This window comes from Streptomyces sp. NPDC004065, from assembly GCF_044903565.1.
Classification (GTDB): domain Bacteria; phylum Actinomycetota; class Actinomycetes; order Streptomycetales; family Streptomycetaceae; genus Streptomyces.
Genome location: NZ_JBJDQT010000033.1, coordinates 1 through 91,922 on the forward strand (window position 1 = coordinate 1; position 91,922 = coordinate 91,922).

Below are 91,922 nucleotides of genomic sequence, written 5' to 3' on the forward strand. Positions count from 1 at the left end.
CGCTCCCTCAACCCCGCAAGATCATCACGTCCAACGGCCACGGTCCTCGCAACTCCCACAGATCGCGGGTGTTGCGAGGACCGTTAGAACCCAAGGTGCGCTCGCGAGGGCCCTTCTATGTGCGCCTGCCCGGTGAAAGGTGAGAAGACGATCACGAGCAGGACATCGGTGTGCCTACGGCATCACGGCTTGAGCAGCAGGCTGTCGCCGCGCTCCTTGGCGGCGGCGTAGCGCTTGGCCACGTCCTGCCAGTTGACGACGGCCCACATGGCCTCGATGAAGTCGACCTTCTGGTTCTTGTACTGGAGGTAGAAGGCGTGCTCCCAGGCGTCGAAGACCAGGATCGGGGTGGAGCCCTGGCCGACGTTGCCCTGGTGGTCGTAGACCTGCTCGACGATCAGGCGGCCGCTCAGCGGCTCGTAGGCGAGGACACCCCAGCCGGAACCCTGCGTGGTGGCAGCGGCCTTGGTCAGCTGGGCCTTGAAGCCGGCGAAGGAGCCGAAGGACTCGCTGATCGCGTCGGCCAGGTCACCCACACCGTCCTGGGCGAGGGGCTCGCCGCCGCCGTCCTTGGGGCCGGTCATGTTCTGCCAGTAGATGCTGTGCAGGATGTGGCCGGAGAGGTGGAAGGCCAGGTTCTTCTCCAGGCCGTTGATGGAGCCCCACGACTCCTTGTCCCGCGCCTCGGCCAGCTGCTCCAGGGTGTCGTTCGCACCCTTCACGTACGCCGCGTGGTGCTTGTCGTGGTGCAGCTCGATGATCTCCGGGCTGATGACCGGGGCGAGCGCCGAGTAGTCGTACGGAAGTTCCGGGAGCGTGTAAAGCGCCATGTCCAACGTCCTCCGACGTTATTGCGAGTCGTATGCAGGTGCACGCTAGCAGTAAGAACGGTACCTTGCGATCAGGCGTTGGACCTAGGACTCCCCTCCCCCATGTCGCGCCGCCGGCCGGGTGACGGCTGTCCGCGATCCGGACTTCTCGACGGTGGCAAGGAAGGCAGACACGTGACCATGACCCCGCCGTCGGCACAGCACGGCGCGGCGGCACCGGACCACTCGGTACTGCTGCGACGCCACGGCCTGCGCTGCACGGCAAGCAGGCTGTGCACTTTGAGGCTGCTGTCCGCGTCGGGGCAGCATCTGTCCACCGCCGAAGTCTGCGCCGAACTACAGGAGATGGGTCTGCCGTTCGATCAGGCGACCGTCTACCGGACTCTGGAGACCTTCACGGAGGCGGGTCTGGCGCACGCCGTGCACGGCCCGGGGCCCAAGCGCTACGGCGTCAGTTCCGAACCGCACCATCACGCCGTGTGTGAGGAATGTGGTCGCGTACAGGACGTTGCGATCGCCCACATGAGGGAAGCCGTGAAACAGATCACCGAACTGACCGGACTGCACACCGGTGAAGGGGGCTCGCTGCTGCTCTACGGCCGATGTTCCCGGTGCAGCGGGTAAGTGGGCTCCTGCCACGGGTGCGGGGCGCCGCCGTCGGAACGGACGCTGTCAAGGCATGACGACGTCCCGCACCCAGCCGATGGCGGGGTACCGCTTCAGCACCCCAGCCGGCCGACCTTCATCGAATCTAGCCCTTATTGCGAGTCATTCGCAATAAGCGGAGGACTCACCCGTCGCCCTCCAGGTTGCCCTCCGTCTCCAGGTACACCTGCCGCAATTCGTCCAGGACCGCCGGATCGGGTTTCGCCCACATCCCCCGCGACTCCGCCTCCAGCAGTCGCTCCGCGATGCCGTGCAGGGCCCAGGGGTTCGCCTGCTGGAGGAACTCCCGGTTGGCCGGGTCCAGGACGTAGGTCTCGGTGAGTTTGTCGTACATCCAGTCGGCTACGACGCCGGTTGTGGCGTCGTAGCCGAACAAGTAGTCGACCGTGGCGGCGAGTTCGAAGGCGCCCTTGTAGCCGTGGCGGCGCATGGCCTCGATCCACTTCGGGTTGACCACGCGGGCGCGGAAGACGCGGGAAGTCTCCTCCACCAGCGTGCGGGTGCGGACCGTCTCGGGGCGGGTGGAGTCCCCGATGTACGCCTCCGGTGCGGTGCCGCGCAGGGCGCGGACGGTGGCCACCATGCCGCCGTGGTACTGGAAGTAGTCGTCGGAGTCGGCGATGTCGTGTTCGCGGGTGTCGGTGTTCTTGGCCGCGACCGCGATCCGCTTGTACGCCGTCTCCATCTCCTCGCGGGCCGGGCGGCCGTCGAGTTCACGGCCGTAGGCGTAGCCGCCCCAGACGGTGTAGACCTCGGCGAGGTCGGCGTCGGTGCGCCAGTCGCGCGAGTCGATGAGCTGGAGCAGGCCGGCGCCGTAGGTTCCGGGGCGGGATCCGAAGATGCGTGTGGTGGCGCGGCGTTCGTCGCCGTGGGCTGCCAGGTCGGCCTGTACGTGGGTGCGGATGTGGTTGGTCTCGGCCGGTTCGTCCAGGGAGGCGGCCAGGCGCACGGCGTCGTCCAGGAGGCCGATGGTGTGCGGGAAGGCGTCGCGGAAGAAGCCCGAGGTGCGCAGGGTGACGTCGATGCGAGGGCGGCCCAGTTCCTCGTACGCGATGGGCTCGAGGCCGGTCACACGGCGCGAGGCGTCGTCCCAGACGGGGCGGATGCCGAGCAGGGCGAGGGCTTCGGCGACGTCGTCACCGGCGGTGCGCATGGCGCTGGTGCCCCACAGGGACAGGCCGACGGAGGTGGGCCAGTCACCGTTGTCGGTGCGGTAGCGCTGCAGGAGTGAGTCGGCGAGGGCCTGGCCGGTTTCCCAGGCGAGGCGGGAGGGGACGGCCTTGGGGTCGACGGAGTAGAAGTTGCGCCCTGTCGGCAGGACGTTGACCAGGCCGCGCAGCGGGGATCCGGACGGACCCGCTGGGACGAATCCGCCGGCCAGTGCGTGGACGGTGTGGTCGATTTCGGCGGTGGTCGCCACCATGCGCGGGACGACTTCGCGGGCCGCGAAATCCAGGTCGGCGCGGACCTGTTCGCCGTGTTCGGTGGGTACGGCGGCCGGGTCCCAGCCTGCATCCTCCAGGGAGTCGGTGCCATACTTCTCGGTCGCCGTGCTGCCCAGCCAGGTCGACGCCGAGCCGGTGGCGCGCGAGCGGGGTGAGGTCGTGGTCGTCGGCACCGGTCCTGCCGGGCCGTTGTGGCTGACGCCGGAGTCGCGTGGCGCGCTGGCCGCCGCCGACGACCTGGTCGGCTATACGACCTACCTGGACCGCGTCCCCGTACGGCCGGGCCAGCGCCGCCACGGATCGGACAACCGCGTCGAGGCCGAGCGCGCCGAGTTCGCGCTCCAGCTCGCCCAGCGGGGACGGAAGGTGGCCGTGGTGTCCGGGGGTGACCCCGGGATCTTCGCGATGGCCACCGCCGTGCTGGAAGCCGCCTCGCAGGAGGAGCACAAGAACGTGCCGGTGCGGGTGCTGCCGGGGGTGACCGCCGCCAACGCGGCAGCGGCCCGGGCCGGCGCTCCCCTCGGCCATGACTACGCGACCATCTCCCTGTCCGACCGGCTCAAGCCCTGGGACGTCATCGCCGAGCGGCTGCGCGCGGCGGCCTCGGCGGATCTGGTGCTGGCCCTGTACAACCCGGGCTCGCGCAGCCGTACCTGGCAGGTGGGCAAGGCGCGGGAGCTGCTGCTGGAGCACCGGGCGCCGGACACGCCGGTCGTGGTCGCGCGGGACGTCGGTGGCTCCGGCGAGCGGGTCCGGATCGTCCGGCTGGCCGACCTGGATCCGGCCGAGGTCGACATGCGCACCATCCTGCTGGTCGGCTCCTCACAGACACAGGTCGTACGGCGCGGGGACGGCGAGGAGATCGTCTGGACGCCGCGTCGGTATCCGGAGGCGTGAGCGTGTGCGGCGCCTCTGTGGCAGAGGCGCCGCATCCGGCACTACTCGGCGCCCTGCTCCGCGGGCTGGGCCAGGCCCGCCGTCCACTTCTCCTCGATGCGGCCGACCTTCCACACCAGCAGGGCGACCGCCCAGGTGGCGAAGAACAGGCCGACGATGACGTAGCCGATGATGTTGAGGTCGAGCCCGGAGACCCAGTCCCAGAAGGCGCCGTGCAGGTCTGCCTTCTCGGCGATCAGGCCGAGCAGCTCGACGGTGCCGATGATCAGTGCGACGGCGACGGACAGGCCGGTGATGGTGAGGTTGTAGTAGACCTTGCGGACCGGCTTGGAGAACGCCCAGCCGTAGGCGAAGTTCATGAACGAGCCGTCGATGGTGTCCAGCAGCGACATGCCGGCCGCGAACAGGATCGGCAGGCAGAGGATGGCGTACCAGGGCAGGCCGGAGGCCGCGCCGGAGCCGGCGAGGACGAGGAGCGCGATCTCGGTCGCGGTGTCGAAGCCGAGACCGAACAGGACACCCAGGGGGTACATCTGCCACGGCTTGGTGATCGACTTCATCAGTCGGCCCAGGATGCGGTTCATGAAGCCGCGGTTGTTGAGCTGCTCCTCCAGGGCGGCCTCGTCGAAGTGGCCGGAGCGCATGTCCCGGAAGACCTTCCAGATACCGGCCATGATCACGATGTTGATGATCGCGATGATGTAGAGGAACGTCCCGGAGACGGTGGTACCGATCCAGCCGGTGATGTCGTGCAGCGAGGAGTTGTCGTTCTCGACCGGCCCGGCCAGCGCCTTCACGCCCAGGGAGAGCAGGAAGGCGAGGGCGAAGACGATGGTGGAGTGGCCGAGGGAGAACCAGAAGCCGACGGACAGCGGGCGCTGCCCCTCGTTCATCAGCTTGCGGGTGGTGTTGTCGATCGCGGCGATGTGGTCGGCGTCGAAGGCGTGCCGCATGCCGAGCGTGTAGGCGGTGATGCCGATGCCTATGCCGAAGGTCTTGGTGCCGAGGCTGTAGTGCTCGGGGGCGACGATCACCACGAGCGTGAACCAGCCGATGACGTGCAGAGCCAGGATGAAGGCGGCCATCCCACCGGCGCTGGCCCATTCCTTGCGGGTCATCGAGGTGCGGATGCGGTGCCACGAGATGCCGCGGCCGGTGCCTGGAGGGGCAGGGCGGGGAGAAGCGGAATCAGGAGCGGTGGTCATGGAGACGCGAGCCTTACTGCTTGGCGAGCGACTGTTTTCAGCCGCGCCTTCCAAGTTCCTGCCAATAGGTTGCAACAACAAGAGGAGCGCAGTAAAGGCAGGGCCAGGATTCAGTCACTCGCTGGAAAAGTCCCCAGCTCAACGCGCTCCCGGATCCAGCGGATCGCCTGCCCGGGATCAGGCACGACCGGAACGCCGTCCGGGACGGGCGGCCGACGCACCACGACCACCGGCAGCCCCGCCTCCTGGGCAGCCACCAGCTTCGGCGCGGTGGCCGCTCCTCCGCTGTCCTTCGTCACGACCACGTCGATGTGGTGGCGGCGCAACAGCTCGCGCTCCCCGTCGAGGGAGAAGGGGCCGCGGTCGAGCAGCACCTCCATTCGGGTCGGGTGCGGGGGCTCGGGGGCGTCCACGGACCGCACGAGGAACCACAGCTCGTCCAGGTCCGCGAAGGCGGCCAGGCCCATGCGTCCGGTGGTCAGGAACACGCGCCGCCCGAGCGCGGGCAGCAGCCGCGCGGCGTCCTCCAGCGAGCCGGCCTCATGCCACCGGTCGCCCTCGACGGGGACCCAGCCGGGGCGGCGCAGGGCGAGCAGGGGAACATGGGCGGTGGTGGCGGCCGTGGCCGCGTTGAAGCTGATCGTTCCGGCGAAGGGGTGGGTGGCGTCGATGAGCGCGTCCACGTGGTGCGCTCCCAGCCACTGTGCGAGTCCCTCGGCGCCGCCGAACCCGCCGATGCGCACCTCGCCCGGTGGCAGCCGTGGCGCGGCCACCCGGCCGGCCAGGGAGGAGGTCACCTTCACATCCGGCTCTTCGGCGGCAAGGATCTCGGCGAGGCGGCGGGCCTCGGTCGTTCCCCCGAGGATCAGCACGTGCACGGCGATTCCGTCCCGTTCATCGAGTAGTTCCACCAAGTAGTGAGGTATGAGCAGCAGCGAGGTGAAGGGCGGCCGCAGCGCCCAACTGAAGCACACCGGCCTGCGCCCCGGCTGGACCACCGGCGCCTGCGCGACCGGCGCGGCCACCGCCGCGTACACGGCACTGCTGACCGGCGACTTTCCCGATCCGGTGACGATCACCCTGCCCAAGGGGCAGACCCCGGCGTTCGCACTCGCCGCCGAGGAGCTGACCGGCTCCTTTGCGATGGCGGGCATAGTGAAGGACGCGGGCGACGACCCCGACGTCACCCACGGCGCGCTGGTACGAGCCACCGTGCGGCGCCTGCCCGCGGGCTCGGGCGTGGTCTTCAAAGCCGGAATCCGGCGTCGGCACCATCACCCGCCCAGGGCTGCCCCTCCCGGTCGGCGAACCGGCCGTCAATCCCGTCCCCCGGCAGATGATGCGCGACCACGTCGCGTCCGTCGCCCGGGCCCACGGCGACGGAGGCGACGTCGAGATCACGATCTCCGTCGACCACGGCGAGGAGATCGCCCGCTCCACCTGGAACCCGCGCCTCGGCATCCTCGGCGGGCTGTCCATCCTCGGCACGACCGGCATCGTGGTCCCGTACTCGTGCTCGGCATGGATCGACTCCATCCGGCGCGGGGTCGACGTGGCCCGGGCGGCCGGACGCACACACGTGGCGGGCTGCACCGGCTCGACCTCGGAGAAGACCGTCACCGCGGTCTACGGCCTCCCCGAGGACGCGCTGCTCGACATGGGCGACTTCGCGGGCGCGGTCCTGAAGTACGTACGCCGGCACCCCGTCGACCGCCTCACGATCTGCGGCGGCTTCGCCAAACTGTCGAAACTCGCGGCCGGCCACCTCGACCTGCACTCCGCACGCTCCCAGGTCGACAAAGGCTTCCTCGCGGAACTCGCCCGCCGGGGCGGCGCGGACGAGACCCTCACCGCAGAGGTCGCGAACGCCAACACCGGCCTGGCCGCGCTCCAGTTGTGCGCGGCCGCGGGAGTACCGCTCGGTGACCTCGTCGCCGTGGCCGCCCGCGACGAGGCCCTGGCCGTCCTGCGCGGGGCGCCCGTCACGGTCGACGTGATCTGCATCGACCGGGCGGGGGCGATCGTGGGGCGCAGCGCGGTCCGCTGACGGCCGAGCGGGAACGGGCGTCACCGCGTGACCGTCAGGGAGCGACTCAGCACGCGTGCCGCTCCCGTTCCGGCGAGTACAGGTGGCTGTCGCGGAACTGCTCGGCGCCCAGCGTGCGGCCCACCATGATGACCGCGGTGCGCAGCACACCGGCGGCCTTCACCTGCGCGGCGATGTCGTCGAGAGTGCCGCGCAGGATCAGCTCGTCGGGTCGGCTGGCCAGGGCGACCACGGCGGCGGGACAGTCGGCGCCGTAGTGCGGCAGCAGCTCCTCGACCACACGGTCCACGTACTTGGCGGCCAGGTGCAACGCGATCAGCGCGCCGCTGCGGCCGAGAGTGGCCAGGTCCTCGCCCTCGGGCATGGCGGTGGCACGGTGGGCGACCCGGGTGAGGATGACGGTCTGGCCGACGGTCGGCACAGTCAGCTCCCGCTTGAGCGCGGCGGCGGCCGCCGCGAAGGCGGGCACACCCGGCACCACCTCGTACGGCACACCGGCCGCGTCGAGCCGCCGCATCTGCTCGGCGACCGCGCTGAACACCGACGGGTCACCCGAGTGCAGCCGGGCGACGTCATGGCCTTCCTCGTGGGCACGGATCAATTCGGCGGTGATCTGATCGAGGTTGAGCTGCGCGGTGTCCACCAGGCGTGCGTCCGGCGGGCATTCGGCGAGCAGCTCGCGCGGGACCAGGCTGCCCGCATACAGGCAGACCTGGCAGGCGGCGAGCGTGCGGGCGCCCCGCACCGTGATCAGGTCGGCGGCACCGGGGCCGGCGCCGATGAAGTACACGGTCATCCGTCTGCTCCTGTAGAGGGGGTGAGGGTCTTCTGTACGGCCCACTGCGTCACCGGCATCGCCTGCCGCCACCCGGTGAACCCGCCCACGGGCACGGCGTGCGCCACCGCGAGCTTGACCAGGTCGCCGCCGCGCTGCCGGTAGGCGTCGGCGAGCAGCGCCTCGGACTCCAGCGTCACGGTGTTGGCGACCAGTCGGCCACCGGCCGACAGCGCGTCCCAGCAGGCGTCGAGCAGGCCCGGCGCGGTGAGCCCGCCACCGATGAACACGGCATCCGGCGAAGGGAGTTCGGCCAGGGCGGCAGGCGCGGCGCCGGTCACGATGTGCAGCCCGGGAGCGCCCAGTCGCTCGGCGTTCCGCGCGATCCGCTCCGCGCGCACCGGATCCCGCTCCACCGTGATCGCCCGACACGACGGGTGGGTACGCATCCACTCGATCGCGATCGATCCGGATCCGCCACCGATGTCCCACAGCAGCTCGCCGGGCGCGGGCGCGAGCACGCCGAGTGTGGCGGCGCGGATGTGACGCTTGGTGAGCTGCCCGTCGTGTTCGTACGCCTCGTCCGGCAGCCCCGGCACGGCGCCGAGCCGCAAGGCACCGGGTGCTCGTCTGCATTCGACGGCGACGATGTTGAGAGGCTCCCCAGGCGGATGCGGCCAGTCGTCCGCCGTGACCTCGACCGTCGTACGTTCCCTCGCTCCGCCGAGTTGTTCCAGCAGCCGCATCCGGCTCGGCCCGAAACCACGGCCGCGCAGCAGGGCGGCGACATCACCGGCGGTGGTGGCGTCGGCACTGAGCACGAGGAGCCGGCGCCCCTGGTGGAGGGCGGCGGCGAGGCGGGCGATCGGCCGCCCAACGAGGGTGAAGACCTCAGTGTCCTCCAGCGGCCAGCCCAGGCGGGCGCAGGCGTACGAGACCGACGACGGGTGCGGCAGGACGCGCACCGAACCGGGCCCCAGCTCCTCCGAGAGGGTCCGCCCGATGCCGTAGAACATGGGGTCGCCGCTGGCCAGGACGGCGACACGGCGTCCAGCGTGGGCGGCGAAGAGGCCGGGAACCGCGGGCCGCAGCGGCGAGGGCCAGGCTACGCGCTCGCCCGCGCAGGCGACGGGCAGCAGCGCGAGGTGGCGGGCGCCTCCGATGAGCACCTCGGCATCCAGGAGGACGGCGCGCGACGCCTCGGGCAGTCCGTCCCAGCCGTCGGCCCCGATCCCGACGACGGCTACGGCGGCCCTCTCGCGTTCGGGGCGATCGGGCTGGTCGGGATGCAGGGGGATCACTTCCGCTACCTCGGTTCAAGGGGCCGGTGGCGCACTCTGCTGGCCTCCGACCAGCGTCTCCGCCTCCAGGTGCGCACCCCGGGAGTCTTATTGCACACTACTCGCAACAACTTATTCATCGCAGAGAGGGGCGGGCATGGGCTCTCCCGTCGTGCTGGGCATCGAGTCGTCCTGTGACGAGACCGGCGCAGGAATCGTCCAGGAGGGTCGGCTGCTCGGCCACGCGGTGGCGTCGAGCATGGACGAACACGCCCGCTACGGCGGCGTTGTGCCGGAGATCGCGGCCCGCGCGCACGTGCACGCCGTCCGCCCGGTGGTCGAACGCGCCCTGGACGAGGCCGGACTACGGCTGACCGAGATCGGGGCGGTGGCGGTGACCACCGGTCCGGGCCTGTCCGGGGCGCTCCAGGTCGGCCTGGCCGGGGCGAAAGGGCTGGCGTACGCGCTGGGCGTTCCGCTCTACGGCGTCCACCACCTCGCCGGCCACGTCGCCGACACGCTCGAACACGGCCCGCTGCCCAACCCCTGCATGGTGCTGATCGTGTCCGGAGGGCATACGTCTCTGCTCCTCGTCCGGGACCTCGCCCGCGATCCGATCGTCCATCTCGGTGACACCCTCGACGACGCCGCGGGCGAGTGCTTCGACAAGGTCGCGCGGGTCTTCGGACTGCCGTATCCCGGCGGGCCGGCCATCGATCGGGCAGCACGCACGGGCGATCCGCACACCGTCCCCTTTCCCCGCCCGCTGCCCGGGTCCTACGACTTCTCCTTCTCAGGGCTGAAGACGGCGGCTGCCCGCTGGGCCGAGAGTCACGCCGGCGCCGAACTGCCGGTCGCCGACGGGGCGGCATCCCTCCAGGAGGCGATCGCCGACGTACTGACCCGCAAGGCGGTCACGGCCTGCGTGGAGCGCGACGTGCGCACGCTGGTCGTGGTCGGCGGAGTCGCCGCCAACTCCCGGGTGCGCGCACTGGCCGAGGAGCGCTGTCGGGCCGCCGGCCTCGCCCTGCGTGTGCCGCCGCTGCGGCTGTGCACGGACAACGGTGCGATGATCGCCGCCGTCGGTGACCTCCTTGTCCGGGCCGGCGCCGAACCGGCACCCCTGGACGTGTCCATCGACCCGTCGGCGCCCCTGGAGTACGCAGCCCTGCATCCCAGGGCCATGGCGGGAGTGGCCGCCTGATGGCTGCGGACATCCGCGTCTTCCGCGGCGAGGACGTGCTGGCGCACTCCGAGGGACTGCGAGCCGTCTACCTCGACGCCTTCGGGACGCCGCCCTGGAACGAGGACGAGGAGCAGGCCAACGCCTTCCTCCGTCGGCTGGCGGACGACGTCAAGCGCCCCGGTTTCACCGCGGCCGTCGCCTTCATGGCGGCAGAGGTCGCCGGTTTCAGTTCCGCTTGGACCACCATGGCTCCCTTCCCCAACGACCGCTGTCACCCCCAGGCCGCGGCAGCCCTCGGCCCCGAGCGCACCGCGCAGTGGCTGTGCGGCGCCCGCGAAGTGGACGAACTCGCCGTCCGCACCGCAGCCCGCGGCACCGGCGTCGCCGCCGAATTGCTGGAGGCGGTCACCGCCGACGCCCCCGAGGGCCGCTCCTGGCTACTCACCTCGGTGAGGTCCGGCCTGGCCACATCCTTCTACCGCCGCCAGGGCTGGACCCAGGCCACCCACCCCTCCCCGGAAGGCCACGGCATCGCCGTCTTCCTCGGCCCCCGGCACCCGGCGCGCACGCTGGCCGCCCCGCCTCTGGATCACTTGAATCTCCGCGTGCACCCGCAGGGACGCGGGCCCGCACACCCCCCACTCGAAGCAAGAGCAAGAGGAGGAACCGCCCCATGACCGTCACGGCACACATCGACACCACTCGCCCTGTGGCGACTCTCATCAACGTCTTCACCGTCTCCCCCGACCGCCAGGCCGAGCTGATCGACCTGCTGGCCGGCGCCACCGAGGAGACGATGAAGCACCAGCCCGGCTTCATCTGCGCCAACTTCCACGCCTCCCAGGACGGCGAACGCGTCATCAACTACGCCCAGTGGGAGAGCGAGGAGCACTACCGCGCCATGCTCGCCAACCCCGAGGCACGCGTCCACATGGACAAGGCGGCCACCATCGCCAGCGATGTACAACCCCGCATCTATCACGTGGCCTCGACCCATCAGAGGGGTTCAGCTGGCTGAGGTGCGGCCCAGCCGGCTCATGCGCGATGTCCACGGCGCCCAGCGCGGCGCTGGCATCCTCACCGAACCGCCCCGAGCCGTCGGCCTGCCTGCCGGGCGCGAAGAGGCCGAATGCATCGTGGACGAACTCCTCGCCGCCACCCGAGGAAAGGTTTCTCACGTGTATCGTCCTGCCCCGACCGCGCCTGGAACGCCCCACTCGATCGCGCGCCTCGCCCCGCTCCTCAGCCTGGCCCGGTTGATGACGTACTACGGCGTTTCCGACTGGTCGGCACGGATGTTGCCCCAGGCTTCCAGAGCTTCGTGGAGGTCGGTGTAGCAGGGGATGACGGCGTCGATCCCGACGATCTGCAGGGTGCGCAGCACGGAGGTCGGTACGCCGGCCAGACGCAGCCAGCCGTCTGCCTGAGTGAGCTCGCGGTGGGCGACGAGGAGGACGTTGATGCCGCTGGAGTCCATGAAGGTGACGTGTCGCATGTCGACGACCACGCGAGGCCGGTCGCCGAGCTCTCCGAGGTCCAGAGCGTGGATGAGGGGGGCGGCAGTGGTGTGGTCGATCTCGCCGGTCACCGTCACCACTGTGGTGCCGTCGGTGGCGGTGGAGGCCACTGTCAGCAGTTCCGGCCCGTGCGCGTTCTCGGTCTCCATCACGGCTTCCCCAGCATCCTCGATACAGGTACGACCTGTCATTTTGCCTGGAACACTGCCCGGCACCGTACGAGGTGCGCCTATAGCCCTGGTCATCCGTGAGGGCGACGCGGCCGTGATGGGCGTCTTCGGCGAGCTGGACCTGTTCACAGGCCCGGAATTGATCGGCTCTGGGTCCGGCAGCCCCACCAGCCCACCACGCCGTCGGCCTTCGGCTGACCCACAGCCACTGACACCAGGCGCCTCGCTTGGCGTTCCCGCACCAGCTGCGGCGAAGGCACGGCTGCGGGCTGTCACGCCCGGCGGTAGCGCATGTCCCCCGTCTGTGCGGTTGCCGTCGTGGATCCGGGCCCATCGGGCCGGCTCGACACAAGGGCAGGCGAACAAGCCACACCCCGGAGCCGAGCATGTTGGAGAGAGGCATTCATCTGCAGGCCGGTGCGTTGTCTTCGGAGCCGGCCCCGCGGACCGGGACGAGGAGGGTGAACGTGGCCGGCGCCCTTCTGGTGAGGGAGAGTCGGCCGCCGATGGAGTGGGCCAGTTCGGAAGCGAGGGCGAGGCCGATGCCGGTCCCGTGGCCGCCGCCGGTGTGTCCGCGGTCGAACAGCTGCGCCGGCTCGCCTTCCGCGGCTCCCTCGTCGCTCACGTCGAAGGCGAGGGCGTCGTTCAGGTCCCGCACCACCAGTCGCACGGTTCCGCGTCCGTGCACCCGTGCATTGTCCAGCAGGACGCCGAGCACCTCCGAAACGGGGCCGCTGGGGACCAGGACGTCCGCGGGTGCGTCATGTGTGCCGCACTCCAGGCGTCTGCCGTCGGCGGCGAACAGGCCGTGCCAGTGCTCCTGCGTCTCCTGAAGGAGGTGTGCCACCGCGATGTCCCTGGCGGCCGGGCGGGGCCGGTCCGGGGAGCGGGACAGGCGCAGCACTTCCTCCACGGTGTGGTGGAGGCGATGGGCGGTGGCCAGGGCCTCGGTCAGCACGGGGCGCAGACGGGCGTCGTCGTCCTGGGCGAGACCCGATTCCAGGGCGAGTTGCAGGCCGGTGAGCGGAGTGCGCAACTGGTGCGATGCGTTGGCGGCGAAATCCCGTTCCCGGCGGAGGAGTTCGGACAGGCTGTGCAGCATGGTGTTGTGCGTGCGGGCCACCTGATCGATCTCGGCGATGTTGCTGGGGGCCGCCCGCGCATTCAGGTCCCCTTCGGCGACGGCCCGACAGTGGCGGGAGAGGTCCTCCAACGGGGCGGCCAGCGCCCGAGCCTGCCGACGGGCGACCAGCACCGCGATGGTCAGCGCGACTACGGTCACGCCGAGTAGCACGGCCCACGCGGCCAGGACCCGGTCGCGTACGGCGTCAACAGGGGAGGATGCGCGGACCACGCCGATCACCTGCTCGGCGTGGGAGACCGGTACGGCGGCGACCAGGTCGCCGCCCGACCGCCCCCGGACCACCTCTCCGCCAAAGGCGCGGTGGACCGGCGCGTCCGCCGTCCGGGGGCCGCTGCCCGCACGTTTGGCCTGCTGCGGGTCGTACAGGCCCAGATGCCCCCCTGCGGGCGCCCTGGGCAGTTCCACGGGATCACCGGTCGCGTAGTCCGGGCTCACCCGTACGGCCGCGGCGAGGGCCGCGCGTTCCAGGGTGTCCCGCTGCCCGGCGTACAGGGAGGACCTGATGGCCAGGGCCAGGGGGACGGCGAGCAGGACCACGCCGACCAACGCGGCGGTGAGGGCGACTCGCACCACGCGCTGTCTCATGCCCTCATCATGCGGCGGCTCGGCCGGACGCGCGGGGCGAGGCGCACGCTTTTGCCGTCGTCTAACCCTCGGCGAGCAGGGCGTTAACCGGCCGCTTCCTAGCGTGGGTGCCATGACGGTCCAATCCGGGGGATTCCTTGGAGGGCAGTGGTGATGGCAGTACACGCACGGATGTCCGCGGCAGTCGGTCTGGTGCTCGTCGCGGCGGTGACCGCGGGCTGTTCCGGTTCCGGCTCGCACTCCGGTTCCGGTTCGACGACATCATCACCGCCGGCTTCCTCGGCGCGCGTCGGAAACGGGCAGAACAACCCGGCACCCGCTCCCACCGAGTCCAATCCGCCCGGCGACATCCCCGACAACCAGGTGTACGTCGCCTACCGGCCGACAGGCGGGTCCTTCACCGGTTTCACGGTGAAGGTGCCCGAGGGCTGGGCCCGTACCGAGCAGGGCGGCAGCACGGTGTTCACCGACAAGCTGAACACCGTGAGGATCACGGCCGTCTCGGCGTCCGCCGCGCCCACGGTCGACTCGGTCACCAAGACGGTTGTCCCCAAGCTGCGCTCCCAGGTGCCGAAGTTCGCCGCACCGAAGGTGTCGGAGGTGTCCCGGCACGCCGGCCGTGTCGTCAGGCTGACCTATCAGGGTGACTCGGCGAAGGACCCGGTCACCGGCAAGGTGGTGCGCGACGGCTTCGAGCGGTACGCCTTCTACAAGTCGGGCCACGAAGTGGATCTGACCCTGTCCGGCCCGGTCAACGCCGACAACGTCGACCCGTGGCGCATCATCAGCGACTCCTTCGCCTGGCGGTGAGCACCATGGCGTCCGAGCCGGTGCTGGCTGCCCGTGAGCTGTACCGCTTCTATCGCGCCGGCGAGGAGGAGACGCTCGCGCTGCGCGGGGTGTCGCTGCGGGTCGGACGGGGCGAGACGGTGGCGGTCGTGGGACCGTCGGGATCCGGCAAGTCGACCCTGCTGGCGTGCCTGGCCGGGCTCGACGAGCCCTCGGGCGGCGAGGTCCGCGTGGACGGCGTACGGATCAGCCACCGGCCCGAGACCGAGCGGGCCCGGCTGCGCGCCCGGCACATCGGCGTGCTGCTGCAGACCCGCAATCTCCTGCCGCATTTGAGCGTGCGGGACAACGTCCGCCTGCCTCAGCGCGCCGCCAGCCGTAAGCACGTCACCTCGGCCAGGGAGCTGCTGGCCCAGGTGGGCCTCGGCGAACGGGCACATGCGCTGCCCCGGCAGCTGTCCGGTGGCGAGCTGGCCCGGGCCGGGCTGGCCGTGGCGCTGGCCAACGCGCCCGCTGTCCTGCTGGCCGACGAGCCGACCGGCGAACTCGACGGAGAGACCGAGCGGGCGGTCCTCGCGATGCTGCGGGAGCGGGCCGCGCAGGGGTGCGCGGTGCTGATCGTGACGCACAGCGCGGAAGTCGTCCGGAGCGCGGACCGGGTGATCACGCTGGAGGACGGCAGGGCCACCGACGCCTCGGCCCGGACTGCCCGTTCCGCGTCGCAGGAGGTGCCCGATGTCACGGGATGAAGTGCTCGTGACCTGTGCTGACGCGGCGCTCACCTTCGGCCGGGGCACACAGGCGGTCGTGGCCGTACACGGCGCCGACCTCGAGATCGGGTCCGGCGATCGGCTCGCCGTCGTCGGCCCCTCCGGGTCGGGCAAGAGTTCGCTGCTGCACCTGTTGGCCGGGCTCGAACAGGCCACCAGCGGCACCGTGCGGCGGGCCGCCTACCTGGGGCCCTACGACATCGGCCTTGTCTTCCAGGGCGACAGCCTGATCCCGGCCCTGAACGTGGTCGAGAACACCGCTCTCCCGCTGGTCCTCGCCGACCGCCCGGAAAACGAGGCCCAGCAGGCCGCCCTCGCGGCGCTCACGCTGGTCGACGCGGCCGACCTCGCGGACCGGCTGCCCGAGGAGATCTCCGGTGGTCAGGCCCAGCGGGTGGCCGTCGCCCGGGTGCTGGCCCAGTCCCCGCGCCTGATCCTCGCCGACGAGCCCACCGGCCGCCTCGACCACTCCACCGGCGGCCGTGTCCTCGACGCCCTCCTCACCGCCGCCGACCACACCGGCGCGGCCCTCGTCGTCACCACCCACGATCCCGCCGTCGCCGCCCGCCTCACCACCCGGCGCGCCATGCGCGACGGCCGACTGCTCGCACCCGAGGAGGTGCCATGATCGGCTCGTGGACGGTCGGCCTGGCCCGCCACCGCACCGGACGTCTGCTGGCGGCGCTGGCCGGGATCGCCCTCGCGGTCGCCCTGGTCGCCGCGCTGGGCTCATTCCTCACGGCGTCGAAGGCAACCATGACCCAGCGTGCCGTGCGCTCGGTCGCCGTCGACTGGCAGGTCCAGGTACAGCCCGGTGCTGATCCCGGCGCGGTAATGTCCCTGGTCCGCAAGGCGCCGGAAACCCGCGCCGCCCTGCCCGTCGGCTTCGCCCACACCACCGGCTTCACCGCGCGCGTCCAGGGCAGCACCCAGACCACCGGTCCCGGTATGGCCCTCGGCCTGCCCGACGGCTACCGCGCCCTCTTCCCCGACGCGATCCGCACTCTGTCCGGCTCCCCGGGCGGCGTCCTGCTGGCCCAGCAGACCGCCTCCAACCTGCACGCTGCTCCCGGCGACACCATCGGTATCGACCTTCCCGGCATCGGGCCGAGGCAGGTGAAGGTGGACGGCGTCGTCGACCTGCCCCAGGCCGACTCCCTCTTCCAGACCGTCGGCGCACCCAGCCAGTCCCAGCCCACCGCACCCCCGGACAACGTCGTCCTGCTGCCCGCCGCCAGGTTCGCCGCACTGACCCGGGGTGCCTCTGCGGTCACCACCCAGATCCATGTCGCCCGCGACGACGCCCGCCTGCCCTCCGACCCAGCCGCCGCCTTCACCGCGGTCACTCGCGCGGCCCACAACCTGGAGGCCCGCTCCGCGGGCGCCGCACTGGTCGGCAACAACGTCGGCGCCGCCCTCGACTCCGCCCGCCAGGACGCCCTGTACGCCCAGATCCTCTTCCTCTTCCTCGGCGTCCCCGGCGCGGTCCTGGCCGCCGCACTGACCGCCGCGGTCGCCTCCGCCGGCGGCGAACGGCGCCGCCAGGAGCAGGGCCTGCTACGGCTGCGCGGCCTGCGTCCCCGCCAGATCACCGCCCTCGCCGGGTTGGAAGCGGCGCTGATCGGTCTCGCCGGCGGCCTGGCCGGACTGGCCGCCGCCGCACTGACCGGCCGCTTCGCCTTCGGTGCCGCCTCCTTCGGAGCGGGCGCGGGCACCTGGGCCGCCTGGTACGGCACTGCCTTCGTCCTCGGCGCCGCCGTCGCCGCGGGAGCCGTCCTCGTCCCGACCCTGCGTGACCTGCACACGGTGACCGTCGCGGAAACCCGCAAGGAGTCCGGCGCCCGCAGCACCCGGAACCCGTGGTGGATGCGGTACGGCCTGGACTTCGCCCTCCTGATCGGCTCCTGGCTGGTCTTCCGCGCCTCCTCCGGCAACCAGTACGCGCTGGTCCTCGCCCCGGAAGGCGTGCCCAGCATCTCCGTGTCGTACTGGGCCTTCCTCGGCCCCGCCCTGCTGTGGATCGGCGCCGCCCTGCTGCTGTGGCGCCTGACCCTCCTCGCCCTCAGCCACGGCCGACCCGCCCTGGCCCGGCTGGCCCGCCCGCTGACCGCGACCCTCGCCGGCACCACCGCCGCCACCCTCTCCCGGCGCCGCCGCCCACTCGCCCGCTCGGTCGTGCTGCTCGCCCTCGCTGTGTCCTTCGCACTCTCCACCGCCGTCTTCAACGCCACATACCGCCAGCAGGCCGAGGTCGACGCCCGCCTGACCAACGGCGCCGACGTCACCGTCACCGAACCACCCGGTGCCCGTGTCCCACCCGACGCCGGATCCGCCCTGAAGATCTCCGGCGTACGGCACGTCGAACCCCTCCAGCACCGCTTCGCCTACGTCGGCTCCGATCTCCAGGACCTCTACGGCGTCCGCCCGGACACCATCGCCCGCGCCACCTCCCTCCAGGACGCCTACTTCGCCGGCGGCACGGCCCGGCAACTCATGCGGCGCCTCGCCGAACGGCCCGACAACCTGCTGGTCAGCGTCGAGACCGTCAACGACTTCCAGCTCTCCCCCGGCGACACCGTCAACCTGCGCATCCAGGACGCCCGCACCAAGGCCCTGCGCACGGTCCCCTTCCACTACGCGGGCATCGCCAAGGAGTTCCCCACAGCACCGAAGGACAGCTTCTTCGTCGCCAACGCCTCCTACATCGCCAAGGCGACCGGCAGCGACGCGGTCGGCGCCTTCCTCCTCGACACCGGCGGCACCCACCAGAAGCAGATCGCCACGCGCCTGCGCTCGCAGCTCGGCACCAGCGCCACCGTCAGCGACCTCACCCAGACCCGCGGCACCGTCGGCACCAGCCTGACCTCCGTCGACCTAGCCGGACTCACCCGCATCGAGCTTGCCTTCGCGGTCCTGCTGGCCGCCGGAGCCGGGGGACTGGTCCTCGCCCTCGGGCTCGCCGAACGCCGCCGCACCTTCGCCATCGCCACCGTCCTCGGCGCACGCACACGCCAGCTGCGCGGCATGGTCCTCACCGAGGCCCTCCTGCTGGCCGCAGGCGGCCTGGCCGGGGGTGCCGTCATCGGATGGGCGCTGTCGGAGATGCTGGTCAAGGTACTCACCGGCGTGTTCGACCCGCCGCCCGCCGCCCTGGCGGTGCCCGGCGTCTACCTGACCCTGACCGGACTGGCCGCCTTGATCGCCGTACTGGCCGCAGCCCTGAACGGCGTCCGCAGTGCCCGGCGCCCCGCAGTGGAGGAACTCCGCGACCTGTGAGGGAGCGACCTGTCTACTCTGTTGCCATGGGCACGCCTGCCGCACCGGACCGCAGCCGCCTGCACATCCTGGTCGTCGAGGACGACGACACCATCGGACGCCACCTGGAAACCGGCCTCCGCGTCAACGGCTACGCCCCCGCCTGGAGCCGCACCGGCGCCTCGGCCCTGACGGAGACGGACCGCAGCGCCTACGACGCCGTTCTCCTGGACCTCGGCCTGCCCGACCTCGACGGACTGGACCTCGCCCGCACCCTGCGCGCCCGCTTCCCCGACCTGCTGATCGTGATCCTCACCGCCCGTACCGACGACATCGACGTCATCGCCGGCCTGGACGCAGGCGCCGACGACTACCTGGTCAAACCCTTCAGCCTCACCGTCCTGCTGGCCCGCCTCCGCGCCCACCTGCGGCGACAGACCAGCACATCGCAGCCGCAGCCACCACTACGGCTCGGCGACCTGATCATCGACACCACGGCACGCCGCTGCACCCTGCACGACACGGAGATCTCCTTGCGGCCGAAGGAATTCGACCTCCTCGCCCTGCTCGCCCAGAATCCCGGCACCGCCGTCTCGCGAGAAACGCTGATGGCACAGGTGTGGGACGAGAACTGGTTCGGCCCCACCAAGACCCTGGACGTCACCATGGCCGGCCTGCGCCGACGTCTCACCCAGGCCGCCGAGGAGTCCGCCCGCCCTTGCCGGTTGCCTCACATCACCACGCTCCGAGGGCATGGCTACCGCCTCGAGCGCTACGGCTGGAGCGATGGGGCCGGTACGAAGAGTTGACCGGCCCTCGCCTGTGCGCGCAGGAGGGTCTGCACTCGTTCGGCCGACGCCATCCGGTCAGCGACCGCCCCACGAGAGGCTGCGGACATGCACTGGCCGCCTGCACTGTCCGCGGCTCGCCGGCGTGTGCCAGGGCGGCGCGGTTCTCTGCGCCGCCCTGGCACACCGAGCCCGTCGGCCGGTGGGCCGGCCGGGCGCTGTGCGGTCTGTCAGCCCATGTCCGTCAGGAGGGCGTTCAGTTCCTTCTCCTGCTGCGCAGGCGACATCGGCGGGTTCGAGTGGTCGATGCCGAACGTCTTGAGCATCTTGTCCATCTGGGCGTCGATGGAGGTCCAGCCGGTCTGGTCCAGCGGCTGCAGCGATGCCTGGTCGGCGTCCCACAGGTCACGCAGCTTCTGGGCGGCCGCGTGGGCCCCGGTCTCGTTCCCCGAGCGTGCGTCCTTGAGCGAGGTGGAGGCGAGGTTCTTCAGCGCGGCGACCTTGGCGGGCGGGAACTTCTTCACCGCCTGGCCGGGAGCCATCTGCACGGCGGAGGTGTTGTCCTCCTCCGACGCCGGGCCGACGTGCGGCTGGCCGTGGGCCCAGACCAGCAGGCCCGCGGTGGCGACGGCGAGCAGTCCGAAGCCGACCAGCGCGGTGTGCTCCTTGCGCGGGTTGCTGGTGGCCGGTGCCGCGTGGGTCGCCTCGTGGGTCTCGGTCACGTCCGAGCGCGTCACCGTCAGGTAGACCACCGTCGCCAGGATCAGGCCGAGGAAGATCAGGCTGGTGGTGAAGGTGCCCAGGTCGAGACCGGTCGGCTCGCCCGGCTGAGCGACCTTCGGGGAGGCGAGCCAGTCGCCGATGTTCGCGCCCAGCGGGCGGGTCAGGATGTAGGCGAGCCAGAAGGACAGCACCGGGTTCGCGCCGAACTTCCACAGCGCCGTGATCGCCGCGATGAGGCCGAGCGGCAGCAACACGGAGACGCCCGGGCTCCAGCCGGTCAGCTCCAGAGTCCAGTCGCCGGTCGCGGTGCCGAGCGCGAAGGTGACGAGAACGGCGAGCCAGTAGAACGACTCACGCGGCAGCGTCGTGACCGAGTGGATCGACAGCGTGCGCTCCCGCGCCCACCAGACGCCGAAGACCGCCGCGAGCAGCACCGAGAAGACCGCGGAACTGATCCACAGCGGTACGTTCAGCTGGTCGGTCAGGATGTCGGTGTACAGGGTGCCCGTGACGCTGACAACGACGACGGTCAGCCAGTAGGGGAACGGAACGTACCGCTTCAGCCGCAGCTGGACGGCCAGGACCACCACGAACACCGCGGTGAAGATCCAGGCCGTGTTCACCAGGCCGACGCCCAGCTTCATGTTGATCCAGTCGGCGAAGCTCTCACCGACGGTCGTGCACAGGATCTTGATCACCCAGAACCAGATGGTGACCTCGGGAACCTTGTTGAGCATGAGACGCCCGCTGCGCGCGCGTGCTTCCGTTGTCGTTGTCATGCGGGGAGGTTGACGCGGGGAATCTGCACATAACCTGACTACGCGGCCGCACGGGCCGCCGGGAGTGTCATCTCGACGTGACCGCGGCCGTCCGCGATCGCGCGGACCTCCACACCGGCCGAGGCGGCGATGCGCCGGACCACCGGCAGCCCCAGCCCGTACCCGTCGCCGCCGGTCACCCCCGCTTCGAAGACCCGGTCGACGTCCGCGGGATCGAATCCGGGGCCGTCGTCCAGGACATCGACCACGATGGCCTCGCCCTGGGTGCGCGCGGTGATCCACACCCGGGACTTGGCATGCCGCAGGCCGTTGTCCAGCAGGGGTGCCAGCAGCGACACGGCGACGTCGGCCGCCACGGCGACCTCGACCTCCGAGGGAATGGCGACCTCGACCGCGCGGCCGGCGATCGCCTGCCGCGCGGCGGAGCGCAGATCGCATCGGGTCCCGGCGTCTGTCCGTGCGCGCGCGGCGCGCAGGATCGTCCTGATCGCCGCATCGAGGCGGTCGGCCTCGCTCAGCACCGCCTCCGGCGGCACTGGCTCGCCGGACAGCTGTGCCAGCTGCGCCTCGGCCCGCAGGACCGTGAGCGGTGTCCGCAGCTCGTGGGCGATCTCATCGGTGAGCCGGCGCTCGTCCGCCAGCGCGTTGTCGACGCGCTCCAGGAGATGGTCCAGGGTCCGCCCCAGTTCCCCGAACTCGTCGCGAGGGACTCCAAGGTCGAAGCGGCGCCCGGGTTCGTGATGGCCCCATTCGTCGGCGAGGGCGGCCATCTCGTGCACGACCCGCAGCGCGCGGCGCACCACGAGGTGTGCGACACCGCCGGCGAGGAGGACCGTGAGGCCGCCCAGTATCAGGGACAAGGTCAGGCTGCGCTGTTCGGATGTCTCGTAGGGCGTGAGGTCCACCCGGACGATCACCATGACGTGGTGGCCGTCGATCGGGACCTCCCGCGCGTACAGGAGGTAATCGCCGACCGACGCGGTCTGCGATCGCCCCGAGTCCGCCAGCTCCCCGACGCGATCGACCAGGCTCGGCGGCACGTTCCCGTCGAGCAGGCGGCCGTCGGCATACACCCAGGCGACCTCATCCAGCGCCTCGCTGCCGTTCTCCGTCAGTACGACACGGCCGCCCTTAGCGGTGACGTTCGCCGCGACCGCCTCGGCGCGAGTACGTGCCAGATCGTGCGCGTCGGCGTCCGTCACCCGGCTCAGCAGCACGTGCGAGACCACGACCAGGACCGCGACCACGGCGGTGGCGATCAGCACAGTGAGCGCGACGACCCGCTTACGGAATCCCGTCACTGCCATCGGTAGCCCACGCCGCGGACGGTCGCCAGACGCTCGGCCACACCCAGCGGACCGAGCTTGGCCCGCAGCCGGCGCACATAGGAGTCGAGGGTGTTGTCGCTGACCTGCGCCCCGTGCGGCCAGCCGGCAGCGATGAGGGCGTGGCGGCGTACCGCGTCGCCCTGCGAGGCGATCAGGCGGCCCAGCAGCCGGAACTCGGTCGGGGTCAGGCTCATGCTCACCGAATCGTAGGTCACCACGTGCTTCGCCGGATCGAGGACGACCTCACGCGGTGCGGGCGCAACGGTGGCCCGACGCAGCAGCGCCCGGACGCGGACCAGCAGTTCCGGGATGTCGAAGGGTTTGGTCATGTAGTCGTCGGCACCGGCCTCGAAGCCGCCCACCTTGTGATGCAGGCCGTCCAAGGCGGTGAGCATCAACACCGGCGCGTCCACGCCGCGGGCCCGCAGGGCCAGGCAGACGTCGCGGCCGTCGGCGTCCGGGAGCCCGAGATCCAGGACAACCAGGTGGGGCGCCGGTGCGAGCTGCCGCAGCAGGCTGTCGGCCGTGGCGGCGACCGAGACGGTGTGGCCGTCGTGCTCCAGGGCGCGCTTGAGGACCCCGCGGACCGCCGCGTCGTCTTCGCACACCATGATGAAAGCCACGCGCTGACCCTAGATACTCCCGTCCCAGTTCTCCATCTTCCCTGGTCAGCCGCCTGACGTTCGGGAGCAGGCCGCTGGTGCCGCACGGCCTGCCCCTGCCGTGATCACTCTTCACCCATACGGTCGCAGCCATCGACGCCTGTTGCACCCTGGGAACAGGCTGCGACAGCCTGCGCGCACCAGTGTCCTGCGGGTCCTGCGTCGGGCCGGGGCCCGCGATGTTCTAGGCAATGGAACGCAACACCGTGGAAGGCCCGCCCCGTACGACTCGGTTGGCGGCTGTCTTCTGGAGCAGGCTGTAGGCGAGGACCGGGATCAGTAGGTGTGGTTTGTCCGGGAGCACGGCGGTGATCAGTACGGCGCTGGCGCTGCTGTTGTTCATGCCGCAGGCGAGGGTGAGCGAGGAAGCGGCGGGCGGGTCCAGTCGCAGCAGCCGCGCCGCGCAGCGGCCGAGCACGAAAGACAGCTGGCAGACCAGTGCCGCCACGACCAGCGCGGCGCCTAGGAGCAGCGGGCGTGGCCGAGCGACGAAGGAGCCGAGGGCGCCGCTGGCGTTGACGTACGTCAGGACCAGCGAGCCGGCCAGGGCGACAGGCACGACTGCGCCCAGCGCCCGGCCGAGCAACGACGCGGGCAGTGCGAGCCGGACCAGGATGCCCGCCGCGCAGGGCAGCACCACGCCGACGAAGGTGAAGCCACCGCCCGCAGTGTGGACACTCGCGGCGAGCGAGCTGGCGTAGCCGCCACTAAGTAGCGGAGACAACAGCTCGATCACCAGCGGTGTGGTGAGTGGGCTGATGAGGGTGGAGGCGAGGACCAGGCCGACCATGGTCGGCTGGTCGCCGTCGCCCTTGCCGGTCCACACCGTGGCGCCGGCCGCCACGGGCATCGCCACGATCAGGATCATCGCGGTGACTAGGCCGCTGCCGCCGTCGGAGTCGGGCGAGGCGTGCAGCAGGACGGCGACGAGCGGGATGACCAGCAACGGGATCGCCAGGTGCAGCGCGAGCCCGGCGAGCAGTGCACTTGGGCACCGCAGGACTCGGACCAGCTCACGGACGGGGACCTGGAGTCCGGATGAGAACAGCACCAGCCACAGCAGGCATGGTGCGGTGGACACCGGCAGTCGGATCAGCGGTCCGAGCGGCAGTGCGTGGGAGTGGCGCAGCCACAGGCCGGGGCCCGGCACGAGCAGGGCTGCGGCGTAGGACAGGACGACGGCCCGGCCCAGACGGCGCCGCAGCCAGGCGCTCGCGCGGTCAGTGGGCGCCGGGGTGGCGGTGGGAGCGTGCATGGCGGTCTTCTTCCGTCGCGGGGGCAGGGGCGGGACGAAAGACCGCTATGCGGAGACCACATGCGTGCCTGTGCATGGAGCCATGGTGCGCGCACGGAACGGGCGGGGCTGCTGATCCACGGCGGCAGTCAGGATGTGTTCAGGCACCCGGTGCCACGGTCCGGCAGCATGGCATACGAGACATCTGATGATCTGGTGCTTGAGGAGGTCGGCCAGGCAGCCCTTTCCCGTCACCGGCTGCGCTGGAACAAGGTGCCCGAGGTCACCTTCTGCTTCTGGGTGATCAAGGTGCTGTGCACCACGGTCGGCGAGACCGCCGCCGACCTCCTGAATAAAAAGGCCGGCCTCGGGCTGACCGGGGTCTCGCTGCTGATGAGCGCGCTGCTCACCGTCGTCCTGGTGGTGCAGTTCCGCACGAAGGGCTACCGCCCGGGCCTGTACTGGTCCGCCGTCGCCCTGATCAGCGTCGTCGGAACCCTGGTCAGCGACAATCTCACCGACAGCATGGGCGTGTCGCTGGAGACCACCAGCACGGTTTTCGCGATCGCCCTGGTGATCGTCTTCGCCCTCTGGTACCGCACCGAGCGCACCCTGTTGATCCACCACATCGACACCACCCGCCGTGAGGCGTTCTACTGGCTCGCCGTCCTGGTCACCTTCGCGCTCGGCACCTCCTTCGGCGACCTGGTCGCCGAGGGGATAAACCTCAGCTACTGGGTGTCGGCCGTGCTCTTCGCCGCAGCCATCGCCGCGATCGCCCTCGCCTGGTTCTCCCTCGACCTGAACGCCGTCTGGAGCTTCTGGATCGCCTACATCCTCACCCGGCCCCTCGGTGCCTCGGTGGGCGACTACCTCTCCCAGCCCACCGGCGACGGCGGCTTGGGCCTGGGAACCGTCGTCACCAGCGTGCTGTTCCTGGCGGTCGTCCTCGGCCTGGTCGTGTACCTCTCGGTCACCCGCAATGACATCGCCGCACCCGAGCAGGCAGGGGTACCCGTAGCCTGAGCCACCACAATCCAGACCGCACCATGCAACGCTGCCGGTGCCCCGGCCCGATCCGGACGAATCTGAGGAGCCGGACACCCACGCTGACGAGGGCGAAGAGCCCCTGACACGGCGGCCCCCGGCGCCGGGCAGGAACCGGGGGTCGCCAGCACGAGTGCCGGTTCAGGGAACAGGTGCATGTATCCACCGGACCAACGCTCCGGCGGCAGGGAAGTCACGCGCAATGCAGGTCGAGCGCCCCGGATCACTACCCGGACTGCGAGGCGGTTCGATGGCGAACGTGCCGTGGCTGCCGGTCAGGCGCATGATGCGCGCGAGGATGGGATCGACTCCTTGCCGGGTACTGCTCGACAATCATGGGACCGATCTTGGTGAGGCTGCACTGCGTTCAGCCATCGAGGGCGCCAGATGGCGATGAGCGCGTGTAAGTTCCGTGATCATTGTGTTTCTTGGGATGTCGGGTGCTTTGACTAGGTTCGGTCAAGGTGTGCTGAAATCCTGGGCGGGCTGCGGTTGAGGGGGCACACTCGGTTGCGGGAGGGGGATCGCGTGCGGTGGCCCGTTGGCCGCCGGGGCGTTCCGAGGTGCCTTGCTGCCCTGGGGAGGGCGGTGGGCTGATCGGTGGGGGGATGTGTGACGCAGTCGCTTCCGGGGCAACGCCCTGCTCGCGAGCGGGCGGTCGGCGGGCGCGGAGGGCTCCCGGTGGTGGTGGTCGGCGCTGGCCCGTACGGCTTGTCGGTGGCCGCTCATCTGCGGGCCGCCGGGGTTCCAGTGCGGATCTTCGGGGAGGTGATGGGCAGTTGGCGGCATGCCATGGCCACGGGGATGTTCCTGAAGTCGACCCCGGATGCCACCGACCTGTCTGCACCCGAGCCGGGTGGACGGCTGGCGGACTTCCGCAGGGTGCACGGTGAGTCGGAGTTGACGGAACTGACGCCGATCCCGTGTGACGTGTTCGTGCGTTACGGGCAGTGGTTCCAGAAGCGGTACGTCGGTGACGTGGAACCGGCCAGGGTTGCCTGCGTCGACCGCGGCCCAAGCTCTTCCGGGTTCGTCGTACGACTCGACGACGGCCGGCAGCTGACGGCGGCGGCCGTCGTGGTGGCGACCGGATTGAACGGACTGGCGTACATACCGAAGGAGTTGCTGCGCCTCGGGCCGGACGGAGCGGGAGCCGGGGCCCTGGTGTCGCACACCAGCCACCACAGCGACCTGTCGCGGTATGCCGGACAGCGGATCGCGGTCGTCGGGGGAGGCCAGTCCGCGCTGGAGAGCGCCGCGCTGTTGCATGAGGCCGGAGCCCACGTGCAGGTGCTCGTGCGCGAGCGGCGAGTTCTGTGGGGGTCGGTTCCGCAGCCGAGCCGGCCTTGGCCGCAGCGGCTCGCGCAGCCCGCTTCGCCCCTGGGGACGGGCTGGACACTCGCCGCGGTCTGTCGGGCACCAGGCGGGGTGCGGCGGCTGCCCGCTTCCGCCCGGCTGCTGTTGTTCCGCCGGGCGTTGGGGCCCTCCGGCGGTTGGTGGCTGCGCGACCGGGTCGAGGATGTCGTGCCGGTGCGCACCTCGTGCCGTGTCACCCGCGCCGAGGCATCCGGCTCCACTGCCCGGCTGGAGTTCACCTGGCCGGGCGGTTCGGAGGGGCTGGCTGTTGACCACGTGCTGGCCGCCACCGGTTACCGCCTCGACATCGACGCGCTTGCGTTTCTCGCCCCTACGCTACGGCGGCGCGTCGTCTGCGTGCCCGGCTCCAACGCCCCTCAGCTGACCAGGACGTTTGAAACATCCGTGCCTGGTCTGTACGTCGCTGGTTCGCTGGCCGCCCCGACGTTCGGCCCCATGATGCGCTTCGTTGCCGGAACGGAGTACGCCGCCGCTCGCGTTGCCCGTGATGCCGCCCGATGGGTCGTCGTTCCATGAGCGTGGAGTGGTCTCCACGGAAATGGGGGGAGCGGAACATTGGGAGTATTGCGGGCGTGACGGCAAGTACCAGTGACATCGAGAAGGCGGCCGAGGTGCTTCGCGCCGGCGGCCTGGTAGCCCTCCCGACCGAGACCGTCTACGGTCTGGGCGCCAACGCCGAGGACCCCTCAGCTGTTGCGCGCATCTTCCAGGTCAAAGGGCGTCCGCCCTCCCACCCGCTGATCGTCCACATCGGCGGCGCGGAGCAGCTGGACGACTGGGTCCGGGGCGTGCCCCAGGCGGCGCGGCTGCTGGCCGAACACTTCTGGCCGGGGCCACTGACGCTGGTGTTGCGGCGCGGTCGTCGGGTGCCCCTCGAAGCGACGGGTGGTTTGGAGACGGTGGCCGTGCGGGTGCCCGACCACCCTGTTGCCCTCGCGCTGCTGTCGGCCTTCGGCGGCGGTGTCACGGCCCCGTCCGCCAACCGCTTCGGCCAGGTCAGCCCCACCACCGCCGACCACGTCCGTGCGGAGCTCGGCGAGGCGGTCGACTTTGTGCTGGACGGCGGCCCCTGCGAGGTCGGCGTCGAGTCGACCATCGTCGACGTCACGGGCGAGATTCCGAGCATCCTTCGGCCTGGCGGAGTGACACGCGAGGATCTCGAAGCGGTGCTCGGGCACCCGCTCGCGGTCCCCTCGACGAGCCGTGTCCGGGTGCCGGGCCAGCATCCGTCGCACTACGCGCCGCGTGCACGGGTCGTCCTCGTCGAGCCCGAGAAGGTCGTCGCCGAAGCGGAGCTCGCCCAGGAGCAGGGGCACCAGGTGGGCGTTCTTCTTCCGCTCGCCTTCACCCATGCCCCGGTGAAGGCGCACGCCGTGGTGACGGTCCCCACCGCGATGGCCGCCTACGCGCGCGGGCTGTACGGGTTCCTGCGCGAGCTCGACCAGCAGGGTTGCGAGCTCATCGTCGCGTCCCTGCCGGCGGAGGAGGGGCTGGGACTGGCGATCGCCAACCGGCTCCGCCGCGCCGCGGGGCCCCGGCCCTCCTCGGTCCCCGGCCTACAGCAGCACTGATCACCGGGGTGGCCGGCAGTTGGTTTCACCCTGTGGGGGCGGCAGCCCTGCTCAGGCCGTGGGAGGCGACCAGTTGTGCACTGCCGTCGGCCAGGCGGTAGGACAGACCCACCACGGCAAGTCGGCCGGCGGCCACTCGCTCGGCCAGCACGCGGGAGCGTTCCAGCAGCAGATCGACGGTGAGCCTTATGTGCTCGGCCAGGATCTCCTCGGGCTGCTCGCCTCCGGCGGCACGGGCCGCCAGCACACTCGGGGTCACCCGCTCGACGACGTCACGGACGAAACCGGCGGGCACCCGGCCGCCGTCGGCGGCAGCGCAGGCAGCTGCGATGGCCCCGCACGAGTCATGACCCAGCACCACGACCAGCGGGCAGTCCAGCACACTCACGCCGTACTCGATACTTCCCAACGCCTCCGCGCCAACGACATGCCCGGCGTTGCGCACCACGAACAGATCGCCGAGCCCCTGGTCGAAGATGATCTCGGCGGCCAGCCGGGAATCGGAGCAGCCGAACAGCACCGCGAAGGGATTCTGAGCCGGGGCGGTCTCGGCGCGGCGAGCGGAGTCCTGGTTGGGGTGCTCGGGCGAGCCGGTGACGAACCGGTGGTGCCTGCCAGCAGCATCTCGAAGGCATCATCGGGAGTCGGCGTCAGGGTCTCAGTCATGGCGGAAGGCTACGGCCGGCCCCGCCAAATCGGACGGCCGGGTCCACGGGTGGCGGCCTGCGCTCCCTCCTCCGCGGCCACCACTCTCGGACACCAGGCGGTGTCGATCTCGGTGGGCCTCGTCGGTGCGCTGCGCAGCTGCTCCGCCCAGAAGGGCCCGCCGAGCCGGGGACACCACGCGGCGATAGGGTCCCGGCCAGGGCGACCGCTGGATGGCGGTACGCAGCCGCCCCCCCTTCCCATGGGGAGCTCGGCGGGCGCGGCAGCCGGGCTTTTCGTAGATTGAAGGGGGAGGAACTCGCAGGGACATACGTGTGACGGCACCGGAGATCGACTACACGGCGGTGTTCGCCGTCCTTCCGAGCCCGTGTCTGATGCTGGGCACGGACCTGGTGATCGCCGCTGCCAACCCGGCCTTCTGCGAGGGGACCGGGCGGAGTCGGGCCGAGCTGGTCGGGCAGTACCTCTTCGACGTCTTCCCGGACAACCCCGCCGACCCGGAGGCCGACGGGATGGAGACGCTGAAAGCCTCGCTGCACCGGGTGCTGTCCTCCGGTCAGACCGATCACATGGCGCTGCAGAGGTACGACATCCCGGTCGCCGGCAATCCGGAGGTGTTCAAGGAGCGGTGGTGGACCGCGATCAACGTGCCTGTCCTCGGCCCGGACGGCAGGGTCGCCTGGATCCTCCACCGGTCCGAGGACATGACCGACGTCGTCCGCGCTCGCCGCACGGAGGATCTGCCATCGGTCAGCCCCGGCCGGGAAGCAGCCATGGAAGCCGAGCTGTACGCCCGGGCCCGGCAGCTGCAACAGCTCAACGAGGAACTGCAACAGGCGCACGCCCGTGAACGGCGCATCGCCGTCGCCCTGCAGGAAACCATGCTCCACACCCCGGACCTGGGCCGGCACCCGGACATCGCCGTGCGCTACCTGCCCGCGGTCGGAGCACTGAATGTGTGTGGTGACTGGTACGACGCGGTCGACCTGCCCCACGACCGCTTCGCCGTCGCGGTCGGCGACGTGGTCGGCCACGGGCTGATGGCCGCCACCGTCATGGGCAGGCTCCGCAGCGCGCTGAGCGCCGCCACCCGCACCGTCCACGGCCCCGCCCAGGCCCTGGAGGTCCTGGGGCTGTACGCCCGCTCGGTCGAGGGAGCCCTGGCCGCCACCGCCGTCCAGGTACTGGTCGACTGCCACAGCCATCTGCTCATCTACAGCAGCGCCGGCCACCCCCCGCCCGTCCTGTTGCACCCCAACGGCACCTGCGACCTGCTCGACCAGGCCACCGACCCACCACTGGGCGCCCGCCCCGAACACGTCCCCCGCCCCCAGGCCAACAAGACCTACACCCCCGGCGACACCCTCATCCTCTACACCGACGGCCTGATCGAACGCCGCGGTGAGGACATCGACGCCGGCCTGACCCACCTGACCGCCATGCTCGCCACCTGCACGGGCTTCGGCCCGGAACACCTCGCCGACGCCCTCCTCGCCGGCCTGGACCTCACCAGCGGCGCAGGCGACGACATCGCCATGGTCGTCGTCCGCCTGGCCGCAACGACCCGACCGCCCTGACCGGGACGGTGCTGGAGATCGTGACGGCCGTCTGCCGGGGCTTCGCCGTTCATCCCGAACCGGTGGGCAAGCAGATCACGGCCGCCCTCATGCCGGCCGACGCCCCGGGCGGGGACGCGGCCGGTCGGCAGATGACGTGATCAAGTAGCAGGCAGGCGGGCGCCAGGATCGAGAGCTCGCCACCCACAGCCCCGAGTTCCGCACCTGGTGGGCGGGGCACACAGTGACTGTCCACCAGCCGGAGCAAGAATGATCCGCCACCCCGCGGTCGGGGAACTCACCGTCGCCTACGAGACCCTCACCCTGGGCTCGGCCCCCGACATGCGCATCGTCACCTGCCTCGCCGCCCCGGGCCCGTGGCGGACCTGTTCAACCAGCAGGTTCCCCGGCACCGCCCGGCGGACGAAGCCAAGCTGGTACATCGTCGCCAACAACGACCGCACCGTGCACCCCGACCTGGAGCGGTCCGCTGCCGAGCGAATGGGCGCCAACATCCGTCCCGTGGACAGCAGCCAGTCCCATGCTCTCGCATCCTGACTTCGTCCTCGATGTGATCCGTCCCGCAGGCGGTCGACGGCCACCGGGTTGGTCAGATCAGCGCACCGGCGAGATCGCCGTGGGGGGGACAGCGCGGCCACCGCCTCGTCATTCACGCCCCTACCCGCGCGTGGCCGGGGCGCGCCATGTGCTACGCGGATCGTCACGGACGAGTAGGCGGGTGCGATCGCAAATCAGGCACTCCCAGATCGTCGCAGGAACCCAGACTGCGTGAGGCGCCGACTGCGTCGTCCGCGCGAGCGCAGCCGATCTCACGGCGCAGCCGCACCGGAGCGATCCGGTGCGGCTGCGCCGCCTCAGGGCTCCGAGTAGAGTCCCGGCAGGAAGGACCCCGGCGGGGCCTCGCCGTATCACTCGTCTATCACGCAGCAATCACCGACTGGGCGGCGCCTCACGGACCAGAATGCTCTGACCTGGAGTTTCATGCCCGCGCTGGACTGGCGTAGACGCCCCTGGACGGTCTCTACAACCTGTGCCATGTGGTACCCAGTGAGGGACCCAGGATCAGGACCGGAGCGTCTTCTGGCCCGTCAAAGCGGTATTGCAGGGTGTTCGGGGACGCCCCTATAACGCGGGGGCGCGGGAAACCGGTCTGACCAGGTTGAAGACCTCGCGGGCGGCGTATCGCTTGAGGCATCGGATGATCTCGCGCCGGGTTTTGCCTTCCTGGGTGCGGCGTTCGTAGTACGCCTGGGTGCGCGGGTCGTGGCGCAGGCGGGTGAAGACGATGCGGTGCAGGGCCGCGTTCGCCTGCCGGTCGCCGCCGTGGTTGAGGCGGCGCGTGCTCCTACGACCAGAGGAATACTCGATGGGGCTGACTCCGCAAAGGGCAGCAAAGGACGCCTCGGTGTTCAGCCGCTCGGGGTTGTCTCCCATGGTGATCAGCAGGGTGACGGCGCTGTCCGGACCGATGCCCACCGGTACGAGTAGCTGTGGGGCGTGGTGTTCGACGAGCCGGGTCAGACGTTGGTTCAGCTCATTGATCTGCCCGGTGAGCTGTTCGATCCGCTCCGCGAGCATTCTCAGAGTCATATGGGTGGCCTGGACCACCGCGGTTTCGTCCTCCCCGCCGTCGCCTGGCCCGAGGCGTGCGCAGGCGTGGAACAACTCGCGGTTGCCCAGGCTGGACAGTCGTTCCCGCAGTGCGGGATCGGCGATGACCAGGACGGCTTTGAGCTGGTTGATCGCCTGGGTACGGGCCTTGACCGCGGAGCCCTTGGCGAGCTTGAAGATCCGGGCGCTGTGCACCGGACCGTCGCCGGATTTCGCCTGGGCCCGGGCGCAACCGCTGAGCACGGCTCGCGCGGCGGCCTGAGCGTCGAGCGGGTCCGACTTCCCCAGCAGTCGGCGGGCCGAGCGGTCGAGCCGGTTCACTTCGAACACCTGGATCTGCTGGGCCAGCAGGTAGCGGGACAGGCCCGCGCCGAAGGTGCCGGTGCCCTCCACGCCGGCCCGGCGCACCGTACCGCGCTTGCGGGCCCAAACGAGCAACTGTCGGTAGCCAGCCGCCGTCGCGGGAAAGGACCCCGTTCCTAGGATCTTCCCGAGCGGAGAGATCACAGCGGCAACATGCACCTCGCCGTGCGTGTCCACGCCCAGAACGACCTCTCGCCGAACGGGAGGATCCGTGTTCGAGGAGGTGCTGCGCTGTCTGGTCGTCATGTTGGTTCGCCTCCCACGTGGTGACGTGCTGGCTGGGGTGAATGGCACCGGCCTGCTCGGGCGGTCTGAACCGTGATGGCGCCTGAAACTCGGCAAGGCCCCTATAGGGACACGCCCTGTGGCTCGGTGGCAGGCAGCATCCCGCAACAGGAGTCGACAGGTCCGTGACTGGACACTTCGGTCATACTGCCCCTATAACGGGGGGACGCTGGGTACCGTCCTGACCAGGTGGAAGACCTCCCGGGCCGCATAGCGCTTGAGGCTTCGGACTATCTCGCGCCGGGTCTTGCCCTCCTTGCTGCGGCGTTCGTAGTAGTCCTGGGTACGCGGGGCGACGCGCAGGCGGGTCTGCACGATCCGGTGCAGGGCCGCGTTCGCTTGCCGGTCGCCGCCCCGGTTGAGGCGACGGTACTGCCGACTGCCCGAGGAACGCTCGACCGGGCTGACACCGCACAGCGCAGCGAACGACGCTTCACTGCCCAGGCGTTCCGGGTTGCCCCCCACCGTGATCAGCAAAGTGACGGCCGTGTCCGGACCGATGCCCACCACCTCGAGCAGCTGCGGAGCGTGGCGCTCCACCAGCCGGGTCAGGCGGCCTTCCAGGTCCTGGATCTCTTCGCTGAGCTGTCCGATGCGCCGGGCCAGGAGGCCCAGGGTGACGTGGGTGGCGTGGAGCACAGCCCGCTCGCCGGTCTCATGGTTCAGGCTGTCGTCGACGAGCTCTGCGCAGGTGCGGAAGAGTTCTGCGTTGCCCAGCCCGGCCAGTTCCTCCCTCAGCTGCGGATCGGCACGGATGGGGACGGCCTTGAGCTGGTTGATCGCCTGGGTGCGGGCCTTGACCGCCGAGTCCTTGGCCGGCTTGTACATCCGGGCGATCTCCACCGGCCCGTCGCCCGTCTTGGCCTGGGCGCGCGCCCGCCCGCTCAGCACGGCCCGGGCCGCGTTCTCGGCATCGAGCGGGTCCGAGTTGCCGCGCCTACGGCGGTCGGCCCGGTCGAACCGGTTCACATCGAAAACGTCAACACCCTGGGCCGGCAGGTAGCGGGACAGGGCCGCCCCGAAGGAACCCGTACCTTCCACTCCGGCCCGCCGCACCGTACCCGACGCCCTGGCCCACCCCAGCAGGTTGCGGTAGCCGGCCGCGCTGGCCGGGAACTCCTGGGTGCCGATCACTTCCCCCACCAGGGAGAGCACGGCGGCCACATGGGCATCCCGGTGCGTGTCCACTCCCAGGACCACCTCCCCCGCCGGTCGACGCCGACGAGGACGCGAAGCGGAAGACGTGCCGGTCATACTCGTTCCCTTTCAGGCCCAACGGCTTGTCCCGTAGTCGGCAGCGGGCCGTGCGGACGGTCAGAATCGTGATGACGCCTTTCCGGCAAGCCCCTATCGAGACACGTCCATCAGCCCGAGACCAACAGTGCGCAGTCCCATGGCCGGCGGTCGACACAGTGTGATCAGGACACCTCGGTCAGAGATCTCAGGAGTCAGACTCCGCCGTAGGACAGGCACCCACCTACGGTTCTCGGCCCAACCGGCCTCCAGCCACGTCAGCCCGCTCGTTCGAGCGAATTGACTGGAACCGCCCGTCGCCGACGAACAGAACTGGCACCATTCCGCCGTCGTACGACACTTCGAGTCGAAGGCGGACCATTGGAACGGCGGGTCAATGAGCGGCAGCTGTCGGTGTTTCAACCCGGTCGCTCCAGCCTTCGCCAGCACCCTGCTCGACGCGACCGGCCTCCTCCTCGGCCGACTCCCGCTCAGTCGCGACCGGGTGTGGCTGGTCGTGCGAGACGCGGGCCTGACGGATCGGCAGGTGGGCGACTCGTGGTGGAACGCTCCCTGTCAGCCGACCTGCAGCACCTTGATCGCGTCGCTCACCCGAACCGTCCCGGCTGCAAGGACGTCCAGGTAGACACCGAGCACGATGCCGGGATCCGCCGGAAGTTCGTGGACGGTCGAATTACGCGTCAACTGGCCCGAAGACCGACCGCCAGCGTCAGTTCAAGGACCCGGTGCGGCGATGCGAGATCCGGAAACAGCTCCCGCAGCTGCGACATCCGGTACCGGACTGTCTGGGGATGGACGAACAACGCCGCCGCCACCTCGTCCCGCCTGCCCTGGTGCAGCAGCCACGCCCGCAACGTCTCCTCCAGCCGCCGTGCGGTCGCGACAGGCAAGGTGCGCAACGGTGCGAGGGCTCGGGCACGCAGGTCTGTGAACGCGTCCACGTCGGCGCTCAGCACCAGCTCGGGCAGGTGGTCCTCGGTGTCGCGGATATCAGAGGAGAGGGAGCGCGCGCGTGTGGCTCGTGCGTACGAGGACGACGCACGAGTCCATGGCCGGGCCGGGCCGACCACGGCGGTGCGGTCGGTCAGCTGCCGCACGAGATGTGATCGGTCGGAATCGGGGACGAGCAGCACACCGGTGGCGTCCGGCAGATCGTCGAGGACGAGGGTGCTCGGGTCGAGCGCGCGGTAGGCAGGCCGGGCCTGGGCGGCGGGCAGCAGGACCGCCGTCAGCGTAACCGGAGGCTGCCATCCGGCCCGTTGAGCAGAGGCCAGCAGCACGTCCGGGCTCGCGCCGGCGAGGAGGTCGCGGGCCAGGTGTTCCAGGTGGCGCTCGTGGGCTCTGCCCCGGGCGGCCAGTTCGTCGGCGTGGCCCGCGGCGCTCGCGGCGGAGAGCTCGTCAATGTAGGCGAAGGTCAGCTCGGCGAACTTGGCGACCTCGGCGGCGGGCAGACCTGCGGACACGGCGCCCGCTGCCAGGCATCGCCAGGCCACGCGGGCGCCGACGCGGTAGGCGCTGAGCAGGGCGTCCATCGAACGGCCGTCGCGCACCTCGCCGCGGCCCAGCTCGTAGGCCGCGTCACCGCCGTCGCTGCCCCTGGCGTTCCCGCTCGCGAGGTCCAGGTAGTGCCCGAGGGCGGTGCGAACGGCTCGGCGGATGGTGCCGCCCATGTGGCCCGAAAGGGCGTTGGCGTAGGAAGGGACCTCGTCGATGATCGCCTGGACGACCTCGTCGGCGGTGGTCTTCAGCGCGGCCCGAAGTGCGGTGACCGTCGTCTCATCCAGGGCCAGTTCGCTGGCCCTCTGGGTTACACGACTCACGTTTTTATTCCCTGCGAACAATTCCACCCACCAGATTCACGTCCTACGGTCAGGACTTTACGCCCTGAGACGCAGCAAGCTGGAGTCATGACGAGTGCAGCCCTTCGCAGCAGGGCGTGGAAACTGCTGGAGATGGTCACGACGCCGCTGCTGCCGTCGGACTACCTCGACCTGGTCAGCCCACTGCGTGCGGGCGCCGACCTGCGGGGGCGCATTGAGGCCGTGCACCCCGAGACGGATGACGCCGCGACTGTCGTGATCAGGCCGGGACGGGGCTGGCGCGGCCACACAGCCGGTCAGTACGTGCGGATCGGGGTCGACGTCGACGGCGTACGCCTGTGGCGTGCCTACTCCATCACCTCGCCGACGAACCGCCAGGACGGCCGCGTCACGATCACCGTGAAGGCGATCCCGGACGGCAAGGTCAGCAACCACCTGGTCCGCAGGGTGAAACCGGGCACATTGATCCAGCTCGACCAGGCGACCGGTGACTTCGTGCTGCCGCCGGCCAAGCCCGCCAAGGTGCTCTACCTGACGGCCGGCAGCGGCATCACGCCCGTGATGGGCATGCTGCGCGACATCGAGTTCGACGACGTCGTCATGGTCCACTGCGCGCCACGGGCGCAGGACGTGATCTTCCGAAACGAACTGCACGATCTGGTCGCGGACGAGAAGCTGCGGCTCATCGAGGTGCACACCGACACGGACGGCATGCTCGACATCGCCCGTCTCAACGAACTCGTGCCCGACTGGGCCGAGCGCGAGACCTGGGCTTGCGGGCCGGCGGGCCTGCTTGACGCCGCCGAAGAGCACTGGAGCGGGCACGGCGTCCAAGTGCGCCTGCACACCGAACGCTTCCGCCCCAGAATCGTCGTCGCCGGCGACGGCGGCGAGGTCACGTTCAGCGCCACCGGCAAGACCGTCGACGCGGACGGCGCCACGCCGTTGCTGGACGTCGGCGAGGAGGCCGGCGTGCTCATGCCGTCCGGGTGCCGTATGGGCATCTGCTTCGGCTGCGTCACGCCGCTCAAGGCGGGCGCCGTCCGAGACCTGCGCACCGGCGAGATCACCGAGGCCGAGCCGGGCGTCCTCATCCAGACCTGTGTGTCCGCCGCGGCGGGCCCTTGCCACATCGACCGGTAGGAGCACCTTGACCGCCATCGACCCCACCGCCCACCTGACGGCGGAGCAGATCGAGGAGCTCGGCCACGAGCTGGACGCGATCCGCGACGAAGTGATCGCCGGACGCGGCGAGAAGGACGCCGCCTACATCCGTAGGGTCATCTCGGCGCAGCGCAAGCTCGAGCTGGTCAGCAGGGGCGTGCTGCTGTTCTCGATCTTCCCGCCGGCGTGGCTGCTCGGCACCGCCGGTCTGTCCGTGGCGAAGATCATGGACAACATGGAGATCGGCCACAACATCCTGCACGGCCAGTGGGACTGGATGCGGGACCCGAAGATCCACTCCACCACCTGGGAATGGGATCACGTCTCGCCGGCCGACCAGTGGAAGCACTCTCACAACGAGCTGCACCACACGTACACCAACGTGATCGGCAAGGACAACGACCTCGGCTACGGCATCATGCGCGTCGACGAGGACCAGGAGTGGCACCCGTTCCACCTCGGCCAGCCGCTGTGGAACTTCATCAACGCCTGCTTCTTCGAGTACGGCATCGCAGCGTACGACCTGGAGCTCGGCAAGAACCTGCACAAGCGGCGCCGCAAGAACCCGGAGTTCCGCGCGCGGGCCAAGGCCGTGGGCCGCAAGATCCGCAAGCAGGTGCTGAAGGACTACGTGATCCACCCGCTGCTGTCGGGCCCGTCGTTCCTCACCACGCTCGCCGCCACGTTCACCGCGAACCTGGTCCGCAACATCTGGTCCCACTCGGTGATCATGTGCGGACACTTCCCCGAGGGCGTGCAGGTCTTCGAGCGCCGGTCGATCAAGGGCGAGACGCGCGGGCAGTGGTACCTGCGCCAGATGATGGGCTCGGCGAACATCAGCGGCAGCAGGGCCATGCACTTCATGACCGGCAACCTGTCGCACCAGATCGAGCACCACCTGTTCCCGGACCTGCCGAGCAACCGGTACGCCGAGGTCGCGGTGAAAGTGCGCGCACTGTTCGAGAAGTACGAGCTGGAGTACGTCACCGGACCACTGCCCAAACAGGTGTTCTCCGCATGGCGCAAGGTCTTCCGGCTCTCGCTGCCGAACAAGAAGCCCAAGGTCAAGACGCCGGACCGTGAGCAGGAGCTCGTCGCCGCCTGATGGGTGCAAGCGCCTGGCTCACGAACCCGAGGTCAGGCGCCCTTGTCCGCAGGCTCCAGAATCGCCACGCACTCCGCGTGATGCGTCATCGAAAACACGTCAGGAGGCACGGAGAGAGGAAAAAGTAAAAGTCAGAGCGCTCTTGCGGTGTTCGGGGCGGCCAGCGAGGTGCTGGAGCGTCACAACGCGGCAGGCTTCTCCGGGGGGCAAACCCGACAGGCCACCTGCACGAATGGCTGGTCTCAAACGCTTACGTTCACGCGTGACACCCGGACGCAGGCCCTGCCTCGGACCGGCCCGACATGACGAGCAGCCACTATTCGGAGTCAGGGTGCATCTGCACCCACCGGCCGTTGATGAACTTCATCTCCACACCGTAGAACGGCTGGGGCGGGGGGACCGGCCGCTTGCCGCGGTGTGGCGCTGTCGGCTGCTTGGGGCGGTCGGCGGGCTGCACCTTCGCGGCCCCCGGCTTCATTTTCGCGTCGCGCTTCCGCAACGCTTCGATCTTTTTGAGGAGTTCGGCGCGGCTGATGTCTTTCGGCGCCCGGGTGAGACCGGGCGGAGCCGCCGAACGGGTCGGCGAGCGGTCCGTGGCCGACTGGCAGGCGCGGTGCACCGGCTGTCCGTCCGCGGCGAAGACGAGCTTCCTCCTGGCCACCGGCAGGCGGCATACCGCACAGCGCTTGAGCGCGGGCTTGGGCTTGAACGTGTCGGACACGATCCCCCCGGATGGTGATGCCTTGGTGGGACAGCAGGATAGGCGCGCTGATGACAGCTCGGGGGAGTTCGAGCGAAATGTGAACGCTCCTTTCTTCGCGGAACGGTACGTTCGCGCCGGAAATGCGAGACGTTGCCGACAGTTGTCAGCCGGCTCAGCAGGAAGGGCCGAGGACCACCGGTCGCGGGACTGCGACGAGGGCGAACTCAGCGGGTCGGCGAACCGTCGTCTGTGCGGCCGCGCATACCTTCAGCAGGGGGTGAGGAAGGCAATGTTGCAGCTCGGCGACGCCGAAACCCTGGAAGGGCTTGGGCGGTCCCATCGAGGGGGATGATGGCCGCGCGGACGTCGTCACCGTCTCCGATCCGGCGGCAACGAACCGCCAGGGCGAGGCGCCGCGGCGCCTCGGTCGCGCGTTTTCAGGCTAGCCACATCCGTCTCCCAGCCTTCGGCCCGCGCCGCAGGCCACTTCGTTCGGATGCGACACGGCTGTCGGCGTCGGCCGGCCGATCAGAGCGTCCACTCGGTGCACGACGGATGCCCCCCGAACCCGGTCGAGCGGCCTCCCCGGTCCATGCAGAGGCCCTCAACGAACGCTGCCGTGTGTATGAGGTGATCTCACCGGGGTGCCGCTGTCGGACGGCGCCGCTGCCGTCATCTCGGGTCACTCCCGGGGGAAGGCGTCGCCGGTCGGCCAGCGTTCCGGCAGACCGAGAGCAGTGTGGACGGAGCGAATCGCGGGCTGGCACTCGACCTGGATCCCAGCCAGTTGCGTCGTTGCCCAGGTAGGAAAGATGGGGGCAGGAAGCGAGGCAGGATCCGGGCTTTGCCAGAGAACGGGAGTGTTTTTCGTCCAGGTCCAGGGTGCTGGGTTGTTCACGACGAGCACGCCGCTGACACGGCTGTGGGCATGGTCGTAGGTGGCAGTCCAGTAGCCATCGGGCTTGCGGCTCAAGGTCGATCCGCTGTCGTAGGCGTACTCGACCGTACTCCCGTACAGCGCTCTCTCGATGTCCTCACCTTCGGGGAAGCCGGCTGCATGGCCCAGCGCCACGATGAATGGAAGCTCCAGGTCACCATACTTCCCGCTCCGCGCCTGCTGGCACTCGCCGAGAGCGGCCTCGACGGACAGGACACATGGGAGTCGGAAGGAGGGTCCGGACTCAGGTGAGAGGCCCGATCCGGGCGGGCCCGGGTGGCGAGGCCGGCCCCGGGGCGTCTACGACTCCTCGATGAAGCGGGCCGCCCTGTGCAACGCCGGCTGGACGACCAGCCTGGTCTGGTGGGAGACCCCGCGCCGACCTTGCAGGCCACCACGGTGGCCGGGGCGCGGTGCGGGTGGTCTTGCCCGACTGTGCGCGCCCCCCCAACGGCCGCGCTTGCCCCCCTTGAATGGGTGTGATGGGCTCGACCCCGAATGGGGGGCGAACCGTGAACGACCTCACCGTGACCACCCGAAAGCACTCCAACCGCACCGTGATCACCGTAGCCGGGGAGATGGATCTCGCGACCTGCCCCGCACTCGCGCAGGCCACCCTCGACATACCGCCGCACGGCAAGAAGCGGTTGCGTCCAGGGAAGTGGTGTAGCGGAGTGCGTCGTGAAGGGGATAGCGGCATCGTGGAGGACGTGAGGCCCGGCGAAAAGCACGAGTGGCGGCTGTCGGCGGCGGAACCGGGACTGTGGCAGCGGGTCGTCGAGCAGCTGGGCACGGCGGTGACCGTGATCGACCCGGCGGGGCGGATCATCGCGGTCAACCCGGCCGCCGAACGGCTGCTGGGGCACGCGGCAGCGGTCATGGACGGGCAGGACCTGCACGACCTGTGCCATCGGGACCCGGGAGGCGCCCGGATCCCACGCAAGCAATGCCCACTGCTGCAGGCACTGGCCGAGGGGCGTCCGGCGCGCGGGGACGACGACAGGTGCCTGCGGGGTGACGGACGGCTGATCCCGATCTCCTGGTCGGCCACGCCTCTGACGCAGGACGGTGTCTCCCTGGGCATGGTCGTGCTCACCGTCGAGACCGCGGCGGACCACCGCGCCCACCGCGAACGCGCGGAACGTGCCGACCACGCGGAACGTACCGAGCAGGCGGAACGAGCCGCTCGCACGACCGCACTGGAGAGCAACGCCGAGCGATTGACGCTCGTCACAGAGATCACCGAGGTACTCGGTCAGACCCTGGAGGTGGACGAGGCCCTCGCCCGGTTGAGCCGGCTCCTGGTTCCCCGTTTCGCCGACTTCGCGGCGGTGGACCTGCGGGTCGGCTCCCGTCAGGTGCACCGGGTAGCGGTGACCGGACCGGAGGGCCGCGACGCCGGACAGGAGGACTGGCGCGGACACCTTCCGCCGCCGCCCGGAGAAGGGGCCCACTCGGCCTTGGTCCAGGTGCTGAACGGAGGCGGTCCCGTCCTGCGGGACCGTTCCGGCATGGAGGCGCCGCCCGACTCCCCGTTGGCCGCCGTCCACCACGCCTTCCTCGAAGCGACCGGCGCGACATCGGTCATCACGGTGCCGTTGAGCGCCGGCCAGCAGGTCACCGGCGCCCTGACACTGGTGCGCAGCGACCCGGCACGGCCCTTCGACACCGGCGACCTGGACGCGGCGAGCGACATCGGCCGCCGGGTCGGCCCGGTGATCGACAACGCCCGCCGGTTCGGTCGGCAGCGCGAGGTCGCCGAGGCCATGCAACGCAACCTCCTGCCCCCGCTGCCCCTGCACGGCCTCATCCAGCTGGCCGCCCGGTACCAGCCCGCGCCGGCCGGCTCGCAGGTCGGTGGCGACTGGTACGACGCGTTCACGCTGAGGGACGGCACGCTCGCCCTGGTCATCGGCGACGTCGTGGGCCACGATCTGACCGCCGCGGCCGGCATGGCGCAGTTGCACGGCATCCTGCGCTCCCTGGCCTGGGACCACACCGGGCCGACCGGTGCCGTCGTCGACCGACTCGACGATGCCATGCACGCCATCACGGCCGTGTCGATGGCCACCCTCGTCCTCGCCCGGGTGGACGGCCCGGACACCGGCCCCTACACACTGCACTGGACCAGTGCCGGGCACCCGCCGCCCCTGCTGCTGACCCCCGGCGGGAACGCGCAGTACCTCGAAGCCGGGCAGGGGCTGATCCTCGGAACCCACCTGGGCGGCATCCACCGGCCGAGCGCCGCCCACGCCCTGCCACCGGGGTCCACGCTCCTGCTCTACACCGACGGCCTGATCGAGCTTCCCGGCAGCGACCTGGACACCGGGCTCGGCCGACTGCGCAGCCATGCCCTCGCCCTCGCGTACGAACCGCTGGACACCCTCTGCGACCGGTTGTCCGCCCGGGTGCCCCCCGGCAGCACCGACGACATCGCCCTCCTCGCCCTGCGCCTGCCCATGCCCTGAACCGGGTGGAAGCGTGATCGACGCCGTGACCGTCAGGGTGTCGCCTCCGGCACTTCGCCACCCCCAGGACCTCGACGTTTCAACGGCCCGGCTGTCCCAGCGTGACGCGTACCTGGACTTCCGCCGCACGGGCATTCCGCCCGCTTGGGCGAGTTCGCCGCCGTCTTCGACTTCCCCGCGAAGAAGGACGGGCGCCCACGCGTCTGCGCTTCCATGTCGCCCGGACCTGGCGGGCACCCTGGGGATCCCGGAGACGGGTGGGATGTACCGGGTTGCGATCGAGGACGTCAGCGCCTGGACCGGGGGCGACTTCAGCTGTTCCGACCGCTGAGCGACGGCGACGGGAACCCGCTGCACGCAGTGTGGGCCCGACCGTCGTACCGGTCGGGCCCACACTGCCGGTCAGATGTCGGGTCGAGTCTGTTTGCCCGGTCAGACCGTGACGGGGGTGCCGAGCATCGCGGAGGCGTGCTGCGTCCAGCCGGGGATGCCTTGAGGCGCGGCCTTGGGGAGGGCGCGGCAGGTGAAGCCGAGCCGAGTCATGGCCCGGGGACTTCGGCGGCGCTGAAGTCACGGCGGTCCTGGCGGGTGATGACTTGGCCGACTTGCTTGAGGGGGTAGTGGCGGCGGCCGATGATCACCGATTCTCCGGTGACCGGTTCGGGTTTGGTGTCCTTCATCGATTCCAGCACTCCGCCCTTGGTGAGCTCGAAGGGGAAGCGGGCGATGACGCAGCGCATGTGGCCTCACAGGGAGAGGGAAGAACGTCCGACCAGGGGCGAGGCGTTTCAGCGGGTGGCGAGGACGCCCGGGGCGCTGCCTTGCTCGTCTACGACTCGCAGAGCACCGAGCCGACGGGAGCGCATCGCGTGCTCGGCTTCGTCATCGCGGTCACGGGTGAGGTGGACGATCCGTGGTCACCGAGGATGTCGCGCAGACGGACGCGGTCCGTGTGAGCGCCGCTGTCGCGGACGGCGGTGAGGTCGGTTCGGGTCACCAGGCCGATGCGCTGGTCGTCCTGGTCGCAGATGACCAGCCGGCCCGTGCGTGCGGCGGCCATGACGGCCAGCGCCACCTCGACGCTCATGTCGTCACAGACCCGCGGTCCGGCTGCGTCCATGCCCTCCACCGCCGTCCTGTACTCGGGGTTGGCGCCCGCCGGGCGGGGCTGCATCTGAATCAGCGTCAAAAGGTGCCTCCTGCAGAGATGGGTCGGCTTTCCGATCACGAGGGTTCTAGGCCACCGTGTCGAGGACGGGCTGGCGTACGCGGGCGCGCCGGGTCGCCGAGGAAGGGCTGCGTCGGCCTCGGGAGGTGGCGCCGCGCTTGGGGCGTTCGACCACCGGTGCGGTGATGACGACCGGGATGCCGGACGGGGCCTGGGCGCCGGTGATCCGGCTCAGGGCCTCGTCGCCCGCGCGGATCTGGGTGGTCTGGGGCCTGATTCCGGCGTCTGACATGAGGCGGACCATGCCGCGGCGCTGGTTCGGTGTGACGAGGGTGACGACGCTGCCGGACTCGCCGGCGCGGGCGGTACGGCCGCCGCGGTGGAGGTAGTCCTTGTGGTCGGTCGGCGGATCGACGTTGACGACCAGGTCGAGGTTGTCGACGTGGATGCCACGCGCCGCGACATTGGTCGCCACCAGCACGGTGACGTGCCCGGTCTTGAACTGCGCCAGCGTGCGGGTGCGTTGCGGCTGCGACTTGCCGCCGTGCAGCGCGGCGGCGCGTACCCCGCTGTTGAGCAGCTCCTGGGTCAGCCGGTCGACGGCGTGCTTGGTGTCCAGGAACATGATCACGCGGCCGTCGCGGGCGGCGATCTCGATCGTGGTGGCGTGCTTGTCGGCGCCGTGGACGTGCAGGACGTGGTGCTCCATCGTGGTGACCGCACCGGCCGACGGGTCGACCGAGTGCACGACGGGGTCGGTCAGATAGCGGCGCACCAGCAGGTCGACGTTGCGGTCCAGGGTGGCGGAGAAGAGCATGCGCTGCCCCTCCGGGCGCACCTGGTCGAGCAGCGCGGTGACCTGGGGCATGAAGCCCATGTCGGCCATCTGGTCGGCCTCGTCCAGCACGGTGATGCCGACGTGGTTCAGCCGGCAGTCGCCGCGGTCGATGAGGTCCTTGAGGCGCCCCGGTGTCGCGACGACGACCTCGGCTCCGCCGCGCAGCGCGCCGGCCTGCCGGCCGATCGACATGCCGCCCACCACCGTGGCCAGCCGCAGCCTGACGGAACGGGCGTACGGGGTGAGCGCGTCGGTCACCTGCTGTGCCAGCTCACGCGTGGGTACGAGGATCAGCCCCAGCGGCCGGCGGGGCTCGGCACGCTGTCCGGCGGTGCGGGCGAGCAGGGCGAGGCCGAAGGCGAGGGTCTTGCCGGAACCGGTGCGGCCGCGGCCCAGGACGTCACGGCCCGCCAGGGAGTTCGGCAGCGTCGCTCCCTGGATCGGGAACGGTGCGGTCACACCCTGCCTGCCGAGTTCGGCCAGCAGTTGCTCGGGCATGTCGAGATCGGCGAAGCCCTCAACGGCGGGCAGCGCGGGGGTGATCGTCCTGGGCAGCGCGAACTCACCCTGCACTGCGGCGGGCCGACGGCCGTAACCGCCGGAGCGGACGGGCCCGCCGGTACGGCGCGGTGCCTGCGAGCCGTAGCCGCTGCCGCGCCTTCCGGCATCGGCACGGCCGTCACGGGTGCGGGCGGGGCGGTCGTTCGTGTACGGGCGGTTCATGCGGAACCTTCCTCGATGTGGCACATATCAAGGAATTCCCGCGATGAATGGCACGGAGAATTACAAGTATGGACCGGTGGCCAAAGAAAGCAGACCTGGCCGGCGAAGACATCCGTGGGCACAGGTGCTGAAATAAGTGACGCGATGGGGACCTTGCGATCCGGGCGCCGGCTGCGGTGCAGCGCTTCAGGATGCGTCTGCGCCCTGAGGGAGGGACCGCTTGTGGTGGTGCTGCGGATTTCTCCGGGGCGTCCCGCGGGTGAAAGCCGCTGCGGGATACGCATGCAGCTGGGGCCCGCACCCCGAAGGATGCGGGCCCCAGCTACGGATTGCGCGTGAGCGTCAGGCCGGAACGATGTTCTCGGCCGTCAGGCCCTTCTGGCCCTGCGCGATGTCGAAGGTCACCTTCTGACCCTCGAGCAGCTCACGGAAGCCCTGCGCGGCAATGTTCGAGTAGTGGGCGAACACGTCGGCGCCGCCGCCGTCCTGCTCGATGAAGCCGAAGCCCTTTTCCGCGTTGAACCACTTCACGGTACCAGTAGCCATGTCATATCTCCTGTGGGGCAGTGCATCCGCGTCCGCACCACGCGCACGCCGTGTCGCCGCGATGATCACCCCGCCCGGAAATGACCGGAAATACAAAAGCACTCCCGACCGGCAGAAGCCTGGTGGGGGCACTTGAAGTTTCGGGAACCACAACTGCAACTGAGACAGACAGTAGCACGCCGGAGCGGGCCGTGTGCGGTGGATAATTCCAGTCTGCTCTTCGCGGCAAAAACTCCCACTGCACGGACCCCCAAAATCTGATCCCTCGGGAACAGATTTTGATTCACTCGGAGAGTTGCCAACCGGCACGCTGCGCGACGATGGAGTAAATCCGCTGCCGCCCAGGAAATGCAGCTGCGAGACGGGGGGCGATGACCACGCAGCGGCTGCCGTTCCCGGTCCCGGACGAGCGAGCCCACCTCCTCAGTGCGGGTGAGGCGTCTGGTCATGAGGGTGATGGCGGCCCAGGTGATCAGGCTCTACCCTCTCACGGGACCGTCGCCGGACGTGGCCCGGGGCCGGGCGCGGCCAGTGAGCACGGCCCGCGCGGCGGCCTGAGCGACGGCAAGGGCCCGGCGTCCCGGAGCCGGGATGCCGGGCCCCCTTGCCGGGCGCGATCAGGCGGGGCGGATGTTCTCGGCCTGCGGGCCCTTCTGGCCCTGCGTGACGTCGAACTCGACCTTCTGGCCCTCCTGCAGCTCGCGGTAGCCCTGGCTGGCGATGTTGGAGTAGTGGGCGAAGACGTCGGGGCCGCCGCCCTCCTGCTCGATGAAGCCGAAGCCCTTCTCGCTGTTGAACCACTTCACTGTGCCCTTGGACATGACTGTCTCCTTTGAGGGAAACCGGGCACGCACGCTGCGCGACCGGGAGGTGATCGCCCTGGTCCGGAGAGGCGCTGAACAGCAAGAACGCCCGTGAGGCGATCACGGGCGAACGGAACTTCGGAACCACGACTGCTGATCACAACGCTATAACGGCAGGACGGAAGCCGCCAGCGAAAACGCGCCGGCATCCGGCCCGGAACGAAGGGCTGGATCGCCCGTGAGGCGAGCCCCGACTACTGCGAGTGGACCAGTGCCGAGGCACGCCGCGGGTGCCCCGCTCCGTCGGGAAAAGGGGATCGCACAGGCAGTGGATCACCTGTCCCGCTCTCCGGGTACCGTCAGGGTATGAGCCATCCGCACCCCGAACTGAAAGCCGCCCCACCCCTTGTCGAAGGAGGGCTGCGGGTCATCGCCCTGGGCGGCCTGGGTGAGATCGGCCGCAACATGACCGTCTTCGAGCACGCGGGCAAGCTGCTGATCGTCGACTGCGGCGTGCTGTTCCCCGAGGAGACCCAGCCCGGCGTGGACGTGATCCTGCCGGACTTCACCTCGATCCGTGACCGGCTGGACGACGTCGTGGGCCTGGTCCTCACCCATGGCCACGAGGACCACATCGGCGGCGTACCGTACCTGCTGCGCGAGCGGTCCGACATCCCGGTCGTCGGCTCCAAGCTGACGCTGGCGTTCCTGGATGCCAAGCTCAAGGAACACGGCATCCGGCCGCGCACGGTGCGGGTGCGGGAGGGCGACCGGCGTAAGCTCGGGCCTTTCGACTGCGAGTTCGTGGCGGTCAACCACTCCATCCCCGACAGCCTGGCGGTCGCGATCCGCACCCGGGCCGGGATGGTGCTGCACACCGGCGACTTCAAGATGGACCAGTTCCCTCTCGACGACCGCATCACCGATCTGCGTGCCTTCGCCCGCCTCGGCGAGGAGGGCGTGGACCTGTTCCTCACCGACTCCACCAACGCCGAAGTACCCGGCTTCACCACCTCCGAGCGGGAGCTGAACCCGGCGATCGAGCAGGTGATGCGCACCGCGCCGCGCCGGGTCATCGTCTCCAGCTTCGCCAGCCACGTGCACCGCATCCAGCAGGTCCTGGACGCCGCGCACCAGCACGGCCGCAAGGTCGCCTTCGTCGGCCGGTCGATGGTACGCAACATGGGCATCGCCCGTGACCTGGGCTATCTGAAGGTCCCCTCCGGTCTGGTCGTGAGCACGAAGGAGCTGGAGAAGCTCCCGGACCACAAGATCACTCTGGTGTGCACCGGGTCCCAGGGCGAACCGATGGCCGCGCTGTCACGGATGGCCAACCGGGACCACGTGATCCGGATCGGCAAGGGTGACACCGTGCTGCTCGCCAGCTCCCTCATCCCCGGCAACGAGAACGCCATCTACCGGGTGATCAACGGACTCACCCGGTGGGGCGCCCACGTGGTCCACAAGGGCAACGCCAAGGTGCACGTCTCCGGGCACGCCAGCGCCGGCGAACTCGTCTACTGCTACAACATCGTCAAGCCCCGCAACGTCATGCCCGTGCACGGCGAGTGGCGCCACCTGCAAGCCAACGGCGACCTCGCCATCCGTACCGGTGTCGACCCCGACCGGGTCGTCATCGCCGAGGACGGCGTCGTCGTCGACCTGGTCGACGGGCGGGCGTCCATCACCGGCAAGGTCCCCGCCGGCAACGTCTACGTGGACGGCATGGAAGTCGGCGGCGCCACCGAGGCGTCCCTCAAGGACCGCCTCACCCTCGCCGCCGAAGGCGTGGTCACGGTGGTGGCGATCGTCGACGCGGACACCGGCGCCCTCGCCGAGGCCCCCGACTTCCTGGCTCGGGGCTTCGTCCACGACGACACCACCTTCGAGCCGGTCATCCCCGTCATCGAGAAGACCCTGGCCACCGCGGCCGAGGAAGGCGTCGGGGACGCGCGCCAACTCGAACAGCTCCTCGCCCGCGCCGTGGCGAACTGGGCGTTCCGCACCCACCGCCGCAAGCCGCTCATCATCCCCGTCATCATCGACGCCTGAGCCGCGGCCCGGCGGCACGGTCCACGGTTCCGGCGGCGGGCCCGCGAGCATCGAGGCCGGGCACGCCCGGACCGGACGGTGGCGAAGCCGCCGGTCTCGACGAGGCGGATCACCTCGCCGTGGGCGGCCGGCAGGTCCGCGAGGGAGTCGGTGTTACGGGCGACGGCCCTGTCGCCGCGCTGCAGGGCCGCCTGTTCCCCCCAGGCGAGTCCCCGGCTACGCCCCGCCCGCGACGCGCGCACGGGCATGCGCACGTCGCGGGCCACCGCACGGGACGCGCGGGAGGACAGCGCGAGTGCCGGTGAAGCGGTCAGGTCGCGGGACTCATCGACTCAGCCGCCGCTCTTGCGCCGGAACGACCGCTGGCTCGCGGCCGGGCCGTGCGCCGAACGCATCTTCGATGCATCGGGCTTGGCGGCGACATCAGCGGCATCCGCCTGCGCACCGCGCTTGCGCGCCAGGGCTTCGCGGAACTTGCGCTTGAGGTCGTAGTTGCCGTCGCTGTCCGGCTCCAGAGGGGACGTCTCGGGGGCAGCCGGCTCCGAACCTTCCGTAGATACGGGCTCTGCGGTCATGGTGACCTCCTGGGTTCGGGGGGGTGGGCAAGCACAGCTTGTCATGCCGGGCGCTGTGCGAGGCGCCGGCAACATCTTCGAGGGGCAGAGGAGACCACACACACGCGGAGCGCGGCGTCCAGCGGCTCCTGCGGCTCCTGCAAGCCGGCCACCACGCGGGGAAGCCGGTGCCTCGCCAACCGGCACACCGCGTCATCCCGAAGGAATGCGGAACTCGAATTCGGGACGGTCCCACGGCACGGCGGGCGGGTTCGCGAACGCGGTCCCGGTCCGCACCGCGCCAACACGGTGGTAGAAGTCCTCGGCGGGAAGATGCGACACGACCTTGACGCGGTCGAGCCCGGCGGCACGGGCCTCGGATTGCATGTGCGCGACGAGCAGTCGTCCAATACCCCGTCCTTGCGCTTCGTCGGCGACGAACAGCAGGTCGAGCTCCGGTGGAGCAAGGACGAGCGAGTAGAACCCGAGGACCCGGTCTCCATGCTTGTCGGCGCCGACGGCCACAAAGGCGCGGTGGGCCTCGATGTAATCCGGACCGACGCGGTAGCCCGCGACTGCGGCTGCGTACTTACCCGCGTAGGCGCCTGAGCCACGCACGAGCCGCGTGAGCCGTTTCGCATCCCGCGCGACGGCCCTCCGTATCATGACCGGCCGGCTGATCGGGGAAGTGCGTGAACTCATCGGGAGAGCATCTCGCACCGCAGCGTGCCGCCGTGCGGCGGGGTCGGCTGCTCGGGCAGGACTCCTGCACCGCTCGCCATTCCCGTGATCCCGGGGAAGACGCCCGTACGCGGTGGCCCGGCGGCCCACACCCCCTGCCACCGTGAGCGGGCCGATGAGCGCGCCGGACCTACGGGCTGCTGCAGAAGACCGGCGCGAACCGGATCGTCACCCGGCTGCGACCGGCTCCCACCGCGGCAGCCGCCTGACGGTCCTCAGCCGCCGCCCTCGGAGCCGGGCTCCTCTCGGTCCAGCCCGGTAGCCTGCCCCGCATCACCACCCTGCGCGGACACGGCTACCGCCTGGAACTCCGACGGGCGCCGCGGCGCGGCAGCAGCGAGCCGCCCGCCGGTCTTCCCGGCCGCCGCTCATCGGGTTCAGTCCGCGTTGGGCCGGGCGAGGCGGCGGTCGTAGGCGAAGATCACGGGCGACCGCGCGGATTCCGGCGAGGAGTTCCTAAGGGCGCGCGTCTTGGAGGAGGAAGCCGCCGGCGCCGGCGCGGATGGCTGCGTGGACGGACTCGTCGATGGCGCTCGGCGCTCGGCGCCCTCACCGCGCTGGGCGCCGTCGACGCAACCGGCGACCCGCTCCGCCTGCCGGAGCCGGTCCGCGCCCGAGGTGATCGCGCGGTGGGCCGGTCGAGCGGCCGGCGGTGGGGCCGCCGGGGCCGAACCGGTCAGGGAGCCTCCTCGCCCTGGGCGACCTCGACCTCGTGGTGGAAGTCGGCGACGCCTGCCGCTCCCGCGGCGACGGACAGGACCGTGCAGGCCACGAGGAGGAACGCGGTGCGGCGGGTGGTCCGCGGGCGGGTCCGGGTGGGTGCGAGGAGCGCCGCGACGCGTTGTGGCACCGGTCCGGTCGTCGCCGCGGGTGCGAAGTCCGGGCGGGTGGAGGGGGAGGCGTTGCCGGCGAGGGCTGCGCGGGCGATGGCCGTGGCGATCAGGCGTCGGTCTCCGGTGACCTCGGCGGCGGCCTCGTCGGCGGCCCGCTCGGCGGCGAACCGGATGGTGGCGCGGGTGGTGCGCAGGGCGGGGTGGCAGTGGGCGGCGAGTTCGGCGGCGGCGAGGAAGTAGTGGTGGCCGCCCCGGTTGTGGGCGCGCTCATGGGCGAAGAGGGCCTCCCGCTCGGCAGGCCCCAGACTGCGCAGCATGGCGGTGGTGACGACGATGCGGTGGGGCCGGCCGGGCAGGGCGTACGCGTCCGGATCGGGCGATTCGATCACGCACAGGTCGCCTGCGGCGGGGCGGCGGCCGGCCTGCGTGCGGGCGGTCCGCAAGGCGCGGGTCTGCCGGAAGGCCGAGCGTGCGAGGGTCCAGACGCTGAGGGTGAGCACCCCGGTGGCCGCCGTGGCGGCGGGGAGGACGACGTAGTCCGAGGGGGTCCGCAGGGGGTGGACGAGTTCGCCGAGGGCGGCGAAGGCGGGGAGTTTGAGCAGTCCGGTCAGGACGAGGGCGCCGAGGGCGGCAACGCAGGCTCCCGCCAGCGCCAGGGTCGAGGCGGTGAGGACCCACAGCGCGGTGGCGGGGGCCAGGCGGTCGAGGGTGCGGCGTCCCAGCGCCGGCGCGAGGAAGGGCAGGACCAGCGGCAGGAGCAGCAGAGCGGTCATCGCCCGTCACCTTCCAGGAGCCGGCGCAGGTGCTGCTCGTCGCCGGGACTGAGCTGGGCCACGAAGCGGGCCAGGACCGTCTCCCGGTCGGCGTCCCGGTCGAGTTCGCTGTGCATGCGCCGGGCGGTCAGGCCGGGCGCGTCCTGGACGGGGAAGTAGGCGTAGCCGCGGCCCTGCCGCTCCCGGTCGACGACACCCTTCTCGTGCAGCCGGGTCAGTATCGTCGCCACCGTCGTCCGGGCCAGGCCGGAGCCGAGCTCGGCCTGCACCCGCCCTGCCGTGAGCGGGATCCCGGCGGCCCACAGCGCGGCCATGACGGCGGCCTCGAGCTCGCCTGCCGGGCGCCTCTCGTCCCTGGTGTGGGTCATGGGAACGTTCCTCACTCCGCCATCGTCTACAGTTGAGTAGACCGTCTACACAATTGTAGTCAGTCGTCGGATGCCGCCGCGCCACCGTTCCGCCGCACCCGACAGTGGCGGAAGAACGGTGAAGGGGCCCCGACGATGACCACAGCCGTGCACCTATCGTCGCAGCTCGCCGTCAATCCGCTCGACGCGCGGTCGCTGCTGTCCGCGTTCGGCGTGCTGGGCGTGGGCGTGATCCTGTTCGCCGAGACCGGGCTGCTGATCGGGTTCTTCCTCCCGGGCGACTCCCTGCTGTTCACGGCCGGTCTGCTGTGCACCGGCACCGCCGAGAGCGGCCTGAAGCTGTCGCTCGCCCCGCTCCTGGTCACCGCGGCGGCGGGAGCCCTGGCCGGCTCACAGAGCGGATACCTCCTGGGGCGTCGAGCGGGCGGCCGCCTGCTCGCCCGAAGCCGCTCGGCCCGCCTGCACGAGGGGGCGAGACGCGCGGAGGAACTGCTGGAACGCTACGGGTACGCGAAGGCGATCGTCCTGGCCCGCTTCGTTCCGGTGGTGCGCACGGTCCTGAACCCGATGGCGGGCGCCCTGCGGGTGCCGGTCCGGACGTTCACCCTCTGGCAGGTGACCGGCGGGCTGGTGTGGAGCCTCGGCCTCACCCTGGCGGGCTACGCGCTGGGGTCCTCCGTGCCGAACGTGGACCGCTGTCTGCTGCCGATGGTCGCGGTGATCGTGGGCGTGTCGCTGATTCCGGTCGCCTCCGAGGTGTACCGCTCGCGCCGGGACGCGAAGGCGAAGGAGGCACGCGGATGATCATCGCACTTGACGGCTCGTCGGTCGACGGCTCGGCCTACACCGCCGTGGTGGACCTCGCCCGGCACGCGCCGGCCTGGCTGGACGACACGGTGTCGGCCTGGTCGGCGTACGGGCTCGTCCTGTTCGCGGTGGGCATGGCCGTCGGCTGGTGGCAGGCCCGGCGGGTGGGCGCCACCGCGTCCGTGACGGCGCTCGCCGTGCCGTTCGTCGTGGTCGTGGCCTTCGGTGTGGACGCGGTGCTGAAACTGCTGGTGCGCGAGGACCGGCCCTGCCGGAGCCTGCGGGTGACCACGCTGGAGGCGTGTCCGGCGCCCGGCGACTGGTCCTTCCCCAGCAACCACGCGGCCATCGCCGCCGCGGCGGCCGTCGCCCTGCTGTTCGTCTCCCGCCGGCTCGGCGCCCTCGCCGCGGTGGCCGCCTGCGCGATGGCCGTCTCGCGTGTCTGGGTGGGCGCGCACTACCCCCATGACGTGCTGGCAGGGGTCGTGGTGGGCGCCGTGACCGCCCTGCTTGTCATGTCGGCACTGCGCAGGCGTGCGGAGGCGGCGGCCCTGCGGCTCGCGGCCACCCGCCTGCGTCCGCTGCTGGTGGTGTCGTGAAGCGCGGCGAGGTCGCCGAACTGGCCGGCAGCTGCGGGCTCGGCGCGTGGACGGCGTTCGGCGTGCTGACCATGGTCGTGGTGGGCCACGAAGGCATACCGCTGTTCACGGACGTCGGCCTGCTGTCGTGGTCCGCGGGCCGCCGGCCCGACATGGCGGTGGCGTTCGCCCGCGGGCTGACCGACACCGGGACCGGTGTCGTCCCGTACGCGCTGGCGGTGCTGGCCGCGCTCATCGCGGGGCGCACCCCACGCCAGCGCGCGCTCGCCGTGGCGCTCTGTCTGGGCTGCCTGGGCGCGGGCCAGGCGCTGCGGTACGCGGTGATGGCACTCGTCGTCCGGCCGCGGCCACCCCTGACGGACTGGGCGACGCATGCCTCGGGATGGTCGTTCCCGTCCGGTCACACCACTACCGCGGCCCTCACCGCGGGACTGCTGATCATCGCCGTCCGCATACGCGGCCCGCGGGGCAGGACTGTGCTCGCTGTGGTCATCGGCGGCTGGGGCGCGCTGGTCGGACTGACCCGCGTCTACCTCGGAGTGCACTGGTTCACCGACGTCGTCGGCGGCTGGCTGTTCGCCCTCGGGTGGCTCGGCGTGTGCCTGTGGGCTGCGGCCCGCCTGCTTCCCGAGCGACTGATGCCCTGCGAGGCGGATCCGGACACCGGCTCGGCACGCGGGACGGCGGAACCGACGGGCGGCACAGCCGGCGCCGGCCCAGGTCGGCGCCCGTGGGAGACCCACGCGCCACCCGGCCCTCCCCCGGACGGCCAATAACGCAACTCGGCCAGTCTATTAACCCGGTTCAGTTATGCTGTGGCCCGGAATTCGCCGTCCGGTCCCGCCCGGCGGCGTGCGGGCCGTCGCTTCGGGAAGGTCGATCGATGACGTCACACGTCCAGGACACGCACGGCGCCCAGGAGGCCGTCGGACTCGAGGACGAGCTGGCCCTGGAGCGTGTGTACGCCGCGATGTGCCGCGAGGCGATGACCCGCCGGGTGGAGGACGCCCAGTACCAGGTCGTCGCGGGCGAGGACGTGTCGGGCGACGGCGCGAGTGCCGAGGCGCTGGGCCGCTGTCTGCGCACCCGCGCACGGCGGATGGCGGAGGAGCCCGACAGCCCGCTGTTCTTCGGCCGGCTCGACTTCGAGGACACGCCGGACGCCGGGGACCACCGGCGGCAGCGGTACTACATCGGGCGCAGGCGGGTCTCGGAGCACCCGGCCGCACCGCCCCTGGTGATCGACTGGCGTGCGCCGGTCTCCCGCACCTACTACCAGGCGAGCGCCCTGGAGCCGCGCGGAGTCGCGGTGCGGCGGCGCTTCGGCTGGGCGCCCTGGAGCCATGGCGCTCCGGAGGACCTCACCGGCCTGGAGGACGAGCACCTCGACCACGCGCGCGGTGAGCGCGACGGTGACGCGGCGAGCGCGATCGTCGCGGCCGAGATCGAGCGGCCCAGGCTCGGCCCGATGCGTGACATCGTCGCCACCATCCAGCCGGAACAGGACGACCTGGTCCGCGGCGAGCTGAACGAGTCGGTGTGTGTGCAGGGCGCGCCGGGCAGCGGCAAGACCGCCGTGGGTCTGCACCGGGCGGCGTATCTCCTCTACACGTTCCCGGAGCGGCTGCGGCGCAGCGGTCTGCTGATCATCGGCCCGAACCGCACCTTCCTGCGCTACATCTCCGAGGTGCTGCCGTCGCTGGGCGAGATCGACATCGCCCAGCTCACGGTGGCGGACTTGGTGGCCCGGCACCCGGTCAAGCGGGTGGACGGGGAGGACGTGAGCGTGCTGAAGCACAGCGACCGTATGGCGACCGTCCTGGACCGGGCCCTGTACGCCCGGGTGAGGCACCCGGAGGAGTCGATCGCCGTCACCGACGGCTCGTACCGCTGGCGGGTCGAGTCGTACGACCTCGCCCGGGTCATCGACGAGGTGCGGGGCATGGGGGTGCCGTACGGGGTCGGGCGCGAGCAGGTGCGGGCGCGGGTGGTGACGCTGATCCAGCGGCAGGCCGAGCGGCGAGCCGGGCCGAAGAGTGTCACCTGGGCGCGGAAGACCGGCCGTTCGAAGCCGGTCGCCGCACTGCTGGAGGCCGCGTGGCCGGTGGCGCGGCCGGAGGAGGTCGTGGCCGCGCTGCTGAGCGACCCGGCCGTGATGGAGGAGGCGGCGGACGGCGTGTTCGACGCGGCCGAGCAGCGGGCGCTGCTGTGGGCCGAGCCGCCGAGGTCGGCGAAGAGCGCCTCCTGGTCGGTCGAGGACATGCTGCTGCTCGACGAGGTGGCGGGGCTCATCGAGCGCCCCGCGGGCTTCGGCCACGTGGTCGTGGACGAGGCCCAGGACCTGTCGCCGATGCAGTGCCGTGCGATCGCCCGGCGCAGCGCGTTCGGGTCCGTCACGGTGCTGGGCGATCTGGCGCAGGCGACGGCGCCCTGGTCGGCGCGGTCCTGGCAGGAGCAGTTGACGTATCTGGGCAAGGCGCAGGCCACGGTCGTCCCGCTGACCACCGGCTTCCGCGTCCCGGCCGCGGTGATGGAGCTGGCCAACCGGCTGGTGGGAGCCCTCGGTGTGGATGTGCCGCCGGCCCGTTCGCTGCGCCACGACGGCGAGTTGACGGTCAGCGAGGTCGACGACGTGGCGGCCGCCACGGTGTCCTCGGTCCGCGCGGCACTCGACCGTGAGGGGTCGGTCGCCGTGATCGCCGCGGACGACGCGGTGGCCGCGGCCTCGGCGGCCCTGCGCGAGGCGGGCATCGAGACGGCGACCGCCGAGGAGGTCGGCACGGCCGCCCGGGTGACCGTGCTGCCCGCGACGGTCGTCAAGGGCCTGGAGTACGACCATGTCGTCGTCGTGGAGCCGGCCGCGATCGTCGAGTCCGAGCCGCGCGGACTGCACCGGCTGTACGTCGTCGTGACGCGTGCGGTGTCCCGGCTGGACGTCCTGCACGCCCGGCCGCTGCCGGAGCCGCTCGCCGCCTGACGGCGCCGATGTGACCGGGACGTGCGGCTCGGGCCTCCCCCGGGCCGCGTTTTCCTTACGGGCGGTTCGGTGAAGGTGGTGGCGAGCACGGCCAGGGCCGAGGGGCAGTGGCTTAACCAAGTCAATTTACACTCCTCGGTCACCTGATTGCCCCGGTAAGTGACGCGCTAGGATGGCGTGGTGAATGCGCCGATGGGCTTGCGGGAGCGCAAGAAGCAGCGAACGCGAGAGACGATCTCCGACACGGCGATCACGCTCTTCCTGGAGCACGGGTTCGATGAGGTCTCGGTCGTCGACATCGCGGCGGCCGCCGAGGTCTCCAAACCCACGCTGTTCAAGTACTTCCCCACCAAGGAAGACCTGGTCGTCCACCGCTTCGCCGACCACCGGACGGTGGCCGGCCGCGTCGTGGCCGAGCGGCCGCCGGGGGTGTCCGCGATCGACGCGCTGCACCGGCACTTCCTGGACGGGCTGGCGGCCCGGGACCCCATCACGGGGCTCAACGACGACGAGGACGTCCTGGCCTTTCACCGCCTCGTGTACTCCACGCCGAGCCTGGTGGCGCGCGTCAGCGAGTACCTGGCCCGGGCCGAGGAGGCGCTGGCCGAGGCCCTGGCCGACGCGCTCGGCCCGGACCGCGGGATCACCGCGGCCCTGCTGGCCGGCCAGGTGATCGCCACCGAGCGCATCCTGGCGTCGGTGAACTGGCGGCGCATCGTCGCCGGCCGGTCCGCGGACGAGGTCCACCCCGAGGCGGTCGCCGACGCCGACCACGCCTACGCCCTGCTGCGCCACGGCCTGGCGGGCGTCGCGCCGCGGAAGTGACCTGAGAAGCACGAGGGCGGCGCCTTCGCCGTGCTCCCGTCCACAACTCCCACCTGACACCACGCGGCCGGGGGTCCTCAGCCGGCCCGTTCGCGGGCTTCGGTCAGCTGGCGCTGACGTCTGCGGTGGCGTTGTCCGTACGCGGCGTCGCGCACCTCCTCGGCGTTCTCGAGTCCTGTCCCGAAAGCACCGCCGATCAAGGAGATGGACGCGACGAACCAGCTCAGCGTGAGGTAGTCCGAGGCGCCGACGGTGTGGTGCACGATCCTGCCGAAGACGGACGGGGGCACGACCAGGAACGAGACCGCCACCAGGGTCACGAACAGCGCGGCGTAGAGGAAGAACACCCCCAGCCCGATGGTGAGGAGCGTGACCAGGTTGTACGGGTACAACGGCGCGTGGGTGTCGGGCAAATCCCCGGCGCGTTCCCACAGCCCGTGGTCGATGATGACCCACGCGGTGAGGGCGAGGGTGGACAGCACGGCCGTGAGGGTCAGCTGCGGGAAGCCCAGAGCGGTGGAGACCTGCCAGGTCGTGGCGTTGACGAACCCGATGGCCGCGGTGGCGAAGACCCCGGCCAGGGCGCGGGACAGGCTCGTGAACAGCCGCCACGGACGGTTGGCGCGCACCATGCCCAGGACCAGACGGACGTGGCCGCGCAGCCCCGGCACCACGTAGCGTTCGCGGCTGGACTCCTCCTCGGGCGCCGGACGGCCGACGACCGGGGAATCCAGCAGTTTTTCGTCCTGCTCGGTCAGTTGCCTGACGGCGCCGACCACCGCCTGCCGCACCCGGCGCCGCAGACGCCGGGAGCCGAGGGCGGGCAGTGAGATCAGCGCGGTCCTGTGCTCCGGGTCGACCTCGGCGCTCACCGGGCTGCGCTCCGCCCGGCGCGGCAGATCGGTGAGCAGGACGCCGATGTCCCAGTCGGTGTCCTCGAGATGGGTGCGGACGATTTCCGCCACGCTGGACACGTCGACCTGCTCGTGCGCCACCAAGGGCGCCGTCACCGTGTCCACCTGCCAGCGGATGCCCCTGCCGATGCGGCGACGCAGATGCTCCGGCAGACGGGGGGCGAGGTCCCGGGCGAGTTCGGAGGGCAGGCCCGGGTCGGCGACCAGGGCGAGCCGCAGGGTCCTGCCGGTCGTGTCCGCGTCGGGCTGTCTCATGCACCCTCGTCCTGCCGGGTAGTCCTGGCAACGTCGTGCGTCATCCCTTCCCACCAGGCTGCCATCACCGGGAGGGCCGCGCCCGTCCACCCGTTGGGCAGCACGCCGCGCCCGCGGGCGGGGGCACCCTTAGCATGCGAATGTGCGACCCATTCTCCCGAAGGTCGAGGGCGGCCGGCTGCAGGGCCTCCTGCAGCTCATCGAGGACGGCATCCACCTTGTCGTCGCGACGCTGCTCGTAGTGCTCGCGGGGATCCTGACCGTCGGGGTCGTCCAGGACGTCATCAGGTCGCTCCAGGGGCCGTACCGCGAGGAGACGGTCGTTCTCTCCGCCGTGGACACCGGCCTCGTGCTGTTCATCGTGGCCGAGCTGCTCCACACCGTCCGTCTCACCATCAGGAACCAGACCCTCGACGCCGAGCCCTTCCTCGTCGTCGGCCTGATCGCCGGCATCCGCCGGGTGCTCATCGTGACGGCCGAGGCGGAGAAGTCCTTCCGGTGGAACGTCGAGGGGATCGAACTGCTCACCCTGGCGGCGCTCATCCTCGTGATGGCGACAGCGGTGTACGTGTGGCGGCGCTGTACGCGGCCGGGAGACTACTTCCCGCTCCAGGAGGCGCGGCGCTCCCCGCCGCCGGCTTCGTCACCCAGCCCGGTGCGCGGGTCCTGATCCTCGTCCTGCGCCGCCTCGGCAGCCCGGATGCGCTGCTCCTCGCGAGCGGATCCGACGTCCCGTTCCAGGGATGTGCGGCTCACGGCCGTCGCGAGGTCCTCCAGCGCCTGCTTCTGCAGTTCCGCCTCGCGCCGCACGACCGGGCTCGGGTCCCCGGCGGCGCCCTCCCACGCGCGGAGCGCCTCCTCCACACGCCCCCACTCCGGGTTCCGGTGCTCGCGCACGTCGTCCGCCGCCTGCGCGGTGTCCGCCTCCAGGGCGTCGGCGAACCGCTGCGCCTCGGGGACGGCACGGCTGTCCGCCCGCGGGACGTGGCTTTCCATGAGCATCGCCGCGCGGCCGAACCCCTTGAGCGCCTCCTGGGCCTCCTGCGCCTCGCGCGACGTGAGCCCCCGGGGGCGGACCGGTTCCTGCCTCGCCCGGTCGTACGCCTCCTGCCAGGCGGCACGTGCCTTCCTGCTCGCCAGCAGTGCCCTGCGCATGTCGGCGTGGTGCTCCCGGGTGGGTTCCGCGTAGTTCCGGAGCACCGCGGCCGCGTAGCGGCCGTTGGCCGCGAGCCAGTCCGCGAGCCGGCCCGGCAGCCGGGGTGTCTCCCATGCGGGGAACGCCACGTACGCCAGCATGGCCAGGGCCCCGCCGAGCAGGGTGAGCACCGCCCGCTCGGTGACCGTCTGCTCCCATGTCTGGCCCCCCATGCCGAGCAGGAAGACGACGTACGCGGCGGTGAAGCACTGGGAGTAGGCGTAGCCGGTGCGGATCAGCGTGTACGACAGGCCCGCCGAGACCACCGCCAGCGCGCCGAAGACGTGGGCGTCCGGGCCCAGGGCCCGCACCATCCCGGTGGCGAGCGCGACCCCCGCCAGGGTCCCGGTGAGACGGGCCACCGCGCGCGCGTACGTCCGGTGGAAGTCCGGCCGCATCACCATCACCGAGGCGATGGGAGCCCAGTAGCCGTGGCCCAGCGGGAGCCGGGCGGCGATCAGATAGCCGAGCGTGGCCACCGCCGCCAGGCGGACGGCGTGCCGGAACACGGGCGAGTCCCGGCGGAACTCACGGCGGACCGCCCGGAGCACGACCGGGACCAGACGGAACAAGGTCGGGCGTACCAGGAACGGGGCGCCCGCGGGGCCGGCCGGCGTGGGCGTCCTCCCGTGCGCGCCGCCGCTCCCGGCGATCTCCAGCGCCTCGCCGAGCAGTTCCACGAGTCTTACGGCCGCCTGCCGCGCGGGGCCCTCCAGTACCTCGTGCTCCTCGTCGACGCGCAGGGCCTCCATGCTCTCGGGCCGTACCTCGGCGGGAGTGCCGCGGCGGATCCAGCGGGCGACCGCGTCCAGCACGTCCGCGGCCGCGCCGAGCAGCTCCCGCGCGCGGTCCCGCCCGGGTCCCTCCGCCGGGGCGCCGACGTCCGGGTCGGCGAGCGCGGCGACGACCGGCCGGATGCGCTCGGCGATTCCCCGGGGGCCGTGGAGGGCGCGGGGACGGGTCCGGGCCTGTGACGGCGTCACGGCGGCCGCGTCCCGGGCCGTCATCACCGGCTCCGGGTCGAACGGGGCGGTCGGATCGTGCCGCAGCCGGCGGGCGTAGTCCGCCACGGCGGCCAGGGCGTCGGCGAGCGCGTCCCGGTGCGCCCCCCAGCGGCGGATCGGGAACAGCAGGATCAGCACGGCCTGCGTCACGCCCCCGAGCGCGATGACGCCGGCGTGCTCCGCGGCTCGCCCGAGGCTCGTCGGCAGGGTGATGGTCACGAGCATGCTGCCGACCGTCGTCGCCGCGAGGATCCCGGCGGTCGATCCGGCGGCCCACGCCATCCCGGCGGCGAAGGTCCATACGGCCAGCAGCGGCAGGAACGTCACGAGTCGCCCCGCCGCCAGGTAGCCCACGAAGGTGCTGAGCGCCAGACCCGCGCCGGCGCCGAGCGCGATCACCTTGCGTGGACGCCAGGTGCGCTGGAAGGTCGCCCCACCCGCGGAGTAGGCGCCGAGGGCGGCGGAGGCGGCGTACGCGGGGGAGACCAGCCACAGCGCCGCCCCGATGACGATGGCCACGCCGGCGGCCGTGCGCAGCGCGAGCAGGGGCTCCAGCCGCGTCTCCTCGATCCTGAGCCCGGATCGCACGACCTCCCCCAAGGCCCGCAGCCACGTCACGGGTGCGAGCCTAGCCGGAACGCCCGGCCGGGTCGCGCTGCCCCGCCGACCCGGGGCCGGCCCGCACCCACGCGCCGCGACACGGTTTCGCCCTGCTGTCGATGCGCACGCCCGTCCGGCACCCGGGCAGCCGGACGCCTGGGCCTGGCAGGGCAAGACGGGGAGGCCGATTGGGCCCGGCATGCGCATGCGTTCGCGCGCCCCGTCGGTCAGGCTGACAGGAAGCCCAGGGGCCGGGAGACACCCCGGCGCCCGCAGCCGGAGGTTGCCGTCATGACCGTGATGTCCATCGCCAGGTTCGAGAGGTTCTTCCGCGCGGTCGGGGGGCTGGACGTCGACAAGAACGATCTCAAGCGTTACAGCGACTTCGTCGACGCCAAGCTCTACGACCTGCTGACCGTCGCCCAGGCCACCGCCAAGGCCAACGGGCGCGACATCATCCGGACCTGTGACCTGCCGATCACGAAAGGCCTGCAGGAGAGCATTCACCGCTTCCAGAAGGTCGACCAGGAAATCGAACTCAAGCCGATCCTGGAGCAGCTCGCCACCCACCCGGCTCTGGACCGCACGCCCGACGAGGAGACCGAGGCGGCATATCCGGACATCATCGGCGGACTCAGCCTGGCCCTGGCCCAGGCCTTCAAGATCCTCCACCCCGACCTGAAGAACCCCCAGACCCACCACTGGGACGAGGCCCGCGCCGTCTTCGACCTCCTGCTGTGAGGCGCGACCGCGGCCTGCCCGCGTCCGCACGATCCCCGGCCTGCCGGTGCCGTCGGAAGACCTGAGAGCTCGGTTTGTGGTGGTTCGACAGCGCGGGGATCATCGAGGTGTGGACAGGAACATGTCCGTCGGGTCCGGTGAGCGGCTGCTGGAGGAACTGGTCAGAGCGGCCCTGCTGGCATCACCCGCAGAACTGCCCGTCGTCCTGAACCGGTATGCCGAGGCCATGGGTATGGGCCGGGCCGTCCTCTATCTGGTGGACATCCAGCAAAGGCTGCTGGTGCCGCTCGACGAGAGCGAGCCGGCCCTGCAGCTCGACACTTCCCTGGCCGGATGGGCCTACCGCACCGACTCCCTCCGGGTGGAGGAGGCCCCCTCCGGCGGGCTGCACGTATGGCTGCCCCTGGCCGACGGAGCGGAGCGGCTGGGCGTCGTGGAGCTGACCATGAGCGCCCTGGACGGGCTCAAGCTGCGGCGCTGCCGAACCACCGCCCTGCTCCTCGCACTGATCATCACGTCCAAGCGCACCTACAGCGACACCATCGCGCAGCGCATGCGCACCAGGCCGATGCACCTGCCCACGGAGATGGTGAGGGCCTTTCTCCCTCCCCGGTCGATCGGCACCGGACGGGTCGTTTCGACGGCGGTTCTGGAGCCTGCCTACGAACTGGGCGGCGATGCTTTCGACCACGCGTTCACCGAGGACGTTCTGCACGCCACGGTCCTCGACGGCATGGGGCACGATCTGGCGTCCGGGCTTGCCACCTCGGTCGCCATGGCGGGTTGCCGCAACGCCCGGCGCAGCGGTGCCGACCTGGACGAACTCGTGGGCACCATGGACGAGGCGCTGGCCAAGTGGCTTCCGGAACAGTTCTGCACAGGCGTCTTCACCCAGTTGCACATGCCCACCGGTGTGCTGCGCTGGTGCAACTGCGGCCACCCGCCTCCCCTGCTCATCCGCCGCCAGCGCCTGCTCCACCATGCCTTGGAGCGGCCACCCGAGCCCCCTCTGGGCCTGCCCGCCAGTCTCGCCGGGACCGCCCGTCAGGTGCACGACGTCGGCCTGGAACCCGGTGACCGCATACTGCTCTACTCGGACGGCGTCGTGGAGTCACGCGACGAGGCGGGCGAGGAGTTCGGCCTGGAGCGCTTCACCGACTACATCATCCGGTCGACCGCGGCGGGACAGAGCGCCCCGGAAGCGCTGCGTCTGCTCATCCACGCCATCCTCGAGCACCGGCACAACCAGCTCAGCGACGACGCCACGATCCTGATGTTCGAGTGGCGGCCCCCTGATCCGTGACCGCGCCTTCTCGGCCCGGGTCACTGCAGGAGCACGGTGTCACTGCATGAGCACGGCGAACGAATTCGGCAGCCGGGCCTCGAGATGCTGCCATTCGCCGGCGCTGACATGGCGCTCCAGAACGTTCAGTACGGTGCGCACCAGGTTCTCGCTGCCGCCCTCGACGGCGTAGGGGAACGCGCTGCGAACCCGTGCGAGGAATTCCTCGTTGCTCATCTTCACGGGCGTTTCGGCCGGCTTCCAGCCGTCGTAGTAGACGCCTCTGACGATGGTCGGCAGTTGGGCGCCGAACTGTACGGCCGTCTCGACAGGCAGACGGTCCCGAAGCGGGTGCAGCACGGCCCGCAGTGCCGCGTACGACAGCCTCCGCTGCTCCTTGGGCCACCCGAAAGCCTCCTCGATGTCTTTGAGGAGCCGATTGGCCTTGTCCACCATGGTGTCGAACGAGGAGAAACCTGTATCAACCATTTTTCGGGGCCTTTCGCTCTGGGCGCCTCACGCGTTCAGTCCGCGAGGTCGGCCTTGCCGAACAGGACCGCGTAACTGGAGGGGAGCTGGCTGAGGATCTGATTCAGCTCTCCGCCGGTGACGGCGTCGGCAACGGTGGTCAGGACCGCACTGGCGTCCCACTGCGCCGTACGCGGCCGGGCATGGGTGCGCTCGGCGACCCGGCGGTAGAACTCCTCGATCCCGAAGCTCTGCGCCTGCTGCGGAGTGGCACGGTCCAGAACTTCTCCCAGCGGGCCGGGCAGCTGGGACGCGAGGTCCTTGACCTCTCCCGGGCTGATCCGCTGGGCGAGCACTTCCAGGACGGCGTTGGTGACGTCCGCGGCTTCGTCCTGGCCGGTGTATTCGCCGCGCTCACGTACGCGGGCGAGGAATCCGTCGTATTTCATCGGTGTCTCCTTCCGCCCCCGGGTCACCTCTGGTCATGGCGGCCGCCCGGTGCGCTCTCGGGCCGGCCGGGTCCCCCCGCCGGCGCGTAGCTGCCGTCCGGAAGCCTTTCGGCCCGGGACTCCCGCACGGATTCACGCAGGGCACGGCCGAAGCGCCCGGGGCCCCAGGACCGGCCGTCCACGGCCTGTTCGAGTCGGTCGCGGCTGGTCGGGCCGGTTTCCTGGAGCGCGTGGGCGATCTGTTCGATCTCGTCGTCGAGGCGTCGTTCGGCCATGGCGGCCGTACGGCTCGCCGTGCCCGCGGTGCCGGCCATCCCCGGCGAGTACAGGGTGCTGCCCGGCCCGGTGCCCGGGCGGTAGCGGCGGGCTCCGGCGCGCTCCCGCTCCCGGCGGCGGGCGGTGCGGTCGGCGACCCGCCGTTCCCGCTCGTGCACGGCCTGCTGGACCTGCGCGGGCCGGAGGCGGTCCCGTGCGTCCTGCGGCGCGGGCTCGTTGCGCCAGGCCGCCTCGGCTTCCTCGGCGGTGAGCGGCCGGGCGATGTTCTCCAGGGACTGCTGTTCGGCCCGCACACCGAAGAAGACCTCGGCCAGCCCGCCCAGCGCCATGACCGCCGCTCCGACGAGGAAGCCGATGGCCACCAGGTCCGCATCACCACTGTGGATCAAGTGGCCGAACAGCAGCGGGCCGGTGATTCCGCCGACGGCCGTGCCGATCGCGAAGAACAGCGAGATGGACAGGGCTCGGGTCTCCATGGGGAAGACCTCGCTCACCGTCAGGTAGGCCGAGCTCGCTCCCGCCGACGCCACGAAGAAGGTCAGCGAGACCAGCAGGAAGAACCACCATGCGGTGAGGGAGCCGTTGACCAGCAGGACGGCGAGGACGGCCGCCACGGCCGCCGAGCCGAAGTAGGTGCCCGCGATCATCGGCTTTCTGCCCACGGTGTCGAACAGCCGGCCGAGAAGGAGTGGCCCGAGGAAGTTGGCGATGGCGAAGAGGGCCAGGAAGTAGGGGATCGAACCGGAGGTGATGTCGAAGAAGCCGTTCAGGATGGTGCCCAGGTCGAAGACGATCGCGTTGTACAGGAACGCCTGCCCGACGAAGAGCGCCAGACCGAGAACGGCGCGACGGGGGTACCGCCGCAGAGCCGTGCCGGCGATCTCCCTGAACGGGATGACGTCGCGCTGCCGCACGGTGACCGCCTCGCCCGGCTCCGGCAGCTCGCGGCCGGTCTCCTGGCGTACCTCGGCCTCGATCCGGTCGACGATGCGTTCGGCCTCGTCCTCGTGCCCGTGGATGAAGAGCCAGCGCGGACTCTCCGGCACGTGGCGGCGTACCAGCATGATGCCCAGGCCCAGAATGCCGCCCAGGCCGAAGGCCAGCCGCCAGCCGAGGTCGGCTGCCAGCAGACTCTCGTCGAGAAGCAGCACGGCGACCAGGCTGCCGAGCGCCGCACCGACCCAGTAGCTGCCGTTGATGGCCAGGTCCACCTGCCCGCGGTTGCGGGCCGGGATCAGCTCGTCGATGGCCGAGTTGATCGCGGCGTACTCCCCGCCGATGCCCATGCCGGTGAAGAAGCGGGCGAGGTAGAGGTACCAGGCGTCGTGGGCGAACGCGGTCGCGACGGTGGCGAGGATGTAGATGCCGAGCGTGACCATGAACAGCTTCTTGCGCCCGTAGCGGTCGGTGAGCCTCCCGAACAACAGAGCGCCCGCACATGCGCCTGCCACGTAGATGGCGGCGGCGGTGCCTATGTCGGAGCTGGTCAGGTGGATGCCACTGCCGGGCTCGGTCATGCGGGCGGCGACCGCCCCGACGATCGTCACTTCGAGTCCGTCCAGAATCCAGACGGTTCCCAGACCGATGACGATCCGCCAATGGAACCGGGACCACGGCAGCCGGTCGAGCCGGGCGGGGACCTTGGTCGTGACGACACCGAGCACGGCTTCGGCGCTCATGCCGTGCCTCCTCCTTCAGGGCCACGGGCAGCTGCCTGCGGAGGGACGGAACAGGCCGGACCGGGGCAGTCCGCATAGAGTGGTCCGCTGTGCTGCGCTGCCACCTTCTGGGACACCGTTTCCGCTTTCTCCATGAGGGCGACACGATGCTCTGGCACTGCGCGCGTGGGTGCGGAGCGGAGGGCAGCAAGCGCTATCCGACGGCCCAGGACGCGCAGCGTTACGCGCGGGCGTTCGACCGCGAGGACCAGGCGGACATGGGCCGGCGAGCTCCGCTGGGCCTGCTCCCCCTCCGGTTGCTGCGCGCCTGGCGCCTTCGGCGCCAGGGGGAAGCCGGTGGCGAGCCACATGCCGAGTCTCCGCCGCGGTGAGGGCTTGTGATACGGGACGTCACTCATGAGTCACCCCAGATGTCGAGCCTCGCCGGCCCGGCCGCGGCGGCCGGACGTGTGTCCGGCAACCGCGGCGTGCGCGTCTCAGCCGCTGCTCCCGGTGCTTTCACTCGTCTCGCTGATCTCGATGTGCCGGGGCTTCGCGACCTCGGCCTTGGGGATGGTGATGGCGAGCACCCCGTCCGACATCTGCGCATTGATCTTTTCGGTGTCGATCTCTCCGGGCAGCCGCAGCCGGTACTCGAAGGATCCGGTGCGGCGGGTGCTGCGGCGCAGGACGCCTTTGCGTTCCTTCTCCTTGATCTCTCCGGTGACCACCAGCTCCTGGTCGTTGGCTTCGACGTCGATGTCCTTGGTCTTGACGCCGGGGAGTTCGATCTCGACGTGGAAGGCGTCGTCGGACTCCGTGACATCCGCCAGGGGTGTCCACGCGACTGCGGGCGCCGCGCCTCCCACCGTGGATTCGATCAGTCCGCTCATCTCGGTGAGCAATTGGTCGAACTCCGTCAGGGGATTGCGTGCCCAGCCAAGGGGCCTGTCCTGCATGACGCCGCCGCGGGGGCGCCGGACGGGCGTGGTCATGGCCATCGCCTCCTTCTCCTTCTTGTGAACTCCTCGCCCGCTCGGTGTCATCCGAGCCAAGCGGACTCCTTCGGACGTGCGTGCGGGGAGCTGTCGCTGCCGCCGGGCGCGGCCGTGTGGTCCAGGTAGCGGTGCACGAAGTGGATGCTCATCGCGCCTTCACCGACGGCGGAGGCCACGCGCTTGACCGATCCGCTGCGGACGTCGCCGGCGGCGAAGACGCCGGGCAGGCTGGTCTCCAGGCTCAGGCAGTCCCGGCCCTGGCTCTGCCACAGTCCGGGAACGGCGCACGCCTGCGCCTCCGCGCCGGTGAGCACGAAGCCGCGCGCGTCGAGGGCGAGCGCGCCGGACAGCCACTCGGTGTGGGGGTCCGCGCCGGTGAAGACGAACAGGGCCCGCACCTCGAGCCGGCGGTGCTCGCCCGTGCGGTGGTCGACCACGGTGACCGCCTCCAGCACCTTGTCGCCGAGCACCTCGGTCATCTCGGTGCGCAGCAGCACGCACACCCGCGGATGGCGCTCGATCTGATCGATCAGGTACCGGGACATGTGCGCCTCGAGGCTCGGCCCGCGGACGAGCAGATACACCCGCGGCGCGTACCCGGCCAGGAAGAGCACGGCCTGGCCCGCGGAGTTGCCGCCGCCCACCACCGCCACCGGGTCGGCACGGCACTGCTGCGCCTCGTAGACGGTCGCCGAGTAGTGGACGCTCGCGCCCTCCAGCGGTTCGATGCCGGGCACGTGGAGGCGGCGGTAGCGGGCGCCGGTGGCCAGGACGACGGTACGGGCGGTGATCTCGCTGCCGTCGGCGAAGCCGACGCCGTAGTGACCTTCCCGCGGTTCGAGCCGGGCCGCCTCCGCCGGGACGCTGATGCGGGCGCCGAACTTGTCCGCCTGGAGCACGGCGCGCTCGGTGAGTTCGGCGCCGGAGATGCCGGAGGGGAAGCCGAAGCAGTTGTCGATGCGGGAGGACGTCCCGGCCTGGCCACCGGTGGCCATCGCCTCGACCACGGTTGTGCCGAGGCCCTCCGAGGCGGCGTTCACCGCGGCGGCGAGACCGGCCGGACCGGAGCCGACGATCAGCAGATCGCCGTGGCCGTTGCCCGACGGCAGGGGCGGCAGGCCGATGAACCGGGCCAGTTCGGCATTGCTCGGATTGCGCAGCAAGGTCGTGTCCCGCCAGATCACCAGCGGCGTCTGCTCCGGACCGACCCCGAAGCGGCGCAGCAGCGCCTCCGCCTCCTCGTCCGTCTCCAGATCGATCCAGCGGTGCGGCAGCCGGTTGCGGGCGGCGAACTCGCGCAGCCGCCGTGTGTCGGGCGAGTAGCGCGAGCCGATGATGCGGAAACCTGCGCCCTGCCCGACGAGCAGAGCACGGCGGCCCAGGCAGGCGCGCAGCACCACATCGCCAAGGATGGAGTCCTGGGTCACCAGGTCACGCAGCTGCGCCATGGACAGGGCGAGGATCTCGCCGGGGTCCCTGACCACGGCGGTGTAGAAGGCCACCTGTCCCTTCAGAAGACCGAGTTCGCCGATGAAGCGGCCGGGGCCGTGCACACGCAGCAGGTGTTCGTCGGGCGTGCCGTAGCCCTCGACGATGGCGACCGAACCGCTGAGGACGACGTAGAAGGTCTCGCACCGCTCCCCCTCCCGGATCAGCACGTCACCGGCGTCGACCGCGCGCCGCCGGCCACGCTGAGCCAGGCGGGCCAACTGGTCTTCCGACAGGCGGGGATAGGCGCCGTAGATGTCGGGGGTCTCGAAGGGGACGCTCTCCTCCGCCTCGTCCGGCACCGGCGGTGCGCCCGGCCGTGTCTCGTCGCCGGGCATCACACGAACGCCTCATGGACGTAGCACCACCGCCAGTCCTCGCCGGGCTCCAGCGACGCCACGATCGGATGGCCTTCGGCGGCGGCGTGACGGCGGGCGTGCCGGTTCGGTGAGGAATCGCAGCAGCCGACGTGGCCGCAGGTCAGGCAGAGCCTGAGGTGGACCCAGGGGGAACGGGTGGCCAGGCATTCCTCGCAGCCGGGGGCGCGCGGGGTGACGGGGCGTACGAGGGCGAGGTGGGGGTCGGTCCGTACGGTCATGGCCGATCATCCTTTCCCGGCCGGTGCGCGGCCCGCGAGCGACTGTTCCACCCACCGCCGCAGGGCAGGGGCGGGTGCGGCACCCGCCTGCCGGGCGATGGTCTGTCCTTTGTCGAGGATCAGCAGTGTCGGTACCGCCTGGACCTCGAACCGCTGGGCCAGGCGCGGATTCTGGTCGATGTCGACCTTGACCAGCTTGATCTTTCCCGCGAGATCGGCGGCGACCTTCTCCAGCGCGGGGCTCACCATGCGGCACGGGCCGCACCAAGTCGCCCACAGGTCGACCACGACGGGCACGCCGGCCTGCTCGACGACGTCGGTGAAGTCGTCGTCGCCCGCGTCCGCCACCCAGGGCAGGGGCTGCTTGCAGTTGCCGCACCTGGGGCGGCCGTCGGCGGCCGCCGGCACCCGGTTGGTGCGCCCGCAGTGCGGGCAGGTGACGTTGGTGGCCCGCACGGTGCTCATGCCGCCCTCGCTCCCTTCACGTCCTCGGGCTGGTCGTAGGTGACCACCAGTTCTCCGTGGTCGGCGTCGACGCGCACCGTCGCGCCGTCCTGGACGTCGCCGCGCAGCAGGGACCGTCCGACGAGGGTTTCGACCTCGTGGGAGATGTAGCGGCGCAGCGGGCGGGCCCCGTACACCGGGTCGTAGCCCTGGTGGGCGATCACCTGTCGGGCGGCGTCGGTGAGTTCGACGGTGATACGGCGTTCGGCGAGGCGGCGGCGCAGTTCGTCGAACTGCAGCTCCACGATGCGCTCGATCTGCCGCTCACCGAGCGGCTTGAACAGCACGATGTCGTCGACGCGGTTCAGGAACTCGGGGCGGAAGTGCCCGCGCAGCTCGCCCATCACCAGGGCGCGGGCGTCGGGCTTGATCTCGCCCTCGGCGGTGGCGCCGTCGAGGAGGTGCTCGGAGCCGATGTTGGACGTCATGATGATCACGGTGTTGCGGAAGTCGACCGTGCGGCCCTGGGCGTCGGTGATGCGGCCGTCGTCGAGGATCTGCAGCAGGGTGTTGAAGACGTCGGTGTGCGCCTTCTCGATCTCGTCGAACAGCACGACCGAGTACGGCTTGCGGCGTACGGCCTCGGTGAGCTGGCCGCCTTCCTCGTAGCCGACGTATCCGGGCGGTGCGCCCATGAGCCGGCTGACGGTGTGACGCTCCTGGTACTCGCTCATGTCGAGGCGGACCATGTTCTCCTCGGAGTCGAACAGGGCCCGGGCGAGGGTCTTGGCCAGCTCGGTCTTCCCGACGCCGGTGGGGCCGAGGAAGATGAACGAGCCGATGGGGCGGCGTGGGTCACGGATCCCGGAGCGGGCGCGGATGATGGCGTCGGCGACGAGCTTGACGGCCTCGTCCTGGCCGACGACGCGCTCGCGCAGGATCTCGTCGAGGCGCAGCAGCTTCTCGCGTTCGCCCTCCTGGAGACGGGCGACGGGGATGCCGGTCCAGGCGGCGACGATCTCAGCGATCTCCTCCTCGGTGACGACCTCCCGCAGCAGCGGGTTCTGTCCTTGTTTGGCGGCCAGTTGCTCCTCCTCCGCGGCGAGCCGGCGCTCCAGTTCCTGAAGGCGGCCGTAGCGCAGTTCGGCGGCTCGGTTGAGGTCGTAGGCGCGTTCGGCCGCCTCCGCTTCGTGGCGCACCTGCTCCAGTTCCTGGCGCAGTTCCTGCACGCGGCGGATGGCCTGCCGTTCGGCCTCCCACTGGGCGTGTTTGGCGTCGGCCTCGCCGCGCAGGTCGGCCAGTTCCTTGCGCAGTTCCTCCAGGCGGGCCTTGCTGGCGGGGTCGGTCTCCTTGGACAGGGCCGCTTCCTCGATCTCCAGGCGGGTGACGCGGCGGGTGATCTCGTCGAGTTCGGCGGGCATCGAGTCGATCTCGGTGCGCAGCCGGGCGCACGCCTCGTCGACGAGGTCGATGGCCTTGTCGGGCAGGAACCGGTCGGTGATGTAGCGGTGGCTGAGGGTGGCCGCGGAGACCAGCGCGGTGTCCTGGATCTTCACGCCGTGGAAGACCTCCAGGCGTTCGCGCAGTCCGCGCAGGATGGAGATGGTGTCCTCCACGCTCGGCTCGTCGACCAGGACCTGCTGGAAGCGGCGTTCGAGAGCGGCGTCCTTCTCGATGTGCCGGCGGTACTCGTCGAGGGTGGTGGCGCCGATCATGTGGAGTTCGCCGCGGGCGAGCATCGGCTTGAGCATGTTGCCCGCGTCCATGGCCCCTTCGGCGGCGCCCGCGCCGACGACGGTGTGCAGTTCGTCGACGAAGAGCAGGATGCGCCCTTGGGCGGCCTTGACCTCGCTGAGCACGGCCTTGAGGCGTTCCTCGAACTCACCGCGGTACTTGGCGCCGGCGACCAGGGAGCCCATGTCGAGGGCGAACACCGTCTTGTCGCGGAGTCCTTCGGGCACGTCGCCGCGGACGATGCGCTGGGCGAGGCCCTCGACGATGGCGGTCTTGCCGACGCCGGGGTCGCCGATGAGGACGGGGTTGTTCTTGGTCTTGCGGCTGAGGATCTGGGTGACGCGGCGGATTTCCGCGTCCCGGCCGATGACCGGGTCCAGCCGCCCGGAGCGGGCCTCGAGGACGAGATCGCGGCCGTACTTCTCCAGGGCCTCGTAGGCCACTTCGGGGTTGGCGGAGGTGACGCGCTGGTTGCCGCGCACCTGGGTGAGCGCGCTCAGGAACGAGTCCCTGGTGATGCCGGCCTGTTTGAGCAGCCGCCCGGCGACGGTCGACGAGCCCTCCTCGGCCAGGGCGAGCAGGAGGTGCTCCACGGACACGTACTCGTCCTTGAGGCGTTTGGCCTCCCGTTCGGCGGCGTCGAGCAGGCGGGACAGGCGCTGGGTGACGAAGACCTGGCCGGGTGCCGCGCCGGGGCCGGTGACCTTCGGACGGCGGGAGAGTTCCTCGCGCACGGCGGCGCGCAGCTCCTTCGGCTCACTGCCGGCCTGTTGCAGCAACCGCGGAATCAGGCCGTCCTCCTGGTCGAGGAGCGCGAGCAGCAGGTGTTCCCCGTCGACCTCGGTCTGCCCCATGCGGACGGCCGCGGTCTGGGCCTCCTGCAGGGCTTCCTGGGACTTCTGGGTGAGACTGTTCATGTCCATGGGGGTGTTTCACTCCTCGTGCCGGCGCGGCGCAGGGCGGCTTCGAGCAGGCTGATGCGGTCCAGCAGGTCCAGCACCAGGCCGATGGATGCGTAGTTGAGGCAGAGTCCGGAGCGCAGCCGCTGGATGCGGGCGAGGACCGCCGGGGCCGTGGGTTCGAACACCAGGCGCCCCGCGGCGTCGCGCTCGGCGTCGACCAGGCCGAGGGCGACGAACCGGCGGATCAGATCGGGGTGGAGGCCCGAGCGACGGGCCACGGCGTCCAGCGACAGCCTGGGGACAGGCACGAGCGCGTACCGGACAGCCGTCGAGGCGGTGAGGTCGGCGCCCGTCCGGACCGGACGGGCCCCCACGCCGGCCCGGCCGATGCCGGCCGCTCCCGCGGGTCGGTCGTTCATCGCGTCCTCCTGGGGTCGAACGAGGAGGTGGCGGCGAGCTCCTCGAACAGTTCGCGCTCCCGGTCGCCGAGCTCGGGCGGCACCACGACACGGAGTTCGGCGTACAGGTCGCCGTTCGCGCCTCGCGGGTTCGGCATGCCCTCGCCGCGCAGCCGCAGCCGCCGGCCGCTGGACGAGCCCGCGGGCACCGTGACCTTGGCCGTGCCGCCGCCGGGGGTGGGCACCGGCACGGTCGCGCCCAGGGCCGCCTCCCAGGGGGCGACCGGGACCTGTACGTACACGTCGCGGCCGTCCAGCCGGAACCGGGGGTGGGGCCGGATGCGTACCCGCAGGTACAGGTCGCCCGCGGGGGCGTCACCAGTGCCCCGGCCGCCCTCGCCCGCCAGCCGGATGCGCTGCCCGTCGACGACACCCGGCGGCACGTCGACCTCGTACTGCCGCGGCTGCCCGTCGGGACCGGCGAGCGTGACGGTGCGGCGGCCGCCTCGGTACGCCTCCTCGACGGTGAGCGGCAGTTCGGCCTCCTGGTCCGCTCCGGGGACGCCGCCCCGCGCGGCGCCGGCTCCGAACATGGAGCCGAACAGGTCGTCGATGTCGATGCCCTCGAAGCCGCCGCCGAAGCCGGTGCTGTACCGGACCCGGGGGCCGCCCGCGCCCGCGGTCCTGCGACCGCGGAAGCCGCCGGCCGCGACCCGTTCGTCGAAGTCCTCGGGGATCTTGCGGAAGTCCTCGCCGAAGCGGTCGTAACGGGCCCGGGTCTTCGGGTCCGACAGGACGCTGTACGCCTCGTTGAGGTCCTTGAAGCGTTCCTCCGCCCCGGGGTCCTTGTTGACGTCCGGATGGTACTTGCGGGCGAGCTTGCGATACGCCTGCTGGATCTCGTCCTGGCTCGCGGTCCGCGACACGCCCAGCACCTCGTAGAAGTCCCGTGCCATGACCGGTCACTCCCGCTTCGTGACCGTCACGGCGGCGGGCCTGAGCTGGCGTTCGCCGTCCCCGTAGCCGGGGCGCAGCACCTCGACGACGGTTCCCGGTGGGGCGTCGGGGTCCTGGACGACGCCGACCACCTCGTGCCGGGCCGGGTCGAAGGCGACGCCGGTCTCCGCGCGCCGCGGGTAGCCGAGCCGTTCGAGGACGTTCACCGCCTGGTCGCGGACCGCCCGGACGCCCTCCATGATCGCGCCCGGATCGGCGCCGGCATGGGTCAGGGCGAGCTCGAGATTGTCCAGGACGGGCAGGAAGGCGGCCGCCGTGCGGGACCGCTCGGCCGTCCGCTCCCGCTCCAGTTCCCTGGCGTGGCGCTTGCGCAGGTTGTCGAGGTCGGCGAGTGCGCGCCGCCAGCGGTCCTCCAGTTCCTGGATCGCGGTCGTGTACTCGTCCTCGGCAGGCGCGGGGCCGGCGGCGTCGGGTCCCGGTTCGTCGTTCGCCGCTTCCGGCCGGGGCGGCGGGCCCGGTTGCGGCAGATCCCCGCGAGGAGGGCGTGCGGCGCCTTCCGGGACGGGTTCGGCCGGCTCCGACGCGGCCCGCTCGGGTTCCTGGGGACGGCTGGGCATGGCGCGCCTCAGTCCTTGTCGAACTCGGCGTCGATGACGTCGTCGTCACCGCCACCGCCGCCCGGACCACCGGTAGCGCCGCCCCCGCCGGTGTCCTCGCCGGGACCGCCTGCGGCAGCGGCGCCCTGATGGGCCGCCAGCCCGGCGAGTATCTGCTGGAGTTCGGAGGTCAGGGGCCGTACGCGCTCCACGCCCGCCTCTTCCTTGACCGCCGCCCGGGCGTCGGTCACGAGCATCTCGGCGCGTGCCTTCTCGTGCGCGGGCGCCGCGTCGCCCAGTTCGGCGAGGCGCTTCTCGACCTGGTAGGCGACGGCGTCGAGCTCGTTGCGGGCGTCGACGGCCTCGCGGAGTGCCTGGTCCTGGCCCCGGTTGCGCTCGGCCTCCTGGACCATGCGTTCGACCTCACCGCGGTCCAGGTTGGAGCTCTCGCTGATGGTGATGCCCTGTTCCTTGCCGGTGTCCCGGTCGCGTGCCTTGACGTTGAGGATGCCGTTGGCGTCGATGTCGAAGGTGACCTCGATCTGCGGTTCGCCCCGCGGCGCCGGGCGGATGTCGGTGAGCTGGAACCGGCCGAGCACCCGGTTGTCGGCGGCCCGTTCGCGCTCGCCCTGGAGGACGACGATGTCGACGGCGGGCTGGTTGTCCTCGGCGGTGGAGAAGGTTTCGGTGCGACGGACGGGAATGGTGGTGTTCCGCTCGATGATCTTCGTCATCACGCCACCGCGTGTCTCGACACCCAGCGACAGGGGTGTGACGTCGAGCAGCAGGACGTCCTTGACCTCGCCCTTGAGCACCCCGGCCTGGATCGCGGCGCCCAGGGCGACGACCTCGTCGGGGTTGACGCTCATGTTGGGTTCCTTGCCGCCGGTCAGCCGGCGCACGAGGGCCTGGACCGCGGGGATGCGTGTGGAACCGCCGACGAGGATGACCTCGTCGATGTCGCTCTCACCGACCTTGGCGTCGGCCATGGCCTGCTGGACCGGTCCCAGGCACCGCTCCACCAGGTCGCCGGTGATCTGCTCGAACGTGGACCGCATGATCGAGTCGGTGAGATGCTTGGGGCCCGAGGCGTCGGCGGTGATGAACGGCAGGCTCACCTGCGTCTGCGTCACCGAACTCAGCTCGGTCTTGGCCTTCTCCGCCGCCTCGAAGAGGCGTTGCAGCGCCTGCGGGTCCTTGCGCAGGTCGATGCCGTTCTCCTTCTGGAAGTCGTCCGCGAGGTAGTCCACCAGACGCCGGTCGAAGTCGTCGCCGCCCAGGTGGCTGTCGCCGGCGGTGGAGCGCACCTCCACCACGCCGTCGCCGACGTCGAGGAGGCTGACGTCGAAGGTGCCGCCGCCCAGGTCGAAGACGAGGACGGTCTCGTGCTGCTTCTTGTCCATGCCGTACGCGAGGGCCGCCGCGGTCGGCTCGTTGATGATCCGCAGCACCTCCAGTCCCGCGATCCGTCCGGCGTCCTTGGTGGCGGTGCGCTGAGCGTCATTGAAGTAGGCGGGCACCGTGATGACCGCCTCCGTGACCCGCTCCCCCAGCTGCTTGGAAGCGTCGTCGGCGAGTTTCCGCAGGATCTGGGCGCTGATCTCCTCCGGCGCGTAGAGCTTGTCGCGCACCTTGAAGCGGGCCGCGCCGCCGTCGCCCTCGACGACGTCGTACGCCACCGCCCTGGCCTCCTCGGAGATCTCGTCGAAGTGCCGGCCGATGAACCGCTTGGCCGAGTAGATGGTGCCCTTCGGGTTGAGGATCGCCTGGCGCCGGGCCAGCTGGCCCACCAGGCGCTCGCCGGTATCGGTGAAGGCCACCACGGACGGTGTCGTGCGGTTGCCCTCGCTGTTGGGCACGACGGACGGCTCGCCGCCCTCCCACACGGCGATCACCGAGTTGGTGGTGCCCAGGTCGATGCCCACTGCCTTCGCCATGAGGAACTCCTCCCGGTCCGGCGCCTGCGCCGACCTTCCGGATCACGTTCGTTCGGGTACGGGTCGAACCTCCGCCCGTGGTCTGCGGCCCCCGAGCGGACGGGCCGGCCGGCCGGCCCGCGCCGCCGCGTGGTGATCGCTCAGCCCTTCCGGCCGGCGCGCACGGAGGGTTTCGAACACCTCCAGGGTGGCGAGCCGAGGGGCTCCACGCCTGCGCCTGGCGAGTCAGAAATGCACGGGTCCGGTCCCCCCACGAGTACGAAGGGAGTCATTCGGGCAAATCGGATAGGTCCGCCCGTGAGCGGGTACGCGAAGCAGCGCTCGCGTGCTCGCAGGTTCGGAAAGAGCGGAAAGAACGGAGTGATCCCATGGTCGGCAGCCGGGCGCACAACCCGTACCGCCGGCTCTCCGACGGGGAGGGCGGTCTTCCGCGGCCCTGGGGGGCCACCCGGAAGGAGCCTCGCCCACCGGCTCCGGCCCCGGCCCCGGCCCCGGCCCCGGCCGACCCTGCCTCCCGGGAGCTGATGGCACTCTCCCGCGCTCTGTTCGACACCCCGGACGAGGGCGAGATCCTGCGCCTGGCCATGGACCACGTGGCCGCCGCGGGGCCGTACAGCGCCGAGGCCGGATACCTCGAGGAAGACGGCGACCTGGTCCCCAGCCCGGGGAACGGGGAGGTCCCCGCCCCGGCCGTGGACTGCAGGGTGCGGGAGCTGGCCGGGCAGGACGGCCCGGTGACCGTACCCGGCCGGCCCTGGGGCCGGGCCCTGGGGCTGCGCGGACTCGAGAGGTTCCACGGCTACCTCGTGGTGACCTCCCGCTCGCGGCCCACCGAGGCCGAGTACGCCCTGCTCATCACGCTCGTCCGGCAAACCGCCGCCGCGCTGTCGGTCGCCTTCGCACACCGCCGCCAACGCGAGGACGCGCTGGAACTGCGCCGGCTGAGGCAGGAACGCGCGGCCCTCCAGCGGCAGCTGATCTCCGTCACGGCCGAGCTGGGGTACCAGCGGGCCGTTCACGCGCTCATGGCCGACGCCGCCGCCTCGTCCGGCGGCGAGGAAGCCGTCACCCGCGCACTGCACGAGCTCACCGGGCTCCCCGCGCTGGTCGAGGACCGCTTCGGCCGGCTGAGGTCCTGGACCGGCCCTGGCCGCCCCGACCCCTATCCGGAACCGGATCCCGTGCGCCACGGCGAGATGCTGCACGCAGTCGCCCGTCAGGTCGGGCCGGTGCGGATGAAGGACCGCTTGGTCGTCCCGGTCCGCCCGCACGGCGAGATCCTGGGCGTGCTGGCCCTGGTCGACGCCCGGGACGAGGCCGACGAGCACACCGTGTTCGCCCTGGAACACGCCGCCAGGGCGCTCGCCCTGGAACTGGCGCACCTGCGCAATCTGGCCGAAGTGGAGCTGAGGCTGCACCGCGAGCTGGTCGACGATCTCCTGGCCGGAACCGAGGAAGCGAGCGCCTACGCCCGGGCCGAGGCCGTCGGACACGACCTGCACCGCAGTCACTACGTCGTCGTGGTGCAGTGGTCGGACCGGACCGCGGACGACTCCTTCGCGCAGACCGTGGGCCGGGCGGCCTGTGCCGTGGGCATGCGCTCGCTGCTGACCCGGCGTTCCGACCACGTGGTCCTGATCGCCGACGACAGACCGCACGGCCGCGCGCTGTACGAGGCGCTCGCCCGGGAGACCGGGACGCGGTCCGGAAGGATCGGGGTGAGCGCCCGTTGCGACTCCCTGGACGCCATCCCGCAGCGCTACCAGGAGGCGCAGCGCGCCCTGGAAGTGCGCCGCCACTCCCGCGAGCGCTACGGCACGACGTTCTTCGACGAGCTCGGCCTCTACCGCATCCTGGGACCCGGCAGCGACTACCGGGAACTGGAGACCTTCGTCCACGAGTGGCTCGGGCAGCTCATCGACTACGACTCCCGGCACCACGCGGCCATGGTGGAGACCCTCTCCCGGTACTTCGACTGCGGCGGCAACTACGACGAGACCGCGGAATCCCTCGCGATCCACCGCAGCACGCTGCGCTACCGGCTCCAGCGCATCCGCGACATCAGCGGCAACGACCTCGCGAACGTCGAGGACCGGCTGAACCTCCAGGTGGCGACCCGCGTGTGGAAGATCGTGATGGGCGGACACGGCTGACCCCGACTTCGGCCGGCCCTGCCTTCGGCCGGCCGTAGCAGGGCGAGGTGCCGGGCGTGGTGCTGGGCGAGGTGCCGGGCGAGGTGCTGGGCGAGGTGCCGGGCGTGGTGCCGGGCGAGGTGCCGGGCGTGGTGCTGGGCGACGTGGCGGCCGGGGCCGTGAACCGCGCCGGCATGTCAGCTGCTGACAGGCACGGTGGCGGGAGCGGGTACATCTCGCAATACGGACGAGTAGCGAGATGGGGACATGCATTCCGGTAACGATCCGAGTGCGCGCCTTGTGGGTGGTTGTGCCACTCCTAGCCTGCGCACATGGCCTTCTTCATATCGCGCGGCAGGAGCCCGCGGCTGGCTCCGGAACTCGACGACGCCGAGCTGGGCAAGCTCCTGAAGCGTCTGGTGCCGACGGCCGGGACGGGTACGGCGGGAGGGGTGGAGACGGGTGTGGCCCAGATCGCCCGTCTGCTGGAACAGGACCCGGCGGCCTTCGACCGCAGGGCGCACCGTTTCGCCGTGCTCGCCCGCTTCCTGTCCGAGTCCCGGCTGCCGGCCGCCTGGGCCAAGCGGGAGCCGCACAAGGCGGACGCGCTGGTGCTGCACGCCTGGTCCGACCTGGAACAGGGGCGCGGCAACGGCGAGATGACGGATGCCGCCGCCGTGTGGAAGCGGTGTCTGCTGGCGGCGGAACTGGCGCCGCGCGACCCGGCTCCCTGGGTGGTGATGCTGGGAGTCGCCCGCCTGGAGAGGTACGCGCGGCAGGACGTCTTCGCCGTCTGGAACGAGATCGTGGCGCGGGACCGCTGGCACCGCGAGGCGTATCTGAGCATGCTCGCGTACCTGGGCCCGCGGGAGTCCGGATCACTCGGCCAGTTGCTGGAGTTCGTGGACTCGGTGCGCACGCGCATGCCGGCGAACGCGCCGTGCGCCGCGGTGGAGCTCACCGCGCATGTCATGCAGTACCACTCCGCCCGGGCGCGCGGCGGCGCGGAGGAACTGCTGGCGGGCAACCACTGGCGGAGCCCGCAGGCGGCCGAACTCCTGGAGCGGGCGCGGCTGATGTGGCCCCGGCCGGAGTTCTTCTCGCACGCGGCGGCCGTCGCCGACCTCAACCTCCTCGCCTACGCGCTGACGGCCGCGGGCCGGCGGCGCGAGGCCGTCCCCGTGTTCGAGGCGGTCGGGGGCAGGGTGACCGGCTGGCCCTGGCATCTGGACGGCGAGCCGCTGGACTGCTTCAAGTCGGCTCTCGGCAAGGCCCGTTGACAGAGCCGACAGAGCCGACAGACCTGACAGAGCCGACAGACCTGACAGATCCGACAGAGCTGACGGACCTGACGGACCTGACGGACCCGAGCGCTACAGGTCGCCGGGGGCGCCCAGGCCCGTCAGGGCGCCGACCGGGTCCAGGTCGGGGGTGCCCCGCGGCCACCAGTCGTCGCGGCCGGGCTCGGACTCGTAGGCGTACCACAGGCCGTCCCTGCCCAGGCGCAGCTGGAGGTGGCCGCGGGGGTGGGTGAGCCGGTTGCGGTGGGGGCGGAAGGCGGGCAGGTCGGCCGCGAGGAGCTGGGGGCGGGCCCGGTCGAACCGTCCGGCGGGCGGGTCCCACGGCTCCTCCAGCACGGCGAGCCCCTCCGCGCCGCCCTGCCGCCAGGCGGCCACCGCGCGGGCCAGTTCGGCCGTACTCCGCCCGGTGGCGGAGGCGAGCGAGGCGTACAGGGCACGGGTGGCGGCGGTCAGTCCCGAGCCGGGTCGGGCGGCGGCCAGGCGCACCGCGTCCTGCCAGAGCGTCAGCCCGCCGACCGGGTCGCGTCCGGTGGTGAGCAGGGCGTGGGCACGGGCAGCGGCGTCGGTCGCCAACTGGTCCAGCGCGAACGGGTCCAGGCCGTCCGGTCCCGCCGGGTACACCGGGGGCTGCTCGGGATGCGGGGGCGGCGGCAGCGGGGCGGGCGGGGGCGGCAGCGGGCGCGGTGCGAGGACGTCGGTGACGCGCAGGCCCGGCAGCGGTTCCGGCTCCCTGTCCTGCGCGGCGCGGGCGGCCCGGGTCGCGCTCAGCCGGGACAGCGCGTCGAGCAGCTCGCGCTCGCCCCGGCCGCGCAGGAGCAGCAGCACGAAGGGGTCGGCGTCGAGCAGCCGGGCCGTCTGGTAGCAGAGGGCGGCGGCGTGCTTGCAGGGGTGGCCGCGGTCGGGGCAGCTGCAGTGCGGTTCGAGGTCGCCGGGGCCGGGCAGCAGGGGGACGCCGCAGTCGGCGAGCGAATGGGGCATCTCCTTGTCGAGGAGCGCGGCGATGTGTCCGGGGCGGTCCGCGGCGGCCCGCAGGAACCGGTCCCAGTCCGCGTCGTCCAGCGTGCGCAGCCGCACCTGGACCCGGTACGGGCGGGGACGGCTGCCCCGCACGTACGCCAGCACCAGCCCCGGGGTCACGGTGATGGCGTCCACGTTGCCCTGCTCGGCGTACCCTCGGCCGCGCGCCAGCCGGGCGGCGTCCAGGGCGCCCTCCTCCAGAGCGGTCACCCACGCGTCCCCCCACCAGGTCTCGGCGAAGCCGGACGCGCCCGGACTCCTCGCCGGGAACGCCGGGAAGGTGCGCCGGAGTTCACCGTCGCGGCGCGGTGCGGCCATGGTGCGGGGCATCCGGGGCGTGGGGGCCGGGGGCGTCGCGGGGGGTTCCTGCTGGGACGCGGGGGCTGACGCGGGGGCTGGTCCGCCGGGGCGCGCGGCTACGGGGACGTCCGGGGCCGGGCCGCGGCGGGCGGCGGTCGGGCCGGCGGTGGTGGCGTCCCGGGTGGGCGGGTCATCGGGGAACGCCGAACCGGTGTGCCGGGGGTGGCCGTCGCCGTTGCCGTTGTCGTCCGCCTCTTGGTCGTCTGCCTCTTGGTCGTCTGCCTCTTGGTCGTCTGCCTCTTGACGGGGGTCCGAGGCCGTCGCCGGCATCCGGAAGGCTCCGGCGAGCAGTTCGCGGACCGCGCGGGCTGGCGTAGCACCCGCAAGTGCGCCTGGGTTCGGAACGGCGGGGTCCGGAACGGCGGGGTCCGGTGCGGCCGCCGCGTCCGGTCCCGCGGTACGGATGCCACTGCGGGGGTCCGTGGACGCCGCGGGCCCTTGCGCGGGGACGGCGCCCGTACGGGCCTGCTCCGCCCGCGCCTCACGCCGGGCCAGGCCCGCGCGCAGCGCCTCCCGCGCGGCGGCGGCCGGCCCCGTGTCCGGGCGCCGCGAGGTCGGGGGTGTGAGGTCGTCGGGCGTCCTTTCCGAGGGTTCAGGGACCTCCGGGCTGCTGGGGGCGTGCGGGGGGCGGGGAACCCGAGGGGGGTGCGGGGTCCGGTGCGGAGGGTCCTCCGCCTCGGCCCCGGCGGCCGTGTCCGGACCCCTTCCGGCGCGGCGGGCCGCGGCGGCCCGCCGCAGTGCCTCCCGCGCGGCGTCGGCCGGACGCGGACCCCCGGGGCGGCAGGCCCCACCGGCACCGCTCCGCGAAATACCACCGGCGTCCGTGCCGTCGGCGTCCGTGGCGGTGTCGGCTGTGCCGTCGGCGTCCGTGGCCGTGTCGGCCGTGCCCGTGTCGGCCGTGGCGGCGTCGGTGCGCGGTGCGGCTTCCGTCGCCGGTTCGCGCTGCGGCTCCGAGGGGTCGGTGCCGGGGCGGACCGGCCCGGCCTCGGTCGTGCCGTGCGGGTCCGGCGGCCGCCGGGTCGGCGTACCGGTCAGGTCCGCCGGGGAGCCGGGGACGTCCGGGGCGGCGGCCGTTCCGGAGGAGTCCGGGCCGTCCGGTGCGGCCGTGGGCGGCGGGGCCGGGCTGCCGGGCGGGGGCTGACCGTGGCGGGCGGCGCGCAGGGCTCGGCGGGCCGCGTCGGCCGGGCGTGCGTCCATCAGGCCTCCCTCCGCAGCGAGACCAGGTCGGCCAGCTCCCGGTCGGTCAGTTCGGTGAGGGCCGACTCGCCGGTGCCGAGGACGGCGTCGGCGAGGGCCCGCTTGGAGGCGAGCATCTCGGCGATGCGGTCCTCGACGGTGCCCTCGGTGATCAGGCGGTGGACCTGGACGGGCTGGGTCTGGCCGATGCGGTAGGCGCGGTCGGTGGCCTGTTCCTCCACCGCGGGGTTCCACCAGCGGTCGAAGTGCACCACATGGCCCGCGCGGGTGAGGTTCAGGCCGGTGCCCGCCGCCTTCAGGGACAGTACGAGGACCGGTGTCGCGCCCTCCTGGAAACGGTCCACCATGCGTTCGCGTTCCGGAACCGGCGTACCGCCGTGCAGGAGGTCCACCGGGACCGCCCGGGCGCCGAGGTGGGCGGTGATCAGCCGGGCCATGCCGACGTACTGGGTGAAGACCAGCACCGAGCCGTCCTCCGCGAGCACCGTGTCCAGCAGTTCGTCGAGCAGGGCGAGCTTCCCGGACCGGGCGGCGAGACGGTCGGCGCCGGCCGGTCCGGGAAGCTCGCCCTTCAGATACAGCGCCGGGTGGTCGCAGATCTGCTTGAGCGTGGTGAGCAGCTTGAGGACCAGGCCCCGGCGGGCCATGCCGCCGGCCGTGGCGATGGCGGCCATCGACTCGCGCACCACCGCCTCGTACAGCGCGGCCTGTTCGCGGGTGAGGGGGACCGGGTGGTCGGTCTCGGTCTTGGGCGGAAGCTCGGGGACGATGCCGGGGTCGGACTTCCTGCGCCGCAGCAGGAAGGGGCGCACCAGGCGGGCGAGCCGCTCCACGGCCTCCTGGTCCTCGCCGGTCTCCACCGCGCGCGCGTGCCGGGCGCGGAAGGACTTGAGCGGGCCCAGGAGCCCCGGGGTGGTCCAGTCGAGCAGGGCCCACAGCTCGGAGAGGTTGTTCTCCACGGGGGTGCCGGTCAGGGCGACGCGTGCGGGGGCGGGGATGGTGCGCAGGGCCTTCGCGGTCGCCGAGTAGGGGTTCTTCACGTGTTGCGCCTCGTCGGCGACGACCATGCCCCACCGCTGCCCGGCCAGTGCGGGCGCGGCCGAGCGCATGGTGCCGTAGGTGGTGAGGACGAAGCCGCCGTCGAGGCCGTCCAGGGTGCGGTCGGGGCCGTGGAAGCGGCGGACGGGGACGCCGGGCGCGAACCGGGTGATCTCGCGCTGCCAGTTGCCCAGCAGCGAGGCCGGGCAGACCACCAGCGTCGGCTCGGTGCGGGCGCGCTTGAGGTGCAGCGCGATGAGCGTGACCGTCTTGCCGAGGCCCATGTCGTCGGCGAGGCAGCCGCCCAGGCCGAGGGAGGTCATGAGGTCCAGCCAGGCCAGCCCGCGCAGCTGGTAGTCGCGCAGGGTCGCCCGGAGACCGGCCGGCGGCTCCGCGGGCCGTACGCCGGCCGTGATCCGGTCGCGCAGGGTCGCGAGCGCGCCGGCCGGGACCGCCTCCACGGTCTCCCCGTCGACCTCCGCGGTGCCGCTGAGGGCGACGGACAGGGCGTCGACCGGGTCGAGCAGACCCAGGTCCCGCTTGCGCGCCCGGCGCACCAGGGCCGGGTCGACGAGCACCCAGCGGTCCCGCAGCCGTACGACAGGGCGGTGCGCCTCGGCGAGCGCGTCCATCTCCGCCTCGGTCAGGGGATCGCCGCCGAGCGCGAGCTGCCAGCGGAACCGCAGCAGTTCCTCGCTCTCGAAGAAGCCGGTGCCGTCGGTCGCGGAGCCGGGCGCGGGCCGCACCTCGGCCACCGCGGTCAGGTCGTGCGCCAGGTCCCGCGGCCAGTGCACGGCGACGCCCGCCGCCGCCAGCCGGGTCGCGGCCACCCCGAGCAGGTCGCTCACCTCCTCCTCGGACAGCGCGAGCACATCGGGCGTCTCCTGCTCGGCGAGCCGGTCGAGCGGGGGCCAGACACGGGCCGCGCGCCGCACGGCCAGGGCGGCGTCCACCTGGGCGCGCGGCCCGAAAGCCGGGTCCGCCTCGCCCGCCCACAGGGCCGCGGCGTCGGCCACGAGCGTCGGGTCGGCGAGGCTGTGCACCTGCACGACGGCCGCGCCGGCCCGGCGCGCGGGCCCCTCCCCCGCGCCGTCGCCGTCCGCCCGCGCGTCGAACAGCTCGTACGCCGACAGGTCCAGCCGCAGCGAGATCCGCACCCCGGCGTCCATGCCGGCGGCGACCTCGGCGGCCCAGTCCCGGGCCCGCGGCAGGTGGCGGGGCGGGCGGCCGGCGAAGGGGCCGCCGCAGGCGTACGGCGCGGCGGGCGTACGGGGCAGGGTGTCGGCGACGGCGTCCAGGAAGGCGCGCAGCAGCGCCTGGGGCTCCGGCAGCCGCAGCGGGCCGGGGCCGGGCAGCGGTACGGCGTGGCCCTCGTAGGGCAGGGCGGCGGCGATGGCGCGCAGGTGGGCCACGTCGTCGGGGTCGAGGGGACCGGCCCGCCAGGCGTCGTGGCCGGTGGCGGTCAGGCCGGGCAGCAGCCGGCCGCGGGCGGTGAGCCGCAGCGCGTGCAGGGCGGCCGCGCCCCAGCAGGCGGTGGCGGGGTGGGCCGCCGGGTCGTGACGGGCGCGCACCAGGTGGGGCAGTGCCTCGCCGACCGGCAGGGACAGGGCGGGGGCGGGCTTGCGGCGGACGCCCGCTCCGTGCCGTCGTACGACCGTGAGCTCCGTGCGCGCGGGCCCGCCCGCGGGCGGGGACGTGTCGGTGGACGCGGGCACGTCGGCCGGCGCGGGCGGGGACTGCGGGGCCGGGAGGGCGGGAGGGCGTGTGGCGGGTGGCTGACCCGCGGGGTGTGCGGCGGGGGCATGGCCCGGGGGGCCGTCCGCGGGCCACACCTCGCCGGCGGGGTCCCAGAAGACGATCCGTCCCTCGCGTGGGAGGGCGGCGGGCAGGAAGACGGCGGCCAGCCGCACGGACACCGCGTCCGCCGTGCCGTCCGTCACCGCCGCGGCAGTGTCGCGCATACGTCCTGTCACCTCCCGCTCGCCGATCCGCCCGGTCGTCTTCGACTCTACGGGCGGGGTCCGACAATCGGCCCCGGCGTCAGGGGACGGTGCGGGAGACCAGGTAGACCATCGGCAGCACCGGGTTGGACATGTTGACCACCACGTCCTGGGTGGGCGCCGGGTTCCGCTGGCTGTGGGTCAGGCCCCACCAGGGGCCGGCGGCGGTGAAGGTCCAGCCGGTGATCTTCTTGTCCCGGTCGCCGATGGTCACCGCGCCCTTCTTCAGGTCGCCGCGCTCGACGCCCATGGCCTGGAGGAAGGCCTCCAGGCCGGGCTGGGTGGTGCGGAACTGGACGTAGAGGCGGCTGGTCTTCCAGTTGTTCGTCTCGTAGTAGGCGACCCGGTCCGCGGGGTGCGGGATCGGCACCTGGTAGAGGCGGCGCTGGACCTTGGCGGGGTAGCCGGCGGTCAGGCCCGTCGCCGAGTACTTGGCCTCCTTGTCCTTGCCGCTGTCGCGGCTCTGGGCTGCGGAGATCATCAGGTAGCCGGCCGGGACGCCGATGAGCAGTACGATGATCAGCAGGGTCAGGGCCCTGCGGCGGTTGCGGTGGCGGCGGTCCTCCGCGGGCCGGGGCGGCGGTTCGTCCGGGGGCGCCGCCTGGCGTGGCAGGGACATCGTCACAGTGCCTCCCGGGCCTCGCGCCTGGCCTCGGCGTACTTCTCGTAGCGCTCGTAGCGCTCCACGCGGCGCCGCTTGGCGCGGCGGAAGCGGCGGGCCACCAGCCGGGCCAGGTCGGCGGCGCCGACCATGCCCGCCTCGGGGCCGAGCTGGGCGCGCGTTATACGCGCCTCGGGGCGGTAGCCACGGCCGGTGAGGTGGCGCTTGAAGGCGTCCCGGGCGGGGCCGATCAGCAGGTCGTCGGCGGCCGACACGCCGCCGCCGACGACGAAGCAGGAGGGGTCGAGAGCGGCGGCCAGGTTGGCGATGCCCACGCCGAGCCACTGGCCGATGTCCTGGAGCAGTTCGACGCACATGGCGTCGCCCTGGCGGGCCAGCTCGGTGATCATCGGCCCGGTGATGTCGGAGATGTTGCCCTTGACGTGCTCGATGATCCCGTAGGCGACCGGGGAGTCGGCGGCGGCCAGCTCGCGCGCCTCCCGCACCAGCGCGTTGCCGGAGCTGTACTGCTCCCAGCAGCCGCGGTTGCCGCAGGGGCAGCGGTGGCCGCCGGGTACGACCTGCATGTGGCCGAACTCGCCGGCCACTCCGAACCTGCCGCGCTTGACCTGCCCGTCCTCCAGGATCGCGCCGCCGATGCCGGTGCCCAGCGTGATCATGACGAGGTGGTCCTCACCGCGGCCGGCGCCGAAGCGCCACTCGGCCCAGGCGGCGGCGTTGGCGTCGTTGTCGACCAGGACCGGCACGGACAGCCGCTCGGAGAGGCGGTCGCGCAGCGGCTCGTTGCGCCAGGACAGGTGGGGGGCGAAGAGCACGCGGTTGCGGTCGGCGTCGACCCAGCCGGCCGCCCCGATGCCGACCGCGTGCACGTCGTGCCGGTCGGACAGGTCCAGGACCAGCTCGACGATGGTGTCCTCGACGACCTTGGGGCTCTTGGACTTGTCCGGCGTCTCCGTGCGGAGCCTCTCCAGGATGTTGCCGTCGGCGTCGACGACGCCGGCCATCACCTTGGTGCCGCCGATGTCGATGCCCACCGTGGGCACCCGGGGCGCCGTCAGGTGGGAGCGGCGCTCCCGGGTGCCCACGGTGCGCAGGACCGGGCGGCGGGAGCCGATGGGGGCCGTGAGGTCGCGGTAGGTGCTCATCGCGCTCGATTGTGCCTCACGGCCGGTAAGGGTGCCGTACGCGGCACTCGGGGCACGGCCGTGGCAGCGGCCCCTCGCGCCACCCGTCCACCGCGCCGCGCGCGCCCTCGCCGGGCAGGCACGGGCACGGCACGGGCACGGCACGGGCACGGGCACGGCACGGGCACGGGCGAGGTCCCCGGCCCCGGCACCGCCCCGCCGCAGGCGCCGTCACGGCAGAGCCTCCCTCACGGCAGGGCTCCCGCACGGCAGGCGCCCGTCGCGTCGCGCGCCCGTCACGGCACGCGCCCGCCCCGTCGCGCACCCGTCACGGCACGCGCCCGTCACCTCGCGCGCCTGTCCAGCTCGTGGCGCAGGGCGTCCAGTTCGCTGCCGCCCGCCATCTGCCGGGTCAGCTCCTCCAGAGTGATCTCGTCCCGTGTGTGCCGGCCCACCATGGTCCCCCGCTTGAGCAGCACGAACCTGTCCCCCACCAGATACGCGTGATGCGGGTTGTGGGTGATGAACACGACGCCCAGGCCCTCGTCCCGTGCCGCCGCCACATACTTCAGCACCATGCCGGACTGCTTCACACCGAGCGCCGCGGTCGGCTCGTCGAGGATCAGTACCTTGGCGCCGAAGTACACCGCACGTGCGATCGCCACGCACTGGCGTTCGCCACCGGAAAGGGTGCCGATGGGCTGGTCGACGTCCCGCAGGTCGATGCCCATGCGCAGCAGCTCGGCGCGGGTGGTGCGGCGCATGAGGTCGACGTCCAGGCGCTTGAACGGCCCGGCGCCCTTGCGCGGCTCGGAACCGAGGAAGAAGTTGCGCCACACCGGCATCAGGCCGACGACCGCGAGGTCCTGGTAGACGGTCGCGATACCGCGGTCCAGGGCCTCGCGCGGCGAGGAGAGCCGGGCCGGCTCGCCCTCGATGCGCAGCTCTCCGCCGTCGTGCCCGTGCAGTCCCGCGACGATCTTGATGAGGGTGGACTTGCCGGCGCCGTTGTCCCCGAGCACGCAGGTGATCTCCCCGGCGTGGACCTCCAGCGAGACGTCCTGGAGGGCGCGGACGGTGCCGTAGTGCTTGCTGACGCCGGACAGCTCCACGAGCGGCGTGCGTGCCGCGTCCCGCGTCACCTGGTCAGTGGCCGCGTGTGTCATGTGGTGGCCTCCGCCCGCTTGCGGACCCAGGTGTTGAGCAGGGTCGCGAGGAGCAGCATCGCTCCGAGGAAGAACTTGAACCAGTCGGGGTTCCACTCGGCGAAGACGATGCCCTTGCTCGTCATGCCGAACAGCAGGGCGCCGACCGCCGAGCCGACGGCGCTGCCGTGGCCGCCGGTGATCAGGCAGCCGCCGATGACGGCGGCGATGATGTAGATCAGCTCGTTGCCCACGCCCTCGCCGGACTGCACCGCGTCGAAGGAGAACAGCAGGTGCTGACCGGAGATCCAGGCGCCGAGGGCCACGCCCATGTAGAGGCCGACCTTGGTCCTGGTGACGGGCACGCCGACGGCGCGGGCCGCGTCCTGGTTGCCGCCCACCGCGAAGATCCAGTTGCCGGTGCGGGTGCGCAGCAGGATCCAGGAGGCGAGCGCGACCAGGCCGAGCCACCACAGGACGGTGACCTTGAGGCCGACGCCGCCCAGGGTGAGCGTCGAGGCGAAGAGGGCGTGGGCGGAGGGGAAGCCCTCCATGTCGGCGATGGTCTTGGTGGAGACGGTGCCGTCGATCAGCTTGGTGAAGCCGAGGTTGGCGCCGGCCAGCATCAGGAAGGTGCCCAGCGTGACGATGAAGCTGGGCAGGCCGGTGCGGGTGAGCACATAGCCGTTCAGGGCGCCGATGGCCAGCGTGACCAGCAGGGACACGCCGACGCCGACCCAGACGTTCGCGGTCGTCTGGTAGCTGAACATCGAGGAGACCAGCGCGGAGGAGGTCACCAGCACGCCCGCCGACAGGTCGAACTCGCCGCCGATCATCAGCAGCGCCACGGGGACGGCCATGATGCCGATCGTCGAGGAGGCGTACAGGACGGTGCTCAGGCTGGAGCCGCGCAGGAAGCCGTCGGCGGCGAGGGCGAAGAAGACGAAGACTGCGAGCGCGCCGACGACCGAGCCGAGCTCGGGCCGGGTGAGCAGCCCGCGCAGCGGTGACCTGCGCGGCCGGGGGTTTGCCGGCCGGGAGCCCTGCGGCCCGGAAGGCTGATGAAGCGTTTCCTCGCCGGAAGGGCCGGGTGAGGTGCCGAGCTCGTCGGCGGCGGTGCTCATCGGGTGCCCCGCTTCGTGTACTCGGCGAGCGCGGCCGCCTGGTCCTTGGTGACGATCTGCGGGCCGGTGAGCACCGGCCTGCCGCCGCCGAGCACGTCGCCGTTGTACTTGTAGAGCCACAGCAGGTCGACGGCCTGGTAGCCCTGGAGATACGGCTGCTGGTCGACGGCGAAGCCGAGCGTGCCGTCCGTCAGCCCGGCGGCGACCTTGGCGTTGAGGTCGAAGGTGTCGACCTCGGCCCGGCTGCCCGCGTCCGCCTTCGCCTTCACGGCGGTGTCGGCGTACGGGGCACCGAGCGTGACCACCGTGTCGACGGACTTGTCGGCCTGGAGCCTGGCGCCGATCGCGGACCGCACGTCGGGCATGTTGGTGCCGTTGACGTACAGGTTCACCACCGTGCCGGAGAAGGTCTTCGCCACCCCTGCGCAGCGCTGCTCGTGGCCGACGTTGCCCTGCTCGTGCAGCACGCAGAGCGCCTTCTTGCGCCCGCGCCGGTTCAGCTCCTCCCCCACGGCCTCGCCGGCCACCGTCTCGTCCTGGCCGATGTGCGTCAGGGCGCCGAACGCCTTGGACTCGGCGGAGCCGGAGTTGACGGTGACGACCGGGATGCCGGCCTTCTCCGCGCGGGCCACCGCGGCCTTCAGCGCGTCGGGCTTGGCGAGGCTGACGATGATGCCGTCGACCTTCTTGTCGACCGCGGCGTCCACCAGCTGGGCCTGCTGCTGGGCCTCGTCGTCGTGCGAGTAGAGGAAGGCGATGTTGTCCTTGACCGCGGCCTGCTCGGCACCGCTCTGGACGATGTCCCAGAAGGTGTCGCCGTCGCCGGAGTGAGTGATCATCGCGAACGTCCAGCGCGGGGTGTTCACCGCCGCCCGGCCCTGGGCCGCCGCGGCCTTGCGGGCGTCCTCCGCCCGCTTGCCGCCGGTACTGCTGCACCCGGCGAGGGACACCGACAGTGCCCCCGCCAGCGCGATGACTGCCCAGGTTGGAAACCGTGCCACGAGGTCGTGCCCTTCTTGCTCTGTCGTACTGCGTTCCGCTGCGAGTGCAGCGTCCTGCCGGGTGGTGCCGTGCCGCGATGGCGGCCGCACCGGCCCCGAACAGCGCATTATCGGTCACCGGAATCAGAGGTTCCGCAGCCGGGCGGCCCCCGCCGGTCACATTGTCCGGACATCCGCACACCGCACGGCACCCTAGACGCCGGTCGCTCGCACGTCCCCGCACTCCCCCGAGGAAGGGGCGGGGGCGCGACGAAGAGGCGGGGCGGGGCCGGTCAGGACCGCACGACGAAGCGGCGGGAGCCGGTCAGGAGCGGACGGGCAGCGGTCAGGGACGTACGAGCAGCTGAAACTCGAACGAGTAGCGCGAAGGCCGGTAGGTGTGGGTGCCGAACTCCACCGCGCGGCCGGTGTCGTCGAAGGTGGCGCGCTGCATGGTGAGCAGCGGGGCGCCCTCCGCCTCGCCCAGCCGCTCCGCCTCGGCCGGGGTCGCGGCGCGGGCGCCGATGGACTGGCGGGCGCTGTGCAGGGTGATGCCGGCGGTGCGCATCAGCCGGTACAGGCCGGTGGCCTCGAGCTGCTCGGTGCCGAGGTCGAGCAGGCCGGGCGGCAGGTAGTTGATCATGTACGCCATCGGCTCGCCGTGCGCGAGCCGGAGCCGCTCGATGCGGTGCACCTCGCTGCCCTCGGGCACGGCGAGGGCGGCGGCGGCCTCCGTGGGCGCCGGGCAGACCGTGTTGACGAGGACCTTGGTCGCCGGCCGCTGCCCGGCCGCCTCGAGGTCGTCGTAGAGACTGCTCAGTTCCAGCGGGCGCTTGACCTGGCTGTGCACGACCTGGGTGCCGACGCCCCGGCGGCGCACCAGGAGCCCCTTGTCCACCAGCGACTGGATGGCCTGGCGGACCGTGGGCCGGGACAGGCCGAGCCGTGCGGCGAGGTCGATCTCGTTGCCCAGCAGGCTGCCGGGCGTCAGCGTCCCGTGCTCGATCGCCGCCTCCAGTTGCTGCGCCAGCTGGAAGTACAACGGCACCGGCGAGCCGCGGTCCACACTCAGTTCGAGCGGGACGGTGGAGTCGTTCCCTGGTTTCGGCACGGCCCGAGCGTAGACCCGTGGACGGTTGACGGAAAGTTGTGTAGTCAGATTGTCCGGACATATAGATTGACAGGGCCCGTGTTCTGGCCCACCTTGTTCCCCATGCGCATCGGGGTCATCGGTACGGGCCGGATCGGCACCATTCATGCGAACACGCTCAGCCGTCACCGGGAGGTCGGGTCCCTGATCCTCACGGACACGAATCCGGCGCGGGCGCAGGAACTCGCCCACCGGCTCGGCGAGACGGCGGCGCCGGGCGTGGACGAGATCTTCAAGTGGGGCGTGGACGCGGTGGTGATCACCACGGCGACGTCGGCCCACGCCGAACTGATCGGTCGGGCAGCACACTCGGGGCTGCCGGTGTTCTGCGAGAAGCCCATCGCGCTGGACCTGCCCGGGACACTGCAGGCGCTGGCCGAGGTCGAGGCCGCCGGAACGATCCTGCAGATGGGCTTCCAGCGGCGCTTCGACGCCGGGTACACCGGCGCCCGGGAGGCGGTGCGCTCGGGACGCCTCGGCCGGCTGCACACGGTCCGCGCGCTCACCTCCGACCAGGCGCCGCCGCCCGCCGCGTGGCTGCCGCTGTCCGGCGGGCTGTTCCGGGACACGCTGATCCACGACTTCGACATGCTGCGCTGGGTGACGGGACGCGAGGTCACCGACGTGTACGCCGCCGGTTCCGACGCCGGACCCGCGATGTTCCGCGACGCACGGGACGTGGACACGGGCGCGGCGCTGCTGACCCTCGACGACGGCACCCTGGCCACGGCGACCGCGACCCGGCTGAACGGCGCGGGCTACGACGTGCGGATGGAGCTGGCCGGGGAGCGCGACCAGATCGTGGTCGGTCTGGACGACCGCACCCCGATCGCCTCCACCGAGCCGACCGGGCCACCGGCCGCGGACAAGCCGTGGACCGGGTTCCTGGAGCGCTTCGGCGCCGCCTACGAGGCCGAGTTGTGCGCCTTCGTCGAGGTCGTGCTCGGCGAGCGGCCCAACCCGTGCGACGGCCACGAGGCCCTGCAGGCCCTGCGCGTCGCCGAGGCCTGCGAGCAGTCCCGGCGCGAGCGCCGCCCGGTGCGTCTGGCAGAGGTGCCCGGCGGCCAACGGGCCGTCCCCCACTGACCCACGCCACCGTCCACCTTCCACCGACCACTGACAGTGAGGATGTTCGTGAGCGTCTCCCGGCGGGGTCTGACCCAGCCACTGACTGACCTTGGGTCCTCAACGGGATCTGTCGGCCCCGG

At 71.5% G+C, this 91,922-nt stretch carries 75 protein-coding genes and 8 pseudogenes; 33 read left to right on the top strand and 50 right to left on the bottom strand.

The window, feature by feature from the left end; all coding sequences use genetic code 11:
• Positions 1-182: 182 nt before the first annotated feature.
• Positions 183-830 (bottom strand): superoxide dismutase, encoded by a 648-nt coding sequence (locus tag ACI2LW_RS28365; RefSeq protein WP_404734085.1) that lies wholly within the window; start codon positions 828-830, stop codon positions 183-185.
• Between the two features lie 180 nt (positions 831-1,010).
• Between ACI2LW_RS28365 and ACI2LW_RS28370 the strand changes: the two genes are divergently transcribed.
• Positions 1,011-1,454 (top strand): Fur family transcriptional regulator, encoded by a 444-nt coding sequence (locus ACI2LW_RS28370; protein WP_404734152.1) that lies wholly within the window; start codon positions 1,011-1,013, stop codon positions 1,452-1,454.
• A gap of 166 nt (positions 1,455-1,620) precedes the next feature.
• Here ACI2LW_RS28370 and ACI2LW_RS28375 read toward each other — a convergent pair.
• Positions 1,621-3,015, bottom strand: a pseudogene (locus tag ACI2LW_RS28375) (cobaltochelatase subunit CobN); the annotation flags it as partial.
• A 4-nt stretch (positions 3,016-3,019) separates the two neighbouring features.
• Here ACI2LW_RS28375 and cobJ point away from each other — a divergent pair.
• Positions 3,020-3,838 (top strand): annotated as a pseudogene (gene cobJ / locus ACI2LW_RS28380) (precorrin-3B C(17)-methyltransferase); the annotation flags it as partial.
• A gap of 41 nt (positions 3,839-3,879) precedes the next feature.
• Here the strand turns inward: cobJ and ACI2LW_RS28385 are convergent.
• Both ACI2LW_RS28385 and ACI2LW_RS28390 read right to left on the bottom strand, forming a co-directional pair.
• The gene (locus ACI2LW_RS28385) at positions 3,880-5,043 is read right to left on the bottom strand and encodes a HoxN/HupN/NixA family nickel/cobalt transporter (protein ID WP_404734086.1); all 1,164 of its coding nucleotides are present in this window, start codon (positions 5,041-5,043) and stop codon (positions 3,880-3,882) included.
• A 110-nt stretch (positions 5,044-5,153) separates the two neighbouring features.
• Positions 5,154-5,921 carry a cobalt-precorrin-6A reductase gene (locus ACI2LW_RS28390; protein ID WP_404734153.1) on the bottom strand — a complete coding sequence of 256 codons (768 nt, stop codon included), beginning with the start codon at positions 5,919-5,921 and terminating at the stop codon, positions 5,154-5,156.
• A 46-nt stretch (positions 5,922-5,967) separates the two neighbouring features.
• Here ACI2LW_RS28390 and ACI2LW_RS28395 point away from each other — a divergent pair.
• Positions 5,968-7,090: pseudogene (locus ACI2LW_RS28395) on the top strand (cobalt-precorrin-5B (C(1))-methyltransferase).
• Between the two features lie 46 nt (positions 7,091-7,136).
• Here ACI2LW_RS28395 and cobM read toward each other — a convergent pair.
• Together cobM and cbiE are read right to left on the bottom strand one after the other, a co-directional pair.
• The gene (cobM, locus tag ACI2LW_RS28400) at positions 7,137-7,886 is read right to left on the bottom strand and encodes a precorrin-4 C(11)-methyltransferase (RefSeq protein ID WP_404734087.1); all 750 of its coding nucleotides are present in this window, start codon (positions 7,884-7,886) and stop codon (positions 7,137-7,139) included.
• Positions 7,883-9,166 (bottom strand): precorrin-6y C5,15-methyltransferase (decarboxylating) subunit CbiE, encoded by a 1,284-nt coding sequence (gene cbiE, locus ACI2LW_RS28405; RefSeq protein WP_404734088.1) that lies wholly within the window; start codon positions 9,164-9,166, stop codon positions 7,883-7,885. Before cbiE ends, cobM begins: the two co-directional genes overlap by 4 nt.
• A gap of 136 nt (positions 9,167-9,302) precedes the next feature.
• Here cbiE and tsaD point away from each other — a divergent pair, with 136 nt between their 5' ends.
• The 3 genes and pseudogenes from tsaD to ACI2LW_RS28420 all read left to right on the top strand — a co-directional run bounded on the left by tsaD (position 9,303) and on the right by ACI2LW_RS28420 (position 11,349).
• Positions 9,303-10,349, top strand: coding sequence for a tRNA (adenosine(37)-N6)-threonylcarbamoyltransferase complex transferase subunit TsaD (gene tsaD, locus ACI2LW_RS28410; protein ID WP_404734089.1), 1,047 nt, complete (start codon positions 9,303-9,305; stop codon positions 10,347-10,349).
• Positions 10,349-10,918 (top strand): annotated as a pseudogene (locus ACI2LW_RS28415) (GNAT family N-acetyltransferase); the annotation flags it as partial. The gene tsaD and the pseudogene ACI2LW_RS28415, both read left to right, overlap by 1 nt.
• Positions 10,919-11,004: 86 nt before the next feature.
• Positions 11,005-11,349 (top strand): antibiotic biosynthesis monooxygenase family protein, encoded by a 345-nt coding sequence (locus tag ACI2LW_RS28420; protein WP_389302239.1) that lies wholly within the window; start codon positions 11,005-11,007, stop codon positions 11,347-11,349.
• Positions 11,350-11,598: 249 nt separating this feature from the next.
• Here ACI2LW_RS28420 and ACI2LW_RS28425 read toward each other — a convergent pair whose 3' ends face one another.
• Together ACI2LW_RS28425 and ACI2LW_RS28430 are read right to left on the bottom strand one after the other, a co-directional pair.
• Positions 11,599-11,997, bottom strand: coding sequence for an STAS domain-containing protein (locus ACI2LW_RS28425; RefSeq protein WP_404734090.1), 399 nt, complete (start codon positions 11,995-11,997; stop codon positions 11,599-11,601).
• A 424-nt stretch (positions 11,998-12,421) separates the two neighbouring features.
• Positions 12,422-13,747 (bottom strand): histidine kinase dimerization/phospho-acceptor domain-containing protein, encoded by a 1,326-nt coding sequence (locus ACI2LW_RS28430; protein WP_404734091.1) that lies wholly within the window; start codon positions 13,745-13,747, stop codon positions 12,422-12,424.
• Positions 13,748-13,900: 153 nt separating this feature from the next.
• Between ACI2LW_RS28430 and ACI2LW_RS28435 the strand changes: the two genes are divergently transcribed.
• From ACI2LW_RS28435 to ACI2LW_RS28455, 5 genes are read left to right on the top strand one after another with little or no spacing between them, the layout of a single operon-like run.
• Complete coding sequence (locus ACI2LW_RS28435) at positions 13,901-14,557, top strand: hypothetical protein (RefSeq protein ID WP_404734092.1); 657 nt, start codon at positions 13,901-13,903, stop codon at positions 14,555-14,557.
• Between the two features lie 5 nt (positions 14,558-14,562).
• Positions 14,563-15,285: an ABC transporter ATP-binding protein gene (locus ACI2LW_RS28440; RefSeq protein WP_404734154.1), complete on the top strand. Its 723-nt coding sequence runs from the start codon at positions 14,563-14,565 to the stop codon at positions 15,283-15,285.
• The gene (locus ACI2LW_RS28445) at positions 15,272-15,934 is read left to right on the top strand and encodes an ABC transporter ATP-binding protein (RefSeq protein WP_404734093.1); all 663 of its coding nucleotides are present in this window, start codon (positions 15,272-15,274) and stop codon (positions 15,932-15,934) included. Before ACI2LW_RS28440 ends, ACI2LW_RS28445 begins: the two co-directional genes overlap by 14 nt.
• Positions 15,931-18,582: an FtsX-like permease family protein gene (locus ACI2LW_RS28450; protein WP_404734094.1), complete on the top strand. Its 2,652-nt coding sequence runs from the start codon at positions 15,931-15,933 to the stop codon at positions 18,580-18,582. The genes ACI2LW_RS28445 and ACI2LW_RS28450 overlap by 4 nt, the downstream gene beginning before the upstream one ends.
• Before the next feature lie 26 nt (positions 18,583-18,608).
• Positions 18,609-19,370, top strand: a complete 762-nt coding sequence (locus tag ACI2LW_RS28455) for a response regulator transcription factor (protein WP_404734095.1) — start codon at positions 18,609-18,611, stop codon at positions 19,368-19,370.
• 209 nt (positions 19,371-19,579) lie between these two features.
• Here the strand turns inward: ACI2LW_RS28455 and ACI2LW_RS28460 are convergent, their stop codons facing one another.
• The 4 genes from ACI2LW_RS28460 to ACI2LW_RS28475 all read right to left on the bottom strand — a co-directional run bounded on the left by ACI2LW_RS28460 (position 19,580) and on the right by ACI2LW_RS28475 (position 24,096).
• Positions 19,580-20,851: a hypothetical protein gene (locus ACI2LW_RS28460; RefSeq protein ID WP_404734096.1), complete on the bottom strand. Its 1,272-nt coding sequence runs from the start codon at positions 20,849-20,851 to the stop codon at positions 19,580-19,582.
• 38 nt (positions 20,852-20,889) lie between these two features.
• A complete protein-coding gene (locus ACI2LW_RS28465; protein ID WP_404734097.1) occupies positions 20,890-22,158 on the bottom strand; it encodes a sensor histidine kinase in 1,269 nt (422 codons plus the stop codon).
• Entirely contained in the window at positions 22,149-22,802 is a 654-nt protein-coding gene (locus ACI2LW_RS28470; protein WP_055705962.1) for a response regulator transcription factor, read from the bottom strand. The genes ACI2LW_RS28465 and ACI2LW_RS28470 overlap by 10 nt, the downstream gene beginning before the upstream one ends.
• A 223-nt stretch (positions 22,803-23,025) precedes the next feature.
• The gene (locus ACI2LW_RS28475) at positions 23,026-24,096 is read right to left on the bottom strand and encodes a sodium-dependent transporter (protein ID WP_404734098.1); all 1,071 of its coding nucleotides are present in this window, start codon (positions 24,094-24,096) and stop codon (positions 23,026-23,028) included.
• A 168-nt stretch (positions 24,097-24,264) separates the two neighbouring features.
• Here ACI2LW_RS28475 and ACI2LW_RS28480 point away from each other — a divergent pair, with 168 nt between their 5' ends.
• The 3 genes from ACI2LW_RS28480 (at position 24,265) to ACI2LW_RS28490 (ending at position 28,070) form a co-directional block, all read left to right on the top strand.
• Positions 24,265-25,101 (top strand): hypothetical protein, encoded by an 837-nt coding sequence (locus ACI2LW_RS28480; protein WP_404734099.1) that lies wholly within the window; start codon positions 24,265-24,267, stop codon positions 25,099-25,101.
• Positions 25,102-25,803: 702 nt separating this feature from the next.
• Entirely contained in the window at positions 25,804-27,015 is a 1,212-nt protein-coding gene (locus ACI2LW_RS28485) for an FAD-dependent oxidoreductase (RefSeq protein WP_404734100.1), read from the top strand.
• A gap of 56 nt (positions 27,016-27,071) precedes the next feature.
• Positions 27,072-28,070 carry an L-threonylcarbamoyladenylate synthase gene (locus ACI2LW_RS28490; RefSeq protein WP_404734101.1) on the top strand — a complete coding sequence of 333 codons (999 nt, stop codon included), beginning with the start codon at positions 27,072-27,074 and terminating at the stop codon, positions 28,068-28,070.
• Between the two features lie 25 nt (positions 28,071-28,095).
• Here the strand turns inward: ACI2LW_RS28490 and ACI2LW_RS28495 are convergent.
• Positions 28,096-28,736 (bottom strand): annotated as a pseudogene (locus tag ACI2LW_RS28495) (carbonic anhydrase).
• Positions 28,737-29,050: 314 nt separating this feature from the next.
• On the opposite strand from ACI2LW_RS28495, the gene ACI2LW_RS28500 reads away from it, so the two are divergent.
• The 3 genes from ACI2LW_RS28500 (at position 29,051) to ACI2LW_RS28510 (ending at position 30,850) form a co-directional block, all read left to right on the top strand.
• On the top strand, positions 29,051-30,313 hold the full coding sequence (locus ACI2LW_RS28500; protein ID WP_404734102.1) for a PP2C family protein-serine/threonine phosphatase: 1,263 nt from the start codon (positions 29,051-29,053) through the stop codon (positions 30,311-30,313).
• A gap of 8 nt (positions 30,314-30,321) precedes the next feature.
• Positions 30,322-30,453, top strand: a complete 132-nt coding sequence (locus tag ACI2LW_RS28505) for a hypothetical protein (protein ID WP_404734103.1) — start codon at positions 30,322-30,324, stop codon at positions 30,451-30,453.
• A gap of 109 nt (positions 30,454-30,562) precedes the next feature.
• Positions 30,563-30,850 (top strand): hypothetical protein, encoded by a 288-nt coding sequence (locus ACI2LW_RS28510; RefSeq protein WP_404734104.1) that lies wholly within the window; start codon positions 30,563-30,565, stop codon positions 30,848-30,850.
• A 585-nt stretch (positions 30,851-31,435) separates the two neighbouring features.
• On the opposite strand, the gene ACI2LW_RS28515 is transcribed toward ACI2LW_RS28510, so the two are convergent.
• The 4 genes from ACI2LW_RS28515 to ACI2LW_RS28530 all read right to left on the bottom strand — a co-directional run bounded on the left by ACI2LW_RS28515 (position 31,436) and on the right by ACI2LW_RS28530 (position 35,646).
• Positions 31,436-32,533, bottom strand: a complete 1,098-nt coding sequence (locus tag ACI2LW_RS28515; RefSeq protein ID WP_404734105.1) for an IS110 family transposase — start codon at positions 32,531-32,533, stop codon at positions 31,436-31,438.
• Positions 32,534-32,725: 192 nt separating this feature from the next.
• Positions 32,726-33,760, bottom strand: coding sequence for an IS110 family transposase (locus tag ACI2LW_RS28520; protein WP_404734106.1), 1,035 nt, complete (start codon positions 33,758-33,760; stop codon positions 32,726-32,728).
• Between the two features lie 621 nt (positions 33,761-34,381).
• Entirely contained in the window at positions 34,382-34,510 is a 129-nt protein-coding gene (locus ACI2LW_RS28525) for a hypothetical protein (RefSeq protein ID WP_404734107.1), read from the bottom strand.
• Positions 34,507-35,646: a PucR family transcriptional regulator gene (locus tag ACI2LW_RS28530; protein ID WP_404734108.1), complete on the bottom strand. Its 1,140-nt coding sequence runs from the start codon at positions 35,644-35,646 to the stop codon at positions 34,507-34,509. The genes ACI2LW_RS28525 and ACI2LW_RS28530 overlap by 4 nt, the downstream gene beginning before the upstream one ends.
• Before the next feature lie 87 nt (positions 35,647-35,733).
• Between ACI2LW_RS28530 and ACI2LW_RS28535 the strand changes: the two genes are divergently transcribed.
• Together ACI2LW_RS28535 and ACI2LW_RS28540 are read left to right on the top strand one after the other, a co-directional pair.
• The gene (locus tag ACI2LW_RS28535; RefSeq protein WP_404734109.1) at positions 35,734-36,789 is read left to right on the top strand and encodes a ferredoxin reductase; all 1,056 of its coding nucleotides are present in this window, start codon (positions 35,734-35,736) and stop codon (positions 36,787-36,789) included.
• A 7-nt stretch (positions 36,790-36,796) separates the two neighbouring features.
• Positions 36,797-37,915: a fatty acid desaturase family protein gene (locus tag ACI2LW_RS28540; protein ID WP_404734110.1), complete on the top strand. Its 1,119-nt coding sequence runs from the start codon at positions 36,797-36,799 to the stop codon at positions 37,913-37,915.
• A 316-nt stretch (positions 37,916-38,231) separates the two neighbouring features.
• Here the strand turns inward: ACI2LW_RS28540 and ACI2LW_RS28545 are convergent, their stop codons facing one another.
• Together ACI2LW_RS28545 and ACI2LW_RS28550 are read right to left on the bottom strand one after the other, a co-directional pair.
• Positions 38,232-38,636 (bottom strand): hypothetical protein, encoded by a 405-nt coding sequence (locus ACI2LW_RS28545; protein ID WP_404734111.1) that lies wholly within the window; start codon positions 38,634-38,636, stop codon positions 38,232-38,234.
• A 664-nt stretch (positions 38,637-39,300) separates the two neighbouring features.
• Positions 39,301-39,690 carry a hypothetical protein gene (locus tag ACI2LW_RS28550; RefSeq protein ID WP_404734112.1) on the bottom strand — a complete coding sequence of 130 codons (390 nt, stop codon included), beginning with the start codon at positions 39,688-39,690 and terminating at the stop codon, positions 39,301-39,303.
• A gap of 392 nt (positions 39,691-40,082) precedes the next feature.
• On the opposite strand from ACI2LW_RS28550, the gene ACI2LW_RS28555 reads away from it, so the two are divergent.
• A complete protein-coding gene (locus ACI2LW_RS28555) occupies positions 40,083-42,023 on the top strand; it encodes a SpoIIE family protein phosphatase (protein WP_404734113.1) in 1,941 nt (646 codons plus the stop codon).
• Positions 42,024-42,158: 135 nt separating this feature from the next.
• Positions 42,159-42,354, top strand: a pseudogene (locus ACI2LW_RS28560) (hypothetical protein); the annotation flags it as partial.
• A gap of 101 nt (positions 42,355-42,455) precedes the next feature.
• Here ACI2LW_RS28560 and ACI2LW_RS28565 read toward each other — a convergent pair.
• The 5 genes and pseudogenes from ACI2LW_RS28565 to ACI2LW_RS28585 all read right to left on the bottom strand — a co-directional run bounded on the left by ACI2LW_RS28565 (position 42,456) and on the right by ACI2LW_RS28585 (position 46,119).
• Positions 42,456-42,763: pseudogene (locus ACI2LW_RS28565) on the bottom strand (SCO5918 family protein).
• Positions 42,764-42,811: 48 nt separating this feature from the next.
• A pseudogene (locus ACI2LW_RS28570) lies at positions 42,812-43,212 on the bottom strand (CBS domain-containing protein).
• 46 nt (positions 43,213-43,258) lie between these two features.
• Positions 43,259-44,752 (bottom strand): DEAD/DEAH box helicase, encoded by a 1,494-nt coding sequence (locus ACI2LW_RS28575; protein ID WP_404734114.1) that lies wholly within the window; start codon positions 44,750-44,752, stop codon positions 43,259-43,261.
• 342 nt (positions 44,753-45,094) lie between these two features.
• The gene (locus tag ACI2LW_RS28580) at positions 45,095-45,298 is read right to left on the bottom strand and encodes a cold-shock protein (protein WP_269731930.1); all 204 of its coding nucleotides are present in this window, start codon (positions 45,296-45,298) and stop codon (positions 45,095-45,097) included.
• A 617-nt stretch (positions 45,299-45,915) separates the two neighbouring features.
• Entirely contained in the window at positions 45,916-46,119 is a 204-nt protein-coding gene (locus tag ACI2LW_RS28585) for a cold-shock protein (protein WP_404734115.1), read from the bottom strand.
• 348 nt (positions 46,120-46,467) lie between these two features.
• On the opposite strand from ACI2LW_RS28585, the gene ACI2LW_RS28590 reads away from it, so the two are divergent.
• The gene (locus ACI2LW_RS28590) at positions 46,468-48,153 is read left to right on the top strand and encodes a ribonuclease J (RefSeq protein WP_404734116.1); all 1,686 of its coding nucleotides are present in this window, start codon (positions 46,468-46,470) and stop codon (positions 48,151-48,153) included.
• Between the two features lie 332 nt (positions 48,154-48,485).
• On the opposite strand, the gene ACI2LW_RS28595 is transcribed toward ACI2LW_RS28590, so the two are convergent.
• The 4 genes from ACI2LW_RS28595 to ACI2LW_RS28610 all read right to left on the bottom strand — a co-directional run bounded on the left by ACI2LW_RS28595 (position 48,486) and on the right by ACI2LW_RS28610 (position 51,422).
• Positions 48,486-48,728 carry a DUF5302 domain-containing protein gene (locus ACI2LW_RS28595; RefSeq protein ID WP_404734117.1) on the bottom strand — a complete coding sequence of 81 codons (243 nt, stop codon included), beginning with the start codon at positions 48,726-48,728 and terminating at the stop codon, positions 48,486-48,488.
• Between the two features lie 192 nt (positions 48,729-48,920).
• Positions 48,921-49,409, bottom strand: coding sequence for a GNAT family N-acetyltransferase (locus ACI2LW_RS28600; RefSeq protein WP_404734118.1), 489 nt, complete (start codon positions 49,407-49,409; stop codon positions 48,921-48,923).
• A 715-nt stretch (positions 49,410-50,124) separates the two neighbouring features.
• Positions 50,125-51,054 carry a M48 family metalloprotease gene (locus tag ACI2LW_RS28605; protein ID WP_404734119.1) on the bottom strand — a complete coding sequence of 310 codons (930 nt, stop codon included), beginning with the start codon at positions 51,052-51,054 and terminating at the stop codon, positions 50,125-50,127.
• Positions 51,051-51,422: a BlaI/MecI/CopY family transcriptional regulator gene (locus ACI2LW_RS28610; protein ID WP_404734120.1), complete on the bottom strand. Its 372-nt coding sequence runs from the start codon at positions 51,420-51,422 to the stop codon at positions 51,051-51,053. Before ACI2LW_RS28610 ends, ACI2LW_RS28605 begins: the two co-directional genes overlap by 4 nt.
• Before the next feature lie 135 nt (positions 51,423-51,557).
• Here ACI2LW_RS28610 and ACI2LW_RS28615 point away from each other — a divergent pair, with 135 nt between their 5' ends.
• The 5 genes from ACI2LW_RS28615 to ACI2LW_RS28635 all read left to right on the top strand — a co-directional run bounded on the left by ACI2LW_RS28615 (position 51,558) and on the right by ACI2LW_RS28635 (position 56,630).
• Positions 51,558-52,226, top strand: coding sequence for a DedA family protein (locus ACI2LW_RS28615; protein WP_404734121.1), 669 nt, complete (start codon positions 51,558-51,560; stop codon positions 52,224-52,226).
• Positions 52,223-52,828, top strand: a complete 606-nt coding sequence (locus ACI2LW_RS28620) for a phosphatase PAP2 family protein (RefSeq protein WP_404734122.1) — start codon at positions 52,223-52,225, stop codon at positions 52,826-52,828. Before ACI2LW_RS28615 ends, ACI2LW_RS28620 begins: the two co-directional genes overlap by 4 nt.
• Positions 52,825-53,604: a phosphatase PAP2 family protein gene (locus ACI2LW_RS28625; protein WP_404734123.1), complete on the top strand. Its 780-nt coding sequence runs from the start codon at positions 52,825-52,827 to the stop codon at positions 53,602-53,604. Before ACI2LW_RS28620 ends, ACI2LW_RS28625 begins: the two co-directional genes overlap by 4 nt.
• 107 nt (positions 53,605-53,711) lie before the next feature.
• On the top strand, positions 53,712-55,805 hold the full coding sequence (locus ACI2LW_RS28630) for a HelD family protein (protein WP_404734124.1): 2,094 nt from the start codon (positions 53,712-53,714) through the stop codon (positions 55,803-55,805).
• A gap of 180 nt (positions 55,806-55,985) precedes the next feature.
• Entirely contained in the window at positions 55,986-56,630 is a 645-nt protein-coding gene (locus ACI2LW_RS28635; protein WP_404734125.1) for a TetR family transcriptional regulator, read from the top strand.
• Positions 56,631-56,707: 77 nt separating this feature from the next.
• On the opposite strand, the gene ACI2LW_RS28640 is transcribed toward ACI2LW_RS28635, so the two are convergent.
• Positions 56,708-57,799: a hypothetical protein gene (locus tag ACI2LW_RS28640; protein ID WP_404734126.1), complete on the bottom strand. Its 1,092-nt coding sequence runs from the start codon at positions 57,797-57,799 to the stop codon at positions 56,708-56,710.
• A 142-nt stretch (positions 57,800-57,941) separates the two neighbouring features.
• Between ACI2LW_RS28640 and ACI2LW_RS28645 the strand changes: the two genes are divergently transcribed.
• Positions 57,942-58,469, top strand: a complete 528-nt coding sequence (locus tag ACI2LW_RS28645; RefSeq protein WP_404734127.1) for a phosphate-starvation-inducible PsiE family protein — start codon at positions 57,942-57,944, stop codon at positions 58,467-58,469.
• On the opposite strand, the gene ACI2LW_RS28650 is transcribed toward ACI2LW_RS28645, so the two are convergent.
• A complete protein-coding gene (locus ACI2LW_RS28650) occupies positions 58,397-60,616 on the bottom strand; it encodes an FUSC family protein (RefSeq protein WP_404734128.1) in 2,220 nt (739 codons plus the stop codon). The two genes, ACI2LW_RS28645 and ACI2LW_RS28650, sit on opposite strands and share 73 nt — an antisense overlap.
• Positions 60,617-60,889: 273 nt before the next feature.
• On the opposite strand from ACI2LW_RS28650, the gene ACI2LW_RS28655 reads away from it, so the two are divergent.
• Both ACI2LW_RS28655 and ACI2LW_RS28660 read left to right on the top strand, forming a co-directional pair.
• Positions 60,890-61,339, top strand: coding sequence for a DUF1931 family protein (locus tag ACI2LW_RS28655; protein ID WP_404734129.1), 450 nt, complete (start codon positions 60,890-60,892; stop codon positions 61,337-61,339).
• A gap of 121 nt (positions 61,340-61,460) precedes the next feature.
• A complete protein-coding gene (locus ACI2LW_RS28660) occupies positions 61,461-62,642 on the top strand; it encodes a PP2C family protein-serine/threonine phosphatase (protein WP_404734155.1) in 1,182 nt (393 codons plus the stop codon).
• 39 nt (positions 62,643-62,681) lie between these two features.
• Here the strand turns inward: ACI2LW_RS28660 and ACI2LW_RS28665 are convergent, their stop codons facing one another.
• The 12 genes from ACI2LW_RS28665 to dnaK all read right to left on the bottom strand — a co-directional run bounded on the left by ACI2LW_RS28665 (position 62,682) and on the right by dnaK (position 75,524).
• Complete coding sequence (locus tag ACI2LW_RS28665) at positions 62,682-63,077, bottom strand: DUF2267 domain-containing protein (RefSeq protein ID WP_404734130.1); 396 nt, start codon at positions 63,075-63,077, stop codon at positions 62,682-62,684.
• Positions 63,078-63,145: 68 nt separating this feature from the next.
• Positions 63,146-63,538 carry a DUF2267 domain-containing protein gene (locus ACI2LW_RS28670; protein ID WP_404734131.1) on the bottom strand — a complete coding sequence of 131 codons (393 nt, stop codon included), beginning with the start codon at positions 63,536-63,538 and terminating at the stop codon, positions 63,146-63,148.
• A gap of 23 nt (positions 63,539-63,561) precedes the next feature.
• Positions 63,562-65,493, bottom strand: coding sequence for an MFS transporter (locus ACI2LW_RS28675; protein WP_404734132.1), 1,932 nt, complete (start codon positions 65,491-65,493; stop codon positions 63,562-63,564).
• Between the two features lie 476 nt (positions 65,494-65,969).
• Positions 65,970-66,467, bottom strand: a complete 498-nt coding sequence (locus ACI2LW_RS28680) for an Hsp20/alpha crystallin family protein (RefSeq protein WP_404734133.1) — start codon at positions 66,465-66,467, stop codon at positions 65,970-65,972.
• A 47-nt stretch (positions 66,468-66,514) separates the two neighbouring features.
• Positions 66,515-68,296: an FAD-dependent oxidoreductase gene (locus ACI2LW_RS28685; protein ID WP_404734134.1), complete on the bottom strand. Its 1,782-nt coding sequence runs from the start codon at positions 68,294-68,296 to the stop codon at positions 66,515-66,517.
• Positions 68,296-68,556, bottom strand: coding sequence for a UBP-type zinc finger domain-containing protein (locus tag ACI2LW_RS28690; protein WP_404734135.1), 261 nt, complete (start codon positions 68,554-68,556; stop codon positions 68,296-68,298). The genes ACI2LW_RS28685 and ACI2LW_RS28690 overlap by 1 nt, the downstream gene beginning before the upstream one ends.
• Positions 68,557-68,562: 6 nt before the next feature.
• The gene (gene trxA, locus ACI2LW_RS28695) at positions 68,563-69,021 is read right to left on the bottom strand and encodes a thioredoxin (RefSeq protein ID WP_404734136.1); all 459 of its coding nucleotides are present in this window, start codon (positions 69,019-69,021) and stop codon (positions 68,563-68,565) included.
• Entirely contained in the window at positions 69,018-71,657 is a 2,640-nt protein-coding gene (gene clpB, locus ACI2LW_RS28700) for an ATP-dependent chaperone ClpB (RefSeq protein ID WP_404734137.1), read from the bottom strand. Before clpB ends, trxA begins: the two co-directional genes overlap by 4 nt.
• Positions 71,648-72,055 carry a chaperone modulator CbpM gene (locus tag ACI2LW_RS28705; protein ID WP_404734138.1) on the bottom strand — a complete coding sequence of 136 codons (408 nt, stop codon included), beginning with the start codon at positions 72,053-72,055 and terminating at the stop codon, positions 71,648-71,650. The genes clpB and ACI2LW_RS28705 overlap by 10 nt, the downstream gene beginning before the upstream one ends.
• Positions 72,052-72,990 carry a DnaJ C-terminal domain-containing protein gene (locus tag ACI2LW_RS28710; RefSeq protein WP_404734139.1) on the bottom strand — a complete coding sequence of 313 codons (939 nt, stop codon included), beginning with the start codon at positions 72,988-72,990 and terminating at the stop codon, positions 72,052-72,054. The genes ACI2LW_RS28705 and ACI2LW_RS28710 overlap by 4 nt, the downstream gene beginning before the upstream one ends.
• A gap of 6 nt (positions 72,991-72,996) precedes the next feature.
• On the bottom strand, positions 72,997-73,608 hold the full coding sequence (locus tag ACI2LW_RS28715; protein ID WP_404734140.1) for a nucleotide exchange factor GrpE: 612 nt from the start codon (positions 73,606-73,608) through the stop codon (positions 72,997-72,999).
• An 8-nt stretch (positions 73,609-73,616) separates the two neighbouring features.
• Entirely contained in the window at positions 73,617-75,524 is a 1,908-nt protein-coding gene (dnaK, locus tag ACI2LW_RS28720) for a molecular chaperone DnaK (protein ID WP_404734141.1), read from the bottom strand.
• A gap of 524 nt (positions 75,525-76,048) precedes the next feature.
• On the opposite strand from dnaK, the gene ACI2LW_RS28725 reads away from it, so the two are divergent.
• Together ACI2LW_RS28725 and ACI2LW_RS28730 are read left to right on the top strand one after the other, a co-directional pair.
• Entirely contained in the window at positions 76,049-77,677 is a 1,629-nt protein-coding gene (locus ACI2LW_RS28725; RefSeq protein WP_404734142.1) for a PucR family transcriptional regulator, read from the top strand.
• Between the two features lie 311 nt (positions 77,678-77,988).
• The gene (locus ACI2LW_RS28730; protein WP_404734143.1) at positions 77,989-78,936 is read left to right on the top strand and encodes a hypothetical protein; all 948 of its coding nucleotides are present in this window, start codon (positions 77,989-77,991) and stop codon (positions 78,934-78,936) included.
• A 93-nt stretch (positions 78,937-79,029) separates the two neighbouring features.
• Here ACI2LW_RS28730 and ACI2LW_RS28735 read toward each other — a convergent pair whose 3' ends face one another.
• The 8 genes from ACI2LW_RS28735 to ACI2LW_RS28770 all read right to left on the bottom strand — a co-directional run bounded on the left by ACI2LW_RS28735 (position 79,030) and on the right by ACI2LW_RS28770 (position 90,675).
• Positions 79,030-81,144, bottom strand: coding sequence for an SWIM zinc finger family protein (locus ACI2LW_RS28735; RefSeq protein ID WP_404734156.1), 2,115 nt, complete (start codon positions 81,142-81,144; stop codon positions 79,030-79,032).
• A gap of 386 nt (positions 81,145-81,530) precedes the next feature.
• A complete protein-coding gene (locus ACI2LW_RS28740; protein ID WP_404734144.1) occupies positions 81,531-84,530 on the bottom strand; it encodes an SNF2-related protein in 3,000 nt (999 codons plus the stop codon).
• Between the two features lie 79 nt (positions 84,531-84,609).
• The gene (locus tag ACI2LW_RS28745; RefSeq protein ID WP_404734145.1) at positions 84,610-85,194 is read right to left on the bottom strand and encodes a sugar kinase; all 585 of its coding nucleotides are present in this window, start codon (positions 85,192-85,194) and stop codon (positions 84,610-84,612) included.
• Positions 85,191-86,336: an ROK family glucokinase gene (locus ACI2LW_RS28750; RefSeq protein ID WP_404734146.1), complete on the bottom strand. Its 1,146-nt coding sequence runs from the start codon at positions 86,334-86,336 to the stop codon at positions 85,191-85,193. The genes ACI2LW_RS28745 and ACI2LW_RS28750 overlap by 4 nt, the downstream gene beginning before the upstream one ends.
• A 323-nt stretch (positions 86,337-86,659) precedes the next feature.
• Positions 86,660-87,481 carry an ATP-binding cassette domain-containing protein gene (locus ACI2LW_RS28755; protein WP_404734147.1) on the bottom strand — a complete coding sequence of 274 codons (822 nt, stop codon included), beginning with the start codon at positions 87,479-87,481 and terminating at the stop codon, positions 86,660-86,662.
• A complete protein-coding gene (locus ACI2LW_RS28760; protein ID WP_404734148.1) occupies positions 87,478-88,584 on the bottom strand; it encodes an ABC transporter permease in 1,107 nt (368 codons plus the stop codon). The genes ACI2LW_RS28755 and ACI2LW_RS28760 overlap by 4 nt, the downstream gene beginning before the upstream one ends.
• Entirely contained in the window at positions 88,581-89,585 is a 1,005-nt protein-coding gene (locus tag ACI2LW_RS28765) for a sugar ABC transporter substrate-binding protein (protein ID WP_404734149.1), read from the bottom strand. Before ACI2LW_RS28765 ends, ACI2LW_RS28760 begins: the two co-directional genes overlap by 4 nt.
• A gap of 325 nt (positions 89,586-89,910) precedes the next feature.
• Complete coding sequence (locus ACI2LW_RS28770) at positions 89,911-90,675, bottom strand: GntR family transcriptional regulator (RefSeq protein WP_404734150.1); 765 nt, start codon at positions 90,673-90,675, stop codon at positions 89,911-89,913.
• Positions 90,676-90,777: 102 nt separating this feature from the next.
• Here ACI2LW_RS28770 and ACI2LW_RS28775 point away from each other — a divergent pair, with 102 nt between their 5' ends.
• Positions 90,778-91,800, top strand: a complete 1,023-nt coding sequence (locus tag ACI2LW_RS28775; protein ID WP_404734151.1) for a Gfo/Idh/MocA family oxidoreductase — start codon at positions 90,778-90,780, stop codon at positions 91,798-91,800.
• Positions 91,801-91,922 lie beyond the last annotated feature (122 nt).

Bases quoted from the DNA above. Each gene is read 5' to 3' on its own strand.
- ACI2LW_RS28365 (WP_404734085.1), bottom strand. From the start codon at position 830: ATGGCGCTTTACACGCTCCCGGAACTTCCGTACGACTACTCGGCGCTC.
- ACI2LW_RS28370 (WP_404734152.1), top strand. From the start codon at position 1,011: ATGACCCCGCCGTCGGCACAGCACGGCGCGGCGGCACCGGACCACTCG.
- ACI2LW_RS28385 (WP_404734086.1), bottom strand. From the start codon at position 5,043: ATGACCACCGCTCCTGATTCCGCTTCTCCCCGCCCTGCCCCTCCAGGC.
- cobM (WP_404734087.1), bottom strand. From the start codon at position 7,886: ATGACCGTGTACTTCATCGGCGCCGGCCCCGGTGCCGCCGACCTGATC.
- tsaD (WP_404734089.1), top strand. From the start codon at position 9,303: ATGGGCTCTCCCGTCGTGCTGGGCATCGAGTCGTCCTGTGACGAGACC.
- ACI2LW_RS28420 (WP_389302239.1), top strand. From the start codon at position 11,005: ATGACCGTCACGGCACACATCGACACCACTCGCCCTGTGGCGACTCTC.
- ACI2LW_RS28425 (WP_404734090.1), bottom strand. From the start codon at position 11,997: ATGGAGACCGAGAACGCGCACGGGCCGGAACTGCTGACAGTGGCCTCC.
- ACI2LW_RS28430 (WP_404734091.1), bottom strand. From the start codon at position 13,747: ATGAGACAGCGCGTGGTGCGAGTCGCCCTCACCGCCGCGTTGGTCGGC.
- ACI2LW_RS28435 (WP_404734092.1), top strand. From the start codon at position 13,901: ATGGCAGTACACGCACGGATGTCCGCGGCAGTCGGTCTGGTGCTCGTC.
- ACI2LW_RS28440 (WP_404734154.1), top strand. From the start codon at position 14,563: ATGGCGTCCGAGCCGGTGCTGGCTGCCCGTGAGCTGTACCGCTTCTAT.
- ACI2LW_RS28445 (WP_404734093.1), top strand. From the start codon at position 15,272: ATGTCACGGGATGAAGTGCTCGTGACCTGTGCTGACGCGGCGCTCACC.
- ACI2LW_RS28450 (WP_404734094.1), top strand. From the start codon at position 15,931: ATGATCGGCTCGTGGACGGTCGGCCTGGCCCGCCACCGCACCGGACGT.
- ACI2LW_RS28455 (WP_404734095.1), top strand. From the start codon at position 18,609: ATGGGCACGCCTGCCGCACCGGACCGCAGCCGCCTGCACATCCTGGTC.
- ACI2LW_RS28460 (WP_404734096.1), bottom strand. From the start codon at position 20,851: ATGACAACGACAACGGAAGCACGCGCGCGCAGCGGGCGTCTCATGCTC.
- ACI2LW_RS28465 (WP_404734097.1), bottom strand. From the start codon at position 22,158: ATGGCAGTGACGGGATTCCGTAAGCGGGTCGTCGCGCTCACTGTGCTG.
- ACI2LW_RS28475 (WP_404734098.1), bottom strand. From the start codon at position 24,096: ATGCACGCTCCCACCGCCACCCCGGCGCCCACTGACCGCGCGAGCGCC.
- ACI2LW_RS28480 (WP_404734099.1), top strand. From the start codon at position 24,265: ATGGCATACGAGACATCTGATGATCTGGTGCTTGAGGAGGTCGGCCAG.
- ACI2LW_RS28510 (WP_404734104.1), top strand. From the start codon at position 30,563: ATGATCCGCCACCCCGCGGTCGGGGAACTCACCGTCGCCTACGAGACC.
- ACI2LW_RS28515 (WP_404734105.1), bottom strand. From the start codon at position 32,533: ATGACGACCAGACAGCGCAGCACCTCCTCGAACACGGATCCTCCCGTT.
- ACI2LW_RS28535 (WP_404734109.1), top strand. From the start codon at position 35,734: ATGACGAGTGCAGCCCTTCGCAGCAGGGCGTGGAAACTGCTGGAGATG.
- ACI2LW_RS28575 (WP_404734114.1), bottom strand. From the start codon at position 44,752: ATGAACCGCCCGTACACGAACGACCGCCCCGCCCGCACCCGTGACGGC.
- ACI2LW_RS28580 (WP_269731930.1), bottom strand. From the start codon at position 45,298: ATGGCTACTGGTACCGTGAAGTGGTTCAACGCGGAAAAGGGCTTCGGC.
- ACI2LW_RS28585 (WP_404734115.1), bottom strand. From the start codon at position 46,119: ATGTCCAAGGGCACAGTGAAGTGGTTCAACAGCGAGAAGGGCTTCGGC.
- ACI2LW_RS28590 (WP_404734116.1), top strand. From the start codon at position 46,468: ATGAGCCATCCGCACCCCGAACTGAAAGCCGCCCCACCCCTTGTCGAA.
- ACI2LW_RS28595 (WP_404734117.1), bottom strand. From the start codon at position 48,728: ATGACCGCAGAGCCCGTATCTACGGAAGGTTCGGAGCCGGCTGCCCCC.
- ACI2LW_RS28600 (WP_404734118.1), bottom strand. From the start codon at position 49,409: ATGAGTTCACGCACTTCCCCGATCAGCCGGCCGGTCATGATACGGAGG.
- ACI2LW_RS28605 (WP_404734119.1), bottom strand. From the start codon at position 51,054: ATGACCGCTCTGCTGCTCCTGCCGCTGGTCCTGCCCTTCCTCGCGCCG.
- ACI2LW_RS28610 (WP_404734120.1), bottom strand. From the start codon at position 51,422: ATGACCCACACCAGGGACGAGAGGCGCCCGGCAGGCGAGCTCGAGGCC.
- ACI2LW_RS28615 (WP_404734121.1), top strand. From the start codon at position 51,558: ATGACCACAGCCGTGCACCTATCGTCGCAGCTCGCCGTCAATCCGCTC.
- ACI2LW_RS28620 (WP_404734122.1), top strand. From the start codon at position 52,223: ATGATCATCGCACTTGACGGCTCGTCGGTCGACGGCTCGGCCTACACC.
- ACI2LW_RS28630 (WP_404734124.1), top strand. From the start codon at position 53,712: ATGACGTCACACGTCCAGGACACGCACGGCGCCCAGGAGGCCGTCGGA.
- ACI2LW_RS28640 (WP_404734126.1), bottom strand. From the start codon at position 57,799: ATGAGACAGCCCGACGCGGACACGACCGGCAGGACCCTGCGGCTCGCC.
- ACI2LW_RS28655 (WP_404734129.1), top strand. From the start codon at position 60,890: ATGACCGTGATGTCCATCGCCAGGTTCGAGAGGTTCTTCCGCGCGGTC.
- ACI2LW_RS28660 (WP_404734155.1), top strand. From the start codon at position 61,461: ATGTCCGTCGGGTCCGGTGAGCGGCTGCTGGAGGAACTGGTCAGAGCG.
- ACI2LW_RS28665 (WP_404734130.1), bottom strand. From the start codon at position 63,077: ATGGTGGACAAGGCCAATCGGCTCCTCAAAGACATCGAGGAGGCTTTC.
- ACI2LW_RS28670 (WP_404734131.1), bottom strand. From the start codon at position 63,538: ATGAAATACGACGGATTCCTCGCCCGCGTACGTGAGCGCGGCGAATAC.
- ACI2LW_RS28675 (WP_404734132.1), bottom strand. From the start codon at position 65,493: ATGAGCGCCGAAGCCGTGCTCGGTGTCGTCACGACCAAGGTCCCCGCC.
- ACI2LW_RS28680 (WP_404734133.1), bottom strand. From the start codon at position 66,467: ATGACCACGCCCGTCCGGCGCCCCCGCGGCGGCGTCATGCAGGACAGG.
- ACI2LW_RS28685 (WP_404734134.1), bottom strand. From the start codon at position 68,296: ATGCCCGGCGACGAGACACGGCCGGGCGCACCGCCGGTGCCGGACGAG.
- ACI2LW_RS28690 (WP_404734135.1), bottom strand. From the start codon at position 68,556: ATGACCGTACGGACCGACCCCCACCTCGCCCTCGTACGCCCCGTCACC.
- trxA (WP_404734136.1), bottom strand. From the start codon at position 69,021: ATGAGCACCGTGCGGGCCACCAACGTCACCTGCCCGCACTGCGGGCGC.
- clpB (WP_404734137.1), bottom strand. From the start codon at position 71,657: ATGGACATGAACAGTCTCACCCAGAAGTCCCAGGAAGCCCTGCAGGAG.
- ACI2LW_RS28705 (WP_404734138.1), bottom strand. From the start codon at position 72,055: ATGAACGACCGACCCGCGGGAGCGGCCGGCATCGGCCGGGCCGGCGTG.
- ACI2LW_RS28710 (WP_404734139.1), bottom strand. From the start codon at position 72,990: ATGGCACGGGACTTCTACGAGGTGCTGGGCGTGTCGCGGACCGCGAGC.
- ACI2LW_RS28715 (WP_404734140.1), bottom strand. From the start codon at position 73,608: ATGCCCAGCCGTCCCCAGGAACCCGAGCGGGCCGCGTCGGAGCCGGCC.
- dnaK (WP_404734141.1), bottom strand. From the start codon at position 75,524: ATGGCGAAGGCAGTGGGCATCGACCTGGGCACCACCAACTCGGTGATC.
- ACI2LW_RS28725 (WP_404734142.1), top strand. From the start codon at position 76,049: ATGGCACTCTCCCGCGCTCTGTTCGACACCCCGGACGAGGGCGAGATC.
- ACI2LW_RS28730 (WP_404734143.1), top strand. From the start codon at position 77,989: ATGGCCTTCTTCATATCGCGCGGCAGGAGCCCGCGGCTGGCTCCGGAA.
- ACI2LW_RS28740 (WP_404734144.1), bottom strand. From the start codon at position 84,530: ATGCGCGACACTGCCGCGGCGGTGACGGACGGCACGGCGGACGCGGTG.
- ACI2LW_RS28750 (WP_404734146.1), bottom strand. From the start codon at position 86,336: ATGAGCACCTACCGCGACCTCACGGCCCCCATCGGCTCCCGCCGCCCG.
- ACI2LW_RS28755 (WP_404734147.1), bottom strand. From the start codon at position 87,481: ATGACACACGCGGCCACTGACCAGGTGACGCGGGACGCGGCACGCACG.
- ACI2LW_RS28760 (WP_404734148.1), bottom strand. From the start codon at position 88,584: ATGAGCACCGCCGCCGACGAGCTCGGCACCTCACCCGGCCCTTCCGGC.
- ACI2LW_RS28775 (WP_404734151.1), top strand. From the start codon at position 90,778: ATGCGCATCGGGGTCATCGGTACGGGCCGGATCGGCACCATTCATGCG.